Below are 115,343 nucleotides of genomic sequence, written 5' to 3'. Positions count from 1 at the left end.
TTCCGAATACGCTTCTAATTTTTCTAATGTAAAAATCGCCACAGTATTGAATTAACCTTCCCCATTTCAGCGTCCTTTGTAAATAATTAGAGTTACAATTTAAAAGCGGGACCCTTTCCTTTTGATTAATGAACAGCCTTATTTTTCATTAGCTTAACACTACCAAAAGCAATGACCAAAGCTATTAAAGATATAACAATTGGCGCAATTGAACTAGTATTTCCAAACATCACTTGCGATGGTAAAGCCGAAGCATCTACCCATTGGTTGCTGGGCGTATAAAACATTGTTAATAGCATCCCTGATAATACTTGCAATACTAAAAATGCTACCGCAAAAAGAAATGTAAATAATAGATATTTTTTCAAGTTGCCCCCTCCTTTCTTTATTAATACTACGGCTTGAGTTTAAATAAGTTTCACAAAATCCTATTACCGCCAAAGATAATTGAATAAGAAATTATTCTGTTCCGCATTTTTTCCTAGCTGCCTGTCTATAAAACATCATCCTTTTTTATGTTATAATTTACACATATTACATACTGAGGTGGTACTATGGACAACAACAAATTGATTTGTAAAGCTTGTGGTAATGATTCATTTTCTGAAGGTAAACTTGATGGCTATGCTGCTTTAAGACCAGTCGACAAATTTTTTTCTAGTGGTTCTGCACTTATTTTTACTCTGTGTCAAAAATGCGGCGAAGTAGCCTCAATTAAAGCTGAAAAACCCCATAAGTTCACTAGTTCCATATAGTTTTGTTCAGGGTCACTTGATAGTGACCCTTTCATGTGCTCCGCTTCATATACCATCGCGCGAAATAATCGTTAATGTAGAACTCTATGTTATTTCGGAATTAACAGCAGTGATTCTTACTTAAAACATGAACGCCTGCCTTCTGTAAGCATTTATGATTCCCCTCGAAAAAGTATTCCAAAGCAAATTGTAGTAAGATTTCTTCGCCTTATACTGTACTATCCTTCAAAAATGAAATAGCAAAGTCACGAAAACTGCTTACGACGAATGAACCTTTTCTCTTTTTATTCCATGCAATCCCTACGGTTTGAAAGCAATCAGGGTTTGAAATTTTTAATATCTTTACATTGTCCAAATACTGATCTAAAAATGAATATTTGAAAATAAAAGAGATGCCCTTTCCTTCGTTCACCAATTGTAAAATAATCGATAAATCCTCACCTTCAAAAGCAATATTTGGCGTAAATCCTGCTCTTTCAAATAATTGATTTTCAGTTGCACGGAAATTTTGCCTTGTTTCTGACAAAATAAACATTTCATCCTTTGTCTCTATTAATGAAACACATTCTTTAGCAGCTAACGGATGATTTCTAGGAACTACTAAAAAGACTTCTTCTGTAAATAACGGAACCCACTGTATTCTGTTATCTTTTATAGGATTGATGACAATCATTAAGTCAATTTCACCACAAATTAATTTTTGAAGTGCTAATTTATCTGGTAATAAATACTGTCGTATTTTAACATTCGGGCGCTTTTTATAAAAATCATAAAATAATTTTGGCAATAGTTTTGAATTCATTACATTAATCGCTACACTATCTTCTCTAATATTAGCCAGTTCTTGAATTTCCGTTTTCGCTTCTTGTATATCATTTAAAGCCTTTTCCGCCTTTTCATAAAATATTCGTCCATATTCATTCAAACGAATAGATTTCCCTTTTCGATCAAAAAGTGGTACTCCTATATCATCCTCTAAACGAGCTATCGTTTTACTTAATGAAGATTGTGAAACCTCTAATTCTAAAGCAGCTTGCGACATATGTTCCAAGCGCGCTACTACTATAAAATATTCTAATTGAGTTAATTGCATTATTACTCACCTTCTTATCCTTATTACTATAAAGGAATAAGCTCATTCATTCAAAAATATTGAATACACTTTTTATGGAAAGCTATACTACACATGTAAAGGACACTTACAAATATGGGGGAGGTAATAGTATGAATGGTAATGATTTTGAAGGTCGAGTTGTCTTAATTACTGGAGCAGCAACAGGTATTGGTCGTGCTACAGCACTAGCTTTTGCACGTCGTGGCGCGAAAGTTGCTATTGGTGATGTTGATGACCGTGCACTAGAAACTGTAGAACTAGTACAACAAGCAGGCGGAGAAGCAGTTTTCTTTAAAACGGATGTAACGAGCCCAGAGCAATTAAAATCACTTGTTGAAAAGACAGTAGAAAAATTTGGTGGATTACATCATGCATTCAACAATGCAGGTGTCTTAAATAACCCAACAAAATTCGTTGATATTGAAGTAGACACATTTGATAAAGTAATGGCAGTTGACGTTAAAGGTGTATTCTTTGCCGTGAAACATGAACTTGAATATATGATTGCCAATGGGGGTGGTACAATTGTAAACACAGCTTCAGTAGCTGGTATCATTGCCGATCCAAATATGGCACCATACGTAACAGCAAAACACGCAGTAACTGGTTTAACAAAAGCAGCTGCCATTGACCACGCTCAAGATGGAATCCGAGTTAACGCTGTGGCACCAGGTTTAACAGAAACGCCGATGACTCAAATGTGGAAAGATAATCCTGAAGTTTGGAGCGAAGTTGTATCTAACGTTCCGATGGGTAGAGCTGCAAAACCAGAAGAAATTGCTGAAGTAGTAGTATTCCTTTCTTCAGACGCTGCAAGCTTCTGTAACGGCTATGTTTACGCAGCTGATGGCGGACAAGTTGCTCACTAAAGCCAAATTTTCAATTTACATTCTAAAGTCGGAATATTTGAGATGAGGCTGGGAAATAACTAGTCAAAACCTAAAAAGCGTGAGAAATCAATTTTAGAAACGTTGATTTCTCGCGCTTTTCTGATGTGGAAATTTTTAATTTTTCCGTGAAAACATATTTATGTACCAGCCTCTAATTTATAAAATAGTTCGTATCAAGGTAAACGGATGTCAAAAACGCTAGTAATTTACAGACGTTGTTGAAAGCCTTACTATATTCCCCCACTTCATCAAGCATTAATGGTAATAGTCTTTTTTCTACTTCTTTCATTTGTAAATATTTTATTTCATCAAAATCATTCAGTAAATCTAATTTCCGTTTTATTATATATTTCTTTTACATTATAACTGTAACTTGTATTTCTCATAATTTCGTTCAAACTTGACCCGCTTTTTGTAATATAAGGAGCCAAAAATATTTTTAAAGACCAGGCTTGATATTATCGCTTAACCTTTAAACCTAGCAATTCAGCAAAGCCAATTGCTTGTTCAGTGGAAATTACACAGCCACTTAAATTTTTTATCGTTACATTTAATCGTTCAAATTTACACGTGCTAATATCCACATTATTTAGCGGCGTATCGCTAAAATCAACTTCATCAATATTACAATGTTCAAATTTCACTTTTTTAAATTGGCAGTCGTAAAAGCTGGTACTACGTAAAGATGACTGGTCGAAACAAATTTGTTTAAATCTTGCTAGGCCAAAGTTACATAAATTCATGATACACCCTTCAAAAGAAACGTTTCCTAAATGGGCCTCTGAAAAATCAACACCTAACAATTTGCAGTTTTTAAACGTAACTCGATGGATAATTCCTTCGTTAAATGTTGAGTTAGACAAGTCACAGTTTTCAAAGATTACATCCGTCATATCAATTTTATTGAAATTCGAGTGAATCAGAGATACTTTTTGAAACAGAACTTTAAATACAATTAAACGTTCAATACTATCATTCTCTCTACTTGTATTCGTAATCATTTGATGTGATAGATAAGGTTCTTCATCATAAAAAACGTCTTCGAAGGTTCCTTGAGGCAAATCATTTGGAATAAGCGGTCGTTCAATTTTAAATTTAGTCGTCATACTATTTGTCCTTTCTTACTTTTATTATGTTTCTTATTTTATCACCTCTCCAAGTCTTTACTATTGTATTAAATTATAAAGGAGTTTTGTTTCTTAACAAATAAGTTTTTCCCTGCTATGTATTTGAGTCAATACAAAATTACCACAACCAAAAGATTGTGGTAGAAAATTATATTCGTCTTCTTTATTTTTTATTACGTTTTTGGGAAGTGTTTACGTTTTGCTGTTTTTCATAATTTGCATTGTTCATTTGCTCTTTAGTTAGTTCATTTTCTTCACGCACATCTAAATCGTCAGGGCTTAAATCTGCTCCAAATTCTACTTGTTCTTCTTCACTTGTTTTGCGCTTTTTGTTTGTCAAAATTATCACCTCCGATATATAAATTATCCATCTTGTCGCGAATTATACTTGTGCGAATGAAAGCTAAATGTTACGCTATTTCTTCAGTAATAAGCAATTTTGGTATCATTTAGCAATGAAACATTGATAGTGCAGCTTAAATAAAAGGAGAAATACTTTATGGTTGAAAAATATGTGCATCACATTTGCATCCAAACGAATACATATGCAGAATCTTTAAATTTTTATACAGATGTAGTAGGTTTTGAACTAGTACAGGAGTCGCCGAATTTCCACAATAGACATTTTAATACATGGTTAAAGCTTGGAACCTTTTATATAGAACTTCAAACTGGGAAATTTGATGAAGAACTTGAAGCATGTAATTCAAATGCGCAAGGTATTGTACATTTTTGTTTATGGGTTGATAATCTTCTTCAAGAAGTAGAACGCTTAAAAGAAATGAACGTTCATTTTATTCGTAAAAATGGTGACATTATTTATAAAGTTGAAAATGGTCAGCTTTGTAAATTAAAAGCACCTGAAGGAACTATTATAGAAATTCGCGATAATAAAGGAATTTAACCTACCGCTTTACTTTTTTACGTTATTGCACGATAAAATATTTTCCACACACGTCCAGGACTCATTATATAAATGAGTCCTGGACTTTTATTTAAATGGTTAATTGTAGCTATCCTAAGTTTTTCACTGCTTATAATCCTCTTATTTTTTGTCCAAACTATAAACATAACTTCTTAAGTCCTCAAAATTACACAGGAATTTCTAAAAGTAGGGATTAAAAAATGAAAAAAAAAATTACGTTACTCGTCAGTTTAACTGCAGTACTAATGCTTTCAGGATGCTGGGATGTCTCTGAACCACAAAGAATGTACTATGTTGACGGTATTGGGGTCGATTTTAAAGATGGTCAATATGAAATATATATGCAAATCATCAATTTTGCTAATGTAGCTAAATCTGAAGCACCTAGTCCTCAAGGACCACAATCAGAGATTGGGTTCGCTAAAGGAAAAACAATGGAAGAAGCCTTTTTTAAATTATATCGCTCCATTGACCAAGAAATATTTTGGGGACATTTGACTTACCTTCTTTTCTCAGAAGATGCATTAAAAAGTGAGAAAGGCATTGCTATTATTGACAGTTTTTTACGTCATCGAGAAACAAGATATCAAATATTAACTTATATTACAAAAGAACCTATTAAAGATATTTTTTTAATCACACCGTTATTAAATAAATCACTAACAGCTTCAAAACTAAGCAACCCATTGCATACAAAAGAGATTGAAACATATGTAGAGCCCGTTGATTTACGAAACTTAGTCATCGCGTTAAATGAACCGAGTCATGAGGTGAATATACCAATTGTCTCAATTAGCAAAAATTGGGAGACTACCGAAAAACCAACTAAAGAAACTGAATTAACAGGTGTCGGAGTAATGTCAAAAGATGGATTTAAAGGCTATCTAGATAACGGGGATGCAAGAGGGATTCAATGGATGTTTCATAAAAAAACTCGTGGAGAAGTAACCTTTAAATTAGACAATAAAGAAAAAGAATACTTAACAGTCGATTTAGAAAAATTAAGTACAGATATAAAACCAATTGTAAAAAACAATGAAGTAACATTTGAAGTTGATATAAAATTTAATGCGATCATTAATGGTTTCAAAGGAAAAATAAACACCGACGAAATAAGAAAAGGTATAATTAAGGCTGTTAAAACAGATATTACAAAAACATATGAAGAGAGCTTAAACATAGATGTTGATGTTTACCGCTTATCCGAGCAGTTATACCGAAAAGACGTGAAAATGTGGAAAAAAATACACAAGGATGGCAAGATACCATTAACAAAAAATACAATAAGTAAATTAAATGTAACCGTAAATAAAGTGAATCCTGGACGAAAAAGTTTTGATGAAACAATAAAAGAATAGCTTTTTTAAACACAATTGTGTCAACTATCCAACGTTGTATTCAATTCAATGAAATAAATTCTCATTAGAACTTTGATTTATCGTACGTTGTGTTATAATGCTGTTGATGGCTAGGCCATTATTAGGGCAAGACCAATTCTGTGCTGTAGCGTTGTCATACGCTACAGCTTTTTGTGTTGTAAAGCAAATTAATTGACGAAAAAAAGTATGCATGCCTTAAATTATTATGCAGAATGCTGATGTGGAAGCACCATTGTTACAACACCTTAGTCTGACGACGATGAACCACTATCACTACAACTAGACGTATCATTAAAACTAGAAGCACTGTCAGAGCAATTGTGTGTATTTGAATTTTCTGCGGAGACAAATGTACTTGTTGAACTATAATCAACATGGGTACCCGAATGATTGGAATGACTTTTTGCTGATCGATCATAATTCGGCGATTCCTTTTTCAAGATGTTGATGACCACCCCTAAAATGATTAATCCCATCATTAGAATAAAAAATCCCATTCTTCTCTCCCCCTTTCTGAAATCAATCCAATTTTTCATCAGATGTGATGAAAAACCATTTTCAGCACACATAAAAAACATCGACTTCTTCTATGGGTTGCTTTCTTGAAGGCGAACATGATCATAATAAAGTTGTTTAATTTGAAGAATAACTTATTAATAATTGTACTCATCATTCAATAGTGTATTTAAAAATATCGATATGGTCGCCTTGTTCATATCTAAAACTGTTTCAATACGCTCCCAGCCTCTATTTTCATAATAAACTGCAGCATTTTCTGTTTTTAAAAACACTTTTGTATACCCTATTTTTTTCATATGTTCTAGCAAAGCTTTGATTAAATAAAAACCTATTTTTTGACTTCGATATGAAGGTTCAACAAATAAAGATGCTAACCAAGGTTTGAATCGAGGTCTTTCGTTCCAATCATTTTCAAATACAGATACTGTTCCTACACATTGACCATCTACCTTTGCTATAAAAGTAATTGGAAATTCATTTACATATGTTCTCTTGAAAAATTCGACAACTTCTACATATGTCTTTTTACTGCTAGTTGGTACAACAAATTCCTTGTAGACCATTTCAGCAACATCTTCTATATGCTGTGGCTTATTTACTAATAAATCAATTTCAATAAATCGGCTCCTCCCTTGTTTCTTAAAACTCGTTCTTTACAACATTGAACCCTAACATTTCAGCTTCTTGACGGTCAAAGCCCTCATCTAAATGCATACACCAAAATATTGGACGTAAATCAGGACGAACTAGCTCGCAAAGTTTTCGTAATGATAAGTGCACATTCCCTTCATAATCAGCTTTACAAGTATCGACGTAAACACAATCGTAAACCTTACTCGATTCATGTGGAGTTCGTAAAGATGCTTTTAGGCTATTTGTATCTCCCGTATAATAGATAAGTTTGTCATCTATACTTAATTCAATGGAATAAGAAGGGATCTCTTTCACATGACTAGATCTTTCGAATAGTACGTTACAAAAATTCAGTGAGTACTGTGTATCTGATTGAAATTTTTTTGTTAAACAATGAACTTCTGGGCTAATACCATTCATGGTCAACAATTCTTCAATTTTCACATCATGAACGGCATAAACAGAAACATTCGGTTTTGCCATTTCGCCATGGCAATAATAGCTATAAAATATAAAATCAGCAAGGCTTCCAACATGATCTGCATGTGTATGAGTGATCAATACATGAATGTGTTCAATACCTTCCAGTAAATTATTTTCCTTTATGCGGTGAAAAATATTGCTACCACAATCAATCAGCAACATCTGATTCCCCGCTTTATAATAAGCTGAATTATTACCTAATTTCGTATTAAACGCACTTCCAGAGCCGATAAATTTCAACATAATGTGAGCACCTCATCTCCATAAAATTAAAGCTAAATTTTAACCTCATGTAAGAAGTCCATACTTGAGGCTATACTGTAAAATTTAGATCAACAGAACTATAAATTACAAATAGTCCCTTTTCAAAATAGAAAAATTAATTAAATCTACATACTTTCCTTTTTCAAATTCATGCTCTCTTAATATACCTTCTTGATAAAAATTTAATTTTTCCAATAATTTAACGGATGATTTATTTTCAGGATCGACTTTTGCTTCTATTTTATTCATGTTCATCTTAGCAAAAGCAAAATGGATGATACTACTTAATGTCTCCTTCATTATGCCCTTTCCCCAGTAAGAAGGAATTAAATCATAACCAATCTCTATACGGTTATGAGCCTTTTCATAATTTAAAAAACCACATGTTCCGATTACTTTTTTAGTTGTAGGTTCTTCTATAAGCCATCGTAAACCACTCTGATCTTCGTAAATTTTTTCATACCAATTCATTTCATTTTTTGAGTCCTCCACTGAATTAAAAGGTTCCAATGGAATGTATTTCACAACATTTTCATCTGAATAAAGCTCCAAAAGATCAAAACAATCACTTTCCTGTGCCTTTCGTAATATAAAACGTTCTGTTGCTAATACGGGGAAATCCGTAAAGTTGAAATGTGCGTTCATAAGTATGCTCCTTTACGTCTAGTAAACTCCTATTTTATAGTACCATATTAAGCAATATAAGGTATTCATTGATATATTAGAGGACCTGCTCAATACGATTTTGAGTAAGGTCCTTCGTTACTAAAAAGTATAGATCATTATTTCACTACCTTAAATTTTGGGGCATGGTAGTTAGTTGAAAAAATTGTCAACTTATAGAACCTAGTTAATATATTATTTACCTTGCTCTCCTGTTATGTTCTTAAATGTTTCCAAAATTTTTTGACGCTCAGCTTCAAAGTCAATAGCTTGTCCTACTTCTTTCTCACTTTCTTTTTGATGACGTTGATGGAACCATTCAGGGACAATCTCTTTATATTTTTGATGAGTAGATCGATTAGTATGCTTTTGTCGTTGTTGTTTTTGAGCGACAAATTGCAGATTGTACGCTTCTACTTCCTCAATGGATGTCACCTTCTTATTACTCCAATCTTGAAGAATCTTTTCTACGTAATTCCAACGAAACACATTGTTTTCTACTGCTAACTTCATAGCATGTATAACAAGGTCTTCTGACAGATGATCAATCCAAAAATTGATTTTGTTAGTGACATGAGCGACAAGAGAACCAAAGCTATTTTGCTCATAAAACTGTAATGCCGTTTGTGTTTTTTGAAGGTTTTCACCTGTGGAATGACCCTTTCTATCATCATCATTATTTTTATTTAGTACATTATTATTGAATGATTTATTATTACTTAGTAGTGGCGGTTTTTCCGGTGACGGATTAACCGTTTTCGGCTTTTTACTATACGGTTCAGCTCTTGGTGTTTCGAACACGAACAGCTCCAATTTCCCGAATTTCCCGTGGTTTGTTCTGACCTGCATCTTATGAATATAGCCCGCTTTCGTTAACTCCTTTATAATGTTAGCCGTGGATTCACGACTGCATTTGCTCTTAGTAGCTAAATTAGAAATACTAAATGACCAATCATCTGGCAATGACAACATATAAGCAAGCAACCCCTTTGCTTTCCAGCTTAAACGAATGTCATTCAAAAATCCTTTGTCTAACACAACAAAATTCTCCTTTTTGTGAACCCTAAATATAGCCATGATACCCCTCCTTGTAAATTCTTTGGGATAAATAAAAAATGAGATTCCTCTCTCATTTATATACAGTTGTTTCACAAAATAAGGGACAAATATTTTCATTAAAATCACTTTAGAAAGCAAAAAAAATAGGACACGCTACAATGGCATGTCCTGTATCTTTACTTTTTTTATAGTCTGTAAACGTTTTATTTATATAATTCTTTATAGACGATTACTTTTAGTGCTAAAATTTCTTCGTCTGTTAATTTACCTTCCATCTCTTGAATGATCTGTTCTTTCGTCATTGAACCATTTTGTACTTTTGTTCTTATATTATTAAGCTCCGAAATGCCAACTTTTTGAATAATTACTTTTGTCGCCTCTTCTTTTGTTGTAAACGGTAACTTGCTACTATCAGCAGTTTTAGCCTCTTCCATAAAAGATTTTAATTGAGGGTCGCTTTCAATCGTATTTTTAATTTCATCCATTTGACCACTTTCCTCTAATTCTGAAGAAATTGTATCAGCGACTTTTTCGGATGCAAACTTCACACCATAATGATAAACCCCATAGCCAATAGCACCGAGGACAATGACAATAACCAGAAGGAATTTAATGAATCTCATATTCTCACGCTCCTTAATTCTACACTTTATCATACTATATAGTGTGGAAAGATGAGAAATGATATCCATTCGACCTTTTTAACAAACCTAAAAGGCTGCGCATGTTCAAATTCGAGATATCTACCTGTCGTTCAAGAGAAACAACAAACAAATAAAATCTCCCGGGTTCATTGTTATGACCGGGAGACTTTGATTTATTTAACATACTTCAAATACTTTTTCACAAAATTTACGATATAAACAACTTCTTCTTCTGAAATAGAAAATCGACTGCTCACTATTCGTAGCTTCGCTGGTGATTTTAATTGTTCAAGCACTTGATCAATCCTCATATATTTACATTTACGAGGATTGACACTATCTCGAATCTGCTTGTATCGAAGGTAGGCATAGCGAGCAAAAGCATTCACCATCTCTCGCTCCTGCTCATCTCGTAGTATTTTGTTCGCAACTTCATCGATCACTTCAGAATCAAAAATCCATTTACCATCTGTAATTTGCATAGTACCACCCCTTTCATTGCGTATAGTTGATGTCAAATATCGCTACACCTTAATAATCTGGCATTTGTTTCTTTTTATAGCTATTAGATGCATAAGAAAAAGCCACACCTAGTTAAATGTGACTCTTTTTGTATTTTGTTTAGTTGATGAACCCCCAGCATCACTCGCCGGCTTTTGTGCTTTATTTCCAGATTGGCCCCTTAAAACTTGAATTTTTCTATATTAAAAGATTATACATATATATTTTTATTAACTAAAATGGAAATATAATGATTCCATAAATAAAAAGGAGGCAACATATGAACAACCAAACCTACGTGGACTGGAGAAGGACATTATCTTAAACTGACGTGGTTAGCAAATAAAAATATTCACGATTACAGCAAAGTAACAAGTGTACATGGAGTTTGTTTTTATAATGGGCATGTTTTGTTAGTTCATGTAGACGGGCGAGGATTTAACTTTCTTGGCGGTCATATAGAAAATGGAGAGACACCAGAAGAAGCATTTCATAAAGAGGCATTTGAAGAAGGCTATGTAAAGGGTCCTATTATTGCATGTATCAACTTAGGAGTTGTTGGTTCATAAATTTTAACCATACCTTTTATTCGAATGGACTTAGTACCAGTAGGAATTGGATTTTGCGGAGTCATGCTATTAGGTATGGGCTTCACTAAATTGGTAGATGAAAAGAATAAAACAAAAGAACAGCTTATTGAGGAAAAGGATGAAAGAAATATTGAATTAAGTCAAAACGCCAAATCAAAAGCATTTGATTTGATGATTAATTTATTCGGTTTCAGTCTTCTAGCACTAGCGATGTTTGGTTATATGAACGAGATTTCTTTTTTCAGTCTTATAGCTCTTTATTTTACCTGCTATACTTATTACTTGTATCGCCTTAAAATTAATAAGGAAATCCTGTAGAAAAAAGTGATGAAAACACAATTTTTAAACATCATCTATAGACTTGATTTTTTAATCTAATTCAGAGGCATTTCACTATACAAACATAGCAACCAAATCATATTAATAGTAGTGTAAAGCTAACTTAGCTTTGCCCTCCTAGTTTGTGGTTTAGGGTCACTTTGGTTCGAGTGACCCTTTTTTACTTCTCTTTCATTGTTATTTTAATTCCCCTAATAATTTTTATTCTTATACTGATAAATATATAAGCATTTTCAAATTTAGTGAGAGTCATCACAGTTTATTATGATGAAATACCTTCGAAACAGCTTACCTTCAGTAATAATTTGGAAAACCCATTTTTGTTTTATTCGTATATTTATTAGTCCTAAAATAAGTGAGGTGCGAAAATGATTGCTGGATATATTATATGTATAGTTCTTGCTTTAATCTTTGTTTTCATGGGTTATCTTACCCATATAAAAAAGAAACTGTGGCTTATTGCGGGTTACCAAGAAGAAAGTTTTTTTGGGGATAAAGATAAACTAGCTAAGCTATTTGGGTTATTCTCATACATAGTAGGTATTGCTACTTTTCTTTTACCTTTTGGTTTAGATTTTTTTGGTATCATTAGCGGTATTATTTATGCCGTTTGTATATGTTTAGGCACAGTAGCAACTTTGATCCTGAAACAAATAATGAATAAACCACTCTAAAAAGAGTCTTTCTTAGGCTCTTTTTATGTTAACCTTAGAATATAGTTTATTAACATAAAAAGGAGTATATGAAATGTTTCGTAAATTACGCCTTTGTTCCCCCATTGTTACTGCTATTTTATTTGTCATCCTTGTATTTATGAATTATTTGGGCTATTGGACAGCAGATAGGTTCATTCAAATTCTATTTTTCTTTATTATGATAGTGTCCGTTTTCAACGCGGGTATTAGAACAGAAGCAATTTTAAAAAGCAGAGGTAAAATCGAATCCTCTAGATAGCGAAGAACTTTCTAGATTTTTTAAATATCCCCTTGAATTAGTCTACATTCAAGGGGATACTTTTTTGTGTACTGTAGCACAAATTTTTCCAACTTTTTGCTCGTCATTCCATCGCTTTTCTTTTATCTTGCCTAACGATGAAGAACATGTAAAAGCTGGATAATAAAATGATAATGACTATTACTGCCAAGAAATATGTATCTTTCATCTTAAACAAAAATAAATTCAATGAATTTAATAATCCAGCTAACATCAAGAATAACCAATAGTTATTTTTTCTTTTTGATTGATCCCCATTTCTAAGATAACTAGCAGAAAGCCAAATAAAAAAAGGTAAGTAACATACAATTGAAAAAGTTAGTATGGCCCATCCGATAAATGGCATAGTACATTCACCTCCGAAAATCTTCCTTATTATATACGGTTGAAATTTGTAATGGTTTCAATTTTATTATTCTATAAAAATGATTTTTTCTCAAAATGTCATAAGTAACGTGCTCTACTTTCTAAAAAACCTCAAAAAACCGAGAAACCTTTAACGTTGGTGTTCCTTTTTCTGGAGTAATTCCTCATAATAAATTTTCCTATTTTTAAAACGAAATTGAGTAAAATCTAGATGAATACCTCCCCTCCTTTCTACACATGAACATATTATAGATTGTAGAAGGGAGGGATATTTTATGGGATACTACCAAGGTGGAAATTATGGTAACTGTGGCTGTTACGGAGGATATGGCGGCGGTGGTTACGGCGGTTACGGCTGCGGTGGTGGCGGCGGTTACGGCGGCGGCTCAGCATTCGCCCTAATTGTTGTCCTCTTTATTCTTTTAATTATTGTCGGAGCAACATTCATGAGTTATTAATGAAGTCTTTTACTACTATTCAGATTTTTAATAATATAAGTTAATGCTAATTATCATTGTTACATTCAATCATTCCATACTCTCTATTGCTAAATAACATCAATAGTAATAGTAGGATAACTTACCAGCCTAACATACTACAGTTAAATCAAAAAGGTCACTTTTGTCCGAGTGACCTTTTATTATTGATTTCACCTTCATATACTTAAGGTACACAAAAATCTTAATCATTTATTTAAATAATAAAATAAAACCGCAACAATAATATTTGGTAAAGCAATGTATAAGGAATTTATCGTAATTTTATGCCGTTCGTCTCGATGTTCTGTAGTTTCGGTAGCAAAGTTTGCCCTCATTCGATCCCCACTTGCCATGGACCCTGAAAAAACCATTGAAATTACAATAAAAATACAGCCAACTGTTCCTGGGACTACATACATCTTTTCCATTCCCCACAAAATCTTCGATATGAAAACACTACAAAGTGATAAGAAAACACCAATTGATAAATATTTCACCCAATCCCCCCTACCTTTATTTTACGCATAGTTACCCTCTTTTGTTTCTCTATAAGGGAATTTTTTATTGAACTAGGATCTATGTATTATTCGAGAACATAAAGCGACTTGCAAATTTGGGTAGAGCCTGTAACTTCACTATAAATTGATAAATGAAAAACACTATACAATCATCATCGTCGATGAAAGTATAGCGTTTTCTAATTCAGTATATCGTTGTTATTTAACGAAAATTTCTTCAATTTGGTCAAGCATAATATCTGCTGCAAGGATGCCGCCAGCTGTGTTCCAAATTACATCATCAACTTTATGGACATTCCCTTTTTGTACTGCACTTAAGTTTTTCCAAAGTGGATCTTCTGTCCATTCTTTTTCAGTAGCTAATGCTGTATCATCACCTGTTGGCATGTAAGTAAAGTAGAAAAGTACATCTCCGTCCATTTTAGGAATTACTTCTTTTCCTACCTCAACAGCTAATTTTCCTAATTTTGCATTATCTTTAAATAGTTCCGCTTGCTCTGGTACACGTTTAAATCCTAATGAATCAAAAATAACGCCTGAGAATGAATCTGTATAGTAGATTCGAGATTTATCAGCCATAAAGCGTACGAATGACACCTCTTGATTCGTTTTATCGCCAAGCTTTTCTTTTACAGTTTGAACTTTATCATTATATTCTTTTAAAACTTCTTCGCCTTTAGCTTCTTGATTTACCGCTTTTGAATAAAGTTTAAAGTTGTCTTGCCAATCACCGCGTAATGTCTCTGCGAAGACTGTCGGAGCAATTTTGCTTAATTTTGCATAGTCTTTCTCTTGTCTTATTTTATTTCCAATGATTAAATCTGGTTTTAAAGAAGCAATTTTTTCAATATTAACTTCACTCTCAACCCCAACAACTTCTACACCTTCCAACTGATCCTTTAAATGGTCATACCAAGGATTACCTGAAAATGCTTGTACAGCCCCTACTGGTTTAACACCTAAAGCAAGAAGTGCTTCTGTCCCTTCGTTTGTTAAAACGACAACTCGTTTTGGTGTGTTTTTAATTTCAGTTGTCCCCATTGCATGTTCGACACTGTAAGCATTACTCTTAGTTGAACTTTCCTCTTTCGTGTTTTCCTTGTTATTGCCACATGCAGCTAAAACAAATACAGCGACAACAGCAAGTAAAACTAGTAGTTTTTGGAATGCTTTTTGCATCTTTTCTTCCCCCAATGTATATGATAGAATGTTTAAGCAGATTTAACGATAATGAGAATCAATTTCATCTACTCGAGAACGAAATTAATCATATTGTAAGAATCTATCATTGTCAATAATTTTTTTACTTATATGTAAGCACATACTATTGAAAGAAGAGTACAACTTTATATGATTTTAAAAGATAATTTTTCAAAAACAATTGCTTTAATTGTAGGAACACTTCTCCTACTCCTTTGTGTGGGGATAAGTATTGTATACGGCTATGCAAATACGTCCATTCAAACTACGATTGACTCTTTTACACAGTTTAATCATTCTAACGAGCATATTATTATACAAAATGTCCGTATTCCTAGGGCTCTAATCGCTGCTTGTGTGGGTGCTTCCTTAGCTATTACAGGCGTGCTCATGCAGACGTTAACGAAAAATCCTTTAGCATCACCAGGAATATTAGGAATTAATGCAGGAGCTGGCTTTGCGGTAGTTTTTGCTATGATTTTCTTCCATGTGTCAAGTTTACAAGCCTTTGCATGGATTGCATTTTTAGGCGCTGCAATAGCCGCTCTATCTGTTTATGCTATTAGCTCTGCTGGACGAGACGCGGTAACGCCAGTCAAAATAACGTTAGCAGGTGCCGCTATCAGTGCATTATTTGCTTCTTTTACGCAAGGATTACTTGCAACAAACGAAGCAGCACTCGAACAAGTATTGTTTTGGTTAGCTGGTTCCGTGCAAGGCAGAAAGCTTGAAATTCTTTTATCTGTATTACCTTATTTAGTAATTGGATGGATTGGTGCTCTATTAATCTCATCTAAAATGAATATACTTGCTCTTGGGGACGATGTAGCGAGAGGCCTTGGATTACCTTTAGGCTTAATGAAGTTAATGGTAGGTATAATTGTCATTTTATTAGCAGGTGGTTCAGTTGCGATAGCTGGTCCTATAGGGTTTGTCGGGATTGTAGTACCCCATTTTGCGCGGAAGTTTGTTGGCACAGATCATCGTTGGCTCATTCCAATGGCTGCACTATTAGGTGGTATTCTTTTACTAATAGCCGATGTGGGAGCCCGCTATATCATTATGCCTCAAGAAGTACCAGTAGGCGTAATGACAGCGATGATTGGTACCCCATTCTTTATTTTCCTTGCGCGAAAAGGTGGAAAAAAATAATGAAACAGTTAAAAACAGTACGTTTACTACAAAATAAAATCTCGTTTTTACTTGATGTTAAAGCTTCTAAAAAACTTACGTTTATTAGCATCATTACATTAGCCGTTTTTTTCTTTAGTGCCTCATTTGGTGATTCGTTTATAAATCCTTTTACGGTGATCCAAACTTTGTTCGGCAAAGGTTCTGAGTTCGATCAATTAATTATTGTTGATTTCAGAATGCCTAGAATTTTACTTGCTGCTTTTGCTGGAATGGCTTTAGCAGTGGCGGGCGCTATATTACAAGGAATTATTAAAAACCCACTAGCCTCCCCTGATATTATAGGAATTTCTGCAGGTGGCGGAGCGGTGGTCGTTGGTTTTTTAGCTATGTTTAGTGATTCCAATCATTCTTTAACAGTTAGTATTGAATGGTTACCCCTCGCAGGTTTTATCGGAGCAACCATTGTTGGACTTATTGTTTACGTATTTGCTTGGAAAGATGGTGTGACACCTACCCGTCTTGTGTTAATTGGTATCGGAGTCTCTGCATTTATGCAGGCCATTACGACGATGTTAATGATTATTGGTCCCATCTATCAAGCTAGTGAAGCCAATAAGTGGATTACAGGGAGCGTCAAAAGTGCTGATTGGAATCAAGTTCAAATTGTAGTTCCATTAATACTAGTCCTTCTACTTATCACATTTTTTATTACTAGACAGTTAAATGTCCAAGAATTGGGCGATGATACGGCTGCTAGTTTAGGACAGTCTGTACAAAAGGCACGACTCTTTCTAATAATTTTGAGCTCAAGTCTAGTCGCTAGTGCTATTGCGTTTGCAGGAGCGATAGGATTTGTCGGCTTAATGGCACCACATATTGCGAGACGCATTGTAGGGCCTTCATTCGGTGTATTAATTCCTACATCTGCTGCAATTGGCGCATTACTTGTAATGATTGCAGACATTATCGGACGAACAGCATTTAGTCCTTTAGAAGTACCAGCGGGTGTGTTTACGGCTGCTATTGGTGCTCCTTATTTCATTTATTTATTATTTAGAAACCCTAGAAAATAAAGGAGTCAAATTCATGACTACAACTTTAGAAACTAAATCACTTACATTAAATTATGGTGATTCCAATATCATTGAAAATCTGAATTTATCTATTCCAATGAATGAAATTACTGTGCTAATTGGCGCCAATGGTTGCGGAAAATCTACACTGTTACGCTCCATTGCTCGATTATTAAAGCCTAAAAATGGCTCTGTATTATTAGATGGTCAAGATATCTTTAAATTATCGACTAAACAAGTAGCTAAAAAACTTTCTATTCTTCCGCAATCACCAGTTGCACCAGAGGGATTAACAGTACTACAGCTTGTTAAGCAAGGTCGTTACCCACATCAAATCTGGCGCAAGCAATGGACAGAAAAAGATGAAGAAATAGTGTTAAACGCTCTAAAAGCAACAGGTGTAGATCATTTACAGGATAAACCGGTGGACGAGCTTTCAGGCGGTCAACGACAACGTGCTTGGATTGCCATGACACTTGCACAGGATACAGATATTATCCTCTTAGACGAACCAACTACTTACTTAGATTTAACACATCAAATAGAAATTTTAGATTTATTATTTGAATTAAATCAACAGCAAAAACGAACAATTATTATGGTTTTACACGATATTAACTTAGCATGTCGATATGCTGACCACATCATAACGGTTCGAGACCAAGGCGTATTCCAGCAAGGAAGACCTGAAGAAATCATGACGACGACGTTGGTAAAGCATGTTTTTGATCTAGATTGTCAAATGACGAATGATCCTATTTTTGGCACACCATTATGTATTCCTTTTGGTAAAGGGCGTAAAATCTCTTATTCATAAAAATGAGACATTCCTAGTGCTTCATTAACATTTAAAAACACGTAACCCCCTCATTAGTACAAGATACTAAGAGTTACGTGTTTTTTTATTCTATACATGAACGGCTAGTAGTGACGATTTATTTCTTCTCAATGAATAAGCCTATCCAAGTCAGGAAAAGGCATGAGGGCTTACTGAAAGCTTCGTAATTATTTATACATTCCCTAAATATTCCACAACTAGCTCTTCCTCCTTGATATCCTTATCCAACGAGACCTTATAGGCTTTACCATTTGGTTTTGAACTAACGATTTTATGAATTTCTTGATTGATAAAATGGACGGCTACTCCATCATCTGCGGCAATTCCAGCTGAGAGTTTACTCGCTTTCACCAAATTATGATAGGCTGGTCTTCGATTGATTTCTCCATCATAATGAGGGCAATTACTACCTGGAAGAAACCCTAAACATTCTATCGGCTCTAACTCTCCCCCGAATGAATCTGTTATTCCTTCCTCAAACCAACAAATTGACCCAGCACTAATGCCTGTTAATAGGATTCCCTCATGCCAAGCAGTTTTAAAAATGCTATCTAACGACCATTCCTTCCATAAAGCTAACAGGTTTTTAGTATTTCCTCCCCCGACATAAATGATATCCTTTTCCATAATAAAACTTTCTAAATCTCGCGTTGGTGGTGAAAAAAGGATAAGTGGGACGGTGTGCATTGTTGTGAATTAAAGAAAGAATAAAATCTTGCAATATAGTTTTCTGAGTCTCCACTTGCCGTTGGAACAAAGCAAATTTTAGGATTAACTTTGTTAGACTGCTGTAAAATATATGTATCTAATAAAGGATTATGAGGCTCCATAGAAAAGCCTCCTCCCCCTAATGCAATAATTTGTTTCATTTCTTCCCACTTCCGTTCCGTTTTAGTTTTTGAAAATACTGAACTTAATTATACAACGCCGCTTATTTTTATGCCGTTTTTTTACAACAAAATATTAATTGAGGTTAAAACTAATGCTTTAATTTTTGCATTTTTAGCTGTATACAAAATGTAAGCAAATAACGCTGCACATTCCAAACCATTATGTTATATTACCGGGAAGGAGTATGATTATTTTGATAATAAAGGTAGAGAAGAAGATTTTTTGAATCGCTTTATGTAATGTTCGAAAATATTTTTCCAACTACTATAGAAAAAATAAATTATTTCATCGAAAAGAATTTATAATTGAAAATTAAACAAAGGAGTATTTTTTATGGCCACTATAGAAGACTTCATGAATCTTGATATTAGAATTGGTACTGTGATCCAAGCTGAGGAACTTCCGAAAGCAAGGGTACCTGCCATTAAAATGAAAATTGATTTTGGGGAAGAAATCGGCATCAAGCAATCTTCTGCTCAAATTACTAAACACTATACACCTGAAGGAATTATTCATAAGCAAGTAGTAGCAATCGTTAATTTCCCTCCCCGTCGTGTAGCTGGCTTTAAATCAGAAGTTTTAGTGATTGGGGGCGTTCCGGTAGAAGGCGATGTGATTTTATTAACGCCTGAACAACCTGTACCAAACGGAACTAAAATTAGTTAAGTCGAGGATTTGGTGATAGTGGTATCCTATCAAAAATGCCTCATACAATTGCGACCTGAATCGGCTTTTTGCTAGACCGACACGATTTTGATAATGCCACAGGTAGTGCCGCACTTTGACTGAGTTCCTCTACTTCACCGGGTGTTTGGACACGTGCTGTAATAAGTTTAAAAAAAATCTAGTTTGCAGGCACAAAACTAACTTTAATTGCTTCTACATCATATAAATAGTAGTGTAAAGCTAATTTAGTCTTACACCTCCTGACTTGATACTAAGGGTCACTACTATTGTGGTGGTCCTTTTTTGTTTCATCCATTGCCATGTGTTACAATTTTTGTTACATAAAACTGTAAAAACAAATCCCCTAATTTGGGAGGAAATTAAAAAATGAAATTTTATATAGATTGGTGCTATATCGTTAAAATCTTCAAATAAAGAATAGAAAGGAGCGTGATACATGAAGAGAAAAAGGAGAGAACATTATGAAAAACAGACAAGCAACAACTAATGACTATGAAACTATTATAAATCTTTGGGATAGATCCGTCATCAATACCCATCATTTTTTAAGTGTCAAAGATAAGGAAGACATTAAAAAGGAAATCCCTATGTATTTCCCACATCTTGATGTAAGACTTTGGTTTGTAGAAAATAAATTGATAGGTTTTTCAGGTACCAATCATCAGCATTTAGAAATGCTATTTTTAGAACCTGCTGAAATTGGAAAAGGTTATGGAAAACAAATAATGCAACAACTTATTAGAGATTTTAATGTACGGTCTGTTGATGTTAATAAAGACAATGAAAACGCAAAGATGTTTTATTTGAAAAATGGTTTCACAATTGTCAGTGAAGATCCAACAGATAGTTCAGGTCGCCCTTATCCAATAGTACATTTAAGATTGAATTAGATACGAGAGGCCCCCTCTACTTTTATCAAATAAGTTAATTTGAAATTAGACTGCAATCAAGCTTAAGTTTGATTGCAGTCTTTTTTAATTGAAACCCTAACTGATCGTGGCCCCCTTTTTATACACAACTGATAATATCCAAATTAAATCATGTATTTTCAATAAAACATTCCAATAAAATGGTATATATACATAACACGAAAAGAGGAATGTGTATGAACACTAAAAAGAACTATAAATCCCTACTCATACTAATTGGTTGGTTAAACGCTTCGTTTGCACTTGTCTTTTTTCAATTGTTTTGTGGTATTATGGCCATTTGTATGGGCATTGTTTTAAGAAATGATTATCATGAGAAAAGACATGGGCTTATTTTAATCATTGTTGGAATTATTGCTGGGATTGCCGCGTGGATACTCAATTATTTATACTTGTAGTCTAGTTAAATTGCAAAACAAAAAAGCACTAACATGCAGTACGTCAGTGCCTTCAAAACAAAAATAGTACTTACTTCTTCACTTTTGAAAGTGTCATACCATCACCAATTGGAATAATAATCGACTCTAATTGAGGGTGGTTTGCTACTGCAATATTGAATTTCTTCATTAATTCCGTATAACGTTTTGGTTGGGCATTTGGGTCTGCCACACTCCCATTAGCAAGGACATTATCCGTAACGATAATCGCATCCGGTTTTGCTAACTTCACACAGTAATTTAAATAGTTTTCATAATTATCCTTATCAGCATCGATAAAGAAAAAATCGAATCGCTCATTGCCCTGCTCCAGCTTTTCGAGGCTTTGCAATGCAGGCCCCGTCATATAGGTCACTTGTTCAGCAAAACCTGCTTTCGATAAATTACTGTAAGCTAACTGCGCGTATTTTTCCTCTAATTCTAGCGAAGTTAATTTCCCATCACTTCCGAACCCTCTAGCTAGACAAATGCCACTATAACCCCCGAGAGCCCCTACTTCAAGAATGTTTTTAGCACCAATCATCGAAACAAGCATTGTTAAAAGTTTGCCAGAAGAAGCAGAGACAGAAATGGCGGGCATCCCGTTTTCTTGAATGGACGTAATAACCTCCTCTAAAATAGAGTCTTGCGTATGAAATACTGAATCAATGTAAGTATTAATTATTTTCATTTACGTTATTCCCCTCTTCATCATGGTTGATAGATTTTTCATCCTGTTGACCGTCAGGTATTTCCAGCGTTTCACTTTCATGTATTTCAAATAATTGACTGAATTCATTGATGACCATATCAATAGCTTTTAATTCCCCCACTAATATTGGCTGAATCGATTGAAACTCTGGTTGCTCTAATTGTTGCTTAATCGTTGCACGCTTTAAATTCATCACCTCTAAAAAAGCAATAGCTCTTCCACGACGGAAAGTTTTGGGGCCACGTTGATGAGAGCCATCTCTTCCTCTGTGACGTCCCCCACGATGATGTCCCTCTTCTCTAAACTCCTTCATTTTTTCACTTCTCATTTTCATCCTCCTCTCGTTGTATACATTTGTATACAATATCAATTTCATTTACAGTGTATACAAATGTATACAACTTGTCAATTAACCTTCTGTATTCATTTCCCGTTTCCTCATTTCATACTTTAACAACAGAAACATTATACGTTTAAGGCATTATGTAATATGTACTTCCCTCTGTTCTTCCATTAAACTGTAAATAATAGCCATCACCATAAAACGGTAATTATTAGTTGTGTGACTTCTAGGAGTTAAGGATTCATTGGTATTGAAGTAGAGAACTTCATGTTCAAAAGAAGGAGCGATATAATGAAAAGGCCATTTTTAAAAATTGGTCTATTACTTGTTTTTGGCGTAGTGTTTTTAACTGGGGTGCAATCATTTTTTAATCAACAGGAAATTAATTTGGCAAGTGAAAGGTGTCTAAAAGCAGGTGGAGAACCCATTGTAGAAAGAGATCTTCTTTCATTAAATTACACCTTTGCTTGCCACATCAAATAATTGATCTTATGAGTTCTTAAAGCGAATCGAACTTTTTTCTGGTCACCTTTCTATTATTAAAGGTGACCTTAATTCATAACTTGAAACCATAGAGATCATTAATTAGGTTTTCATTTCTAATTAACATAAAAATTTGATTTTTGATTTTTATACTTAAAACCAGAAAAATAGTGTTTTACTTATTTAGAGTTATGACCTCTTCTCTTCATTTATTTTTACCATTCATCTCATTAATTAGTTGAATAGCTTCATCGATATGAGACACATGCAAAATTTTTATGTTGATTTTTTGCTCCTCTTGAATTTGTGCTGCCTCTTCTGCATTTTTAGTGGGAATAATCATATAAGGTAAACCGTATTTTTCTGCGATTAGAATTTTTTCTTTTAGTACTCCTATCGGTAATACGTCACCGTTCGCGCTTAATGCGCCAGTCACTGCAATTGCTACGTTGTTTTGGAAATCGCCTCGCAAAATGAGTCCTGTTAGTGCTAGCCCCAAGCCAGCACTATTTCCACTAATATTATCCTGATTTAAAAAAACATTAATATGTTCATCTTCTTTACCTAGATAATGAATGACGTTTTCTTTCATTTGATCTACTTCATTTTTCTGAAGATGAAGCCACTTTAATATTTGCTGATTTTTGCTCTCGTATTTATCTAAATTCGTAATTTCAGCAACATCTAAAAAAGGAACTTGTTGTTTATTTAACAGATCTTCAACAGATTGAATACTCTCCATGTATTGAAAATCTACTCTATCTACCCCTATTAAATAGATTTCAGTATCCCTCGCATGAAATGGCTCTTTGTATATGTATGCAACATGCGAAGTTCCTTCATAAAATATAAGTGGGAATTCGAAACAAAACAGCAAGAACATCATGTAAATTGCAAGCGTGATTTTTCTTTTATATACTTTTTTTCTAAGTAATATGCGAACAATAAATAAGATGATAAAATTAATCAATAATATAGCAACAAAAGAAATTCCACCAATTACATCTTGAAAATACAATAATAAAAATACACCATAATAAAGGGGGATTAAAAAGATAGTCACGATATAAGGCAATCTTCTTTTTTGATTAGAAATATTCTTCACTCCTTATTGAGATACATTGCATTTCTTAGTGTAAACATTCCAGAAATATTCTAAAATTCCTTCTTAATCGATCATCTTATATTGCAATGTTCTCAGCACATCTCAAGTTCAATACCCAAAATATTACCTTAACAATAAAAAAGCGTTAATCCTACTTCGATTAACGCACTTCCACACCTATTAGCTTTTTTCAAACTCTTTTTATCATTAGTAAGCAATACCTACACGCGATTTCACATATTCTTTACTTTGAATTTGTTGATAGGCAAACTCTGCCGTATCTGCTACAGATATTTCTCCACCACCATCCGGTAAAAAATCCTGTTCAATACGATAGGTCCCTGCGTATTCACCGTCAGGTAAGTATGTAGGACAGACGATTGTCCAATCAGAGTCTGATTTCTTCAATAACTGATAGACTTTATGATGCTCTTCTGCCGCAAAGGTTGTTTTTCTTTTGGACTCACTCGATTGGTAACGTAATACATTTGGTGTCAGACGACTTTGTAGAATTCCCGCCGTTCCAATCGTTATAATTCTTTTTACATGCTGTTTTTCCATTGCTTCAAGAATTAGCGCCATACTTTTAGTTAATGTATTGGTGCCGTCCGTATTTAATGCACTGATCACAATATCAACATTCGCCATGACATATTCTATATCTTGTTTTGTTAATACATTTCCTTGTACTATCTGTAAATTTTCATCATTTAGGTTCAGCTTATTTGGGGTACGAACTAACGCTGTAACGCTATGTTCATCCCGTAAAGCTAGGGAAACAATGTGGCTACCAACGCGTCCAGTGGCGCCTAAAACTAAAATTCTCAAAATGATCACCTCTTATCTTGATTATAGCACACAAATTTTCTGTAACTTGATAGAGGACTTTCACCATTCTTACTTGTTGTTAATGCATCAATAAGTCTGACATTAACGATAAACAGCTCAAGATCATTTGTTTCCGCAATACTATTGACGATATTTTGGATTTCGCTTTCTGTGCTTTTTTCTAATTTATCTAAATTATGTAATGGTATAGTGATTACTTGATTGTTTGGTGATTCAATTAAGTAGCCGATCGTACTATCTGGATAATAGCCTGCTGCTCGTAACGCTACTATAATTTTTTTTGTAAAATTCGTATTTTGTAATTTTTCACCAATTTCTTCATTATAATTTATATCGGGATTTTTTTGAACGGGCCTTTCATTTGAAGGTTGATTATACTTAAACAAGGCAGCAGCTATTACGATCACGGAAAATAAAATAAAAAGGCTTTTAATGAACCCTCTCATATATTCTCTCCATTCCATCTTTTTAATAGAATACGCTTCTCTTTTTAAATCATGAATTGATCCCATTTTCCCGTAATGTACAGCAATGATCGAAATGATTTTTATAAATTTGCCAGGCTACCATTTAATTCACCTGGCAAATTTGTTGTAAAGGACATAAATCACCTAAAGATTTATTTATTAACGATAACTTTCACAACCGGTTCTAATTTTCCTACATATGCATCTCCAAGATAATCTACATCTATAACTATAACTTGTGGCACGAAACGTTGAATGCTTTCTAAAAGACGTGCAGTATTTCGTCTTTTGGCAAGCTGGAAGGGTGGAAGAGTGTCTAGACTAAAACCAAAATCTCTGTACAAAGGGCAAGAAATTACGAAAGTAGATAATATATACGCTACATTTTGTAATATTTCATCAACGCCGGAAGCATTAAAATCAAAATTGCTTTTGGCGGTTACTTGATGTGTCATCCTATCAACCTTTCTTCTACGATACATGGAAAGATGTTAGTAATCTTTCTGAATATGAGCTTTTCACCAAAAAAAGAGCACTTAGTTATTTATGCTAAATGCTCAAAAGTTATGAACGAGGTACACATTCGTTATTGTATGTAGACGATGCAATGTATCGCTAAACAATTGGACAGTGTCAGGTTCCATATTTGCGCTACTTTGATTGGGGTCTATATAAATATTGCGTAATAAATGACATATAACCAGCTTAAACAACCATGTACGATGGCCCAGATGATCGAATGATTGACACTCCAAGAAATAGTAATCGCCAATACCGAGCCAAAACTAATACCGCTCTTAATGACCGTTTTATTTCCCATTTTTCTCTCCTTCTTTACTTTTCTAACTTCGGAAGTATGCCTCCTCATTTTCATTCCTCCTCATCATTCCATTACTGTTTGAACGTTAAAATGATTTTACCGCTAATAAAAATCGCAATCTACACGCCACTCATTTAGCTCACGATTAAAAAAGAAATAGAAATTCCCATTATCGACGATATTAAAATACGCCTTCGCGTCTGAGGCAATTTGGAGTACAAACGGAAATTCCTCACCATAATCACGACCACTTTGGCAAAAAGCTGGATAGCCACCAATTTTATGGACGGCGTATATTTCTTCAACGATATCATCGAAGTACTCAACATCCTCCTCTTGCTCTAGCCTCAAAATTTCTTCCTCAACATCAGATGGAATCCCTCCCCCATCCCATGTCGGATAATCATTGTCAATCCATTTCGGAATAAGTGGGAAAGCTCGAATTCGGTCATGCTGCCAATTTTGCTGGACTAAATCTTCTAAAGAAGTATATGCTCTTATTTCAAAAAAACGGCTAAGATCATCGTCTATGAGGTGATCAAATATTTCTTCATTCATAAATAACGTTAGCAGCTCAATATGTTGAAGCGATGTGGGTACAAAAGGAAGCTCCTTTAAAAATAATGAAGCAAGGGGCTGAAACCCTTGTGGACACTCCTCTGTTGGTAAAGACCATCCTACGTAGCCTATCCAGCTTTCTAACAGGTCATATGTAGGTCTAATACCACCCGTTTCAAAGATCGTTGCTTGCCTTACTAATTGAGCCTTAATATCATCAACTTTCATCAGCTATCACCTTCACTGCGACAAAAACAATCGACGACATGGTCATTTACCATTCCTGTTGCCTGCATAAATGAATAGCAAATCGTACTACCAACAAATTTAAAACCGTCTTTTTTTAATTGCTTGCTCATACATTCACTAATTTCTGTTGTAGCAGGTACGTCTGCAATGGACGACCATTCATTGATGATCGGCTGATGGTCTACAAAGCCCCAAATATATTGAGAGAAAGATCCATACTGCTCCTGTATTTGTAGAAAGGCTTGAGCATTCGTTACAACACTAGCAATTTTAAGCTTATTTCGTACAATGCGAGAATCCTCTCTAAGCTCCTGTAGTTTGTCCTCCGTATAGAGAATGATTTTAGAAGCATCAAATTGGTCGAAAGCTGCCCGGTAGCCCTCTCTTTTTTGTAAAATCGTCCACCAGCTAAGACCAGCCTGTGCTCCTTCTAGACAGAGCATCTCAAATAAATGCTGATCATCATGGACAGGGATACCCCATTCTTTATCATGGTATTCAACATATAAAGGCTCATCTTGCTTGACCCATTCACATCTTTTCATTGATATATCCTCCATTTACTATGATTCATTTAATTCCTGTAATACAAAGCCAGCCTTTTTGCGTGTTTTCTCGTATAGTAACAGTTTGAAACCCAACACTTTCAAACAACTGCTTGATTTCAGACTTAGTTTTATAAGCTTTCATATGATAATTAATTTTATAGAGCTCCGAAATGATGATAAACTTACCATCGTCCTTCAATACCCTAAATACTTCCTTGACATCATTCGCTAAATTTGGCCAAAAATAATGCGTTTGGAACGCTGTAATCGTATCGAAAAACTTATCCTTGTGCGGAATGCTTGAAACACTTGCTTGCGTTACGATCACTTTTCCATTTGCCACGTCCATTTGATTGGTTTTTATAGAATCTTTAACCGCCTGCGCGGAAAAGTCTATACCATAGATTTTACCACTTGGATTCATTTTCGATAAGGATTGAAGCGTTTTTCCACCTCCACATCCAATATCTAACACAATATCACCATCATTTACAGCTTCCTGTTTCATGAGCCAAATATTCATACCGCTATGTGCCTTATTCATAATTCGCAACATCAATGAGCCTACGAATCCTCGCGGTTGTTTAGCTTGTTCGATTAATCGTTGTAAAAGTGTCATTTTAAAATTCCCCCTTGTCATTGTCGCTTTATAAGGCCATTTATGTTATTTGAAGTTGGCTCAATTTGATGACTTGCTACTGGCATTCTCGTTTGATCACTAAAGTAATCATGTTGAATATCAAGTATCATTAACGCTTGCTTCAAACTACTATCCTCCCGTTCTTTTCTTTCTTATCTCTTTACGTTCTGAAAAATAAAAAAGTTTCAAATTTTACCATTCACAAGGGAGGTTTATGTTCAAAAAAAATCACAAGTGCATTTAGGAAATAGCACTTGTGATTTTTGTCATCTATAAGTAGGATAAAATAATAGTAACAATCGTTTAAAAGGGTTATTTTTTCGTCAATTAATCTCAAAAATATATGGTATATGTCAAAAAGATAACTACTTATCCTACAATATTTTCTAATTTAAATATGTATTGTTGGCAATACTTCTTTCGCGCTCGTCCATTACTAGATGGATAATAAATGCAAGTTGTTGCTCGATTCGTAAATTGTTAAGATGCAGGATGTCCGCAATTGCTTTTTTTTGTTTCTCCTCTAATCCTGCCTTCTCAAGCATTAACATAATTTCTTCTTTTGTCAGCCCAAACATTCCTTTTTCACCTCTACTTCATCCAATTATTATTTTACAATCATTTTTCATATTACTAAAACAACGAACTAGTAAAGCATTCAATGAACTTTTTCCCTGATTATAAGGATAACATATACAAATTAAACAATCCAAAATCTACTTAAATCTACTAAAACTTTAACCTCTGTAGTTATTTAATAATAATTTTTAATACAATACCTAGATCGATACTTTTATTCATTAATTCTATTATAAAAATAACAAGTGCTTTTGTCGAATTTTAGATTTCGGCGCTACAGTGTAAAAATCATTATAAAGAAACCGTTTACATACAAATATCAATGGCTATGAACAATGAAGAAGTGTCTTTGTACGTATCCATCATATTTATTTACATGGTTATCATAGTACTTTTACCCCACAAAAAAAGTAATTTCAAAATAATTGAAACTACTTATCCTACTTTTTTAGTCGGTACCTATACTGTTTTATTAACATTATTCGTCGAGGCAATAATGTTAAGTTTTTGTAAATTTTCGACTTGTATTCGTAATCTTTCGTCCAGTATTTGCATGTCGGTTGCTTCTGCTTGATTTATTACATCTTGCTTTGTTTTAGTATTGGCTTGCAAATAAACTATTCTCGACGATGTATCACTCTTCCACAATGCCTTGTTCGTATACCCTTCGATAAATAATTGACTTTTCCCCTGTACAATAGAGGGAATTTTGACAGTAACTAGATCTGTGTACACCATCTCAAGTAAAGATTGATTGGACACCGCTAAAAATGGACGATCTGCTTCATCAATCGTACAATGCTTAAAACGGCCCATCGACTGATCAGACCAAATGATTGCATATGGACCTTCATAACAGTTTTTAAATTTACTATTTGCTATTTCAAAAATACCATCAATACAAGTAATCGCATTCGCACGAATATGTTCGAACGTACAATTATCAGTAAAGAGCCAAGCGTTATTAATATAAATTTGGTGACTTTCGAGCTCCCGGATTATGGTATTCTGGAGCGTAATCTTAGCATGATCATTGCCATAAATACCACCTGCCTGCCCAATTTGAATCATGCACTGATTGAGTATTAGCCCGCTGGCGTCAACAATCATTTGAAATTGCGGGTGTTCTTGGACATGACATTCTGTCATCGATACATCTGCTTCATTAACAACCGTTACTCCTGTCGCCTCTCCCTTTTCTATTCTACATGTACGAAACTCCACTTTACTGTTTTCAATTAACAACTGTGATTTCACATTCCGGTGAATCTTACAATCGTACACTATCGCCTTCGATTTCTCACCAAGAAAAAGGCCATTTCCAACTCCATCAGAAAAGATAGAATCCGTCACGAACAGCTCACTTTGATGTACAACTAAGTGCGTATCTTGGTGTTGCTTGATTTCACAGCCATCCATCGATAGCTTCGTGTTCTCGAAAACTTGAATCCCAATACTCTGCCCTTGGTGAATAAGTGTATTCATCATTGAAATTGAACTGGAGGCTGCAACAATTTGAGACTTTTGATGTCCATGAATTTCACAATCCACCATCTCCATTTTCACATTTCGTATTGCATAAATGCCATTCGCTTTCCCTTCCAACAGCATACAATTCGTCAAAGTGATTTCACTATTTTGAACCATAATTTGAGCTTTTTTATGATGCTGGATAGTTGTATCCACAAGAATACCACTCGAACCATTATCAATACGTAAGCCAACATGATTGATAGGACTCGCTAAAATATCAACATTTTTCATCATTAAACTTCCGAAGCTCACGGTTACTTGTGTTTGCACCATTTGCTGCTCAATAACACAGTTTTCTAGCTGTAAATCTCCCTTTACATAAATACCCTGTCCTTGCGTAAAACGCAAACTTCGCATATTCACAAGTGTTTGATAACGTATAAACACGCCACCTTTAATGGTCACATTTCCTACTCCATACAATGTAAGCCTTTGGGAAATTTCAAAGCTTTCTTCATAGATCCCTTCCCGGATTTCAATAAAATCTCCTGGCTTTGCCTCTTGAATCGCCTGCCCAATGCTTTGGTATTTGTACATAATACCTCTCTTTACAACAAGTGTCGCCATCTCCACACTCCTTATCGAAGCTTATTCATGAAAACATGAAATTAATTGTCGGTTTTATATTATTTATAGCCTCATTGAACTTCCTGTTATTCAATTTTTGGATAAATAATTTACAACCAGCTTTTGTTAGAGCGACAAAACTATTTTGATAAAGGTATTAACACTTTGATTTCAACCTTCTTTCAAAATAAAATAAAACCAGCAATCACACGATTTTCTCGTCGATTGCTGGTTTAACCGATTTACATAATTAAATTGCTACAAAACAACAATACATTTAATTACAATTTGAACTTCCTTACAAGGTCATTTAAATTCTCTGCCATACCCGCTAAATTGGCTGAACTATTTTTAATTTCGTCCATTGAGCTTGCTGCTTGTTCGATTGTTGATGAAGTTTCTTGGATGCCTGCAGCGGATTGTTCTGATACAGCGGCAATTTCGTCCACTGATTTATTAATTGTAACGGTATTTTGTACTACCTCTTCTAGCTTTGTCATCACGTCATCAATATTCGTTGACATGGCATAAACGGCCTCTGCAATCTGATTGAATGTTTCATTTGTAGATGCGATTTGAGCCGTACCTTTTTCAACCTCGTGATAGCCAGTTTCTAGCGAAGATGTCACCGTGTTAGAATCTTGTTGAATTTTTTGAACAATCCCCGTTATATCGTCCACGGAGACTGCTACTTGTTCGGCGAGTTTACGAACTTCGTCTGCAACGACCGCAAACCCTTTACCATGCTCACCTACGCGAGCCGCTTCGATTGCTGCATTAAGTGCTAGTAAATTCGTTTGTGCAGCAATATCCTGTATGACAGCTACGATTTTTGAAATTTCCTGCGTTTGTTTACTAAGTTCATCCACTTTATAAACAGAATCCTTCACAATATGATGAATGGAAGTCATTTGCGCAGTTGATGCGTCCATTAAACTTCGGCCCTCTTTCGTTAAAGCCATAACGTGTTGGGAATACTGCTGAACATCTGTACTACTATTGTTGACATCTGTCACCTTTAAGGTGAATTCTGTCATTGTTGTCGCTACATCTGATGCATTACTTGCCTGCACTTCTGTGCCACTTGCAATTTCAGTAACTGTATCGACAATTTGTTCCGTACCCGTTTTCACTTCTGCCGACGATTGCATAAGCTCTTCACTATGTGCAGCTACGTCATTAGATACTGTTTGAATTTGCTTTAATAAACGATTCAAAATATCGGACATCTTGTTAGTCGCTTCTGTAAGCTGTCCTATCTCATCTTTTGATTTCACAGCAAGTGCAGGTTCACTTAAGTCACCTTCAGTAATTCGTTGCATACGATTTGTCAAAGCGATGATTGGTCTTGAAATCAGTCGAGCACTTAACAATGCAATCATAATAGTAACGATCACAATGACAATTCCTATGACACTACCTGTCAGCTGCTTCGTCTCCCCTGCTTTAATAATATCTGCGCCTAAAGTATTAATCGATTGCTTACGATGCTCGGCTAATCTTTCATAGCCTTCACGTATTTCCGTCGCTTTTTCACTCATAGAAGCTAAATTTTTCGTTGCTAGTTCCTTCTGACCTCGATCATAAACATCAAATACCTCTTTTTCAACATAGCTATTCCATTCCTTCGCCATTTCCGCAATTTTGCCGAAATCTCCTGACTCTGTAATTTCTAAACGCTTTTGTTCGTTCTCAACAGCCTGCTTTACAGTATCTTCAAAAATCTTCTTATACTTTTCTTCGCCAGAAAGTACATACCCTCTAGCTGCAGCAATTCTTAGCGAAATCGTTTGAGCTTGCTCATAATCTGCAATTAGTATTTGCAAATCTTCATCAACGATTTGTTCCGTCGCGCTATTGCTTTGTTGTATTGCAAAGTTATTGTAAACAATGTATAAAATGACGATTGCTATAACAATGCTGAAAGAAAAAACGATTCTTTTACTAATAGACTTAAAATTCATTTCAAATTCTCCTTATTTTCCAATGAAAATATGTGCTTTATCATAATTTGAATACTATTAGTAATCTACCACTTTAAAGACGAAATTGGATGAATCAGGAATTTTTTATATATTAAATGAAATAACTAGTTAATTTTTATGTAATTTATAGCGGATTATAGAATCTAAAAATAAAGCATATGAACTACCAAGAAACTCCGAGTAGTACTTTTAACACACTCGAAAAGGAACAGCTTTATAAATCAAGCTGTTCCTTCTATTTAAAAACTAATCCCAATAGTTAAAAATAACATCCCCTATTGTTTTACTGTCAAAGTGTGAAATATAATTCCATTCCACCTCAGATAAACTGTGCAACTCCTTATCTTGCGTCACCATTGTGTTTAATGTATCAGCTATAAGGCATTTACGCATCGGAAAATATTTGTGTATGTGAGTTTTTGTTAAAAATTGAAAGCTTAGCTCTTCATCAAACTTAGCAAATGCAATATAAGGCATCAGCCTATGATGGAGAATTGTCAAACGCTCATCCTCCAGTTGAATCACCGCTTGCATGTAAACAAAATGAGGCTGATTGATAAAATGCAACGCTTTTGCTCGTTGTTCGCTTGTCACTAAATGATAAACCATCGACTGGAAAGTACGCATATCCTGTTCGATTAGATGGTCTGCATCAAAACCTGAAATCCCTTTCGTTAATCGCAACGAATCACCCCTTTATGAATGTGTATATATGACCTTCTAGTAAAGGTAGGTGGATTCCTTCTATAAGTATCTATTTTCTTGTTACTAAACAGAGCAGATCGAAAATACGTATCTTTTGTACAGCATTTTTTTCATCTTGTACCTTTATTTTAAAATGCTTCTAGCTAGTGATTTTTCGTTTTACTTCTTAAACCTCCATCACTTCCACCTATTAATGGTATTATAGCAATAAACTATTTTTAACCATAAATTGGACATTAGCTAAAAATGAGTACAACACTAACATTTAGGGAATCGTTGGTTAAAACTTATGCTATGTATATAAGTTGATCTTCGTTCAAAACTTGGAGATTAGCATTAGTGGAACGGAAATCAACCCTACATTAGGGTGATAGCCTACTAAATTTCCAATAAAAAAAAAACTTGAATCGAAATGATGGTTTGCCAAGTCTAACAGTCGGAAGGAGGCGATTTTCATTACTACAAAGCAACAATCATTAGTACAGTTAGCACAAAATGGAGATGAGCAAGCTTTCTATAAGCTTATTGAACAAGAGCAACATAAGCTATATCGAATGGCTTACGTTTATGTCCAAAATGAAAATGACGCCGTAGAAGTTTTTCAACAGACCATTATCCGTGCGTATGAGGGCCTACCTCAATTAAAGGATCCTCAATATTTTTCTACTTGGCTAACGCGCATTATTATTAATTGCTGTAAAACCTATCTTGCCAAGAATAACTCTGTACAGCTTGTCGAACCACATACATTAGAGGATCTCAATAGTACATCACCTACATATATCGAAGAAGAACTAGATTTATGGCATGCACTCTGCAAGCTAGAGGAAAAATATAAAACGGTTTTACTATTACGTTTTTATCAAGACTACTCGGTAAAGGATATTGCTGTGATTTTACAATGTCCTGAGGGCACAGTGAAAACTCATATTCGCCGAGGCTTACAAGCTTTACGACAACAATTAAAGGGGGCATATATAGATGAATGGGTTCAATCCGTTGAAAGGAGTTATTAATGCGATTCCAATCCCTGAAGGACGTTTAACAGAAGTGTTACGTATTGAAGGGATGTCAAAAATCTTTCAACAAAAGCATCATACGGTCAATGCATTGAAAAATATTCACTGTACGATTTATCAAGGTGAAATGGTGGCCATTATGGGGACAAGCGGTTCTGGTAAAAGTACACTACTAAATATGATTAGTGCCATCGATGAACCGACTGAAGGTGCGTTATTCTTATTTGGACAGGAAGCGCATGATATTTATAAAGAGCCAAAAGCATCGAAATTCCGTAAAGAGAATATTGGCTTTATCTTTCAATCATTCCATCTGTTGAAAGATTTATCAGTTGAAGATAATATTGCGCTCCCCCTTATCCTTAATGATGTGCCAAGTAAAGAGATTAAAGTACGTGTACAGCAAATGATGGAAAAGCTCAATATTGCTGCATGGGCGAAGCATCGACCTAATGAGCTTTCTGGTGGTCAAAAACAACGAGTAGCTATAGCACGCGCCATTATTGCAAACCCGCCAATTTTACTGGCCGATGAACCGACTGGTGCTTTAGATGTGAATACGACAGACGAAATTTTAGAGCTCCTAGTAAACTTGCAAAAAAATCTGGATCAAACCATTTTACTCGTGACACATGACCCTTATGTTGCTACTTATGCAAACCGTGTATTATTCTTCCATGATGGTGCCATTGTGGATTCCTATCAAAATAAGCAAACAGCAGAGGATTTAGATTGCATTTTATCAAAGTTCAAGCTGATTACTAGAGGTGATGTGTAATGTTTACGATGCGTACCATTGCTCTGAAGCTATTTCGTGCAGCGTGGACAAATGTATTAACGAGTATAAGTATTATTACCATTTCTATTTGCCTTGTCATGACAATGAGTGTTTACATATTGAATGCTAATAGTCAAATGAAGGAAGAAATACAAGCATTATATGGCGAAATGGATTTGCTGGTCGGTTATAATCCTGATCAACATAGGCTGTTAACATCACAGCAAATCAAAAATTTCGAATCAATGCCTGGAATCACAAAAGTTTCTAGTGTGTCATTAGCTCATACAAATGTTGAAAATGAAAAAAACACATCATTTTATACTGTTGGTGTTGAAAACGATGACTTAGTGAAAAGCCGCTATCATTTTAATGTTAATCTTGGTCCAGAAGATGTTGTCATCACTGAAAATATGGCCCGTCTCTTCCACAAGGATGTCGGAGATGCTTTAAACATTACGTTCAATAAAACAGTCGGAAACTCCGCTGAAGCAGAAACAGGCACCTTTACGATCCAAGAAATCCTTCCACCTCTAAAAGGCACAGATAGTCCTAATATTATCCTGATTCAAAATGATGTGTTGAAATCGTGGATGGATAATAGTGATGCACAAACTGCCGGTATGTTCGCCCTCATTAAAACGGAAAACGATCATATTGCAACTTCAGTTGGTGCGGATTTGAAACAGCTAGATGACACATTACGTGTCGATATCATGAGCGACTACGATGAAATTAAGAGAAATCTACAAGCATTAATAATTTTTATAATTGTATTGTCATTCTTTATCTTACTTATTTCTAGTGTCTTACTTCTATCAACGTTCCAGCTATTATTTTACAAAATTAAAGAACAGCTTATGGTATTACGTGCACTTGGCGCATCCACTAAGCAAGTTAGTCGCATAGTACAATTGCAATTATCTATCATCATTGGCTTTGGCGTATTGCTAGGGACTTTGGTCAGTTTATTAGTGATAAAAAGTTGGCTACCACAGCTAATTAGCTTGATGAAAATGCCAGATGCAAAAACTGACTTTCCAATGATCTTTGTTATCGTGATTGCTATTGCAAGTTTTTTATTGCTGCAACTAATCACACGATGGCAAGTTCATAAAAGCGCTAGTCTTTTACCTTTACAAATCGCCACAGAAAATGAAAATTTAAGTTTACGCTGGACAAAATGGAAAACGATTGTTGTGGGCATCGTTGCATTCATATCCCTATTCTTGTTTGTGAATGCTTATCAAGTCGGGAAAAGTACTGGCAAAGGGGCACTCATGATTTTAATCGGTACATTACTCGTCTGTGGGATTTTACTCTATATCATGCCGTATCTTTTTACAGTACTATTCAAAATTTCCTTGAAACCTATTCGTGCTGTACTTGGCAAAGAAGCATACTTAGCGTGTCAGCAGCTCATGCCACAGGTGCGAAAAAATATGCCTATTGTGCTTAGTATTGTTGGATTAATGGTCATTTTAATATTCGGTAGCTCTTTATTTAAAACGAATCAACAAAACTCATATAGATATATAAACTCTCAATATGAAACATCTATAAAAATTGATAATGAATTAGAAGATCCAACTATTACACCAGCTTTGATTAAAGAAATTGAGGCGTTGCCGAGCGTATCCTATGCCTATGAACGAAGTAACGCACCTTATATAATGCTTGAAGGTGACAATGGCTGGGAAGGTAGTAATTTCGAGGCCATTGATGTTGAAAAATACGTCCAATTAGAAAAGCTTGATGCTTTTAAAGGAGAGTTAAAAAATGGGGTGATCATTACAGAACGACTTGCCAAAAAACATCAATTAGCTGTTGGTGATTATATAATGGCAGGTACATATGATGAAACACTTCAGCAGGAAGTGCCAATTGGTGAATTAATGGTCGTTGATATAGCCCTTGACTCTTATAATAAATATATAGATTTGTTTGTCGATTGGTCCTCATTTATAGTATCAGATTCAACTATTATTACAGACATCATGGTGGAAGCAGATGATACAGAGCAGGCATTAGCAGACCTCGCTTTCTTACAGAAGCGTTGGCCAGCTTTAAAAATTAATGATAAAGAGACATTTATCGAGCAAAACGATGAAATGATCTTCCAGCGATGGAGCCTTTTTGTTGGCGTCTTCGTTATTTTGATTACCACTACTTGCCTTGGGGTATTGCAAACATTGCTTCACTCCATTTATTCAAAACGTGGCGATTATGCGATTCAACGACTAATTGGTCTTTCCCCTAGCGGATTAATCAAGTTGATTTTAACGCAAGTGATATCATTTGTGTTATACGGGCTAGTAGTTGGAACTATTCTTGGATTAGCGTTAACGAGAATGTTGAGCTTTATTGACGAAGGAGCTCCGACGTACTATGACTTTTTCACATTAAGTATGACGAGTATCGTCTTTTTAGCCGCGACACTCATTGTCTTTACACTGCAAGGATACTGGATTAGTCGGAAGAAATTGGCGAATGAAATGATTGATATTTGAATGATCCCCCCCTCTTTCATACCTCTATAGCTGTCTTAGAGGTATGATTTTTTTTCGGGGAATTTTTATACTTCAACTAACGAGCTAGGTAGATTTATTAAAAAAGATGTTCGCTTTCCGTGTTAAATTTTGTAAAATATATGTAGATCAATACTATAAACATTAACTAAGCAATATTAGGAGGAAACACCGTTGAATCAGGCTGTGGAAGCTTTTCTAAATAAGGTATGGCAGGAAATCACTACAATTTACGAAACAGAAAGCAAAAGAATCGATGAGTTTAAGGATCAAAGAGCGTTGCAAGTTGGCGTTCACGACTACCTCCGGGTGGCGTGGAGAAAAGGCAAGTTTACCTGGTCTAAAGGTCAAATTTATATCGATTTCTCCAAATTTTTATCCCGCTCGAATAAATTTAAAGCGGATACTTACATTTTGGAGTTGACCGATGAACTTCTAACTGAGGAGTTCTTCCCTCCCTTGTGCAAGTTAGTAGACGACTTGTTCCGCTCGGAGCAACTGGGATCCAATTTCTTTGATTACAAGTTTGAAGTTGTGTTTGAGTTTGAATGGGAGAATTCGAAATTAACGCTTAACAAACAGCTGTTGAATGAGGCCAAGTTGATTCAACTACAAAAGAGGCTGGATCATTTTATTCAAACAATGATTCTTTCTGATCTGCCCGTGATACCTGTAGAGATTGACATTTTCTTTTTCGCCAATCATTTGGTCAATCCTGATTTGATGAAACAGGAAGTAGAAATAATTGATCCGTTAATTCGTCGACTCTCCGACAAGTTAAATCATGAACAAAAGCTCAAAAATGAGTGGATCAGTCGGTATACTTATGCGTTAAAAAATTGGGCGTTGGATTACTTTTTACTGCAGCATTTTACCCGATCCGGTCATTATGGAATGATTTGGACTTTGAAAGAAGATCGTCCTTCCGTAGACATCAGTGAGATGAAGTTCTTTCTTTATGCAGCATTACAAATTGGCTTCACAGAGCCAGATATCCGGCAAAAATATATAGAACTGGCAGTCCAATTGGGCTCCAAGGAGGCTACTCATTATTTAGAAGAAGGCAGTGGAAATTTTGCTCGTACATATTACGGAGAGCTGATGGAAGGTAGAAACAACGATATTACACAAACGATCGAAATCCGAATTCTGTCCGAAGAAGAACTGGCATATAAAGAAGCGCTAGATTACATTATCGATCTTTTGATGCAAGGGTTTTCCAAAAGTTATCTGCTAAAACTGGAGAGTTGCCAAATGAACTTTCTTCCTATGACGGAATTGGCGAAGTCCGAGCTACATCAATTTTTTGCGAATGCACTTAGCTACCCTACTTTGTTTCCGAAGCTTGCACAATATGTGGAAACAGCTATGGAAGAGTTCGCATGGTATGGGGATGTGGAGCCAAGTGAGGAATCGGTCATGCCAGGCACTTATGCGGTATTGGGCCTAGGCTTGTACAGCGAAGCTTATTTTCCGTTGGTCTGTCGCTATATGGAAATGGTAGATACAGAGCATCAGTTAGCACATGATGGCTATGCAGAGGCGTTTATTGAGGCGCATGGCGTAAAAGCGGAGCATATGCCGGTAATTGTATCCATTTTGCTTGGAGGGATTGATGAAGGTACGCTAGTCAAAAATCTAACCATCGATAGTCTCGAGCTTTCCCAGGCACTATTCGAGGCGCTGAAAGGCAAAGAGATTTATGAATGCGAAATGGTATTATGCCGGATTTTCGGTAGCATAGAAAATCTTGTAGAAACAACCCAAAATACACAAACGCCATTAAAAGAAGGTTTGGAACAGCTGTTGGCACTTCAAATCGAAATGACCTGAGAGCTTCATTCTGTTTAAAAAGAGCGTGTTTTGATCAATTTTTTCAAAACACGCTCTTTATATTTGTTCTCATATCAAGTTAATCAAACTTTATTTAGGGCGATTTTTTATTTATCGCGCACTATTTTAGTTTTATCGCCCGATTTTCTTATTTTATCACCGAACTATTACAGTTTATCAGACACTTTTTCAAATTTATCGACATCTTACGCTCCTACAAACAACACAGCCTGTCCGATCGCAATAAATAAGGCTTCATGCTGTATAGGGCTGTTATCTTCAATTTGCAGCGTTATCTCAAAATGTGTCTCACAAAAAACTGCCTGCCAACGAGCAATCGGTTGATCGTCAAGAGAAAAAACTGACCAGTCCTCCATTTCCTTGTTCAGTTTTATTTGTTGGACGTCATCCGTGATGATTAAATCAGGAATCATAATTTGCCAGCCATCATAGGCAATCATATAGTCTTTGCCTGTAACGAAATCCTTCCCTCGAAAATGCACTCGCCCACGTCGCGACATCTTCTTACATGTAAAAAGAGCCTGACCAGCGACATCGCTCACATCAAAACGTACAAAATAACGATAGTCCATCGTGCGGTCAAACGCCTTTTTCAATCCGTTCGAATAAACACGTTGAACAGTAGACGATACTTCCCCCGCTTCATTAACGATTGCTACTAACTCTGTCGATTCAATTGCCGCTGGTTGTTTGTATGTATAAATCTTCAATATATTCGCTCCTTCATTACACTTGCTCCCTATAACCTAACATAAAATAAACGCCAAATACAAAGGTTGCATTTGGCGCTTGACTGTTTATTTAGTTTGCTTTGGTACTTCTACGGTAAATGGTTGGAACTTCACTTCTTTTGCAGATGGCTTTTTAAATGGGATTTTCGTTTCTACGCCGGCTAAATCAACATGTACACCGCCTCCACCTGAAGGAATCATTAAATATGGTGTAATCATTAATTTTTGAACATCGTCTGAAATCGGGTCAAAGGACTTGGTGCTGCTAAAGTTCCATACACCATTATCAAAATGACCTTCTCCTCCACCAGAATGCGATGTAATTTCTTTGCCATGTTCATCTGTAATACGGAACTCTATAAACGATGCACCTATATGTGGATTATCCTCTGTACCCTTTTCAGTTGCTTTATAATCAAGTGCTATACCTGATGGACTTAAGGAAATTTTGGACACATCTAGTTGAATGTCCCCTGCTTGTTGCTGATGATGAACGGGAACATTAATAATATCCGTAATCTTTTTAACAGGAACCGTAAACTCCCACTTTTCCCCTTCTTTCCCTTCTAACGATAGGCCCATTTCAAAGGAATCCGGCATGTCCTCCTTCACTTCTAATGTTGCGATGCCTGTACGAACCGTTGGACTTACAACTTTTTCACCATAGCCACCAGAACTTACTTTAGGGTTTTTACCATTAATAGTAAAGTTCGGTCCTGCCCCGAAGTACTCAGCACTCAATTCCTTTTCAGAATCAATTGTAAGTCCTACCGTAATATTTGACGCGTCATAAAGGACTTCATCAATTGTTACGGAAATACCGTTAATTGTTTGTTTTTCTCCAATAGTGCTTGATAACCCTTGTTCACTAGCTTGTTTTAACCCAAGGAAACCAGAGTTACTGAATACTGAACCGACGATTGGTAGCTGTGATAATGTACTTGCGAATGTTGGTGATACATAAGCGGCTGAACCTACCATAATACAAAATGCTGCTGCCGCACTTGCTACATATAATAACGGTTTACGTTTACTTTTTCTTTTCATTTGAATAGGGGCTTGACTCATATTTGTTTGCTCCTCTGCTTGTTGGATTCCTTTGCTAATTGCTGCTCGTACCTCATCTCTTGGGAATTCCGGAAGGGGTCCGTTTTCATTAAATAGCTTTTTCATTCAACGTTGCACTCCTTTCTAATTCACGCTTTAATTGTTTTTTTCCACGATGCAAATACGTTTTAATAGTGCTAACTGGCTTTTCCATTACTTCTGCTATCTCTTTAATCGGTAAATCGTGATAATAAAATAAAATGATGGCCATTTGCTGAGAATGACTCAATTGCTGTATGGATTCCGATAAATCGATTGGATTCGCCATAACATTTTCTTGCTCCTGTAAACGATTTAATAATTCACTTTCTTCATAGGGGATAATTTTATTCCCCTTTTTTAGTAACCTGTAGCACTCATGTATTAAAATTCGAAACAGCCATGTAGAAAAAAATTCTGGATGCTTTAGCTGATGAACGGTTAGAAAGGCTTTACACGCAGCTTCTTGAATCGCATCCAAAGCATCCTCTTTTTGGCCAACGTAAGAAAGCGCAGTATAAAATAATTTTTCTTCCTCTAGAATAAGTAGCTGCTGAAAAGCCTCCTTATTCCCTGCAATAGCCTGTTTGACGATTGATAAGTCATGTTCCACGCTGTTCCCTCCTTTCAATACTTAGAGTCAATAACTCTATGAAAAGGTTTCACTTTGATAAAATTCTTTTTAAAAATAAAATAAGTGACTCCGGGCGGGCACCGTCACTTCGGTTCTTCCATCGTGCATTTTATTCGTTCTATCCACGACTTTGGCTCTTCTAGCCACGCTTTCGTTCGCTCTATCCACGACTTCGTCTCTTCTATCCACGCTTTCGTTCGCTTTATCCACGACTTTGATCGTCTTTCTATCCGTCCCTATGTATCTACAAAAAAAATAGACTACTTCATATAAAGTAGCCTACTAAAATTTTCTTTATTTATCCAATTTAAATGTAATGTCGCCAACTCCGATTTCCGAATTGACCTCTATTCTTACATCTGCTTTATCATACGCTTCGTTTACATAAATCCCTTTGCCTTTGGAAATGAAACCTTCTATATTTGATGTACCGAGACCTTTTTCCGTCGTAAGCTTTACCCCAACTTTTGATGGTAATATGACAGTAGTGTCCCCAACACCTGTTTCAATATCCGCTTCGAAGCTTTTTTTCCAATCGCCTCCTAAATTTACATCGAGATCGCCAACGCCTGTTTCAATATTTAATTTTTCCAGATGCAACCCTTGTAAATCTAGCTCTGCATCTGATGCTCCTGTTTCGATTGAGAGATCCATAGGAATATCATCATTCAGTTCGATATCCCATATATTTTTTATTTTCCCTAAACGCACGTTAGTAGAACCTTTATGATCAATCGTTACTCTACCTGTCTGGCCGCGTAAATCATATTTTACTTTCGGTGCTAGTTTATCGATATTGTATTGAGCAGTACCTTCAACCCAATCGTTGGCACCCTTCTTAACTGTTATTTCTCCAATACCAAGTTGTAAATCAACATCTAACTTCTCCGCTTTATCCTTTTCCACTAAGATCGTTTCATCTTTGGTTTTGCCTGGTATGACTGAGTTACACCCCGATAACGCAATGAATGAAGCGCCTATAACCAAACCAAGTCCCATAAATTTTTTCAATGGTTTTTCCTCCTACTATATAATATTCCAATAAATTCATTATATAGGAACTGTCATATATAAAAACGACCCTCCGCTTTAAATTACTCTAAGACCTAAGACGTAGTGAGTATTTATATAATGGATATGTCACCTTTCAAAAAAAGTGAACTAGTATTTTGAATATGGATAGGTAAAAATTTGTGAAGCATTATAAAGAATATACGTATTTCCTTCATGATCCAATGCATGTATCACCGCTATTTCTGATTTAAGAGGGACTGATACTAATTGCGCATCATTCGAATCGACTGCCTTCTCAATTCGCTCATCTCCAGTATCTATTATTAATTTTTCAACGTTATGATTGTTAAGTAATGGAATAACAATTTGGTGAATGTCTTTTAAATAAACAGCATCATTCATTTTATTTTCTTCACTCACTAAGTAGAATTCTAATGCATAGCCTTTTCCATCATGCTTGAAAATGGAAATACATTGATAAGGCTCATTTGAAAAAAAGCCCATTCTATATTGACGAATCGTTATTATGTCATTTAATTTCATACTAGGATTAGGACCCCATTTTATAGTATTCTGAATGTCTGCTTCATTCTGTACGTAAACACGATAACCGATACGTTCAGACATATTCCCTAAAATAGCTATAATAATGATGATACATAGTAATACACGCCAAAACCAATTTTTCATGAAAGCAAATATGGCGAAAATAAATAAAAAGACAGCACTTACTAATCCTACTACCATCCATGGCCGTGCCAATGAGCTATAGTCTTTCACCCTTCCAGACTTTTCTGGATAAAGATTTGAATCTGTAAGCACCGTCGTCATTGGTTGGCTATCATGTTGGAAGAGTATCATCTTTAAGCCAATGAGCAAACAAGCTGTTACGACTACTGTTAGGATAATCGGGATGACTGGTGTTCGCTTCTTCGTTATTTGATTAATTTTTTGAAACGTTTTTACTTGGCTTTCGTCAGAGAATTTACCTTCCTTATACATTTTGTTCATGGCATTTCGAATCTGATCCATATTCGAATCCCTCCTCCAATAGCGTGAAGCCAACCATTTGACGCGCTCGTCTTAATCGTGTTTTCACCGTATTTACTGGCAGCTTTAGCAGATCTGCAACGTCCTTTAAGGAAAACTCTGCAAAGTGAAATAGAAGTAGTACATCTTTGTATTTCGTCGGAAGTTTTTCAATCGATGCTACTAGCAATGCATCCGTCTCTCCCATCAATACTTCCTCTTCAGGATTATCGGATAGGCTCTTTAATTTGCTCCAATAATCAATGACTTGTATTTTTTTATAGCGCCAGCTTGAAAGATAACTATGACACTTGTTAATGGCAATGCGATATAAGTAGGTTTTGACAGAAGCTTCTTCACGAAATTGTTCCATTTTTTCATAGTATTTAACAAATGTATCTTGTACTAAGTCCTCAGCGACTGTCCAATCTTGAACATATGTATAGCATACTCGCAGTAAATAATCTCCGTACATTGTCATAGCTCTTGATAAGTGAGCGTCCTTCTGTTCTTTTAACATGTTGCTCGCCCCCATAAAAGCATTTACAGTTAGACTGCTGAACAATAAAAAAGTTTCATGAAAAAATCAATTTCTTCATGAAACTAATAAGTTAAAGGATATCACTCTCCACTAAAGCCTTTAAGTTAGCAAGAGAATCCTTGTAACCGCTCATATTAAAAGTGACCGTGGTGCCATTTTGTTCTTCCTCTAATAAAATAGAGATCCGTGATTCTTCTATACCTAAGTAAAATGAAAATTCTCGATTCGGCGTTACCTGTTTGATCGTCAACACCATCGGTAATTTCTCTGCAAGCTGATTCTGTTCATTTGGCAGTAACGTGAAAACAATCTCTTCTCCAGCCTCTAATTTAGGGATTTCCCAAGTTGAATTTGGAGCATACCATTGCGACAATTGCGCCTCCTCTGTAACAGCCCGCCAAACTGTAGCAATACTTGCGTCAATCCAAATCGAACTTTTTTCATTATCCATCATTGCATTCCTCCGTTTGTTGAACTTATGCCTTTACCCTTCATTTTATCCTATTATTGGAATTAACAACATTTATAGCTTTAGCTCCTAAGAAATAAAAAAGTGTGTTTTGACAATTAATTACTCAAAACACACTTCTTAAAGATTTTTTTATGTTCTACGCATATACGCTTTCACTGTTAGTGGTGCAAAGATGGCGACAACCACAGCAGCTCCAATAAGTGAGGCCGATAAATCCCAACCTATTGTTCCTGAATTCGTCAGTTCTCTGACAGCCGTCACGAGATGCGAAATCGGATTAATTTTCACAAACCATTGTAGGAAATCTGGCAAAGTTTCTGCTGGAACAAAAGCGTTCGAAAGAAATGTTAGTGGAAACAATACAAGCATCGAAATTCCCTGTACACTTGAAGCTGTTCGAGCAATGACACCAAAGAAGGCAAAGATCCAGCTTATTGCCCAGGCACAGACAATGACTAAAAGCCCCGCAAGTACAACGTGTTCTAATCCACCTTCTGGTCGATATCCCATAATATATCCCATAGTAAAAGTAAGTACCGTTGCAATTGTATAACGAATGGTATCGGCCAATAAGGCTCCTGCCAATGGCGCAATGCGTGCGATCGGTAATGATTTAAATCGGTCGAACACTCCTTTATCCATATCTTCTCGTAATTGAACACCTGTAACGATTGAGGTAGTGATAACAGTCTGCACGAGAATTCCTGGAATAATGACTGGCAAATAGTTTTGTACATTCCCCGAAATGGCTCCCCCAAAAATGTAGGTGAACATCAGCGTGAAAATAATCGGCTGAAGCGTTACATCAAACAACTGCTCAGGCGTACGTCGAATTTTTAGGACACCTCGGTAGGCCATCGTGAGCGAATTTTTTATCGATTGGTTGATACTCGGCTTGCGTAACAATCCACGTCCAACTAGTGGTTTTATCGTATTACTTTTCATACTCTTTCCTCCTCTAGTTGGGGACCATTTTCATTCACATTGTTACCTGTGATTGTTAAAAATACTTCATCTAAGGTCGGTTTCTGTACACTGAACTCGTCCAGTTGAATTCCTTTTTGACGAAGGGCAATCAGTAAATCCGTAACTAGATCAACATCTGCCATTGGGGCAGTAATTTTCCCGATATCCTTGGAGATGGTTGTTTTGACTTGAAGAATGTGTTCTACTGTTTCACGAGCAGCCAACATTTCCTGTGTATTTTGAATGCTCAAATGTAAGGATGAAGTACCAACAGATGCTTTTAGCTCATCGACTGTCCCTTCCGCAACAACACGCCCATGATCTATAACCGCAAGCCGATCTGCCAGCTCATCTACCTCTTGCAAATACTGTGTCGTTAACAATACAGTTGACCCCGTATCTACTAAACGACGAATCGTATCCCACATTTGATTACGTGTACGTGGATCTAGCCCTGTCGTCGGCTCATCTAAGAAAATTAAGGGTGGCTGTGCGATCAGACTGGCTGCCAAATCCAGGCGACGACGCATTCCTCCAGAAAAATTTTTCAAAGGTCGTTTAGCTGCTTCTGATAATCCGAACTCTTCCAGTAATTCAGCTGCTTTATTTCGGGCCTCTGTACGTCCCAATCCTAGCAAACGAGAGAAAATAATTAAATTTTCCGTTGCACTAAGTGACTCGTCAACTGAAGCATACTGACCAGTGACGCCAATTAATTGACGTATAATATGTGGCTCTTTCGCTATGTCATAACCGAATATTTGTGCCGACCCAGCATCTGCTCCTAGAAGAGTCGCTAGCATCCTAATAGTCGTCGTTTTACCCGCTCCATTAGGACCAAGTACACCATAGATAGTGCCGGCACGGACGTTTAGATCGACACCATCAACAGCCCGATTTTCTCCAAAATGTTTGACTAGGCCACGTGCTTCAATAGCCCACTCATTATTTTCTAACGGGCTTTTCATTCTATTCACATTCCCCAATACTATTCCTCCCTCATTCATTACCATCAGTTTTATAGAAATTTGTCTATATACGGATAATACAACAAGTTTATGAACTGAATGTGAACCGAATAATCTACGTCACTCATTTAATTTGTTACAAGATTTCTGAACTAATCTTTGTAGTTTTAGTCGACCTATGTAAATTAACTGCACCTAGCGCTACAAAGGCTGCGACAATATCCAGGGACAATTGATAACTAGAGAAAAAAGTGACCATGAATCCAAATAATGTAGGAGCGATGACAATAAAAAATTGATTTAGCGTCAAAGCAGCACTTACAGTTAAACCCACATATTGTGGATTCGATTGCTCGGTCACACAGGCGATAAATAATGAATACCAGCCAAGTGCTATGAATCCTAAAATAAAACTAAATAATAGCATCAACAATTTCGCATGTATCATATACGGCAATATGACTGTAAGAATAACTGCACTAACCATTACTATCATTAAAAAATATTCCCGCTTCTGTGCAAAAAATTGATCACTAATCCAAGCAATAGCTATCCTGCCAATCATCCCACCGATTAATATAAGGCTTAAATATTGCCCCGCTTCCGTTAAGGAATAACCTCCCTCTTGATGTAAATAACTCATAAAATGGGCAACGAGGATCATTTGTAAAGTCATCATTACGATTCCTACAATATAGATTGGATATAAACCTTTATTATTTTTAATGGCCATGAGCTTCTCTTTAAAAGTGACAGACGTTGCAGCTACTGCTACACGTTCTTTAGGCTCCTGATAAATTAGTAAAAAGAGTAGTCCACCAGCAATTGCTACGAATCCTTGCACAAGATGAACCGATGACAGGCTATAATGATGGTACATATATGTGAGAATAACTGATGCTAGCGCTCCACCGATTGGAATGCCTGTTTGTCGGATGCCAATCGCCAGCCCGCGATGTTTGTCTGGAAACCATTTCACGATGGCCGTACTCCCCCCGGTTTGCGCACTGCCGTACCATACCCCTACGATTAATAATAAAAATAACAACACCACATAATTATTAACCAACATGAGTAGTAAAGCCGAGAGTCCTAATAATATCGAACCCCAAGCGATGATTTGTTTTTCCCCTTTTTTATCCATAAAATAGCCGAACAGAATCATCGAAAAGATTGGACCAATATTAACCGCAGAAACAATAAAACCTGTTTGTAGCGAGGATAAATTCCATTCAATTTGATAAAATGTGGCGATTGGCCCCATGCCGTACGTCACAAAAGTCGCCGCAGTTTGAGACAGCGTAGCTACTAATACGATAACCCATTTAAAATATGTATTCATAAAAATTCCTCCAATGCTTTTACAATGATTACATATTTGAGTTTACGCTTCCCCTATGAATGCGTAAAATGGAGGAAAGTGATAGTGGCTATCAAAAAATTTTATAGGTGTGTGACAAACAAATATGAACATAGAAGAAATAGCATTAAAAATCGAGATTTTGGAGAGGCAAAACCTTAGTAAATCTGCTGAAATAACGAATTATACGCAATCCGCCTTAACCTCTAAAGTGAAGAAAATGGAGATAGAAATTGGTCAGGAAGTGTTTAAGCGTACACCGCAAGGCTTGAAGATTACAAATGTAGGGACACAATATTTAAAATTTTTAAAGCTAATGACACAGGAGTACGATGAATTTTTACAAGAGATCGGTTCAGCACAAACAAATTCAAAAATTAACTTCGGCACTTCTCATACAACGATCAAAATTTATGGCGCTTCCATTATGAATGCCTTACAGATCAATAATATTCCGTTAGATGTCGATTTCACTGTGGAATCAAGCACTTCCTTAAATGAAAAAATACATAATGCTGAAGCGGATTGTGCACTGACGAGTAATCCTATTAAACACTACCCTGATTTAAATTATGACAGGATTGCCTCAGAAACATTCGAAGTCATTTCGAACAACTCACATATTATTAATTTTGAGGCAGATTCACTTCTTACATTACTTGTGTTGAGCAGAGGCTGTATGTATACTCGTGCAATGGTGGAATGGTTAAATAAAAATCAAGTACCATTTACAATGAAAGAAATAAAATCGGTAAGTAGTATCCTTGATTTCCTACAAATAGACAATACGATAGCTGTGCTAAATACGAAACTAATTGATCTTTATAACTACTCCAACATTCATTATTACGATTTGCCACAGTTAAACAAAATCATCGAAACTGTCTTTATTTACAAGAAGAACGAAAGTCAACAGTCTTCTATTTTTCAATTAAAACATGTTATTGAGTCCTTGTTGGAAGACCCTATCGAACGAAGCTAGTTCGATAGGGTCTAAAACAATTTATCGGAATAACTCTTAAATTTACATTTTATTTCAAAATACGAAAATCTTTTCTTTTTCAATTACAATAAGATGTTTTAAAATACTTTCATCCAATTTCAGCACCTCACCATTATTGACCCAATGGTTTTTGTTTTACTTTTTATTGAGTGTCTCTTCGTCACCTTTGTACGCCAAAATATCACCTGGCTGACAATCCAAAGTCTTACATATCGCTTCTAATGTTGAAAAAACGAACCGCTTTTGCTTTCCCATTTTTCAAAATAGAAGGATTCGCCATTGTAAATCCCCCTCTCCGAAAGCTCCGTTCCGCTCATTTTTCCCATATCATCCACCTTAGACCGTCAAATCATTTTCTGATTTTATATTAATCACTTCTTGTAGAAGCCGTTGGAGGATAGCAGCGAAAACGGCGATAATCAACGCAGCAAAAATGATGATGAGTCCCATTATTCCAATAGGAGGGTCAACTTTCTTTGCTATCAAATGGAAGATTGGCAAACCTAATACATATAAACTACTGATTATGATCGCACAACACTTTATGTTCTTTAACGCTTTTACAGATAATTCCGTGAACACTGTGCTCTCGTCAATGTACCGTAAAAGATTAAAAGCCTGATAGAGAGCAAAGTAAAAAGACACAGCCGATCCATACATCACGATGAAAATGAGATAATTCATCAGGGAAATACTTGGATACATTTTTGATGCGAAATTCGCTATATGGGGTACTAAAAATATACATAAAGCGAGTACTGCAATTCCAGCCAGAAAAATAATTACCTTTAAGAAAGTCGTTGAACCTCGTTTAACCTTCATATTATGCACCTCACTTATTTAATAACATTATAAATTTAACACATGATTTATCGTTTTGCGATAAATATGTATTGTTTTTGATTATATTATTATTGTTATTTAAATATCCTTTGTAATGTACGTGGACAAGAACTTTTAGACATTCTTGTTTTTGTCTAGACATTCCTGTCCAAAATTAAAGACAAGAATGTCTGGACTTTGTATAATAAAGGCAATAACTTCCATACTCTTATATTGGTTTAGAATCGATAAAAAAACTATTGATAACAACAAAATACATTTTAATCTCGCATCCGTCTCTAAACAATTCACAGTATTTGCAATTTTGTTAATAGAGCAAGAGGGTAAACTGAGTTTAGACGATTAAACGTATACTATAAATTATACAAATAGAACAAGGAGGGAAAGTATTGACTAAAAAGCAAAAAGTTATAATTGTTGGTGCAGGGATTGTTGGTGCATCTATTGCTTATAATCTATCAAAGAAAAATCAGGATGTCACTTTAGTTGAGAGCCATTCAAAAGCAGGATGTGGTGTAACATCAACTTCCTTTGCTTGGATTAATCCTTCAGGGCGTGTTCCAGATAACTTTCAACATTTGTATGACGGGTCATTAGCAGAATATCATGTATTAGAAAAAGAGATCCCAGAATTAAAGGTAGATTGGAACGGCTCCCTTTCATGGGGAATTCCTGTAAATATCCATAAATCTTATATAGAAAAAATAACTCGCCAGCAAGTATCGGACTTAGAACCTCATTTAAAAGAATATCCAAAGGAAGCTCTATATGCTTTTAAAGAAGGTGCAATAGACCCTAATATTCTAACGAATCTTTTAGTAATGAAAGCGCAAGAAAATGGGGTAAATATATTGTTCGACACAAAAGTAACACAAATTAAAAAGGAGGACGCTAAAGTTGTTGGCATACATACTTCAAAAGGGTTTATAGAATCAGATGTCATTGTATTGGCAACTGGTACAACTTTACCTGAGCTTTGTAAGCCTCTTAGTATTGATGTTCCTGTTGAAGCATCACCTTCTATTATTATTCGTATGAAATCTCCAAAAAAGCTTATTCACACATTAATTTCTAATTCAAGATTTGAGGCAAGACAATTATCTGATACTACTATAATTGCTGCTGAAGATTATTTGGATGACCATGGAGAAAATGGACCGGAAGAGGTTGGAAGAAGAGCTTTTGATATCCTTCGAAATGATTTAAAAAACGGAGAATATCTTGAGCTAGATAGTATTCAAGTAGGAGAGCGACCAATGCCTAAAGACGGCTACCCCATTGTTGGTTTTCATGATCAAATAAAAGGACTTTATTTAGCAGTTATGCATTCCGCAATCACGTTATCTCCTGTTATTAGTCGATTAGTTGCGAAGGAAATCGTAGATAATGTGCAGTTAGAAGAACTAGAAGGTTGTAGACTATCTCGATTTTACCCAGTAAATGAATAATGCTTTAATGTTTTTGTAAGGCTGGTTTGGTTTACTGTAAGTAACGTAGATAAGAGCATGTTTTGAAAAAAATGATCAAAACATGCTCTTTAGATTTGTTCTCAAATCAAGGTCAATATCATTGATCCTGAGCAAAAGTTGTCCAAAACTATTTGTCCTTTTACATGTATACAGATTCGAAAACAGCCTCAATAAAAGAAAAGCGAGCATTTCCTAATGGTTATGTTCGCTTTTTTATAGCCAAAAAATCTTAATCATTCTTAATTTTGTTGATAAGAATATGATTCAATAATAAAAAAGGTAAATGTCATTGCAGAATTTACTGCCAATCGAGCGTGGTGTTCATTAGGCTTATATTCTCTTGCGTGTGAATCACTTGCTTTGGTTCTGAGTTTCCCAATTCCTAAAACAATGCTATTTAACCCTTGGAGAATTTGTTTTAGGGAATCATTCAAACCTTCTTGTCCTGGATCAAAATTGTTTAATTTCTTAATTCGATTGTATAGAGCAGACATCTCTCCAGCATTCCTGCTCCGTTAGTTGAATGGCAACAATCTTTTCGAAAACAGCCTTTATAAAATACCCTTTTTTATTTATCACCTAACTTTTTCAAAATTATCGCCCACCGCTCAATAAAATCAAAGAATCAAGCGATTTATTTAGTCAAACAAAATTCGGTCCCTTCTTCGTTCGAGTTGAGTGTATAGTTGACTTGCAGAATTCTAGCGATGTCATCAATGATCTTCAAGCCAAGGCCTTCGCTTACACGGCTTTGGTCAAAGCCAGTGCCATTGTCTATCATGAAAACCTTTTGATCTTTAATGGTGATCTCGAGCTTTGTAGCTTTTGAATGTTTCAATGTGTTTTGGAACACATTATCAAACATTCGTTGAAGCCATAGTGCATTACTCGTCCATGTTACATGGCAATCCTCTAGATGATAGATTAATTCGATGTTTTGCATTCGATATAAATAGCTCCACTTTTTGATCATCGTTTCAAACAATAGCGTAAGTTGCACTTCTTCCTGAACGATATAAGAGTTCTCCATTGTATCTAGGGACTGCCAATTTAGTTCATTTGTTAAGCTAGCGATGTATTGAATTTGCTCATTCAAGGATTCTACTAATTTCGGTTGTTCCTTAAACGTATCTTCTAAATAAAATAATTGTAAACGGATCGCTGTTAACGGTGTATTTATGTCGTGTCTTAGCTTTTGTAATAGCTCTTTTTGCAGCTCCTGCTGTTGTTGAAGCTCTAATTCCCGGTAAGTAGTTCGCTCAATTAGTATGTTAACGGACTGAATTAGCTGTCCGATTTCATCCTCACTGCCAACAGCTAATGTACTCGGTGTTCTTTCATTGCTCGCTAAGTCACGAATCGTTTTGTTGAGCATATTAATTTTCGTTAGTAATGAATTGATTGATTTCGAAAATAAAAACGCTAGCAAACATAATGATAGAAAGAACACGATCAGCATCGTTGGATAGGCGAAAGATTCATGGAATGGAGTGCCTTTATTTCTAGTTTTAAAAACGAAGTCATATATAATAGACATCGACACACTAATCCCTAACAAGACAATTGGAACACTGATGATGGCGGTAAATAATAATAATCGATATTTTGTTTTTAATGTCATTTCTTTATGTAGGTATTTAAACGATACCCTTCTCCGTAAATATTTTGTAGGATGGTACCTGATGTATCATTCATTTTCGTTCTAATCTTTTTGATGTGGACATTGATAATATTTTGATTACGATCTTCAAGCGGCCATAAATAGTCAAAAAAATGATCCTTCGTTAACACCCTATCCTTGTTTTCATATAAATAAAAGAAGATTTTACGTTCGATCGCAGTCAATGCTACTTCATCATGTATATTATTTTTAAATAATTTACGATGCTCGCTATCAATCAATAGATGTTGGATCTGTGTAAATGTACCATACTGCTGCTCTAGCATTTTCTGCATTCTTAAAAGAAGCTCTCTCGGATCAAATGGTTTTGTCATATAATCTTCCCCAACGGTTAAGCCTTGCAGCTTGCTCTCCATATCATTGCGAGCAGATAAAAAAATAATGGGGATATTCAAGCCTAGGCTTTTAATGTTCTTTGTCAGCTGATAGCCATCTTCCCCTGGGAGCATAATGTCCATAATGACTAAATCGATTTGATGAATCATGGTCATCATTTCTCGACCATCTGTTTTCCATACAACGTCATAGCCTTCACGTTGTAGTATTTTTTGCATCAAATCGCCAATCATTTGGTCGTCTTCTACTATTAAAATCGTAAATCCTTTCATTCCCTCGACCTTTCTTTGTTGTCAACTTTAGTTTTCATAAAATCTATAGCAAGCTGATAAATCTCATCGGGTTTATATAAATAGATACTATGAGTGCCACTTAATACTTTCACATCCGCTATGTTGATTTGTTCAGCAAATTCCGCATATTTCTGGCTATGGTACTTCGTATATTGCGAACCTTTATTTTGTTCAGCAATCGCATCTATTAATAATATCGGTGTGTCTTTTGGTTTCGGAAGCTCTTCTGATCTTAAACTATTTTCGTACACTTGTAGTAACTCATTTTTCATATCATCATTAAAAGTATTTTTATTGGATAGTGCTTTATAAATTTCTTTTTCTTCCTTAGATAAAAACGATTGCTTCATTACTTCTGGATTATACACTTTCGAAGGTGTTAATCGATGTACGCCCAATTTCGTTAGCAAATTCATTCCTTTAACAGTCCAGTAGTCAACTGCCCCCATTTCGTGCTCCACATATTGACTAGGCAAACCAATATCAAGCGCAATGATTCCCTTTATTTCTTCAGGATATTTTTGTGCCCAATAAATAGCTTCAACCCCCGAAATAGAATGCGGTACTAATATATAAGGAGGCTTATTTCCACTTTTCAAGAGCGCTTCTCTCGTTTGCACTAAAATTGTATCAATATGTCGTTCATCATTCGAGACACCGCTATACCCATACCCCGCTCTTTCTATAACAGCGATTTTATGTTGATGCGAAAATTTACTGTACAGCCCTTTCATTTCATAAATGGGTGCCGCAACCCCTGAACCTGCCATGAAAACGTAAGTGTCTTGACCATCCCCCTCCGTATAAACATTGATTTTTTGATGATCAACCTCAATTAGTGTTCCTTTATTGCCTAGAAGTTTGGATTCTTTACTTAGCTGATAACGATGATAACTAAATATCCCCACTAGTCCAATAAGCATGACCGCTATAAAGTAGATAACTATTTTCTTTAAAAGTTTTTTCATAAAATGCTCCTTTCAGTTGATAATGAAAGGATAAACAATAAAAATAAATTTCTAATTAATTTTTCGGTGATAAGCTAAAAAAAGCTGTCTAAAAGTGTTTTACTCCACTTAGACAGCGCTTAATTATTGATCGGGATAGCTCTCTTGTAAAAAGGATACAGATCGTTGGATGAGCGACTTTAATATTTCCACATCAATATCCGCTAGTTTATTTATATAAACACAAGCTTTTCCTGTTGTATGTTTACCAAAAACCTTTAATAAATTGTCTCGCTCACTGTCACCTGGTGCAAAATATAAACTGATTTTAGCTTTTCGGGGAGAGAATCCAACTAAAGGTGCATCGCCTTCATGTCCAGATTTATATTTATAATGATATTTGCCAAATCCTATAATACTTGGCCCCCACATTTTCGCTTCATCCCCTGTGACTTCAGCAAATATATCCAATAGTCGATAAGCATCTTCACGCTTTTTTGGATGATCCACGTTTTCAATAAATTCAATAACACTATCATCCGTTTCTTTTGTTTTTAATTCGTACATTTTTAAGCCTCACCTTCTAAAGTTGAATTTTGATGCATCATAACATTTCCGGATTCTTTCCACAATAGTAAAAATAAAGCTGTCTCATAAGTTTTTTCATACTTACGAGACAGCCCTCTTACTCTTATTCCACTTGCTCCAGTAAAAGTTTTTGCTGGAGATTACTATAAATTCCTTGTTTTTGCATAAGCTGCTGGTGATTGCCCTGCTCCACAATTTCACCTTGTTGAATAACAAGGATTTGGTCGGCATTTTCGATTGTTTTTAAGCGGTGTGCAATAACAAAGCTTGTGCGCCCCTGCATTAAATGCTGGAGACCTTTTTGAATATCAACCTCTGTTTGCGTATCCACACTGGATGTAGCTTCATCCAAAATTAAAATATCTGAATTTTCTAGAATTTCCCGGGCAATAGCTAGTAATTGACGTTGACCTTGACTTAAGTTTGCCCCACCTGCCTGTACAGGTGTATCATATTGTGCTGGTAAATGTTTAATAAAATTATGGGCATTCGCGATTTTCGCCGCTTCTTCAACCTCTTCATCTGTAGCATCAAGTTTACCGAAACGAATATTTTCACGAATCGTTCCTGAGAATAAATACGTATCCTGTAAGACAACACCCACTCTTTGACGGATTGTTGCCATTTTATAATCCTCGATATTATGACCATCAATCAAAATTTCACCTGCATCCACATCATAAAAACGAGTTAATAAATTGATAATCGTTGTTTTCCCTGATCCCGTTGGACCAACAAGTGCAATCGTTTCACCTTTCTTCGCTTGGAAGCTTATATTTTTCAGTACCGGCTTCTCTGGCAAATAGCTGAAGGAAACATTGTGAAATGTCACATCTCCTTTTAGGCTTTGGCAATCAATAGCATGCTTTTTATCCGCTACTTCCGAAGGTTCATCTAAAATTTCGAAGACTCGTTCTGCCCCTGCAATCGCCGACTGGAAGGTGTTCAATAGATTAGATAACTGATTCAATGGACGGAAAAATTGACGTGTATACGTGACAAATGCGGCGATAACCCCAACTGAAACGATCCCTTTTAACGATAAAAATGCGCCTGTGCCAATAACAACAGCTAAGCCTAAGTTATTCATAAAATTATTAATGGGCCCTAGTAGTCCTGAAGTAATTTCTGCTTGCTGTGCCGAGTGACGAAGATTTTCATTTTGCTTATGGAACGTCTCAATTGTTTGCTGTTCTGTCCCAAAAAGCGTCACAACCTCTGCACCCGTAATCATTTCCTCAATATAACCGTTCAGCTTACCTAAATCACGCTGGCGGGCCGCATAGTTTTTACTACTACGTTTAACAATTTGCTTCGTTGTAAAAACAATTAAAGGAATAATAGTCAGCGTCACGATTGCTAGCTGCCAACTTAACGAGAACATAGCAATACTAACACCGATTACCGTTAAGACCGACGACACGATTTGTGTCACACTTTGTGCAAGTGCTGTATTTAAATTATCGATATCATTTGTCACACGGCTCATTAGATCACCAAGTGCTCGCTGATCGAAAAATCTAAGCGTTAATGTTTGTAGCTTTTTAAACAGTTCCAGACGTAATGTACGAATTGTTTTCATCGCCACATGGATCATGACATATGTTTGAAGCCACGTAAAAATTGATGCAGCTGTATAAATAACTGCTAGCACAATACCAAGACGAATCGTACCAGCAATATCTTTTTTCATAATATATTCATCGACGATATGCCCAATTAAGTACGGTCCTGCTAAACTTAAAAATGTAGAAGCTATTACAAAGAATATTGAGAAATAAAGCCCTATTTTTTGCTGCTTTACATAATGCCACACACGATTGATCGTAGCTTTTTGATTTTTAGCCTTTTCAGCTGGTCCAGCCATACGTGGTCCACGTCCAAAATTCATTTGCTTCGGTTGACTTTGACTCATTATTGTACACCAGCCTTTTGCTGTGAAGCGTAAATCGCTTGGTAGAATTTATTATTCTGTAATAATTGTTGGTGTGTGCCTTGACCAACAATTTCGCCGTCATCTATTACTAAAATTAGGTCTGACTGCTGAATAGAGGCTATTTTAGACGCCACGATAAACGTCGTTGTATCATTATATTGATTGCTAATAGCTTCCTGGACATGTTTTTCAGAGGCACTATCAAGAGCAGACGTTGTATCATCCAGCACTAAAATAGTAGGCTGTCTTACGAGTGCACGTGTTAACGCTAATCGCTGCTTTTGACCGCCAGAAAGATTGGTCGCCCCCTGTGAAAGTTCATGCTTTAAACCTTTATCCAGTCGACTCACAAATTCAGTAGCACATGCTGTATCTAGAGCTTGCTGTAATTCCACTGACGTTGCATCTTCTTTACCAAGACGGATATTATGGTCAATTGCACCTGAAAACAATAATGCTTTTTGAGAAGTAAAACCAATATGTTTGCGTAAAGTGGATAATGCATAATCCTTTAGAGGCTTTCCGTCCAAGAGGATTTCTCCACTCGTCGGATCAAATAAACGTGGTAATAGCTTCACTAGCGTTGATTTTCCACTACCTGTTTTTCCGATCAAACCTACCGTTTGCCCCGGCTTTACCGAAAATGTAATGTTTTTCAGGACATCCTCAGCCGATTCATAATAACGATAGCTTACATTTTGAAAGTCAATCGCACCTTGAATTGACGCTGTAATTGGATTTTCCGCTTCCTTAACCGCTACTTCTTTATTTAAGACATCCACGATTCGCTCTCCTGAAGGAATCGCACGTGCAATTTGCATCAATACCATACTAGAAGTCATCAATCCATTTAATATAATCGTTAAATAGTTAATAAAAGCTAGAATTACTCCAACCTTTAAAGCACCGGCTTCTACCTTAATGGCCCCAAGCCAAAGTGCTGCTACAATGCCTAGATTGACAACGAACATCGTAAACGGCACGAGCACCCCAACAATTTGCTCGGCTGTAATAAAGCGCTTCGTTAATGTATCATTTAGAGCGCCAAATTGGTCAATCTGTTGCGTTTCACGACGGAACGCCTTCACAACACGAATCCCCGCTAAGTTCTCCTGAAGCTTCGTATTAACATGATCAATTGCCTCCTGCACTCGACGGTACAGAACACCCGAATATTTGGTGAAAAAGTACATCGCAATAATTAATAGCGGCACGATAATAAGAAGTATCGAAAATAACTCACGTGCCGTCACGAAAACAATAATAACGGCTCCAATAAATAATAAAGGACCACGCACAAAAATACGCAACGTCATCATAAACGCGCGCTGAACACTTTCTACGTCACTCGTTAAAATCGTAATTAGCTTCCCTGTTGTAAAAGTGTCACGTTCCTTTGCCGAATACGTCATCATTTTTTCATAAAGTGACTGACGAACATCCGATGCAAAATGGATCGCTGCCTTCGAACTATAATAGGAACAGCCTATCCCACCAACAAGTCCGAATACCGCACTGATCAGCATCCAGACAAACATTTTCAGCACATATGGATTATCGCCATTCGCAATACCCGTATCAATCATATGTTGCATAATCGTCGGCTGAAGTAAATCCATCGTTACCTCTAGTACCATTAATAATGGTGCAATTAAGGTAAAAAATTTATAGGGCGCTAAAAACCCTCCTAACTGTTTTATTGCCTGCATTCCTTCGACTCCGTTCTTTAATTCACATTCATTATTAATTATAACTGAAAAACATTCTCAAGCGGCATTATTTTTTCGGGTCTCGTAATATTTTGGACACGATTGATTTTTTTGTAGGTTTTGGTAACTGTAGAAGATCCTTTCGAATAGCTTATAAGGAAACTCTGGGCTAATGTTCATTTACTGTTATTTCTATGTTAGAATGAAAACTAGCATGAGGTAAATATTACCGATAATGTAATAACTTCCTATATATATATATATATATATATATATATATATATATCCCCCTGCCCCCACTGTTTATTGTAGTCTGACCCATTCACCCTCAATAAAAATACACCGCAATGTTATTTCAACATTGCGGTGTATTTAGTATTACAAATCATCAAATCCGTTATCTTCTACATTGACTTTCACATATTGGCGAGAACGCTGCTCGAAGAAATCTGTTTTTCCTAAGTCAACATCCTCATACGCTTTTACCCACTTTAATGGATTTTTGCGGTAACCTTCAAATGGACGCTCTACCCCAAGCTGATTACAGCGTACGTTCGCATAGAAGTGGACATAATCATGTACATCTTCCACATCAAGGCCAGCAATTTTATCACCAATTACTTCATTGGCCCAATCGATTTCTAGCTGAACCGCTTCACGGAAGATCTCCTGTACGCGAGCTGCTCGTTCTGGTGTATCGTATTCAGGATATTCCTCTAGTAGCTCCTGATAAATTTTCACAAATAAATCGACATGAAGCTGCTCATCGCGATTAATATAGTTAATCATCGTTGACGAGGCTACCATTTTTTGATTGCGTGCTAAATGGTAGAAGAATGCGAAGCCAGAATAGAAGAATAAACCTTCTAAAATCACATCATAGACAATCGCTTCTAGCATATTTTCAACAGTTGGCTCCTCCGAAAATGCTTGGTAGCCCTTAATAACGAACTCATTACGTCGCTCTAACACTGGCTCTGTACGCCAAAAGTCAAACGTACGATCCTGCTCATCTTTGTTCACAATACTTGATAGCACGTAAGAATAAGAGTGATTATGGATAACCTCTTGTTGCGCTAAAATAATCATTAATGCATTTAAGCTTGAATCTGTTAAATAATCTGCTACTTTCCCTGCAAAATCAGTTTGCACACTGTCTAATAGCGCTAGTAAGCCAATGATTTTTAAAAAGGATTCCTGTTCATCTGCTGATAGCTGTGGAAACTGCTTAACATCATTGCTCATATTAATTTCAAACGGAGTCCAGAAGTTTCCTAGCATTTTTTTATACTTAGGATAAGCCCAGCTAAAACGCACATCGTCCCAGTTTAAAATGTTAGAAGAGCGTCCGTTCACAATACCTGTTGAACGGTTTGGTGCTTCTTTATCCATAATTTGTCGTTTTGTAATAGTTGTCATTGTTACTTCCTCCTAGCTCGCGCAAGACTCACATTCTAGCAATTCTACAGACGTTGAGCGAACATAATATGTCGTTTTCACACCGCTCGCCCAAGCGTTCATATGCAATGCTAGTAAATCTTTTGCCTTGATCGTATTTTGAACGTATAAATTAAGTGAAATGCCTTGGTCGATATGACGTGCTCGAGCAGCATTTTGCTTGATTGTCCAATTTTGATCGATGAAATAAGCAGATTTATAATACCAAGTTGTCACAGGTGATAGATCTGGTACTGTTACTGGAATTTTGTAATCCTTCTTCTCTTCTGAATAACTCTTTTGGAAAATAGGATCAATCGTAGCCGTACTACCCGCTAAAATGGATGTTGATGAGTTCGGTGCAACCGCCATAACATAGCCGTTACGCATTCCTTTTTCAGCAACCGCAGCGCGTAACTCATTCCATTTATGACTGTCGTAGCCACGTTTATCAAAATACGCACCAGTATGCCAATCCGAGCCTTCAAATAATGGGTAGGCTCCTTTTTCACATGCTAAATTGTTAGAAGCGCGAATCGTTAAATACGCAATTTCCTCATAAAGCTTGTCTGCAAATTCTACAGCTTCCTCAGACTCCCATTGAATTTCTTTCAAAGCTAATAAATGATGCCAGCCAAATGTTCCAAGTCCAATGCCACGGTAGCGTAAGTTCGTACGCTCTGCTTGTTTTACTGGAATTGTATTTAAGGCAATAACATTATCTAACATACGTACTTGAACCGGGATTAATCGTTCTAAAACACCAGCCGGTACAGCTCTACCTAGATTAATAGATGATAGGTTACATACAACGAAATCGCCAGGCTTGCGACGTGTTACGATGACATCATCTTCTAGAGTGATAGACTCGAATTCAGTTGCCGACATATTTTGGAAAATTTCCGTGCACAGGTTCGAGCTATAAATCATTCCCTCATGCTTATTCGGATTCATGCGATTTACTTCATCTCGATAGAACATAAACGGCACACCTGTTTCAAGCTGCGAGCGCATAATACGCTTCATAATATCAATCGCTGGCACGACTTCACGACTTAATAATGGATTCGCAATACATTCTGCATATTTAGCACGGAAAGTGCCATCACCCTTTTTCTCATCGTAGAAATCTTCTAGTGAAAAGCCCATAACTTCTCTTACTTCATGTGGGTCAAATAAATGCCATTCCCCGCGCTCTTCAACCGTTTCCATAAATATATCCGGTAAGCATAGCCCTGTGAAAATATCATGGGCACGCAGACGTTCATCCCCATTGTTTAAGCGTAAATCTAAAAACGTAAAGACGTCTTTGTGCCAAACATCTAAATAGACAGCAATAGCTCCTTGTCGCTGACCTAGCTGATCGACTGAAACCGCCGTATTGTTAAGCTGTTTAATCCATGGTAAAACACCACTAGATGCACCTTTAAAGCCTTTGATTGATGAGCCACGGCTACGAATTTTACCCATATAAACACCAATACCACCGCCGTACTTCGATAATGTAGCGACATCTGTATTCGTGTCATAAATACTTTGTAAACTATCATCTACTGTATCGATAAAGCAACTAGATAGCTGTCCATGTGTTTTACCTGCATTTGATAATGTAGGTGTTGCCACAGTCATATATAAATTACTCATTGCCCAGTAAGATTCACGTACTTTTTCTAAACGATTTTCAGTTTCATCTTGCATCAGGGTCATCGCAATGACCATCCATCGTTCCTGTGGTAGCTCCACTGGTGTTTTCGTGTAATCGCGAACAACATAGCGGTCCATTAATGTTTTTAAGCCAATATACGTAAACAATTCATCTCGACTTGATTCTAAATAGGAAGCGAGTTCTTGAAGATCCTGCTCACTATATTTTGTTGTTAAACATTCATGATACAAACCAGCTTCTGTATAGCGTGCTAATTGTTCCGGGAAACCTTTATAAACATCTTGCACTGAAACGCCACGGCGCATTGCAAATTGATCATACAATTTTTCTAAATAAATTTGAGCAGCGACAAATGTCCAGAATGGCTCCTCCTCATCAATTAGGCTAAGCGTTTGTAAAATCATCGCATCCGCCCATGCTTCAAATGTTGCATTGTCGTTTTTTCGTAGCCATCGATCCGATAATCTTACAAAACTTTCGAGTTCATCCTCCGTATAACTTTTCTTGAGCTTAGCAATTTGCTGTTCGATTTGAATTGTCATGTATACATTCTCTCCCTTTCTTTCTCCAGCAACACAAAAAGCGATCACGCAACATTTATCGGTTACGTAATCGCAGTAAAATCGGAAATGGAAATGAAGGACATGCACACTAAGAAGTGGACAAATCTCTCGCCTCCACTTCTCAATCCCCGAAGAATGTGTTGCTGTCTTGAACAAATCGGCAGGTCTCCTGGCTCATGCTTCCTCCAAATGATGGCCTTCCCGTTCTTTACAGTGGCCTATTCATCATTTGTCAGCACTTACAGTTGCGGGGACAGCTTCGGCCTAAGATGACTCTTTTCCGAATTCCCTTTTAAACCATATTTGGTACCGCTCGTCCAAAATACTATATATTGTGTTTTAACTCCTAAACAAATCTAACATATAGTGTTTATAGTTGCAATAGGCGTTTTGCCCCTTGAATTTTTCAAAGTGTTATTTTTTCTCGAAGCAAGCCCGATTACAATGCAGTTTTACGTAGTTTTTCAAAATTTCTAGGAAAATATTTTTGTACTTGCTGCTCTTTTTCTGGATCTATTCCTAGCAAAACTACTGCACATGGACCAGCCGTTTTCTCAACATCTAATGAACTTTTGACCTGTTGCTCACCAAAAAGTCGGTTAAACTCTGCTTGTAGACCTTTTGATCCTACTGGCCATACTTGCTGTACGATTCCCTCTTTCCACGCTTGAAAAATAGATTCAAGCTGTGCGACATCTTCAGGCTGTGCAAGGATTTCATTGCCTACAAGCGGCATGCCATATGTGTACCAACATAGCTGCTCATACTTATACTTAGTTGCTGTACGTTTCTGCTGCTCTCCAAGCATCGTTATTGACAAACCTGATTGTAAAGTTGGCATATTAGTCTCTGAACTACCGTCTATTTGCGGACAAAAAAGACCAGCCTCATCAAAAACCTGCTGAATGCCTACAACATAACGAGACCATGCAGCATCCCCTGAAAAATTGGCAAGTAAAATATGCCTTGGTAAAGCATTTGCAGCAAGTTGCTCTAAAAATGTAACACGTGCAGTAAAGTATGCCGTAAGCTGATCTGGAGCAGACACAACATCTTGTAGCTTTTCGCCAATTGCAGCGGCATTATCGGTTGTCGCAATGAGCTCACCTATTTTTATTGCATTTCTCAATGTACTCGACCTTCCTTACGCACAAACACCTTCGACAGAACTGGCATCGCCACCGCAACGATCACTAGATTAATGAGTGTTGCCACTGGAAGACTAGTCAATGACGTCCAGTAAAATGCCGGACTAATAATAAAGTAAAATGGTATAGGTGCCACGACACCATTTAAAATAAGTGCCACAGGCCATTTCCAGAAATGCATTTCTTTTTTATGCATAACCCCAAAGATCCATACAACGATAAACATTTCCACAGCAATAATTATATGTAGTGGTCCAAAAGGGAAGCCAGTAGTTAAGGCTGAAATAAAATGCCCAATGACTCCCGCAGTACCAGCTAATACTGGCGATAAAAATACAACGCTTAAAAATGCCGGTGCAGAGTCAAGCGCAGCAGTTGTAATAAATGTTGGAATTTTAATGACTGCACCTACTGCACAAATTGCAGCTACCATGGCAGTGAGCGTCAATTTCATCAATTTTTGTCGATCCATCCCATTTCCTCTTTCTTGGCTCGTCCTTATAACGTAGGTTGATTTCCGTTCCGGTTGGGCGCTTTGTTGTTGCTGTCGCACAGTTAAAATTGCCGCTGACGCTTCGCTTTCGCACAGAGCAAAGCTTTCTGGGGGCGTCCAGCCTTCACTTCAATAAACGTCATCCCTACCCTTTTTGAAGAGCCATATAAATTCTTCAAGACACTAAATCATTTAATTTGTTCCCCAATACCGTACCAAATGCGGACGACTTGTTCGGCTTCTGCAAATAAAGCTTGGTACAAACGCCCACATGTATCACGTAATAATCGTGCCTGTTTGTCCATCGGCACAACGCCACGCCCCATATCGGTCACTATTATATACAAGGCACAATTTTCTTCAAGGGTCTTTAGTCTCCTCAAAATAGTACTGACAAGAGGTTCATCCTCCTCAAGATCTTGTGTTACGAGCCATTTCTCTATATTTTTTATAACTAGTACATCACAAGTAGGAGAGCCATCTGGTAGCGTGCCATCCACTAGCTCAACGTTTTGACCTGCAAGTAATTTCATAACATAGTCGGTTTTTCCACTATAGGCTCCTCCGATAAAGACATGCATCTTGCTCCCTCCTCCCAAGCACTTCTTGTAAACGTTAAAGAAAACATTTTATCATGCGGTGTTTGATAGGACCAAAAAGATTGCTCAGTTGGAGCAAAGGCTACGAGTAGCGCTCGAATAACCCCGCCATGGACAACGAGATGATACACATCTTCCCCTTTTGGTAATGCAGCGAACCCTTCCAAAACACGTGCACAAAACATATCAAAGCCTTCTCCCCTTGGAGGTGGATACTGTACAGGATCATCTAACCATGCACAATAACGACGATCGGATTGTAAGTCTTCATATGTGAGCCCTTCAAATTCTCCGAAATTCGACTCTCGAAATCTTCGATCAGACACATAAGTTGCATTCGGAAAATAACGGGCAGCTGTTTCCCTACAGCGTAGTAAATCACTCCCATACACCTTCGTAGCCTCTTGATTTACAATAGAGAGTAAAGATGCATCAGCTAATGAAGAATCTGTCCAACCGATATAACGCTTCTCTAAATTTTCCTTTGTTGGTGCATGTCTCATTAAGCGCACAGTAACAACGTCACCCACAGTACAACCTCCATTCCTTCAATTGATGCACCGAGTAAATCCCCAGAAACACCGCCAAAGTTACGCACTGTAAATTGCCGAAAGATTAAAAAAGCAATCGCTAGTACTGCCATCAACACGAACGGAACAATTGTGAAGCCCGTTACAAACAACAAGCTACTGTATGCTACAACTAATGTTAAAAGCATAAAGCAGATTAGTAAACCCGGCTTAATATGTGTTTTAAAAAAGTAGGCAAGCCCCTTTTCCTTTGAGCAATTAAGCGACATAAAATAAAAGCTCATACCTACTCGTGTACATAACGGAATAAATAGAAGCATCCACAGTTCAAACTTTTGCTGTACGAATAATTCGTGAAGTATGACAAATTTACCAAGCACTAAAAATAGCACTGAAAGCACACCAAATGCACCAACACGTGGATCATCTAAAATTTCAAGCCGCTTCTCACGATCTCGATAGGAAAAATAAGCATCACCCATATCAATAAAACCGTCTAAATGTAGTCCACCAGTAAATATGGCAAATAATCCGATAATCACGAAGGCAAGTAAGACCTCGCTACTTGCCGTCCATTCCGTTAAACCATAAATCACCGCAGCCACTGCGGTACCCATGAGTGCCCCTATCCATGGCAAAAAGGCGAACATCCCTGTAATCGTTCCCTTCGTTAAAGGAATTTCTTTATGTACTGGCAAAACTGTAAAAAATTGAAACGCAAGTTGTATGCTATGCCAGATATTTTTCATCGTCTTGCCTACCTTCTTTTTAATTTCAAACCATCATTCATTATTTCCATTTCTTTACGACACCGTAATTGATTTCATACGCCTCATCTGCTTTAGACACGAACCATTGATGTAATTCCCCAAGCATTTGCCGGTATAACTCTACTTCCTCGTTCGTATATGGTGGCTCATCAAATAATTCGTTTGAGACAATAAAAAACGTCACCCTTTTCTCAAGTAACGTCTCTACCGCCTCTTTTAAAACCTCAAGTTTCTTTTCTAAACATCCAGGTTGTTCCACACAGGGAGTTCCCGTGTCAAACCCTTCGTAAAACGCATTTGTTAACCACGTCGTAACACAGTCCCATAACACGACATCTCCATCAGTCAGTTTATGCAAAGTATCTGCGATTTCATAAGGTGCTTCTATCGTCAGCCACTCGATATTTTGCGCTTGTCTGTCTGCCTGATGTCGAATGATCCGCTTCTCCATTTCACGATCCAACGCTACGCCGGAAGCAATATATATAAGCCGCTGTGCTTGCATAGACTCTGTTTGATAGTGAGTAACAGCCGCTTTTTCAGCAAAGTGGGATTTACCACTGCGTACTCCCCCAGTAATGAAAATCAGTGGCAATGGTTTCCCCTCCTATTGTAAATGTTGAATGTTACCGATCTCATGAACGAACCATTGTTGATCGACAAGTTCAATAATCGTTACACTTGTACCATTAATATATGGCTCTGTCCATAGCTGATCGACACTTCGGCCTAAAATAGCGTTAATGATACACTTAATGGTTACAGCGTGTGACACAATCAAAACAGTATTTTCGGGATATTTTTCTGCTATTTTCTTTAACGTAAATATTGCTCGTTCTGTTACCATACCAAAGCTTTCCGTATGGGTTGCAACGAATTGTCCAGGATAATCAGTATATAATTCATAATCCGGATGAGAAATCACGATGTCCTCGATTTTTTTTCCTTGCCAATCTCCTAAAAAAATCTCCCGTAAATTACCCTCATCATAGATTGGAAGCTGTCGATCAGCTAGAAGAATTTGCATCGTTTCCTTCGCACGACCACTTGAACTGCTATATGCCGCTGTAAAATTAGTATTTTTCAAATGATCACGAAGTTTTTCTGCATGTAAAATACCATTTTCAGATAACGGCGAATCTAACCATCCTTGTAGCCGTCGCTCTTTATTCCACATCGTTTCGCCATGTCTTACTAAATAAAAAGTCGTCAGTTTTCTCACTCCTTATTTGCAATCAATTATACCTCGGCATATTTGCGTCCCAAAATCGGCTTTGTGCTAGCACAAAGGATTCCTTTACGATTCTGTAACATCCGCCGGAGGCTTTGGGCCAACGTGATGTTGGTCACTCAGTCGTTACCACAGGACGTGGCGCTCTTAGACTGAGTTCCTCTATTTCAGCAAATGCTTTCTGTACCGAAAGCGAAGCGTCAGCTACAGATATCTTTTGTACCAGAAGCATTCATATCACCATCTATAGAGGTGGTAGCCTTCTGCTGAGTGAAGTTAAACCACGCCTGCAAACAATTCTGTAAATACGTCATAGCTACAATATCTTTAATCCCAATACGGAACCATTCGCCATTTAAGCCCATAAAGTTTTTTGTATGACGCAGTACGACACCCTTTGATAAACAATATGTAAAAAATGTATCTGCTTGCTGATTTTTCGGTAATGAAAAACATACATAATTCGTTACACTATTTGTCACCTGGCAACCATGTTCCTGTAAATAGCTCTGGAGCGACTGTCGTTGATCTTTAGCATAGGCAATGGCTTGCTCACAGTATGCGCGTTCATCTAAACAACCTGTCCCGATAACGAGGGCAAAGGCATTCAAGTTCCAATGCGGTAGAATATACTTTAGCTCCTTAACAACTACCGGGTTCGCCACTAAATAGCCTAGGCGTAATCCTGGAATCGCATACATTTTTGTCATCGAACGAACGACAATCAAATGAGGGTTTTCTGCCACATACTGGATTAATGAATAAGCTTCATCTACCCAGTCAATAAATGCCTCATCAATGACAAGCTCACAATTGACCTTTGCACCGTGAGAGATTAATTCAAGAAGCTTTTCTTTCTTTGGAAGCACCCCTGTTGGATTATTCGGTGTACAAATATATAAAGCATCCGCGTTCACCATTTCACGCTTCAGATGCTTCATTGGCAATGTATAGTGAACAATATCCTCCACAATAATTGGCACAATTTCAGCGCCTGCAGCTGTTAATGTTCGTTCATATTCTGAAAAAGTTGGATGTACGATAATAACACGCTTATTGGCATAGCGTCTAACTAAAACACTAAAAAGCTCAGATGCACCATTACCTAGTAATATAGAATCTTTTGGCACAGCATGAAAAGCTGCCACCTTTGATAAAAACGGCTCACCGTCCGGATCTGGATAACGTTGAATGAGCGGATAAAATGTCCGCCAACGTGCCTCGACAAACGGTGGTGGCCCTGCCGAATTCACATTTTCGCTAAAATCATACACCTCTTCAGGCATATTAAGTCCTAGCTGATGATAAACATTTTGCGGATTTGCTCCGTGATTAGGTAATTGCAAAAATTAACACCTCCACTGATAACATTACTAGCGTAAAGAGCAAGGTCGCGATGCGCATATGAATCACTGACGTTGCAATATGCTCTTTTGTTAAAGGGACTAATTTCTCTCCCATTATTGCTCGATAAGAAACGACACCCTTATATGTATTTTTTCCACCAAGCTGAACACCTAATTGAACAGCTGTAGCTGCTTCTAAATAACCACTGTTAGGACTTGGATGCTTTTTCGCATCTTGTGCCCACCGTTTTAAGCGCTTCCCGAGCGATACATTCGTTTCATTTTTCGTCCCTAGCACCATAAGTAAACCTGTTAATCGACTTGGAATAAAATTAAGTACATCGTCTAGCTTTGCTGCAAACATACCAAAATCTTTATATTGATCGTTTTTATAGCCAATCATAGAGTCTAACGTATTAACAGCTTTATAGCCCCATAACCCAATAGCACCAAATAAAAAGGCATAAAATAATGGAGCTGTTACGCCATCACTCGTATTTTCTGAGACTGTTTCCACAACACCACGAACAATTTCATCCTCGTCAAGTTTTTCTGTATCACGGCCAACTATCCAGGAAAGCTTCACTCGAGCTTCAGCAAAATCGCCTTTGACGAGCGGTTCATAGACAGCCATCGCCGCTTCCTTCAAGCTACGCTGTGCTAGTCCAATCCCAATAAGTAAGCCCTCAACCACTATGCCAAATAGCAGGCTAACCTTATAGCTTAGTAGCATAATAGCCGTCACAACAAACATCGTTGTACCAACTACAGCGAGCGCCATCACCATGCCACGGAGTTTTCTCATTCTTCCTTTATTCCATAACTCTGTTTGAGATTGAATGAGTTTTCCAATCCAGCGTACTGGATGAGGCATTTTAGGAGGATCACCCACTATTAAATCAAAAACAAGCCCAATGATACAGGCAATCACCAGTGCTATCATAACGGATTCTCCTCCTTATCTTTTTTATATTTTTGAATGGCCTCGCGCATCGTTTCATAAACACCGTGGCCAATGATTTTTCCAAGCATCGTAATCGGCCCAGCATATTGATGGTAGTCGCCTTCCTCAGTTGAAGCAATCAACAAGCTATCTGTTGAAGTACCTGTAGCTTGTGTACCCGTTGTTGGATCAGTGATGTCCTCATCAATAAGTGCCTTAACCTTTGCCTCTGTCGTAGAAATCATCGCTTGAAATAATGCTTCATCCGACAATCTCCCATTTATTAGTACCCACGTATTAATAGTCCCCGCATGATACTGCTCCTGACGATGAAATGCTCGCGTAATATCGACGGCATTGCCAAGACCAGCAGTAATCATGATGACAAGATGAATTCCTTCATATGTAAATTCACGGACTGTCGCATACCGAGCATAGACTGCCGTCATCATCGCCACCGTATTGTCAATAGGAAAGCCCTCAGACTGCAAAAAACGTTGCAATTCTAGCTGTGGTTTTCGCTCATCATACGTATAGGGCACTGAACGATTCATCAAATGAGTATAAAAACCAAAGCCCGGATTATGTACGGCTGAGGATACGACCTTCATCGGTGAATCTGTTTGGATGGCAACATAATGGTCAGAAATATGAATATCTCCCTTGCGAAGTACTGACATGATCTCGCCTCCTATTCAGAAAATAAAAAAACAAATTCTTACAAAGAAGAATTTGTACTGTTGATTCTTAAATTAATCATCTTTCCCCAATTTAAAACTTTTGAATTTTCGCACAGCATCGCAACTTCATAATACTCAAATTATTTATTTTTTTTGAAATTGTATCATAAATTCACAGGTTGCCACAATTCAATTTCGCGATATTTCGTTATTGTCTTTGTTTTAAAGTTTTAAAACGAATGACGGATCCCGCAATAATAAATACCCAACCAATACCTATATAAACAATTTTCATTGTTTTAGTCGAGGACGGTAAAATATCCATAATTGTTAAACAAACAAATAGTATGCCAATCATTGATAGAAGCATACCAATCGATAATTTTTTCAAAAGAAAAACCTCCAATCTGTGTACGCCCTCGATTTTACCGTATTCTCGTCAAAAAGAAAACACTAATCCGTTTTAAGGATTAGCGTTTATCTCCCGCATTAACAGGCAGTATTTTTTCTGTCCCAAAAGTGAAACGTTAGATACAAGACCTCCACCCATAAATTAAGCGAAGGTTAAATGCCCGTAAATGCCCGCTAGGTGAACACTAATTAATAAGTGGGGATGAAGAACTCCCCACTGTTAAAAGTTTCACTATATATCCTTACACTCTCACATGCGCAAAAAATTCCTCATAAAGCGCTTGTAAAATTTGGTTTTCAAACTCTTGTAGCACGCCGAATACTAGACTAACTTCAGATGAACCTTGATTAATCATCTCTATATTTGCACCTGTTTTAGAAATCGCAGTTGCAGCACGTGCCGCTAAACCTGTATTATTACGCATGCCTTCGCCTACGATTACAATCATCGAGAAACCATGACGCATTTGCACATCATCTGCATGTAACTCATTTTTAACACGAGAAAGAATTCGTTCTTCATTTTCTAGTGTAATTTGGTTTGAACGCATAATGACAGAAATATCGTCTAAACCAGACGGTGTATGTTCATAAGAAATATTTTCATCTTCCAAAATTTGAAGAAGCTTACGTCCAAAGCCTACTTCACGATTCATCAAATATTTTGACACATATAAAGTTGAAAAGCCACTGTCTGCCGAGATACCTGTAACTGGACGTCCTGTAACAGAGCGTCTTGGTACGATACGAGTACCTGGGGCTGATGGATTATTTGTATTTTTTATGTTAACGGGCACCCCAATCTTGTAGACAGGCATTAACGCTTCATCATGGAAAACTGAAAAGCCTGCATAGGATAATTCGCGCATTTCGCGATACGTAATTTCTTTAATTTCCACTGGATCATTCACAACTTTCGGATTCGCGGAGAACACACAGTCCACATCCGTAAAGTTTTCATAAAGCTCTGCTTCAACAGCAGCTGCTAAAATAGAGCCTGTAATATCCGAACCACCACGGTCAAATGTACGCAGTATGCCCGCTTTAGTGTAACCGAAGAAACCAGGGAATACAATAATTTCCTTGGTATTTTTTAGTGGTGCTAAATTGCCATAGGCCTCTGGTAATGCATACGTGCGTTCAGGTAAATCATTGACGACCAAACCTTCTTTTGGACTTACATAGCGTGCCGTCATACCGATGGAATTAAAATAAGCTGCGATTAGCTTCGCGTTATTGTCTTCCCCTGCCGCTTTGATGCTATCGATAAATAATTCCTCATTCGATTTATCACCCTGTACACGTTCACGTAAATCTTCAGCGATCACATCACAAATTGTATAACCTAACTCCAAACCATCCGCAATCGCCATAAAGCGATTTACAACGATTTGCAATTCTTTCTCAATATCTTCATTTTTTAATGCTGCCATTGCTAAGTTAATTAATAAATCAGTTACCTTTATATCGTCACCAGAACGCTTCCCTGGTGCAGAAACGGCTACGATTTTACGTGCCGGATTAGATTTTACAATGTTTGCTACTTTTTGAATTTGTTCTGCACTTGCTACAGATGTTCCACCAAATTTACATACGATCATAACCATCAAATCCTAACTTTTTAAATTAAATGTATTCCTCCAAAAAACAATTGATTGTACACAGTGTACAAATTATCATTCCCTACGTCAATACAATTTAAAAAATTCACGCAATTAATCGGCGGAAAATGGACAATTTTCACACTGTTTGATTTATTATACGGATTTCGTATGAAATAGTTAAGGTTTTTGCGAAATTTTTTCGTAAAATTCCAATATTCGTACAAATATTTGTCTGAACTAGCTGAATTCATCTAATTTATAGAATTTTCAATGGTGTATCTGACATGTCAAAACAAACCACGTCTTTACAAATTTATATGGATATCAAGATGGACGATTTTAATTGATAAAGTTGTATCACTTCAACAGCGGGATGTAGATTTATTACAACGACAGGTCGAAACACTTCGAATATGACTTCCCCATTTAGAGACATTTTTTTCACGTCGTAATAAAATCAAGTGACGAAATGTACCTCAATCAAGAACTTTTTTATACTTGCTCATATTTAACATTCGTAACAAAGTATTTTGCAGCAAACTTGATTGAATTGTAGTGACTTTCTTCTATATTAATTGAAGAAAACGCTTTCTCCATTATGATATGCTGAAAAAATTGTGATGTTTGTGCTATTTACGAATGATGTCAAGCTATTCTTTTATTGTTTTTTTATCTGTTTTAAACAGGGATTGCTTTGATTTGCGTAAGTTTGTGCTTTTATTCTGTGGAGGGCTGTATTCGTAGGAATAGGAGCAGTTCTTTAGGTAACCTGATTTTATAACGAAAAGGCCCTAACACAACGATATGCTAGGGCCTTCTGTATGTTAAATCACGCCAATTACATTTAAAAATACGATAATAATTGCAATCGGTGCTATATAGCGAAGTAAGAATAACCATAATACAAATAATTTATAGCCTTTATTTTTACTTACACACAGTTCACTCATTAATACATCTTTCTTCATTTTAAACGGCACGAAGATCGCAACTAATAATACACCGAGCGGCATAAGAATATTACTTACTGTATAGTCTGCTAAATCAAAGATGGTTTTTCCAAATAATGTAACATCACTTAATACGCCAAATGATAAAGCTGATGGAATCCCTACAACAAAGATTAGTAATCCTACAATCAATGCCATTTTTTCGCGTTTCCCTTTACCTTTTGTCGTTAAAGAGGCCACGCTAATTTCCAACATGGAAATGGCTGATGTAATCGTTGCAAAGAAAAATAGTAACAAGAAAATAATGAAGAACACTTTTCCAAATGCCATTTTACTGAAAATCGCTGGCAAGACAATAAATAATAGACCTGGTCCTTGAGACGGTTCCATTCCAAATGCGAATACTACCGGGAAAATCGCAAGCCCTGCAAGCAAAGTAATAACAAGCGTTAAACCGACAATAGAAAATGCGGAACGTGGTAAACTTTCTTCTTTCGGTAAATATGAGCTATATGTCACCATTACCCCTACGCCGACAGATAACGAGAAGAATGATTGCCCCATTGCATATAAAATAATTTCAGATGTAACATTCGAGAAATCAGGCTGTAAGAAGAAACGAACCCCTTCTCCTGCACCATCTAGTGTAAGAGCACGAATAATTAATACAAAGAATAAAACAAATAGTGCTGGCATGAAATACTTATTCACTTTTTCAACACCGTTTTGCACACCTTTACTTACGATAAAAATAGTCATAAGAATAAATAATAACTGTGATCCAACTGCTAAAAATGGATTAGCAATGATTTCAGTAAAAGTTGCTTCGTAAGAGCCATTGCCTTCCCACAGTCTACCTGTAATCGCATTCCATAAATATAATAAAATCCATCCTCCAACAACACTGTAAAATGAAAGCAATATGAAACAAGTGACAATCCCTAATTTACCTACCCACGGCCATTGCGTTTTTGGAGCAATAGTTCTATATGCTTCAACAGCCTCTTTTTGTGTACTTCTTCCAATAACAAATTCCGCCAATAATAACGGTAAACCAATTAATAAGGTAAAACCGATGAAAATAAGGAAGAACGCACCGCCACCTCCAATACCGGCCATATACGGGAATTTCCAAATCGCACCAAGACCTATCGCTGAGCCTGCTGCAGCTAAAATGAAACCTAATTTCGATGTCCATTGCTGTGAATTCATTTCTTTATCTCCTCTCTACTACTATTTCTTTGTTTATAACAATTCGGCCTTTATTCATATTGGTCTATCGTACTCCTTTCTTATACAACCACTGCTTTTCAAATAAAAATCGTCCCTACGAAAACGTAGGGACGATAAAAATATCGCGGTACCACCCTAGTTATGAAGATATAACAAGATGAAAACCTTAATAAAAAACGCCCCTACGCAATTACGTAGGGACGATGTAATATCGCGGTACCACCCTAGTTATGAAGTTACAACAAGAGTAAAACCTTAATCAATTATGCCTCGGCATAATTGCGTCCGGAATCGGCTTTGTGCCTAGGCCTGCACGATGCAGGTCAGTTAGCCATTATCGCATGGATGCAATGATTTTAGGCTAACATCCCCTAGAACTCCTCTCAGATTCCGCGACATCCGCCGGAGGCTTTAACTTCTTTTAGCGGGTGTTAGACACCCGGTAAAAGAAGTTAAAAAACGCCCCTACGCAATTACGTAGGGACGATATAATATCGCGGTACCACCCTAGTTATGAAAATACAACAAGAATAAGACCTAAATAAAAAACGTCCCTACGTAAGTACGTAGGGACGATATATATCGCGGTACCACCCTAGTTGTGAAAATTCTTCACCACTTTATTTGATAACGGTATTCACTACCGTCTTCCACTTCCTCACAACATGTGATTTATGAAAGATGCTCCAGGTCGAAATTCATGATCATCTATATACTGATTCGCACCAACCACCAGCTCTCTGAAATAGGGAGATTTTCACTACTTAATCCTATCATTGCCCAAATATTAATTTTCCGAATTGATACTATCATTTTTATCACACATTAAAAATAGAGTCAATTAATTTTTTGAATTTTTATGTATTATCCTCTTATTTTTTGCTATAAAAATTCAAAATATTACTTTTGAATGAATTTTATTTAAAGTTTTATATTTTTATAGTTAAACTATTTGATCATGAATCCTTTAAACGAACAAAGGTATTTTACTACCTTTATCGGGAAAATCGCTTGGAAATATAGAGCAATACGACCGCACTATATGTTTTTGAATCTAAAAAATACATTATTATTAAGCAAGTAATAGCGACTCGATTGTTGATTACTATTCAAGTAAATCCTTTGGTGCCATCCCACGACTATTTGTCTTATTGGAATCTGCCCCATTCTCTAATAGATACCTTATCGTTGATGTTTCATTACGATTTTCCATTACCGCTCTCCATAAGGGAGTATTACCTATGTAGTCAACTGCATCAATTTCCGCACCATGAGTTATAAGAACCTTAACAATACTAAATCTGTCATAAATAGCTGCAAAATGTAGCGCAGTTAAGCCAGCTTTATCTTTAGCATTCACATTGCATCCACTATTCACAAGATAATTTACAATATCCTCTTTACCTTCAACGATTGCGGACATCAAAAACGTACGTCCGTCTCTATCAACACTATCTAAGCCGTATGTTTGTAAAAACGCATTGATTTTCTCATAATTTGATTCATTTAATAACACATACAACTGTGTATCATCGAATTTATTCATTTTCTTCCCTCCATATGAAAAAACCCCATTTAATAACACAAGAAAAGAGTAGAAAAACTACCTATCAACAAGGATTCTACTACTCTTTTGATATGCTTATTGCACTAAAAGTCGGTATCGAATAATCCGATATAATGCAGACCGTTATAAAGCTTGTTAACATCAGTAATTTCAATTTCAGGATCGAAATAATAAAACATTGTGTTTACTTTGTCTAATTCTTTTCGAATACAGATCTTTTTTATTTCAACCATCGTCTCATCTTCTACTGATAGTTCCTCAATAAATTCATCCACGTCTGTTAATTTATCTTGCCAGTAGACACCAATCCAATCCTCGTCATACACTTTTTCATTAATATCCTGACAAAATTCACAAATCTTATAGTTTGGATCATCAATATCCATGTCTGGATCACTATAATCGATTTTGAAATACTCATTAAAGATATCGTTATCTACGTTGCTAATTCCTATCCAAACATGAACCCTACTCATTATTTCCATTATTATTTACACCTCAAGACATTTTTATATGAAAATATCTACTTGCTTTCTAAATTGTCCATAAAGACCAGTTAAATGTGATCCCGAGTGCACATTCCTTTTTCTCCCAATAACATCCAAAGCGATTATTTTATCCTTGCCCTACTTAAAAAACTAAAAACGCATCATTCTCAAAATAATAAATGAACGCCTGGAGTAACTGATCTAGTGTTGGATTCTCTAATTGATTATTTACATTATCAATTACATCCTCAATACTTGCTCCATCCAATATTTCTATCCAACCGTTGTTTTTCGCTTGTTTCGGTAAAAAGTCATCAGAATCAATTGGAAAATCAAAGCTATCTAGTGAAAATACTCCCTTTGTATGTAGATTCCATTCCGCTGAATTTGGAGGAAGATAAAACCAAGTATCTGGATTTTTCTCTGGATGTGATAAAACATTACTAATACTGATTAAACTCATTTTTTCTTCAGTCATAATTTCACACACTCTCTTAAGTTAGTTCATCTATTTTTCAAATAACACCTTAATCACTAAAAAGCCCGACTAAAGTTTGCTTACCTCTTAATACTCAACTTAATCTATCCAAATAATTTTTCTGCAAAATATGATAGTTCGTGAATTGCATCTTCAAACTTTTCTTCCTCTTCTGTAGAATACTTGCCATCATGAAAATAAAAGTATTTGCTGATATCTACAAAACATAAAGCAAGTTTCTTAGGAATTTCAGTTTTATCTGTGTACTCCGTAATTAGTACCTTCATTGCTTCAATTAATGAATGATAGTTTTTTTCATTTACTCCCAATCCCACTCTTATTGAATATAGAACAGAGTTATCACCAATCGTATATTCATAAACTATTTATAATGCCTCTTCTACTTTCATAAACCTCTCTCCAATCTTGGACATTTTCCATTGCCGAAGCAGGCTCATCATAATGAAAAATTGAAAATCAAGTTTTTTTCAATTGCATATACTGCACATTTTTAACATTTTCATAATCTATTCGCCCTAAACCACCTCTCATCCCTATAATAAAATCCCCTTTGTAGACGATTAGTGAGTTCGTTACAAATGCACTGAATGGGAAATTATTGAATATAATATTCTTTTTAAATGACCCCTTTTCAATAGATAAACTAAATAAATTTTCGCTAGATATTATATACAAGTGACTATTGAATATATAAAAAGCAATTGGACACTCTTTTAAATCAAGACACTCTCTAATAGAAAAGTTAGTACCATCGTAAATCAGCTGATATAAATAGCCTGTATTCAGATACAAATGCTCTAACCCTTCTAGAAAATATAGATCTCCTTCATATTCAAATATAGATTTAACATTACACTTTTTTAATACTATTTCTGTCGAGTCTGGACAAACGGCCTTTAACTCTCCTCCCCATTCTCCATAATCTGTGCCGACTATTTTTAAATCTAAATAGCCATATTGTATACAGTGTTTTTCACGATACCTAGAAATAACAAGTTCTTCGTTTTTTATTTCAACACAATACTGCTTTGAATTGTTTATGATTTGCAACCATTTACCGCTTCCTGCATTGGGAATTTCGGCATTTATAAAATCATTCCATAACGGCATAGAATTTTACACCTCCAATAATACACAGGCGCTGTGAGTTTGATTACCTATATACTTAGTATAGCCGCATCAGGCTCAAACCGCGTATACACTCTGGCATATGGCTTATAGTATTTAAAAAATTTTAATACAATCCTGGCATCGTTTTCTGCGAGTGTAAACAACGTGGGATTAAACCCCATTTCATTTTTATCCTACCATAAATATCAAGTTCCGGATTATACAATTAACAACAATTAGAAAAATAATATATAGTAATTTTATATTTTTTTTGTTATCTTTTTTAGGATAAACTTATTAAGGAATGGCCTATATGAAACTAATTAAACGATTTATTTTAAACCGTCCTGCAGAAAAGCGACTTGCATATTTTTATGGTATGGTTGCAACGGATGAACAAGTGTGGTTACTACGTGACGTAAATGGCGACATGTTATTATTCGAAGACGAAGACGGCTATCCATTTGTACTTCCTGTTTGGCCTACCCGAAGCTTTGCTGAAATGATGGCTGCTAATTTAGACGAGACCTTTGAAGCATTCAACATACCACTTTCGATTTTTCTAGACGATTTAATTGTTGATATTGAAAATGACAGTGGTGCCATATCGATTTTCCCAAACGAAAACGATACAATTATTCAAACTAGGGATGAAATAAAGGAAATGATTCGTATTTTATGACAAGCAGAATACTCCATGTTAAATGGAGAACTCTATCATAAGTAAGAAATAGAATTTTTATTGAACTAACTGAGCAGTTCTGTCCAATTATGAGTATGAACAATAAGGGGGAAACTAATATGACAAAGAAAAATAAGGCGTTGTCACTAGAACAACGTGAGGAACTACTCAGAACTTTGAAAGCACGTTTTGAGAAAAATATGGACCGCCATAAAGATCTTGAATGGACTGAAGTACAAGCTAAGCTCGAAGCTAATATCGAAAAACTGTGGTCGCTTAATGAAATGGAAGGAACTGGCGGTGAACCGGATGTTGTCGGCCATGATGAAAAGACAGGTGAATACATTTTTTATGATTGTTCAGTAGAAAGCCCTAAAGGTCGCAGAAGTGTTTGTTACGACCGTGAAGCACTGGTGTCAAGGAAAAAGCACAAACCAGAAAATACCGCTATTGATATGGCAACTGCCATGGGCATTGAACTTTTAACGGAAGAACAATACCGTGAGTTGCAGAAACTTGACAATTTCGATATGAAAACGTCGAGCTGGGTGCAAACACCTGCTAATATTAGAAAACTCGGCGGGGCCATCTTTTGTGATTATCGCTACGACACTGTTTTTGTGTACCACAATGGTGCAGATTCTTACTACGCAGCAAGGGGCTTCCGCGGCTCACTAAAGGTCTAAATTTTTGATCTCATACCCAGGTTAATATCATTTAATCAAACTTTACTATAAAGCTACATCCAACTCTACAGGATGTACCTCCATTATGGAGCAAGGAATAGCATTAGGACTAACCAAAACTGGTGAGTCCTAATTTTTCTCTGCTTGTTGGAGAAATAAAGGTCAAATTACGAAGTCAATTTTTTCTTCAAATCCTATTTAATCTGTACGTGATAAAGGAATGGTTTCTAGCACAATTATGCCCTCTTATAGCTAGTTATTAAAGTTAAAGCCTGTTGAAGCTGGCTCGGTTGTAACATCCGCTAAAGGCTTACTAAACACTCATTTGTAACGAATTTATTGTCTATTATTCTTAAATGTCTGTGTCACTTTTGTATTCTAAAATATCTCCAGGCTGACATTCTAAAGCCTTACAAATCGCCTCCAAAGTTGAGAATCGAATCGCTTTAGCCTTTCCATTCTTCAATATAGAAAGATTAGCCATTGTTATTCCAACTCTCTCCGAAAGTTCTGTCACACTCATTTTCCTTTTGGCCAACATCACATCAATATTGATTATTATTGACAAATTGAACACCTCAAATCATTAAATCATTTTCTAATTTTAGATCGATGGCTTCTTTTAAAAGCTTTTGAAGAACAGCCGAAAAGACTGCGATTATCATTGAAGCAAAGATAGGAATCATTCCGATAATTATAAGACCTGGAGCATCATCTGTCTCTGCTGCAAGATAAACAAATGGCATCATTACCACATACAAAGTACTAATTGTGATTGCACAGTATTTTATTTTCTTTAAAGCTCTTACAGAAATATTAGAGAACGCTTTGTTCTTATCAATGTAGCTTAGAAGTAAGAAAGCCTGATATAACGCAATAAAATATGGTATTACTGATACATACATAATAATTATACCAGGATATAGTATATACCAGTAATCTGGATTTGCTAGATTATTAGCTAACCAAAATAAGCCAAATATACAGAAAGCTAGAACGGGAGCTCCCATAAGAAAAACAGCTATTTTTAAAAAGAGTGTTGACCCTCGTTTCATAAAAAGCACCTCACTTATTTAATGTACGTTTGATTTTAAAACACAATTTATCGTTTTTCAATAAAAAAATATCTAAATTCATTATTTTTTTATTGAAAACCCATCATTTAATCCTCAACTCTGCTACCGTAAGTAATTAACTACAATAAAAAGAGATTAATCCATTTTGGATTAACCTCCTCAATCAATAAATATTGTCCATGATGTGTGATTGTTTAACATCAAATCACAGACATGGGCCTAGGTAGTTTGTTGGCTTTATCATCGTTGAACATCATCCTTATATTTTTACGATTGTTCTTTGAGCCTTTTTAATGATTTTCTCAGTCGCTTTAGTTGGTGATGCTTTTTGCCATTCATCACAAAGGTTTTTTACCCACTCTGGTTGAGTTTTACTAGCATCATTTAGCCAGTTACCGACAGAATCTTGAACATACTTTGACGGATCTGATTTTAGTAACTGTAGAATTGGAAGTGCGATTTGCGGTTCTTCTTTCAATCTTTCAATATGCTTTGTCCATACCCCACGTGGACGGATTGATTCTAAACTAAACCTACGAATGTTTTCATCCTCACTTTTCGCCCATTCCGTTAACAAATCGACACTACTCTCAATATTTGCTGAAAGGTTCTCCCTAATTGACATCCAAGCAATTTCTCGGACACCAAAATGATGATCTGCTGCAAAAGAACGGATATACAACAATTTTTCTTCTAAAGAATGAACGTTGTTTTTATTCATAAACGCTGCCCAACAACGGACGCTATCAGATACATGATTGGAGCATATTTTGATTAGCTCCTCTTTTTTTGCCTCACTTTCATCCATCATGACTGTATCTAATAAACTCCCTATTAAGCGTATAGCCTTCATTCCCGTTTCTACTTTTTGCTTCTCTATCTCCGTTAGTATAAAGTCTAACTTTTCTTCTAGCCCTATTGACGGTAGAACATTTTTTACTAATGTAATATGGTGAACAGCTTGCCATTCCGTTAAATTAACACTCTCTATTTTCCCTTGATTTAACAATATTAAAACTTCACTAGGAATATCGCTGGCCTTTCTAGCTCCCTTTCTATTCAAAACGTCCTCTTTTACAATCATTTAACACCCTCCAGTAGTTGTGATTATTAAATCCGACCTATTCAAAATAAATGTCTATTTTTATATTATTTTTTCTTACAAATAATTTCCACTATTCCCTCTAATTAATTTTACCTCGCCATAATTGTGAATCGATATTGATATGGAGTGGCTTGATAGAGACACCTATGATACGATTACCAAATAAACAATTTCATTTGTTTTTATGAACGTTAGTAATTTCAAGTGAACTACAATGTAAAAGGATGATAATCAATTGAGTAACGAACAAAATAACAGTAAATTTATATACACATATGTACATCATGTTGATGAATACGATCTGTGCAGAATGGAGATGCGTTCATTTTTTAATCTTGATTCCCAATCAAACTATATAATAAGCCCTATTAAAATTGATCCAAGCCGTAGCCCGTTTATGCAGGACAGACTGGAAGTGCTATTTGAAGATAACAGTATAGAAAACATCAAGACATTGATGAAGGATTTAAAAGTAAAGGAAGCAACTTATAAAGTAGTTTGTTTAAATAGTATGGATATAGGTGAAGAGAAGAAAATTCATCTGCCAGAGCGTCGAATGATAGAACGCGAGGTAGGTCTGTGCATCGATGGCGAACCAGAACTAAATGAGCCTGAAGTTGTATTTGGTCTTATTTTAATAGATGGAATATGGTATTTTGGAAAGCATATGAAGAGTGAATCCATTTGGCATAATCATTTACACAAGCCACACAGTTATTCAACGGCACTAAGTACTAGAGTAGCTCGTACTGTTGCAAATATCGCAGTTCCACAACCTCAAAATATTCGTGCGATTGATCCTTGTTGTGGTATAGGGACAGTAGTAATTGAAGCCCTTTCTATGGGAATTAATATTGAAGGGCGAGATATTAATTACAATGTTTGTCAAGGTTCCCGAAAAAACATCACTTATTTTGGGTTAACAGGCAACATTACATTAGGTCCAATCTCCGAAGTGAAGGAACATTATGATGTCGCGATCATTGATTTACCCTATAACTTATTTACGCATACATCAACCGAAGATCAATTTAATATTCTAAAACATGCTCGACGCATTGCCGATAAAGTAGTTGTCGTTACAATTGAAACAATCGATGACTTGATAGAAGATGCAGGTTTTGTTATATCTGATCGATGTGTTGCTAAAAAACAGTCATTTTTACGTCAAATTTTATTATGTAAATAAAAACCATTATATCAAAAAATATGCCCATTAGCTTCCGATCATCTTTAACAAAAACAGCTACATAAAACAGACAACTATTTAGTTCTCTGTTTTTCACCTGTCGAATTTTATATTCTTGTGAAGCTTATATAATTCTGTATTTATTTGTTCTAATTGAAAAAGGCGATTTGCAAAGTGATCAAGTAAACCAACTCACATGCTTGGAGGCAAGGGCGGTTTACTTTTTTTGTGTAAAAGTAAACGACAATGCAATTACTGAAACTATAAGCGATGAAAAACTTATAGCAAACACTTTATCAAAACTTTTTTTGTAAAACTAAATAAAATACTAAGGACTATAATGGTAATTAGAAACCTATAATTCGTTTTCGTCACACATTGGTGATACTGAATAATTTGAAACTGTAGCCTCATTCATTTTAATTACAGTATTTCATCGAATAACTAAAATATATTACTACCCCAAAAGTTATCCATATACTTTGTCAAAGCCAATTTTTAAATACAAATAGACCGAGCATAGAAGATGAATGCCCGGTCTGAATACATGCTTTAAATAAATGTTTGTAAGTAATACTATCACTACTTTTAATAAATTAACCATTTAGTGTATAAGAGAATTAATTAAATGAAACAGGTAATACATCCATACAACGTACAGTAGCCGTATTGCGTCGCTTAGGTTTCGATACCAGTTGTAAACGTCTAGGCGATTCGAGTAAACATACTATTAATTGTTTAATTGCTAGTTTACCAAACAAAGTCCCTACACAAGAATGCGGACCCCAACCAAAACCAAGATTTGGTTTTGCAGACCGATTTAGAATAATTCTATCTGGGTCGGGATATACTTCAGGATCTCTATTGGCAGCAGCAAGTAAAGTTAAAACAATTTCACCAGGCTTAATGATAGTATCCCCAATTTTAGTTTCCTTAACTGCAAAACGACTTGTTCCTGTTGCTGGTCCATCATATCTAATTAACTCATCAACTCCAGAGTCAAGTAACTCTTGATTTTTCAATTGATCAAGAATATCTGGGTGTTCTAACAGTGCAAGTATAGCATTACCAAAAGATGCATATAACGTTTCAAAGCTTGCAGTAAACATTGTGCCTGTAGTGTTACGCACATAATGTTCTGGTATATTAGCTTTCTGACTATTTTTTCTTATATAAGATAGAATTCCAGGCTGTTCTTCTGCTGCCAGCCATCCTTCAACAAGTTCGTTGAGTTTTTTTCTTGCTGAAATACCGAGTTTTGCATTCTCTGGTACTAATCCGGAATCCATCTGATAAGCAATAGCCTCAGATATTTCTACAATAGACTCTAAGTCTGGTTCTTCGATGCCTAGCAAAGTACACGTTAAACTTAATGAAAGTGGAGCTGAAACTTCTTTCATAAAATCAAATTCTTTATTAGAAGCTTGTTTTTTGTAAATGCCCTCAATTAAATCATGAACTCTTCGTCTAATACTTTCAATATCCTGAGAATTAAAAGCTTTAATCATTAGATTACGTAACGGCATATTATCAGGCGGATCTAAAGTTTGAAGGTTATTTTTTATATCTGGAATATCAACACCAATACGTCGCAAATCCCTAGCAAACAATTCGTGATTACGTAGAACTTCTCTACAATCTTCATATCTGGTTAGAACCCAAGATTTCATACCTTCATGCCAGAAAACGGGTGAATTTTCACGAAGTTGATGGTAAATCGGATATGGGTTTTTTAATGTTTCCGGATCCAAGGGATTATACTGTAATTCTGTTTTTGTCATAGCGACTCCTCCTACATCTTTTTATGGTAATATCAGTAATTTTTTTATAATGTAAGTGTAACTTATATATACAAAAAATGGAAGTATATTTTCTGAATTGCTGTTATTTTAAGAATCATTCGATATTATATCTAATATTTTGTAAAGATCATTTTCTTAATTATTTACTTCTTCAAATTGTTTTTTTAAAATCAAGCACATAGAGGAGTAACAGTTGAATCGTAATCTTTAAAGCTCTAAAAGCATTTATCATATTATTACCTGTTTTAACATTATAAAAAGACAGGGAATACGCCCTGTCTTTTTGTAATCATATTTGTTAGCATATACAACCGTAATAATTAATATGTTGAATTACAATTTCTTTACTAAGTATTAATAGACCCATTGCATATAAATTACCTCCTTTCAATGTATTTTTTATGCTACCGTTTGGTTTAATAAGTTAAATTACATTTTTCCTTACTAAATATTAATAATTCCATTGCATATAAATTACCTCCTTTCAGTGTATTTTTTATGCTACCTTTTGGTTTAATAAGTTAACTTACATTTTTCCTTACTAAATATTAATAATTCCATTGCATATAAATTACCTCCTTTTAATGTATTTTTTAGGAGTTTTGGTTTAATAAGTTAAATTACATTTTTCCTTACTAAATATTAATAAACCCATTGCATATAAATTACCTCCTTTCAGTGTATTTTTCAGGCCTTTTGGTTTAATAAGTTAACTTACATTTTTCCTTACTAAATATTAATAATTCCATTGCATATAAATCACCTCCTTTCAGTGTATTTTTTAGGCTGCCTTTTGGTTTGTCATTTAATAATCCTATATATTCAAGATGTGATTTATCAGCTGTTACTTCACCTTTGGCTAAAAACATCAAGTAAGAATATTTACACAAAAAACTATTTATAATATCGTTTGTTTAAAAGATTAGAAACTTAAATTTCGAAAAGTACAATTAAAAAGTTAAAAAGAAGATATTCACAATACAACATCCTATTAATTCTTTATTTTCTATAATATTACATATTACACATTCATTTTGAAATCCCTTCTATTTTCGGAAAAATTTTTATTTTTTTAATCTTTAATTAATATAGAGGTTTAAAGACAGATTAGATTGTAGTATTGAATAACAGGACTGAATAAATAAAAAACTTATTAATGGTTTGCGAATTTGAATTGATTTTATCTGATTTCATTATTAAATATTTCGAAAAATCACCAAATCTAATACTGACAGGATTTGAAAACAAACAATTTCAAAAGGAAAGATTAATTATTCGTAAAAGAGAAAAAAATTGCGGAATTAAAAGTATCAGGAGGATTGACTTATTACGAGCCACTCCCTCTAATCTGCAACATGAGAGGAAAAGTAAATGACAAGGTAAGTACTGAAACTATAAGTGTAGAGAAACTTATAGCAAACACTTTTTCAAGACATTTTCTATAAAACTATATATAAATAAACAACGAATTTATAAATACATGTATCTATAGATTCGTTGTTTATTTAAAATACTTTATGCGATACATCATCAAGCGGATATCAAATCGTGCTGAAATCAATAAAGAAATTCATCCACACCAACTTAGACACAGCTATGCAACTGTTGAACAATGGAGCTCCCTTAGAAATCATACAAAGTCTTATGGGGCACGAGAAAAACGAACCAATTAGGATCTACGCTCAATTAAGCGAGAGGCTAAGGAAAGAGTATTATCAGAAGTACTTTTAAATGTAAAAGGAGCAATGTCTAAAAAGACTTTGCTCCCACTTTACTATAGCACCACTTTACTTGAAAAAGAGTTATTAACACTAATATACCATTTGTATCTTGCATAATAGTCTCTGCATCTTTAAATCCAACTTTTCTGTATAGTTTTATAGCTCTTTGATTAAAAGTTGCCCCTGATTATGTGATTTTTTCAGGTTTAAATTCTGATTGAATAAAGTTAATACCTGCCCTTAAAAATTCTGTCCTATTGCCTTTTCCAGTTAAATCTGGTCTCATTCCTAATCCAATATCAAAAATTCTGTCAGTAACTTCACTAATACTCAGGAAAGCAACCAAACTTGAGTTCCCTCGTTCTTCTGGGTTTAAAAATTCCTCTAAATCTGCTTTATAAGCTTCCATATCAAAAAAAGATTACTCACCATCATAATGTCAATCAAATGCGATATTTTCAGCTTTTTCTTGTGTCAAAATACTAAATTTATAAGCCATTTAAATCCCCTTCTCACCTTTTGATTCAATCACCTAATTAACAATCCTGCCCCGTTAGCACTATAATGAAGATTGAATTCCTTATTTAATCACTACATCTATCTATAAGATCAATGTCCCATGCCCCCGTACGTTCTACCCTGGCTACTGATAGATTAAATCTAAATAAAAAAAGTTCAACCAGAAAGTTCTGGCTGAACTATATAATACGAAAGCACCCGATAGTTGAAGAACAAAAGTGATGCTTATTCAACAATCACGCTCGTTTGCAGATATATGAAAATTGATTACCCCTCAACAAGCCCATAATATTTATAAAGTTTACCTTCTGATTCGACGAGTAAAATTGGTCCTCCAATTTCTTCTTTTTCTTTAACCGAAAAGACTTTTGCACCAACAGGCAATTTGTTCGACATTTCGTCTTTAAAATTTGTATCTGTATCGTTTTTTGTTTTTATTTCTCCTACCTGCTCGCCTTTTGTTAAGGTTAGTTCCTCAACCCAATCAATTCCAGTCTGATAAATCACTCTATTGAACTGAAATATATCGGCTTCAGGGTCTAATTTTAAAAGCTCTTCTGCATTAGGATTTTCAGTTTCATGAACTTCTACTTTACCGTTATCCGATGTATTAGAACATCCGACAGCAGTTAATAAAACAAACATAACCAAACCCAAAAATAATCTTGACACTTTCATGTTATCCCTCCTCGGATTGTTAGACGGATAAAGGTTAATTAAGTTACCTAATTGTCCCATAAAGTGACCAGATTGTTTAACACAAGTTAATCAACTCTGTTCGACTAACCTCCCTCTATAAACATTGATGTATCAACGGTTTCTACCACTTCGTGATGAAGAAAAAATATTTTTTTACTTGATTTATAAACAGTATTTTTAATTTATAGTTATAATTTACAATATAGGTGTACGCTTCGCTAAAACTAATGGAAATCATTAGCTTTTTAATCCACTATGTGATGCACAATGGATCTCTGCGATACTTATGACGACGTACCCTCCCATGTCTCTTAGAATAGCACTAAGGATACAAACCATTTAATGAGAATGAGTTATTTTTTATTCAGCATTTATCACAAAACTTGTAAAAAACTTTTCATCAACAGTGACGGTCAACTTCCACAAACCTACTTTATCTAGAGAAATTTTTGCTCCACTTTTGTTGTTATCAATACCCCATTCATAAAGTTGTAAAGAATCTTTCATATCTTCGTGTATACCCATTATTTTAAATTTTTTCCCGTTAACTTCAATTGAATCGTCCAAAAAATAAATATCATAAAGCCTTCCCTGATTAACTGGAAATTCTGGTTCATCGACTTTTCCGTTAACTTTAATCATCCCAAATTTCCCTTTTGTACCATATAATTCAATATTATTGTCCTTTATAAATGTAGCAGATGATTTCCAATTTATTTTCTCATCTTTACTGCAACCAAATAATAAAGCTCCAAATATGCTAACTAGCATTAACAAAAAAATGTTTAAAGTGAGGTTACAACGCTTCATTAATTTCCTCCCAATTTACATATGTTAATATTTAACAATTCATTATACACTATGACTAATTTTAATTCTTATGCAGCTAAACTGTACCTTTAGTTGAATAATAAAAAAGTGCTGTCTGGAAAGCTCAACGAATTTGTACTAAATCAGCTAATGTAACACCTATTACCCCCAAGTAGTATTATAGCTTCGCTTGTTATACGAGATCTAAGTCCCAATCAGCTTAAAACATATTTTTACATGTAGGGGATGAATAGTTTAGTAGACGGGATCATTGTCCCACGCCCCGTAGTTCTACCTTGGCTACTTATAAATTAAATCTAAAAAAAAGTTCAACCAAAAGGTTCTGGCTGAACTATCAGTAGTTTCTTTTGATATAGAAGTATCGAGACTAAAGAAAAAGCGATTAGCATAACTAGAGAATCGCATTATTCACTTTTAGTAATCCCTATTTAAGGAAGAGTTACTGTAAAACTTTCAAATTCGAAATCAGTTCCTTCATAAGGTTTGTATTCTGTTTTTGTTTCATTGCCTTCAATATCAACTTCCACACTAGTTCTTCCATCTTGGAATTTAATATGCGGGATAACTGTCAATGTCTTTACATTATCTCTAGTTGGGGCAATTAGTCGAATACCAGTCAAATATTCCTTGCCATCGATTATTTTAATTTCACTACCACCTGAATGAGACATCAGTTCATTTCCTTTATCATCAACTACTTTATAATCTAAATATCCATTAGATAAGTAATTTATTTGATCTGATTTTGCACTAAAGGTAAATTTCAATCCAGCTGGACTTACTTTTAAATCAGAGACAGTAAGTTCTATACCTTTTACTTCTTGGGTATGATTAATGGCAATGGATTGGACCTTTGATTTCTTGCTTACGGGACGTTATTTTTCAATGTTTGGATTGAATTTAAAGCTTTATACGGGCTCTCCTGAAAAACCTCAAGCGCATCATTTTCATTTCGCATATACACATATGCCATTCGGTACATTTTTTCTTTTATTTTAATTACAGGTACCTTCAGGATTTGAACAAACTGATAATATTAATTGGTCAGAACGCCCTGCTATTGTTAAAGGTAAAGGAGATAAAATAATAAAGATATGCGCACCCATTGAAGTAATTCAAAGTTTAATGGAGCACGAAAATTACTCGGAAAGCTTAGGAAGGAATTTTATCAGAAGTACTTTTAGTTTATTTAATACAGATAAACACTCTAATAAAAGTTTCTCTGTTCGATTATTGTCCCCGTTTGTTCAAGATTTTTTTACAGAAGTTTTAAAATTTTTTTTGTAATCTCTTCATATGAAGAATTCTTTCCCCGTTGGTTATACCACTTTCGAATTATATCTACTAACCAAAACGGCACAGAATTTCCATCTATTAAATGATAGTATTGTTCATATCCTTTTTTTAAATGCTCCCATCGAAAATCATTACCTTGTAGTGTGTATTCAGAGACATCAATTATTTTTGCTCCTCCATTTTGTAGTAAAATATTTTTTAAATGGATATCACGGGGGTTAAGGCCCTTATTCCGAACATATTCTCTTGCATCCTCCACTTCATTTACAACCTGTTCCGGAATGTGAATACCTTGTAGAATGCAGTCAAAGAGAGTTTTTCCTTCTTCGTAACTTAAAACGAGGTATTCGTCGTATGAAGCAAAACAGGTTGAAAAGAAAGGTGAACCTTCTAATATTTTATAAACATTTGCTTCAACCTTTACTTTGTGTACTTTGTCCTTGGCAAATATTTTAAATGCATAAGCTGGGGTGGAAAGGGATTGAAACACAGCCGCATCTGTCCCGACACCTATACACTTCAAATCATTAACTTCACCACATATGGTAACTGGCTCGTTATTTGGATTTGAAAAAACTTTAATTTTAGAAAGAGAACCAAAAGCTTTGTCCCAGTCGTTTTTCATATAATCTCTCCCTTTTTGCATTGAAGAAAACTACACTATCCAATTACTTTAATAAGGATTCTATACCGCTCTTAACAAAATTTAAATTATTACAGTTCATTGATCTTTAACTAACACCCCCATAAAGGCTTAGGGGATACTATCTTCATCATTATTTTGAATACCACATCAACATATTCTTAGACTTTAATTAAATTACTGAACATCGAATTTTGATTACTCAACCAAACGAAATATATGTTCATTACTTAACTAAACTGCTCCGTTCAATAAGAAAAAAGCGCTGCCTATGCAACTCAATAATCTTTAAGTAAAGTGTCACTACCAATATACTACTATCTTCTTCAAGTATTCGGCCTCTTCAGCACAAAAAGTGATTGCGCAGCTATCATACCTGATGGGCTAATAGACCCAATAACTTCAACAAAAAAAGCGTCAATCCTTCTTGGATCAACGCCCCTATTTATTTTAATCCTCTTTTTCCTGATCAAACCACAGTAGCTCTTTATCATCAACGTCGCCATTATAATTGATTAGAATTTCATCTCCGGCTTTAATATCCGTATAAGCAAAGAAGTCAAACGTTTGGTTTTTAAAATTAATCTCATAAGTTGCATTAGGTTCATAAGAATGGTTAAACAACATTCCATAACCAAGAAGGATAGCAGATTGGCCGATCCCATACTCAAATGCGTAATCAGCGAGTAATGTTTGCTCAATGTATTCATGTTGTTCATTTGGGTAAGAAATGACAGGAGCTTCGTGTAAAAGCTGACCTTTTTTAATATCACACGTTGCAAATACCCCTCTATTGAATTCTCCATCACTTAATGGAGATGTTTTAATCTCTATCATGTTTGTTCTCCTACTCACTTTTAAAATATTCTTGCAGCTGTAAACATTAGCTAGTTCATTTAAACACTTCGTTTATTATTGATTAGCGTGATTCTTTTGGTGGTTGGCAAACGTCACATTTACGTTGATGTTTATTTTTAAACTTTGTAAATGTTTTTTCAAACTTACTACCACACGCACATTTTAATAATAACTTTTGGGAAAAACCGTGATATTCAGTCGTTAGCAACTTACTTTCAGAATTAGTCTCAACAAATTCTTTAATTTTATCAATCGTCCATTTTTTATTCAATCTTTTTACACCTCTATATTTTATCTCTATGCGGAGGCTTTCATGGCATCCGTTCAGTTATAAGGAACGTCTTAATTACCTTAAGTTACTCATTATAACACGAGCTGGTATATAATCAAAACAGATTGGAAAAATCATATTTGACTAATATCCGACTACAAACATTTATGTATTAAAGATCTACCACTTTCTTGTTTTATTTATGACGATACTTCGAATGTTACAAGCGTAATTTCCCGGAATTAGAAAAGACACTTCATACACGCTATTTGAATGCACATCCACTCCACCATTATTCATTTTTTTGCAATATTTGTTATTATATTAACAAAAAAAGGATTTATATTTTGATGAATTCCTTTAGCAAATTTATAACATATATAGCACCACTAATTTTGATTTACAAATTAATATATTACGGTATTCCTGATTATGTGAAGCCTATTTTTGTTTATGAATATATAATATTTTTCGGAGTAATTTTTTTATTTGCTATTCTTCAAGATTTTTTTAATCTAAGTGAAAAAACAAAAACAAATATATTACTACGGGTTGTTATGATCATTAGTTCTCTTATACTATTGATTACATCCATCTACTATACTGCCACGTTTTCGATTATACTTTCTACGATAATGTTCGTTGCAATTAGTTTCTCATTATATTTAGAAATCAAGTCAAACAAGCAAGAAGAGTAATCTTTTTCACTTGTCTGGCTTGATGATTATTATATTATTATCGTGAAACATTCACTTCACTAATTTTGTATACAGGCGGCTTTCTTTAAACAGAGCGACCGTTTTAGATGTTCATCCAAAATGGTTGTACAGCTGTTTAACGAATCATATTCCAATCATTTGCTTTAGTTCTTCAAACGGCACATATCCAATAATTGGTTCACGTAATTTATTATGAATAATCAAGCGAGAATGAGGAATTCCCATTACCTTATATTCTGCTGCAATATCTGGGCTTTTTTCAACATCCACCCTTATAATTTTCACCTTACCACTGAATTCTTCATTCAGTTCTTTAAGCACTCCTTTGAACATTTTACACGGGCCACACCATTCAGCCCAAAAATTTATTAACACGATCTTTTTAGTTTTTAAGTGTTCTCTTAATTCTTCCTTTGTTGTTGCTTGAACAATTGACATCGTTCTTTTCCCCCTTTGTGAAAATAAAAATCTTGAAGTTATAATATGCTTATTATTATGATTAGACCCTACTCTTTCCCTTTTAGCACACAATAAAGCCTTTTAATAGGATCAATGTCCACGCCCCCGTAAGTTCTACCCCAGCTACTGATAGATTAAATCCAATAAAAAAGTTCAACCAGAAAAATCTGACTGAACTATATAATACGAATGCCTCCGTAAATTGAATTAAATCTCAATTCACAGACTTTCATCCAGTTGTATACATCTAATACACAACAGTTATATCTGCATATTTCTCATCTCATAGATTTTTTGCAAAGTACTAAGGTGCATTGATTTATCTTCGGGAGACGTAGCGAATTTATACCACTCCACAAGCCTGTAACCGAACATAACAAGGATTAGTTCATAGATACAATGATCGGATACATTGGACATATCCTCATATTCCGAAAAACCTCTGTAATATGCTGGAATGCATTTTTGGTAATGTTCAATCTTATGACAGACGTCCGCTTCATCAGTTATTAAACTAGCGATATCCTCTCCCATGTACCCCCATCCGGCGGTATCCCAATCGATAAGTACGATTTTACTGTTCGAATAGAATATGTTTGCCACCCAAAAATCTCTGTGGCAAAGCACTATGGGTAGCTTTTCAATTCGACCGAATATTTCGTTCTCATTGTTATCTAAGTCTATGAGCATTTTACACAGGTGCTTCGGGATTTCGCAGTCATCAGAGCGTATATAATCGTACAAAACATTCCACGACCGATAATGCAGATAGTAGTTTTTCATAAACTCAACCTTGCTTAAATTGGGCAAATTCTGCAATACGTTTGGTCGTTCAGTATACAACCTGCCTTGAAATCGCCCCAATTCTTCGGCTATACTTTCATACATTTCCACGGTTAGATTTAAGCCTGACACACCATCAATATATTCCATCCACAGTTGAATCTCATCGCCATTTATTTCAGCGTGATAGCACTCCGGCCAACGGAACGAGTCGAAGAAAACCTTTTTGAAATCCGATGCATAGAGATCGTATTCCCTACGCCATGAATCCGGATCACCATAACGCTCAAATTTTTTCTGTGTTTTCCAAACCATCTTATACGGCAGATTTTCACCATCAGAAGTTTCAGCTATGCCTGTTACAAGCCAGACAATTCCTATTGTCCCTCCTTGCAACTCTTTAATTTGATAGTCTGCGCGGATTATCGTCTTGTCGAGCATTTTATTCAAAACAAGCGTCAGTATTTCGGGTTTTACAACCTTTTCATCATATTTGTTCATTTCTTGTATCCTCCCTTTTTACCCTTTTGTCGCATGACAATAGACTTTTGCCTCGCCCGTTTATCGATGAGATACCTCGATTTATCATCTACAAACCTGTTTTCCCGCATCTGTACAAGGTAACGCTCCCATTTCTCTGGTGCCAATGATCCATCGGCAAGGGCAGCAAGAACAGCGCAACCCGGCTCACTCTGATGGTGGCAGTCATTAAAACGACACTGTGTGAATAATTCCTCTACATCATTAAATCCCGCACTGATCCCGTCGTCCGCACCGAACAGCCCAAGTTCACGCATACCAGGCGTATCAATAACCATCGCACCGGACGGAAGCATAAAAAGCTGACGATGCGTTGTTGTGTGTCGGCCCCGACTGTCAGCCTCTCGGATCGCCTTGACAGTCATCACTTCCTGATTCATTAAGGCGTTTAGCAGCGAGGATTTTCCCACACCGGACATGCCGAGTAATACAACGGTTTTTCCTGGTTGCAAATATTCACTCAACTCGTCTAATCCACTCCCAGTGTGACTGGAAACTACGTGTACTGGGATATCAGGAGCGGCTTTTTGAACTTCAGCTAACGGTATGCTGAAATCTGGGGCCAAGTCAGCTTTAGTTAAGATAACCACTGGCTGGCTGTTGCTCTGTCTTGCCTGTGTCAGATAGCGCATGATGCGGCTGACATTGAAATCCCAGTTTAGGGACGACACGATAAATACGTAATCAAAATTCGTTGCTACGACTTGCTCCAGTATAGTTTTGACATACCCTGCTGCATGTCCCGAATAGTCAGCGCGGGAAAATTTCGAGCGGCGAGGCAGCAAATTGGCAATGCGGGAAGCACCATTTTCGTTGTATTGCAGAAATACAAAATCACCAACGCAAGGAAAATCCTCCCGAGATACGGAAGTATGGTAGAAAGTGCCCTTCAATACAGCGGTCACTTCTCCTTGTTCAGTGATGACGGTATATTGCTCTCGCTGTAGTTCCGTAACCCTTCCAGGTATTAAACCTATCGGCGGTGTTTCGACTGCGATATAGCCGTATTGTTTCAAATCAATCATTGAAAACCGACCCTCTCCAAAAAATTAATGTTGTATTTGGGCATAAAAATACCGCGAACAAGCAGCCTCCTAAGAAGCTGCTGTTTCGCGGAGAATAGCCAAAAGTCGACTATAATTAAAAAGGAATACGACTTTCATCGTATCCCGCTAACAGCAGTATTCACGAAAGGTTACTTTTAACGGCATAGCAAAAAAACACGGGTGATATTCCCGCTTGCTCTTATTCCAAGCTATAATAAAAGTTTGGAATTCACTATGCCTAATATTCGGTTAAGTTAAAACCACCAATATGATATAAGTTGTCATTAATAACATCCCCTTTCTCAGGAAAAACTTGGAATATATTTCACTTCTATAGTGTGCCATACCCCTTACTAAAATTCAACAGAAAATTTTGAATATATAAAATTTTATAGGTCAGCTACCTCTCCAACTCAATGCCACAACTACTGCATATAACATGAGAAAAGCCACCTTCGCTCTTATGAAGGTGGCCTCTTGTGTGCCGAAGTTACTCAGGAATCCAACTGCCATTAGTCAGCTTGTCCCTGTAGGGGTTGGAGTCTCAAGTTTGGATCTTTCTGTCCATACAGTACATTCTTTGGATTGATAATGATGAATAAAACCGCTACAACAAAATAAAAAATGGCGTTATACATGATTAAATCGAGTAAGTTTCCGTTTATTAGCCCTATTAAAAAATTAAATAATTGATGGATAATGATTGGGATGACTAGATTCTTATTTAAGTTATAAAATGCTGTCATGACGATTTTAATAGACATGATTGCTATCATAAAGAAAAGAATATATTTGATTAAATCAATGCCCACAAGCCCTGTGGTAAACCATATGGGCAGATGCCACATACCCCACCAAAATCCAATGATAATTGAAGCTTTTAATGGTGAATTCTTCTTTTGAAGCTCAAGTTGAGCGAAACCTCTCCACCCTAGTTCCTCTCCTAATGGTCCAGAAAGAAGGTTTTTAAAAAAGAAGTAACACATCATTCCCCATGAAGAAACAGTAAAAATAGAGTCTACTTCATTATTTTTCGATATGAGAAACAAAACCATCAAAAATATGAAGGTTTGAATCAAAATCGCATTAAGAATCACAGAAAATTTAAGTTTATAGTTGAATTTATCTTTTACAAATTGGATAAAACTTTGCCCTGGATAGATTTTTTTAAATAGAATTGCAAATGCAAAGGTTGAAGACCATGCTGATATGCAAAACATTACATCAATAACCCACGCAGGAAATCCTAACATGCTGATGACTCCTACAACACAAAAAAGTGGCAAAAAAATGATATTGGTTAGTAGAATAAAATTGGTTACTGGTTTTTTTAGTTTCTTTTCTTTACTCATGCATATTCCCCGCTTCAAACTAGTATTTCGTAAATATATTTAAGAATATCTTTAGCTTAAACCTAGGGGTTGCTCACAGGTCAATACTTTTACCACCAAATAATTCGACGAAAAAAATACCCTTCAAAAACAATGAAGGGTAAAAAATATATTCTTTCTATTCATCAAAATATGTAGTTGTTATATTTTTCTCGTCTAAAAACTTTTCAATTTTTAATTGTTGCCTTCCATTCGCTTTAGAAAAATGCTCTGAAGCAAATTCTGATATTTCTGTCAAACTACCACTTTCAACCGCATCAACAATTTCCTCGTCAAATTGTGTTAAAGTTTCCCTGATGGATGATACAAATTCGTAAATTGTCTTTGAAGGTTCTTTATAATCATCAGGAATAGTATTATTACTTAAAAAATCATTGAAATTCGCATCATTCTTTTTTCCTTCATCCATTAATTCTTTTAATTTTTCATGATTTGATTCAGTAGCATCCTCATATTTATAAACGATTGTTTGCATTTCTTTATCGATTACATAACTATAATCCATATACTTTTTTATACTTGCTTTCATTTCATCTTCACTAATAGTTTCATTCTTTTTATTAGAAACAAATAGATCGTCTGGAATTTTAACAGGTACATTGCTAGAAGAATTTTCCTTACTTTCTTTTTTGCTTTCTTCTTTAGGCATTGTATCATGTGAACAACCATAGATGACCACAATTGAGAATGCCATTAATAGATATAAAGTAAATCTTTTCATCTTAATCTCCTTTTCAATTCATTAAATATTTCTAGTATTGTAAAGCTATTATTGCTAGCCCCTTATTCGAACATCTCGAATCGTCTATAAATGAATTAATATAAAAAGGCTTTGCTTCGCTTTATAGTGTACTAGTTAAATAGTACACTATAACTGTTAAGTTTTCAAGTGTTAAATTCAAAAAAAAGGAAAAACCCCTATATAAATGGCTCTTCCTTCGTGAATTTAAGTTGAATAACGTACCTCTTTAGCTCTAAGGAGCGTGAAACAATAATGATCACTTGATAGGTGCATAAATTTCTAAAAATACCCGTTCCAGTCCATCTTCATAAGTGGTCAGTAATAGATTAATATAAACTTGCCCCAACAGTGTATATCTTTTTTCTTTTGCAAACTTTCTTAAATTCGCTTCCACGTGTTGATCAATATTGTTTCCACCAGTTGACCATCTTCCATCTTCAATAACTGTATAAATACATTTTGGATGAGATAGAATTTCACCCTCTATTTCTTCATCTAAGTCTTCTACTTTTCGTACAATTATAAACTTATCTTCTATAATACCTTCTTTGTTGAAATGGATGACTCTTCTTAAAGATGTAAGCGTAACTGCTTTTTTTAAGCTGTCTGCATTCTTTTTTAAAGTGTCATATTCTTCATACGCAGTAAAATGTTCAATCTCTCCCTTTATTGCTAAAGGTTTCATTTCCTGAACTATGTATTCTCCTAAAAATTGTTTGATTTTCTTACAATCTTCTTTTACTATTTGAATCTTTTTCAATAGCAGTTTTTTATATTCTATTTCCAGTAAAACCTCTTGTTCTTTTTCTTCTAGCAATGATTGAATTCCATCGATACTTTTACTCTTTCTTAATTCCTGGATTTTTTTAATTTCAATATCAATTTCTCGGTAAAAATTTACTGTTGTAATGTCATAAATATCAAATTGACTATATTTTCTATACCCATTCTCAATATTTTGCTTCGGCTTTACTAAATCCTTTTCCTCGTAAAATTTCAAGGTATCTCTTGATACACCTAAAAAATTAGCTACTTGCCCAATTGTGTACATTTTTCCACCCTTTAACAATACAATTTCTATAATCTATAAACCTATTTTTCCCACCAAAGGAAAAATAGGCAACTGTTATTCTCCAAAAGAAATTCCTATGAATTCTATCCTACCGAGACTTTCCGACAGTACACTCAGGAGAAATGACATCCCACTTTCCAAACAGCGTCAATCCTGCTGCTTTAGCTAGGAACATTGATGCCTCGTTATCGAACTGGCATCTGTACTGTGTTTCGTAACCTTGCTCAAAGGCGTACTTACTAATTGAACGCACTACTTTGCGAGCATGACCTTTTCCTCTAAAAGATGTCAAAGTCAGTACACCTAGGTCCGCAATTTGCGCATCATCTTTCCAAGGATACATGCTGGCAGCACAAACTAATCGGTTATGCTCAAAAGAACCGTACACCGCCCAATGATCCAACTCCACATAAGCATCATTCAAATCTTGTTCCGACGCGGAGGACTCGAACTCAGAGAAAACTGCATCATCTTGCTCTGTTAATTGGCGCAATGACCCTTCCGAACTTTCTTGCAGCAAAACGTTCTTTTCGACTTCTGAAAAATAAAAAACATAATCTGCACCATGTAGCATGACGCCCGCTTCTTTTAATTTTTGACGGAAGACACGATCAGTCAGTTCTCGTCCTTTGGAAAGGTTTAATTTATCGGCCATCTTAGGCGTCAAGGCTGCCCAAAACCGGCCGTCAGTCGTTTCCAGCACCATGAGTCTACTGTCTTCGCTTAGATCTGGATTGATAGTAATCGTAAATTTTTCATCGTTATAGATAATGTCTCCGTTTAAAAATAGCGACTTCCAATAGTCAGTTATCGTCGGTGAAAATAAAGGCATACTTATAACCCCCTACAATTTCTCAAGTCTTATCCTAAACCAATATCGGTATTGAGCCAGCACGATTTCGAAATTAGTTTAGGGTTTTAAATGAACTTCTGAAATCCACCATTCCCTCTTTTATGTGATTTAGCTTTGGTGCGGAGAAATAAATCCTTCGCGCCCGTACATTCAGGATATTTCATTTGCTATTTTTAGACTCTATACTAATACATTTCTTGCCGATTCGATAAAGGCCCTCATCGATGGTGAAATCCATTTTTCTTGATGCCACAGCATTTGAGTAGCGAATCGTATTTCCGATAAATCCCAAGGTAAAGCAATCAGTTCTCCCTGCTCCAACTCTCCCTTTATCGCCATTTCAGGTAGTAAGGCAATGCCGAGCCCAACCATCGTGCATTGTTTTATGGCTTCTACACTATTAAACTCCAGCTCGGTCAAGCTATCGGCACCCTTTCTCAGTAACGTTCGATAGAAGAAAGCCCGATAAGAGCAGCCTTTTTCACTTAATAAAATTTGCTCTCTATTAAAATCTTCTATGCCCAATGTAGAGCGTGTAGCTAATGGATGGTCGGGTGAAACTACCATAAGAAATGGTTCGTCCATTAAAGGCTCTGTATGAAGATCTGTAGATATGACAGGTTCATCCAGCATAAAGACCACATCAACATTTCCTTCTCTCAGACTCTGTTTCAAATTGTCACTAGACAAGGGCCTAAATAAAAGACGAACTTGCGGATATCGTTCACGAAAAAGCCGGAGCAAGGCGGGTAACCGATATGTACAGAGCACTTCGTCTGCACCGATTATCACCGTACCAGTTAATTCTCCGCTCTGACTTGAGATATACCGAGCCTCCTCAACATCATTTAAAATTTTGTTGGCATAGGGCAACAACTGGTGGCCTGCATCTGTTAATACAACACTCTTGCCCAAGCGATCCAATAGCTTAACGCCCAATTCTTCCTCTAAAGCCTTGATTTGCATGGTTACGGTAGACGGAACATAGTTCAATACTTCGGCAGTGCGGCTAAAACTGCATGTGGAAGCAAGCGTCCAAAATGTTTTAAGTTGGCGGATTTCCATTGACAACACCTCATAAGTTCAAAAAAATTGAATGTTATAATCAAAAACGTTTCGTTGATTTGATGGTAGCAGTGTCGTAGAGTAAAAATCAAGCTTCAACACCAAATATTGTATAACAAAGGAGATTCGAATCATGAAAGATTACGAAATTTATTCACTAGGAGATGTCATACTGCAATCGGGTGAAAAGCTACCTCAAGCCTTTCTTGCCTATAAAACGTATGGAACTTTAAATTCTGCAAAGTCCAATGTAATTGTCTATCCTACTTGGTTTGCTGGCCAACACACCGATAATGAGTGGCTTATTAGTCCCGGTAAAGCACTCGATCCTGACAAATATTTCATTATTGTGCCTAATATGTTTGGAAATGGGCTATCTTCCTCCCCAAGCAATACACCAGCCCCTTTTGACAGAGCGAATTTTCCACTCATAACGATTTATGACAATGTCCGACTACAACATCAGCTCGTAACCAAGAAATTTGGTATTACGAAAATTGCTCTAGTCGTTGGCTGGTCACTGGGGGCGCTGCAAACCTTTCAATGGGGAACTAGTTATCCTGAGATGGTCGAACGGATTGCACCATTTGGCGGAACTGCAAAAACCAGACCACATGCTCAAGTTGTTTTTGAGGGACTTATTGCAGCATTGCAAGCGGACTCCAATTGGAAGGAAGGCTTCTATGATAGTCAGCCTGTAGCAGGACTTGCCGCGATGGGTCGCGCCTATGCTCCTTGGGGGTTTTCTCAAGCTTATTATTTAGAGCAACTCTATCAGTCAGAGGGATATTCGACGTTAAAGGCATATCTGAAAGACTATTGGGATCAAGTATTTCTTTCTTTTGATGCCAACGATTTGATTGCTATGCTCCGTACAGGAATCGCCGGAGATATTAGCGCCAACATCGAAGACTACAGAAATTTTGAACAGGCATTAAACAAAATCACTGCTCATGCTCTTGTTATGTCAGGATCGACTGATCTGTTCTTCCCTCCTGAGGATAATGCATATGAAGTGAAACATATGCCTAATGCTATTTATCAGCTAATCGAATCCAAATGGGGACATTGCTTTGGAATCGGACAAAACGAACATGATTCCTTTGTGATAGACAACTATCTGAAACAATTTTTGCAGTTGCAATGAATAACTTTACGTATTCTAGTAACAGAGAAGTAGATAATGCCCTTCTCCATAATTTTTTCACTTACAATAATAAAGTGATACTTTAATCAGTGTGGGGTTTGCTTCTTCCCCCACTGATTATTAAGGTAAGAATCTGATACCTAACGCTTCGTTTACCGTACAAATAAATTACTGCCCTTTAATGTCAACATAGGCTATTCATCTAAAAAGATACACGATCAAACTTGCTAAAAGAACTCACTCTGTCTTACCATAGTTAAGCAATGATAAGAGAAAGTTCCATTACTCTTACACCTTCTTGAGTATACCTTATCTAAGGAGTGGTAAAATTGGCGCGTGTTTTTTTTATTAACGCTGGATCAGAAGGACATATCAATCCAACGATTGGCATTGTGCAGGAGCTCATTTCACGAGGAGAAGAGGTCGTGTTCTTTACAATATAAGCTTTTCGGGAGCGCACCGTATACTAAGTTAATAACCTTTCCCACAATCTACACAACGATTATCTGTATCATTCTCTCCATACATACGAAGTTCTTTTTCAACATTACATATCCTACATTTCTCAAATCGAATTTGCGGAAGCGTACCTGCTTCAGCTAATGGCACCCATTGCTCTTCATACAATTTTTTCGTCATTCCGTAGTCGATTAAAATAAGTTTTTCATCTTTGTCTAAACCGTAGTTACTAGAATCATTAAAGTCAAAACCATCTAGTTTTTTATCAATTACATTGAGTGCAGTTTTTAAATCTTCTGTCATTCTTGGATCCATTTCTAAATCGATATCATAAGAACAGTTATTGTTCAAAGGTAATTGCTCATAAAAAGGCTGAATTACATATTTTTTGCTTATATAAAGAATAGGTGCAATATGCTTCTCCAATCCTAACGCTTCCAATGATTTATACATATCATATTCGTTTTTACTTTGAGCATACCCGAGTGGATGCAAGAATGTTTTAATCACGAAACCCTCATAACGATAAACTTTTCTTGTTGAACCTATCCCAATCATTTCAGCATTATTAATTAGTTCGTCTACATTTTCTAATACTGTTGAAATATTCATACTCAATACCTCGTATCACTTGATATATTTTCAGATAATTTAATTATACAGAAAATCCCAACCGGTAGGTATGGTTAATTTCTAAATATCCCTAAATCGTCGGTTTGGAAACTTTTTGTTAAAGAATGATATTCAATAATATGGCCCGATTGTTGAACAAAGCTGAATACGATTATAAAACTAAAACTGCTCCGTTAACACTATAATGAAGATTGAGTTCCTTATTTAATCACTTTGCCTCATTTGCCATAAATCATAAATAAGTATCAAAGCACCAATTGAAAATAATATAATACTTAATGTATAAGGAACCCATCCAATTATTTCATTTAGAACTGTCGTAAGTTTACCAAGGGCACCCCAACCTGTTAAATTAGGAATGAATAAAGCAATCGCCAAGTGCATTAAACCAAATAAAAAAATACCTGAAATAAATAAAACATAACCAAATTTCTGTAAACTCTTGTTCATCTAATCCCCCCTTGATATTACTTATCTAAATAAGTTGTCAAGTTAATGAAAAAAATTCCTTCTTGTATTAACCCACTCCGTTAGTTTAAGTGAATTTACTCACAAATGTATGATATTATTCAGTTGAATAGACAGACAAATTAGAATTTGGAGGTTCAATATGAAAAGTAAAGATAAACAATATGCTTTAACTGTTATTACTAATATATTAAAAGTAATGCACAGTAAAGAATATGAAAACATTTTAAATTATGTAGATGAATCTGAAGTGGATGATATTGGTGAGTTATTCTATTATGTCCAAGAAACATTAAACTTAAATGGATTTGATACATTTGATGAATATGGAGCTCCATGTAATTTCCACCCAAAATACGAATATTCACAAATCAACTTCTATGAATTCAATGATAACAGTGGATTTGCTGTTGATTATGATTTAACTTCAAATTCTAAATTGGCAGATATGTGTTTGCAAATGGAGTTTTTATATACGGATGACGGATTAAAAAGTGTTTTTATCACAGTTGACCCACAGTAAAACAATAATTCGAAAGAATCGTCAGAAATGATGAATTCAAGGACTTATTGAAAAAATTAATGAGTTTTTAAAACTATTAGGGTATAAAAAGAAACATTGAACTTTAGATTTTATGAAAATGATGGATTATGCAGAATTATCAATATGAATCTATTTTAGAGAAGCCAGCAAAATCAACCAAGGTTATTAGTAGATATGGGATATTCAAATTCAGTGTATGAGCTTATCAAAGATTCAGAAGTTCGACTTTTGGTTGAATAAGCTAATAAAATCAAGAATTAATAACTTATAAATCTAACTATTAAAAGGAGAACATATGGAAATATACAATATTAATTTGAATATTCATTATTCTGCCCCACAAGAAGTTTGGGATGAGTTGGAGCGTTTATATAGAGAAATGCCTAACTGGAACAACTTTGTAAATAGCTGTCCACAGTGGTATGGTTCAGATGGTAAATTGATAGAAGTAAGTATTGAATCAAGTGGATTACAATTCTATGCTAAATTACCTTCAGAAGAATGGAATGAATGGATTACATTATTTAAGAATAGAGCTACAAAATTATTGGGATATGAAGTTGGCGAACCAGAAGACGGATTTGAATTTCACTATTACGATTAACCCTACAAATTTCAATACGTCCATAAATTTACTTTGAAAATACATAAGATACTTCGATGTCTTTTTTATATTATCGACAATTCTTCCAATCACACCCAATTGCTATTCAACTAACCTGGACCGTTAGTTTAAGAACCTCTTTTCTTCCCTAGAGTCTTTATTGTTGTTCCAATTAACATAAAAAAAGGCCCTATTATCGTGCCATAATGAAAGTTAGGATTAATTCCGAGGGATGCAAATACCCCTAACATAATCAATACGAATCCAAAACTAGAAGTTATCTCTCCCATTGCGCTTTTATTAAACTTCTCTATACCAATTAGATCACTGATAAAGATTAAAAATACTCCAAGCAAATAACATATCAAGAAAAATTTAAAGGAAAAATCCACAATAAAAATACTCAATAGAATTATGATTACGCCTAAAGAAACAAATTTAGTTCTTTTAGATAAACTATTTATAAATTTTCTTTCTTCTTTGAACAAATCCCCCCACCTCGCTAAATATTTTACCATAAAAACCCACATAAATTGTTAAACTATTTTGCAACATTAGTTCGATAAAAAAAGAGTTGCCTATGCAACTTAATTATCTTTAATTAACGCACTCGTTAGTTGAACAAGAAATGCTCCCCCAAACGAAGTTTTGTTACCAAACTTTGATTTGGGGACGTAATTCAGTTGTAGTAAGTATAGAAAATACAACATACTATTTCTTAAAAACATTATTATCTTTGCCACGAACCATCAAGTTGAATTATTTCTCCATCTTTTTTTACACGATAAGTAACTCCTCTATCTGGTGTAGACTTATTACTTACATCAAAATCCCCTAATTGAATGACATCGTCGTAGTTTCTTGATTCAATATAAAACTCTTCAGTTGGATATGTGTTCTGTAAATATTCCTCTAATTCATCATAAAGTTTTGCATGAATGTTTGAACGTATAGTAGGATAGATTGCGAAAAAAACTATATAACTACTGACAATTATACTAACGATAATTCGTGCAATCTTTTTTCTTTTTCGAAAAATTATAAATATGATAACAACAGCAATTGAAATAATCACTGAAATACCAATTAAAAAAATTAAATCCTCTGGTTTCAAAAAATCACCCCATTAAATTAAATGACACCAAAATTCTTCTCCAATTAAAAGCTCGGTGTTGAATATAATTTTATTTCTATATGTCCTATAAAAAAACCTTTCAAATTTTTACCGAAAAACGGAGCAAGTACTGTCCATCCTGCAACTGCTATATATATGGATGAACCCCAGTTATTTTCAAACTGCATCATTGACAATGCATTAGATTGTTTATAATCTGTAATAATGCATAAAATTTGTCAAGTAATACGAAAACAAAGACTGGGGTGTCCTGAATGAGAATTATAAAAGTTGTAGATTATAACCACAATTGGAGCAGCGGCTATCAGAAAGAGGAACGTTCTATTAGGACTATCCTTCAAAATGAATTGGTGAATAGTTTTCATATTGGAAGCACGTCCGTTCCAGGTCTAAAAGCAAAACCAATCATAGATATTTTACTAGTAGTCAATGATATTCATAAATTAGATTCATTTTCTAAGCAATTTCAAGAGATTGGATACGAAGTTAAGGGCGAATTCGGGATAACCGGAAGACGATATTTCTGTAAAGGTGGCGATTGTCGCACACACCAAATCCACGCTTTTCAATATAACAACTTAGAAGAAATAGAAAGACATATAGCATTTAGAGATTATCTTCGAGAGCATCCCGAAGTTTGCAGACAGTATGGAGAAATAAAAAGCCAACTTGCCAAGCAGTATCCAAATGATATTGATGCGTATTGTAATGGGAAAGACGATTTTGTCAAAAGTGTAGAAAAAGATGCTATTAAATGGCATTGGTCTGTCCGTTAATTTGAATCTTCATTTAGCGGCTGTCTTACACCATATATTATGGTTTTAGCGTTGACTGTTTCTATATAAATGCACCACGCTGTGTGTGATGGTTATCATGCAAGTTTATTCATGAATTACATTCAACATTTTGTTGGTTATTAGTTTGGATATTTAAAACCTGCTTCTTTTATAGAAAAGCGTTCCTACTTGTTAGAGGAACGCTTCTTTCTAATCTCCCTTTTAATCTACTTCTAATACTAATCTGTTATTTTTCTCATACCCCATTCAATCGGTCCTCTTTTATATTTTTTGCTCCATAAAACAGAAAAGTGAATACTCGCTACGAAAAAGAATATTGTAAATACTAAAGAAAATGCTAACGTTTGGTTTTCTAACCTATTGAAAAACGCCAATATACCGACACCGATAAACACATGACTTACATAATGCGTTAATGTTAATTGTCCTGTTTGAATAAGTGCTTTTATCACCCATTGTCCAGTAAACTTTTCTACGATATAAATAGCAGCAACGATGACAATAATCCCAGAAGCAAAGTTTGATAATATATATAAAATGTTTGGTGGAATTGGCCCTGTTTGAAACAAAAATTCTGCACTTTTTACATCTAACACCGATAGCAATAGTCGTATTAATATTTTTGAAAGTACCTCTATTGTTATTAGTAGAATTATAGAGATAAACAACAATTTGTTTCTTACTGCTTTCTTCGATAAATCAAGTCTGCCAATGATCATTCCAAGCAAAAAGAAACAGACCCAAGGGAATACTGGGTGATAGCCATTAAATAAAAGATTTCTTAGAAAACCTTCGAACGTCCAAAAATCTAGATATTCCATAAATGGTTGTTCAGGATGCCATCCTTTCAAATAATTCATTGTCACTTGTAACACTTGCGAGGTGATTAAAAAAAGACTAGATAGGATGATTAAGAGCTTCGACGAAGCTACGATAAGAAAGGACGCAATCAGCATATAAACACCATAATAGTGGAGAATATCTCCAGTCCAATCAGAAACATATAAAAGCAAACCTAGAATAAAGAGAAAAGCGGAACGTTTCCATAATTTCATCCTATTCTCTTTAATAGTAGAAAGCTCACCGCTAATTCTAGCTTTTCTTGTCATCAACGCAACTCCGATTCCAGCCAACGTAACAAAAGTGGCAGACGCTCTGCCTTCGAAAAGACCAGTAAACCATATAAGCCAATCTGGCCCTCTCCCTGCCGCTCCCATAATAATTTTAAAATTGACGATAAGCATCCCAAACATAGCCAAGGCTCGAGCGAAATCTAGCCCTTCAATCCGTTTAGATTGTAACGGTTCGGTCATAACTGTTCCTCCTTCTGTTAATACACCATCACTATAAACTATAGGGTTGACCTAATGTCAATCCAACTTTTATTTGTCCACCACTCAATTCATTTATCCCCAAAAATACGTTAGGTTTATCGCATGGAATTAATCTTTCTTTCCTTCTTATTGATACTGTATGAGGTTTTATCTTAGGTTTATTGGTTGACATTAGGCTAGCCCTAGAGTTTATATTTATCTAGAGAAGAGGGATATTATGGATGAAACAATTACAATAAATCAATTGGCTAAAATATTTGATATCAGTCATCATCAAATACGATATTACGAAGAAAAAGGGCTCTTATTCCCATCCTACACAGATCATAATAGATATCGAAAATATTCGCTGAAGGAAATTTATCAACTTGCTCAAATATTAATGTTGAGAAACTTAAATCTTTCAATCGCACAAATTAAAGAGGTTTTAACTTCGTATGAAAAAAATGATTATTTGAAGTTATTAAAAGAAAAATCAAAAGAAGTTTCCGATGAAATAAACAAACTACAAAAAATAAAAAAGGTAATTGATCACCATTATGTAAATATTACAAACCAAAAAGTAAATTCAACAAAATACTTACAAGAAAGTCATTTAGAAAAAATAATCACTTTAAAAACAAATGAAACTTTATCAGCCAAGGATATGTTTAAATTTCAATTATCAAAGCAATTTTTTTATAATGATATTATTTATGTTTTTGAAGAAGATGAATACCATATATGTACAGAAACAGAACGGAAAGCTGATTTCATCATGAATGAAGGTAAATATAGCTCTATATTTATTTTAGGTGAAACGGATGATGAAATTGAGAAACAAATAGCATCCATTATCGACAAAAATAGTACCCCTATCTACGTAATGGAGCTCTCAAGCGGCATTTTTACTAATAGTAATGTTCTTGAGTTAGAAGTTCTGATTCCCGAAAAAGATGATAACTACTTGGGTTAAATTTATTAGAATATTAACCTCATGATAGCGAATGTTAAATTACTGACATCATTTTAAACGGCTCACATATTGAACAAAATCGTTCAACATGTGAGCCGTTTTTATACTGTATTACACATTCATATCTGTAATAGCAGGAATATTTATCTCTTTCACACAGGAAACTGGCGATAAATTAATCACACATTGGACAATGGCTACAATATCTTGTACAGGAATACGTGTACCTTCATACAACATAATTGCTTTTTCAGCCCCTTCTTCAAAAGGTACTTCAGCAGCCAGCTCTCCTGGATTAATACACGTTACAGCGATCTTATCTTTTCTCACATGCTCGCGTAAAGCATTTGTAATGCCTCGTAAGCCAAATTTAGATGTCACAAACGAAACTTGCGCATTATTCGTATGATCTAAACCCGCTGTCGATCCTATTAAAATTATTTTTCCATTTTCGGCCTGTCTTAAATTAGGTAATAGCGCCTGAATATATGTAATCGTGGAAGTTAAATTAATATTTATTAAGTTTGCAATATCCCCAATTTCATCATTATCGAACGTATAGTCATCTTCAAAACCACGTTTTTCCCATACTCCAACATTATAAATACATACATCAATAGCAACGCCTTGCAAACTTTCTTTTAAAGCAGGAATATGTTGTTGACTAGATAAATCAATAGCAAGCCATTTACGATTTACGCCATCATTTATATCTAAACTACTTGGTCGTGTTCGAGAAACCACCCATACTGTATCCCCTTTTGTTGGTAACCCCTTTACAAATGCATCACCTAATCCTTGGCTTGCTCCAAATATAATAAAGTTCTTACTCATCCAATCACCCTTTCCATATGACTACAACATAAGTATAGTTAATACAAAAACTAGTAACAACTAATGTGATTTATGGAAATATTAAGGTGACGAAAAATCGTTTATTTTAACATACAAAAAAAGAATCCATTTTGACAATAATCAATCAAAATAGATTCCTCTCAATGGAATAAAAGAAACGATGAACATATCAATTTTTGTTATTCAAAATCTTTTACCCCTAGAGAACTTCTAGCAATAAATACAGATTTCACTAGGATTAATCATTTTTAGGAATGAACCAATAGTTATCTTGATTATTTTCATCCATGTATTTTTTAAACTCTGTAGAATTATAGGCGTCTTTTACAGCTTTTGCCCAATCAGTATCTTTATTTTTTTCATCTACTACTGCTACTAACTCGTAATTTTTCACAACATCTTCTTGCAATATGGCTTTTTTCGCATCAATTCCTGAAGAATACACGATACTTCCTGGGATTACACCATAGTCCAAGTCTTCTAATGTACGTGGGATTTGAGCCGATTCCATTTCTTTAATTTCTAACTCATATTTATTTTCAACGATATCCTCTGCTGTTGCTTGAATTGGATCTACACCGTCTTTAATTTTAATCCATCCTGCTTTTTGTAGTATTGCATATGCACGAGCTGCGTTTGATGGATCTTGAGGAATACCAATTACGTCGCCCTTTTTAACCTCATCTAATGATTTCTTTTTACCGGGGAATAAAGCAGCTGGAACTGTCGGTACAGCTGTTACAGCAATAAGAGTTGAGCCACTTTCCTTATTGAAATTGTCCATGTAAGCTGTATGTTGGTCCACGTTTAAATCAATACCACCATCTGCTAAAGCAACATCTGCTTGTCTTAAATCTGTAAATTCCGTGTCTTCCACTTTATATCCTTCATCTTCAAGAATCGGCTTAACGGCTTTTAAAAATAATTCACTATAAGGTCCTGGTGACGTACCGACTTTAATTGTTTTCTTGTTATCAGATGAGCTTGAATCAGCTTTTCCACAAGCTACTAATAAAATGGCAAGCGATAATAATAGAAATGCTGAAATATACTTTTTCATAAATAAAGCCCCTTTTTTATTGATGTCTAATTTTTTTCGCTAAATAACTGCCTAGCGTTTGGATAAGTTGCACAATAATAATTAAAATAACGACAGTTAAAATAATGACAAATGTATTAAAGCGTTGATAACCGTGTGATATGGCTAAATTCCCTATTCCACCGCCCCCAACTGTACCAGCCATCGCCGTTGCCCCAATCAATCCAATTGTTGCTGTTGTTAACGTTAATATAATAGAAGCAAGTGCCTCAGGAATTAAAAAATGTCGTACAATTTGTAAAGGCTTCGCGCCGAAAGATTTTGCTAATTCGATAATTCCAGGATTCACTTCTAATAGAGATGTTTCCACTAATCGTGCAATAAATGGGGCAATGTAAATAATAAGCGGAACGATCGCTGCCTCCGTACCATATGTTTTTCCAACAATTAAACGTGTGAACGGAACGATCGCTACGAGTAAAATAATAAACGGTAACGAACGAATAATATTAATGATTGAATTTAAAATGAAATAAGCAATTTTATTTTCTTTAATACCATTCGGCCTTGTGAGTACTAAAAATAGTGCAAGTGGTAGCCCTAATAACGTTCCAATGAATAGCGAAACAGAAACCATATAAACAGTTTCAGTCATAGCCTGCCAAATTATATCCGGGGAAATCCGATTCATATTTTCACATCCTCTACAATGACATTAAACTCTTTAATAAATGCTTTAATTTCTTGAATGATTGACTCATTTGCAGAAAATGCGATAGTAAAGATGCCTAAAGTAGTTCCCTCTAGTTCTGTAACACTGGCAAAGACAATATTGCTTTCTACATGATTGAAACGTTTATTTAGTTGATATAATAACGAGCTAGCCGTATTTTCTCCTAAAAACTTTAGCCGTAATAAAGTATACGACTGTTGATTTTTTTGATAAAAGTCCAATAAGTCTTTTGGAATGTTATTAGGAATAACCGTTTCTACAAAATCTTTAGTAGTTTGTTCTTTCGGTTGACCGAATACTTGAATAACATTTCCTGATTCGATTAATTGACCATTTTCCATCACAGCTACTTTATTACAAAGATCACGAATCACTTCCATCTCATGTGTAATTAATAAAATCGTTATATTAAACTGTTCATTGATTCGTTTTAACAATTTTAAAATTGATTTTGTCGTTTTAGGATCGAGTGCAGAGGTTGCCTCATCGCATAATAAAATTTCAGGATTTGTAACCAGTGCACGTGCTATCCCAACGCGTTGCTTCTGACCTCCAGAAAGTTGGTTCGGATAATTTTTATCTTTATCCTCTAATCCTACAAATGAAAGCATTTCTTTCACTTTTCTATCGATCGCTTCTTTACTTTCATTACGAAGTTTTAATGGTAAAGCGACATTGTCAAAAACATTTTTAGACTCAAGTAAATTAAAATGTTGAAAAATCATACTAATCTTTTTCTTATTTAGTATTTTCTCATTTGTACTTAATGTTTGAATATCCTTTCCGTCTACGATGATTTGTCCAGAAGTTGGATTTTCTAAGCCATTTACCATCCGAATTAATGTACTTTTACCCGCTCCACTATAGCCAATAATTCCATATATATCACCTTTCTGAACTTCTAGAGAAACATCATTTAAAGCGACTACTTTCTTTTTCTTTTGATAAAATTCTTTTACGATATGTTTAAAGACAATCACGGTATTCATTCCTCCAGATTAATTTGCCAACAAACAGAGAATACGGGCTCCATTCTATTGATTTTCATTTTTAATCGATCAAGAAATGATTAGCTATTTTCAAGAACATTTCTCCTGTATTGAGTAGTGCTCGTTCATCAAAATCAAATTTTGGATGATGGTGAGAATATTGTGTATTTGGATCATCATTATGAGCGCCTACATAAAAGAAATTACCGGGTTTTTCTTGTAAATAGTAAGCAAAGTCTTCCGCTCCTAACACCGGCGCTTTCTGGATAAAAGCACTATCTCCAAACTGTTCTTTAATGAATTGCTCCACAATTGTAGCCTCTTCCACCGGATTAACTAGTACTGGGTAACCATGTAAGTAATCTAATTCAAAATCTATATAATTAGTAATCTTTAACCCTTCTAGAATTGCCCGAATTTCCTTTTCTATCTGAGCACGAACATCTTTATTTAATGCACGAACGGTTCCTTCTAAAACAGCTGAATCTGCAATTACATTGAAGGCATTTCCAGCATGTATACTTCCTACTGTTACAACGGCAGCTTCTGTTGGGTTAATACGACGACTAACGATTTGTTGTAGGTGTTGAACTAGTTGTGTTGCCGCAATAATGGAGTCTTTCGTTTCATGAGGTCGAGCTCCATGCCCACCTTTACCGAAAATTTGAATCGTAAAAGCGTCAACTGAGGCCATTGCTGCACCTGAAGCGGTTGACAGCTTGCCAACTGGAAGGTCTGTCGCTAAATGTGCACCAAATACATAATCCACTCCATCTAAAACCCCTTCTTCAATCATAAACTTCGCCCCACCTGGTGGTTTTTCTTCTGCTGGTTGGAAAATAAATTTAGCTGTTCCATGAATACTGTCCCTATGTTTTTGAAGAACTTTTGCCACCGCAAGTAAAGCAGCCGTATGTCCATCGTGACCACAGGCATGCATAACGCCAGGCACTGTGGATTTATATGTAACTTCTTTTTGATCCTCGATTGGTAATGCATCAAAATCTGCGCGAAATGCGATCGTTTTTCCATGTTCACTTCCTTGAACAGTTCCAACTACACCTTTATCACCAACATTTTCTTGCACAGAAATTCCATAGCTTTTTAATGTATCAGCGATAAAGCGGGATGTTTTTTCTTCTTGAAAAGAAAGCTCTGGGTTTTGATGTAAATAACGACGATTTCCTACTATTTCTTCAAATAAGCGGTTCAACTCTTTTGTAAGTGTTTCAATAGTCAATTCTTAACCCTCCTTGTATTGATTAATCATTCGATATATTTGAACAATTAATACGATTTTAAACATATAAAACCAATAAGTCAACTATGTTTTATTTATTTGTAATCTATTCCAAAATAAAACAACCATCCACCTCGATTGAATCTCGAGACCAGATGGCTGCAAAAGTCTGTTTATTTAATAGGGATAAAATGATGATTAGTCTTCATTACTTGGGCTGTTACTGTAAAAAAGATTATAAAGTTATATAAAATGTTAATGATACTTATCTAATCGTTTTTTTCACTTTCCCGAAATATGAAAACACTGCTTATTATGCCAAGCACACCAAATAACAAAACCCATATATTCTTAAAAAGAAGTCCATAGATTATCATAACACTGCCAATACTTCCACTTGAAAAAGCACTGGAAACCATCGATTTTTTTGTTGGTTTATGGAATTGAATAGAGGTTCCTAAATTTTTATTCCCCCATTTGCAAGCCGCATCCATAATATTTTGTAGTTTATCTAGCATCTTTTTATCCTCCTATTTATCATTTATGGCTCGTGATAATTGCGTAACACCCGCTGAAAAGTGATTTAAACCCCATTCATCTCATCACCTTCAGAGAAGGGAGACTTCTGTACTTGTCACTATACTTTCGGTACAAAACACATTTATAGCGAGGCTTCGCTTTCGATACCAAAACAATTGCTGAAAGAAATCAAAATATGAAAAAAGAGAAAAATGCATTAGACATTGCACCTAAAAAAGCCAACATTGAAAATGATAAACATACCATTCCGGCAATCTTTTTTGCCTTCTGTTCTCTATTTTTTTTGGACATTAAAACTAACCCTAAGATTAGTAGGAAGCTTGCTAAAATGATATTCATCGCAATAAAGAAAGGTGCTGTTTCTTTTAGAAAGTCTATAATACTTCCAAATAAACTCATTGATATCTCCTCCTATTTTTTATATGCAAGACAGCCTCTACTCAAAGATACTTGTTACCAACTGCTTCGTCATAAATTGAAATGCAGCTAAATGATCACAGTTCTTTGATATTCCTTCTTTACTTGCAATACTTGAAAGAAGGACGGTGAAGGTAGAAAAGGCTAAATTTTCAGGAACCTTTAATTTAAGATTCGCTCGTTTGATTGCTGTACGAAAAAGTTCACTACTATCAAATATTAGTTTTTCTTTCATTTCCTCCGAAAGTTTACTATAAAACGATGTGAAATCAGTCGTTTTCACGTCATAAAGAAATGGCTTGCTTTCGTATTCAAAGTAAAGCTGGATTATGGCTGTTTCAAAGCCGGACTTTTCAGGGCATTGTTCAATTCGCTCAATGAAATTTTCATAAATAGTATCTTGAATGTCATACAGAACTTCAAAAAAAAGTTCTTCCTTACTGGAATATAAATTATAAAAAGTACCTGTTGATATTTGTGCTTTCTTACACAATGCGCCAATGCTTGTTTCTTTATAACCTAGAGAAATCCAAAATGCCATACACTCCTCTTTCAATTTACTTTTAATCAGACTTTTATCTTCTTCTGAAAAAACCTTTTTTCCTCTTGCCATAGATAATCCTCCTTTTTTCATGAATATACTTTACGAATATTCATAAAGTATATTCACATGATAGCATTTACACCAAATTTTAACAAGGTATTAAATAACAAATTATTTCAGACCGCGTCACCATTGCTTGTATTTTCAATAGATATAAAAAGCCAACGTTTTGATTAATGTACCTTCAAAACGTTGGC

Annotated in this window: 128 protein-coding genes, 3 pseudogenes, 1 riboswitch and 1 other annotated feature; of the genes and pseudogenes, 32 read left to right on the top strand and 99 right to left on the bottom strand. The window is 35.6% G+C overall.

Annotation, left to right across the window (positions count from 1 at the left end):
- Positions 1–125 precede the first annotated feature (125 nt).
- Positions 126–368 carry a hypothetical protein gene (locus tag AC3WSO_RS11230; protein ID WP_492530794.1) on the bottom strand — a complete coding sequence of 81 codons (243 nt, stop codon included), beginning with the start codon at positions 366–368 and terminating at the stop codon, positions 126–128.
- Between the two features lie 186 nt (positions 369–554).
- Here AC3WSO_RS11230 and AC3WSO_RS11225 point away from each other — a divergent pair, with 186 nt between their 5' ends.
- Positions 555–755, top strand: a complete 201-nt coding sequence (locus AC3WSO_RS11225) for a hypothetical protein (RefSeq protein WP_492530792.1) — start codon at positions 555–557, stop codon at positions 753–755.
- Between the two features lie 208 nt (positions 756–963).
- Here AC3WSO_RS11225 and AC3WSO_RS11220 read toward each other — a convergent pair whose 3' ends face one another.
- On the bottom strand, positions 964–1,848 hold the full coding sequence (locus tag AC3WSO_RS11220) for a LysR family transcriptional regulator (RefSeq protein WP_492530791.1): 885 nt from the start codon (positions 1,846–1,848) through the stop codon (positions 964–966).
- Positions 1,849–1,979: 131 nt separating this feature from the next.
- On the opposite strand from AC3WSO_RS11220, the gene AC3WSO_RS11215 reads away from it, so the two are divergent.
- A complete protein-coding gene (locus tag AC3WSO_RS11215) occupies positions 1,980–2,738 on the top strand; it encodes an SDR family NAD(P)-dependent oxidoreductase (RefSeq protein WP_492530789.1) in 759 nt (252 codons plus the stop codon).
- A 479-nt stretch (positions 2,739–3,217) separates the two neighbouring features.
- On the opposite strand, the gene AC3WSO_RS11210 is transcribed toward AC3WSO_RS11215, so the two are convergent.
- Positions 3,218–3,865: a pentapeptide repeat-containing protein gene (locus tag AC3WSO_RS11210; protein WP_492530787.1), complete on the bottom strand. Its 648-nt coding sequence runs from the start codon at positions 3,863–3,865 to the stop codon at positions 3,218–3,220.
- A gap of 184 nt (positions 3,866–4,049) precedes the next feature.
- The gene (locus tag AC3WSO_RS11205; RefSeq protein WP_492530785.1) at positions 4,050–4,235 is read right to left on the bottom strand and encodes a hypothetical protein; all 186 of its coding nucleotides are present in this window, start codon (positions 4,233–4,235) and stop codon (positions 4,050–4,052) included.
- Between the two features lie 150 nt (positions 4,236–4,385).
- Here AC3WSO_RS11205 and AC3WSO_RS11200 point away from each other — a divergent pair, with 150 nt between their 5' ends.
- Together AC3WSO_RS11200 and AC3WSO_RS11195 are read left to right on the top strand one after the other, a co-directional pair.
- A complete protein-coding gene (locus AC3WSO_RS11200; protein ID WP_492530783.1) occupies positions 4,386–4,790 on the top strand; it encodes a VOC family protein in 405 nt (134 codons plus the stop codon).
- Positions 4,791–5,011: 221 nt separating this feature from the next.
- Positions 5,012–6,169: a Ger(x)C family spore germination protein gene (locus AC3WSO_RS11195; RefSeq protein WP_492530781.1), complete on the top strand. Its 1,158-nt coding sequence runs from the start codon at positions 5,012–5,014 to the stop codon at positions 6,167–6,169.
- Between the two features lie 674 nt (positions 6,170–6,843).
- Here AC3WSO_RS11195 and AC3WSO_RS11190 read toward each other — a convergent pair.
- The 6 genes from AC3WSO_RS11190 to AC3WSO_RS11165 all read right to left on the bottom strand — a co-directional run bounded on the left by AC3WSO_RS11190 (position 6,844) and on the right by AC3WSO_RS11165 (position 10,973).
- On the bottom strand, positions 6,844–7,272 hold the full coding sequence (locus tag AC3WSO_RS11190; RefSeq protein ID WP_492530779.1) for a GNAT family N-acetyltransferase: 429 nt from the start codon (positions 7,270–7,272) through the stop codon (positions 6,844–6,846).
- 76 nt (positions 7,273–7,348) lie between these two features.
- Entirely contained in the window at positions 7,349–8,068 is a 720-nt protein-coding gene (locus AC3WSO_RS11185) for an MBL fold metallo-hydrolase (protein WP_492530777.1), read from the bottom strand.
- Positions 8,069–8,173: 105 nt separating this feature from the next.
- Positions 8,174–8,734 (bottom strand): GNAT family N-acetyltransferase, encoded by a 561-nt coding sequence (locus AC3WSO_RS11180; protein ID WP_492530776.1) that lies wholly within the window; start codon positions 8,732–8,734, stop codon positions 8,174–8,176.
- Positions 8,735–8,947: 213 nt separating this feature from the next.
- Entirely contained in the window at positions 8,948–9,829 is an 882-nt protein-coding gene (locus AC3WSO_RS11175; protein WP_492530774.1) for a DnaD domain protein, read from the bottom strand.
- A gap of 185 nt (positions 9,830–10,014) precedes the next feature.
- A complete protein-coding gene (locus AC3WSO_RS11170) occupies positions 10,015–10,434 on the bottom strand; it encodes a hypothetical protein (protein WP_492530772.1) in 420 nt (139 codons plus the stop codon).
- A 194-nt stretch (positions 10,435–10,628) separates the two neighbouring features.
- Positions 10,629–10,973 carry a hypothetical protein gene (locus AC3WSO_RS11165; RefSeq protein ID WP_492530770.1) on the bottom strand — a complete coding sequence of 115 codons (345 nt, stop codon included), beginning with the start codon at positions 10,971–10,973 and terminating at the stop codon, positions 10,629–10,631.
- A gap of 309 nt (positions 10,974–11,282) precedes the next feature.
- On the opposite strand from AC3WSO_RS11165, the gene AC3WSO_RS11160 reads away from it, so the two are divergent.
- The 5 genes from AC3WSO_RS11160 to yjcZ all read left to right on the top strand — a co-directional run bounded on the left by AC3WSO_RS11160 (position 11,283) and on the right by yjcZ (position 13,702).
- Positions 11,283–11,525: an NUDIX domain-containing protein gene (locus AC3WSO_RS11160; protein ID WP_492534326.1), complete on the top strand. Its 243-nt coding sequence runs from the start codon at positions 11,283–11,285 to the stop codon at positions 11,523–11,525.
- Between the two features lie 63 nt (positions 11,526–11,588).
- Positions 11,589–11,864: a hypothetical protein gene (locus tag AC3WSO_RS11155; RefSeq protein WP_492530769.1), complete on the top strand. Its 276-nt coding sequence runs from the start codon at positions 11,589–11,591 to the stop codon at positions 11,862–11,864.
- 389 nt (positions 11,865–12,253) lie between these two features.
- The gene (locus tag AC3WSO_RS11150; protein ID WP_492530767.1) at positions 12,254–12,559 is read left to right on the top strand and encodes a DUF3784 domain-containing protein; all 306 of its coding nucleotides are present in this window, start codon (positions 12,254–12,256) and stop codon (positions 12,557–12,559) included.
- Positions 12,560–12,632: 73 nt separating this feature from the next.
- The gene (locus AC3WSO_RS11145) at positions 12,633–12,839 is read left to right on the top strand and encodes a hypothetical protein (protein WP_492530765.1); all 207 of its coding nucleotides are present in this window, start codon (positions 12,633–12,635) and stop codon (positions 12,837–12,839) included.
- 680 nt (positions 12,840–13,519) lie between these two features.
- Positions 13,520–13,702: a sporulation protein YjcZ gene (yjcZ, locus tag AC3WSO_RS11140; protein ID WP_492530763.1), complete on the top strand. Its 183-nt coding sequence runs from the start codon at positions 13,520–13,522 to the stop codon at positions 13,700–13,702.
- Positions 13,703–13,929: 227 nt separating this feature from the next.
- Here yjcZ and AC3WSO_RS11135 read toward each other — a convergent pair whose 3' ends face one another.
- Together AC3WSO_RS11135 and AC3WSO_RS11130 are read right to left on the bottom strand one after the other, a co-directional pair.
- Positions 13,930–14,220: a DUF5316 domain-containing protein gene (locus AC3WSO_RS11135; RefSeq protein WP_492530761.1), complete on the bottom strand. Its 291-nt coding sequence runs from the start codon at positions 14,218–14,220 to the stop codon at positions 13,930–13,932.
- A 219-nt stretch (positions 14,221–14,439) separates the two neighbouring features.
- Complete coding sequence (locus tag AC3WSO_RS11130) at positions 14,440–15,420, bottom strand: ABC transporter substrate-binding protein (protein WP_492530759.1); 981 nt, start codon at positions 15,418–15,420, stop codon at positions 14,440–14,442.
- A gap of 171 nt (positions 15,421–15,591) precedes the next feature.
- Here AC3WSO_RS11130 and AC3WSO_RS11125 point away from each other — a divergent pair, with 171 nt between their 5' ends.
- The 3 genes from AC3WSO_RS11125 to AC3WSO_RS11115 are packed head-to-tail and all read left to right on the top strand — an operon-like array spanning position 15,592 to position 18,465.
- Positions 15,592–16,593, top strand: coding sequence for a FecCD family ABC transporter permease (locus AC3WSO_RS11125; protein WP_492530757.1), 1,002 nt, complete (start codon positions 15,592–15,594; stop codon positions 16,591–16,593).
- On the top strand, positions 16,593–17,648 hold the full coding sequence (locus tag AC3WSO_RS11120) for a FecCD family ABC transporter permease (RefSeq protein ID WP_492530756.1): 1,056 nt from the start codon (positions 16,593–16,595) through the stop codon (positions 17,646–17,648). Before AC3WSO_RS11125 ends, AC3WSO_RS11120 begins: the two co-directional genes overlap by 1 nt.
- 13 nt (positions 17,649–17,661) lie before the next feature.
- On the top strand, positions 17,662–18,465 hold the full coding sequence (locus tag AC3WSO_RS11115; protein ID WP_492530754.1) for an ABC transporter ATP-binding protein: 804 nt from the start codon (positions 17,662–17,664) through the stop codon (positions 18,463–18,465).
- A gap of 192 nt (positions 18,466–18,657) precedes the next feature.
- On the opposite strand, the pseudogene AC3WSO_RS11110 reads toward AC3WSO_RS11115, so the two are convergent.
- Positions 18,658–19,355 (bottom strand): annotated as a pseudogene (locus AC3WSO_RS11110) (Type 1 glutamine amidotransferase-like domain-containing protein).
- A 355-nt stretch (positions 19,356–19,710) separates the two neighbouring features.
- Here AC3WSO_RS11110 and csaA point away from each other — a divergent pair.
- The 3 genes from csaA (at position 19,711) to AC3WSO_RS11095 (ending at position 21,391) form a co-directional block, all read left to right on the top strand.
- The gene (csaA, locus tag AC3WSO_RS11105; protein WP_492530753.1) at positions 19,711–20,043 is read left to right on the top strand and encodes a chaperone CsaA; all 333 of its coding nucleotides are present in this window, start codon (positions 19,711–19,713) and stop codon (positions 20,041–20,043) included.
- 482 nt (positions 20,044–20,525) lie between these two features.
- Positions 20,526–20,954 (top strand): GNAT family N-acetyltransferase, encoded by a 429-nt coding sequence (locus AC3WSO_RS11100; RefSeq protein ID WP_492530751.1) that lies wholly within the window; start codon positions 20,526–20,528, stop codon positions 20,952–20,954.
- 215 nt (positions 20,955–21,169) lie between these two features.
- A complete protein-coding gene (locus AC3WSO_RS11095) occupies positions 21,170–21,391 on the top strand; it encodes a hypothetical protein (protein ID WP_492530749.1) in 222 nt (73 codons plus the stop codon).
- A 70-nt stretch (positions 21,392–21,461) separates the two neighbouring features.
- On the opposite strand, the gene AC3WSO_RS11090 is transcribed toward AC3WSO_RS11095, so the two are convergent.
- Positions 21,462–22,100: an O-methyltransferase gene (locus AC3WSO_RS11090; protein WP_492530747.1), complete on the bottom strand. Its 639-nt coding sequence runs from the start codon at positions 22,098–22,100 to the stop codon at positions 21,462–21,464.
- On the bottom strand, positions 22,087–22,449 hold the full coding sequence (locus tag AC3WSO_RS11085; protein ID WP_492530746.1) for a hypothetical protein: 363 nt from the start codon (positions 22,447–22,449) through the stop codon (positions 22,087–22,089). The genes AC3WSO_RS11090 and AC3WSO_RS11085 overlap by 14 nt, the downstream gene beginning before the upstream one ends.
- Positions 22,450–22,755: 306 nt before the next feature.
- On the opposite strand from AC3WSO_RS11085, the gene AC3WSO_RS11080 reads away from it, so the two are divergent.
- On the top strand, positions 22,756–22,947 hold the full coding sequence (locus AC3WSO_RS11080) for a hypothetical protein (RefSeq protein ID WP_349658344.1): 192 nt from the start codon (positions 22,756–22,758) through the stop codon (positions 22,945–22,947).
- Positions 22,948–23,152: 205 nt separating this feature from the next.
- Here AC3WSO_RS11080 and AC3WSO_RS11075 read toward each other — a convergent pair whose 3' ends face one another.
- The 13 genes from AC3WSO_RS11075 to AC3WSO_RS11015 all read right to left on the bottom strand — a co-directional run bounded on the left by AC3WSO_RS11075 (position 23,153) and on the right by AC3WSO_RS11015 (position 33,531).
- Entirely contained in the window at positions 23,153–24,010 is an 858-nt protein-coding gene (locus AC3WSO_RS11075) for a S16 family serine protease (RefSeq protein WP_492530744.1), read from the bottom strand.
- Between the two features lie 249 nt (positions 24,011–24,259).
- Positions 24,260–24,880: an NAD(P)-dependent oxidoreductase gene (locus AC3WSO_RS11070; protein ID WP_492530743.1), complete on the bottom strand. Its 621-nt coding sequence runs from the start codon at positions 24,878–24,880 to the stop codon at positions 24,260–24,262.
- A 5-nt stretch (positions 24,881–24,885) separates the two neighbouring features.
- The gene (locus tag AC3WSO_RS11065; RefSeq protein WP_492530741.1) at positions 24,886–25,347 is read right to left on the bottom strand and encodes a hypothetical protein; all 462 of its coding nucleotides are present in this window, start codon (positions 25,345–25,347) and stop codon (positions 24,886–24,888) included.
- Between the two features lie 173 nt (positions 25,348–25,520).
- Positions 25,521–25,823 (bottom strand): hypothetical protein, encoded by a 303-nt coding sequence (locus AC3WSO_RS11060; RefSeq protein ID WP_492530739.1) that lies wholly within the window; start codon positions 25,821–25,823, stop codon positions 25,521–25,523.
- A gap of 212 nt (positions 25,824–26,035) precedes the next feature.
- Positions 26,036–26,236, bottom strand: coding sequence for a hypothetical protein (locus AC3WSO_RS11055; protein ID WP_492530738.1), 201 nt, complete (start codon positions 26,234–26,236; stop codon positions 26,036–26,038).
- Positions 26,237–26,290: 54 nt separating this feature from the next.
- On the bottom strand, positions 26,291–26,974 hold the full coding sequence (locus AC3WSO_RS11050) for a DUF1963 domain-containing protein (protein WP_492530736.1): 684 nt from the start codon (positions 26,972–26,974) through the stop codon (positions 26,291–26,293).
- On the bottom strand, positions 26,974–27,540 hold the full coding sequence (locus tag AC3WSO_RS11045; RefSeq protein ID WP_492530734.1) for a DNA-3-methyladenine glycosylase I: 567 nt from the start codon (positions 27,538–27,540) through the stop codon (positions 26,974–26,976). Before AC3WSO_RS11045 ends, AC3WSO_RS11050 begins: the two co-directional genes overlap by 1 nt.
- Before the next feature lie 25 nt (positions 27,541–27,565).
- The gene (locus tag AC3WSO_RS11040) at positions 27,566–28,162 is read right to left on the bottom strand and encodes a class I SAM-dependent methyltransferase (protein WP_492530733.1); all 597 of its coding nucleotides are present in this window, start codon (positions 28,160–28,162) and stop codon (positions 27,566–27,568) included.
- 17 nt (positions 28,163–28,179) lie between these two features.
- Positions 28,180–28,308: a hypothetical protein gene (locus AC3WSO_RS11035; RefSeq protein ID WP_492530731.1), complete on the bottom strand. Its 129-nt coding sequence runs from the start codon at positions 28,306–28,308 to the stop codon at positions 28,180–28,182.
- A gap of 261 nt (positions 28,309–28,569) precedes the next feature.
- Positions 28,570–28,761 (bottom strand): hypothetical protein, encoded by a 192-nt coding sequence (locus tag AC3WSO_RS11030; RefSeq protein WP_492530730.1) that lies wholly within the window; start codon positions 28,759–28,761, stop codon positions 28,570–28,572.
- 460 nt (positions 28,762–29,221) lie between these two features.
- Complete coding sequence (locus tag AC3WSO_RS11025) at positions 29,222–30,862, bottom strand: right-handed parallel beta-helix repeat-containing protein (RefSeq protein ID WP_492530728.1); 1,641 nt, start codon at positions 30,860–30,862, stop codon at positions 29,222–29,224.
- A 281-nt stretch (positions 30,863–31,143) separates the two neighbouring features.
- Positions 31,144–32,826 (bottom strand): methyl-accepting chemotaxis protein, encoded by a 1,683-nt coding sequence (locus AC3WSO_RS11020; protein WP_492530727.1) that lies wholly within the window; start codon positions 32,824–32,826, stop codon positions 31,144–31,146.
- Positions 32,827–33,093: 267 nt separating this feature from the next.
- Complete coding sequence (locus tag AC3WSO_RS11015; protein ID WP_492530725.1) at positions 33,094–33,531, bottom strand: hypothetical protein; 438 nt, start codon at positions 33,529–33,531, stop codon at positions 33,094–33,096.
- A 575-nt stretch (positions 33,532–34,106) separates the two neighbouring features.
- Here AC3WSO_RS11015 and AC3WSO_RS11010 point away from each other — a divergent pair.
- From AC3WSO_RS11010 to AC3WSO_RS10995, 4 genes are all read left to right on the top strand, one after another.
- On the top strand, positions 34,107–34,568 hold the full coding sequence (locus AC3WSO_RS11010) for a sigma-70 family RNA polymerase sigma factor (RefSeq protein ID WP_492530724.1): 462 nt from the start codon (positions 34,107–34,109) through the stop codon (positions 34,566–34,568).
- Positions 34,569–34,620: 52 nt separating this feature from the next.
- Positions 34,621–35,349: an ABC transporter ATP-binding protein gene (locus tag AC3WSO_RS11005; protein ID WP_492534325.1), complete on the top strand. Its 729-nt coding sequence runs from the start codon at positions 34,621–34,623 to the stop codon at positions 35,347–35,349.
- The gene (locus tag AC3WSO_RS11000) at positions 35,349–37,859 is read left to right on the top strand and encodes an ABC transporter permease (RefSeq protein ID WP_492530722.1); all 2,511 of its coding nucleotides are present in this window, start codon (positions 35,349–35,351) and stop codon (positions 37,857–37,859) included. Before AC3WSO_RS11005 ends, AC3WSO_RS11000 begins: the two co-directional genes overlap by 1 nt.
- A gap of 192 nt (positions 37,860–38,051) precedes the next feature.
- A complete protein-coding gene (locus AC3WSO_RS10995; protein ID WP_492530720.1) occupies positions 38,052–39,710 on the top strand; it encodes a DUF6138 family protein in 1,659 nt (552 codons plus the stop codon).
- 206 nt (positions 39,711–39,916) lie between these two features.
- Here AC3WSO_RS10995 and AC3WSO_RS10990 read toward each other — a convergent pair whose 3' ends face one another.
- From AC3WSO_RS10990 to AC3WSO_RS10945, 10 genes are all read right to left on the bottom strand, one after another.
- A complete protein-coding gene (locus AC3WSO_RS10990; RefSeq protein WP_492530719.1) occupies positions 39,917–40,441 on the bottom strand; it encodes a tubby C-terminal domain-like protein in 525 nt (174 codons plus the stop codon).
- Positions 40,442–40,528: 87 nt separating this feature from the next.
- Entirely contained in the window at positions 40,529–41,635 is a 1,107-nt protein-coding gene (locus tag AC3WSO_RS10985) for a DUF4179 domain-containing protein (protein WP_492530718.1), read from the bottom strand.
- On the bottom strand, positions 41,619–42,161 hold the full coding sequence (locus tag AC3WSO_RS10980) for a sigma-70 family RNA polymerase sigma factor (protein ID WP_492530717.1): 543 nt from the start codon (positions 42,159–42,161) through the stop codon (positions 41,619–41,621). Before AC3WSO_RS10980 ends, AC3WSO_RS10985 begins: the two co-directional genes overlap by 17 nt.
- A 315-nt stretch (positions 42,162–42,476) precedes the next feature.
- On the bottom strand, positions 42,477–43,193 hold the full coding sequence (locus AC3WSO_RS10975) for a toast rack family protein (RefSeq protein WP_492530715.1): 717 nt from the start codon (positions 43,191–43,193) through the stop codon (positions 42,477–42,479).
- Between the two features lie 150 nt (positions 43,194–43,343).
- On the bottom strand, positions 43,344–44,228 hold the full coding sequence (locus tag AC3WSO_RS10970; RefSeq protein ID WP_492530713.1) for a hypothetical protein: 885 nt from the start codon (positions 44,226–44,228) through the stop codon (positions 43,344–43,346).
- On the bottom strand, positions 44,191–44,745 hold the full coding sequence (locus AC3WSO_RS10965; RefSeq protein ID WP_492530712.1) for a sigma-70 family RNA polymerase sigma factor: 555 nt from the start codon (positions 44,743–44,745) through the stop codon (positions 44,191–44,193). Before AC3WSO_RS10965 ends, AC3WSO_RS10970 begins: the two co-directional genes overlap by 38 nt.
- A 91-nt stretch (positions 44,746–44,836) precedes the next feature.
- The gene (locus AC3WSO_RS10960; RefSeq protein WP_492530711.1) at positions 44,837–45,220 is read right to left on the bottom strand and encodes an SRPBCC family protein; all 384 of its coding nucleotides are present in this window, start codon (positions 45,218–45,220) and stop codon (positions 44,837–44,839) included.
- Positions 45,221–45,367: 147 nt separating this feature from the next.
- The gene (locus AC3WSO_RS10955) at positions 45,368–46,183 is read right to left on the bottom strand and encodes an ABC transporter permease (RefSeq protein ID WP_492530709.1); all 816 of its coding nucleotides are present in this window, start codon (positions 46,181–46,183) and stop codon (positions 45,368–45,370) included.
- Positions 46,180–47,172, bottom strand: a complete 993-nt coding sequence (locus tag AC3WSO_RS10950) for an ATP-binding cassette domain-containing protein (protein ID WP_492534323.1) — start codon at positions 47,170–47,172, stop codon at positions 46,180–46,182. The genes AC3WSO_RS10955 and AC3WSO_RS10950 overlap by 4 nt, the downstream gene beginning before the upstream one ends.
- A gap of 136 nt (positions 47,173–47,308) precedes the next feature.
- Positions 47,309–48,529: an MFS transporter gene (locus tag AC3WSO_RS10945; RefSeq protein WP_492534321.1), complete on the bottom strand. Its 1,221-nt coding sequence runs from the start codon at positions 48,527–48,529 to the stop codon at positions 47,309–47,311.
- A gap of 109 nt (positions 48,530–48,638) precedes the next feature.
- On the opposite strand from AC3WSO_RS10945, the gene AC3WSO_RS10940 reads away from it, so the two are divergent.
- A complete protein-coding gene (locus AC3WSO_RS10940; protein WP_492530707.1) occupies positions 48,639–49,514 on the top strand; it encodes a LysR substrate-binding domain-containing protein in 876 nt (291 codons plus the stop codon).
- Positions 49,515–49,670: 156 nt separating this feature from the next.
- Here the strand turns inward: AC3WSO_RS10940 and AC3WSO_RS10935 are convergent.
- Positions 49,671–49,861 (bottom strand): annotated as a pseudogene (locus AC3WSO_RS10935) (helix-turn-helix domain-containing protein).
- Positions 49,862–49,871: 10 nt separating this feature from the next.
- Positions 49,872–50,357, bottom strand: coding sequence for a DUF2975 domain-containing protein (locus tag AC3WSO_RS10930; protein ID WP_492530706.1), 486 nt, complete (start codon positions 50,355–50,357; stop codon positions 49,872–49,874).
- Between the two features lie 410 nt (positions 50,358–50,767).
- Between AC3WSO_RS10930 and AC3WSO_RS10925 the strand changes: the two genes are divergently transcribed.
- Entirely contained in the window at positions 50,768–51,826 is a 1,059-nt protein-coding gene (locus tag AC3WSO_RS10925; protein WP_492530704.1) for an NAD(P)/FAD-dependent oxidoreductase, read from the top strand.
- Between the two features lie 260 nt (positions 51,827–52,086).
- Here the strand turns inward: AC3WSO_RS10925 and AC3WSO_RS10920 are convergent, their stop codons facing one another.
- The 27 genes from AC3WSO_RS10920 to AC3WSO_RS10790 all read right to left on the bottom strand — a co-directional run bounded on the left by AC3WSO_RS10920 (position 52,087) and on the right by AC3WSO_RS10790 (position 78,605).
- Positions 52,087–52,341: an abortive infection family protein gene (locus tag AC3WSO_RS10920; protein WP_492530702.1), complete on the bottom strand. Its 255-nt coding sequence runs from the start codon at positions 52,339–52,341 to the stop codon at positions 52,087–52,089.
- A gap of 140 nt (positions 52,342–52,481) precedes the next feature.
- Entirely contained in the window at positions 52,482–53,468 is a 987-nt protein-coding gene (locus tag AC3WSO_RS10915; protein WP_492530700.1) for a sensor histidine kinase, read from the bottom strand.
- Positions 53,465–54,136 (bottom strand): response regulator transcription factor, encoded by a 672-nt coding sequence (locus AC3WSO_RS10910; RefSeq protein WP_492530698.1) that lies wholly within the window; start codon positions 54,134–54,136, stop codon positions 53,465–53,467. The genes AC3WSO_RS10915 and AC3WSO_RS10910 overlap by 4 nt, the downstream gene beginning before the upstream one ends.
- The gene (locus AC3WSO_RS10905; protein WP_492530696.1) at positions 54,133–55,125 is read right to left on the bottom strand and encodes an alpha/beta hydrolase; all 993 of its coding nucleotides are present in this window, start codon (positions 55,123–55,125) and stop codon (positions 54,133–54,135) included. Before AC3WSO_RS10905 ends, AC3WSO_RS10910 begins: the two co-directional genes overlap by 4 nt.
- A 123-nt stretch (positions 55,126–55,248) precedes the next feature.
- Positions 55,249–55,671, bottom strand: coding sequence for a DUF1801 domain-containing protein (locus AC3WSO_RS10900; RefSeq protein WP_492530694.1), 423 nt, complete (start codon positions 55,669–55,671; stop codon positions 55,249–55,251).
- A 124-nt stretch (positions 55,672–55,795) separates the two neighbouring features.
- Complete coding sequence (locus tag AC3WSO_RS10895) at positions 55,796–57,607, bottom strand: ABC transporter ATP-binding protein (protein WP_492530692.1); 1,812 nt, start codon at positions 57,605–57,607, stop codon at positions 55,796–55,798.
- On the bottom strand, positions 57,607–59,337 hold the full coding sequence (locus AC3WSO_RS10890; protein WP_492530691.1) for an ABC transporter ATP-binding protein: 1,731 nt from the start codon (positions 59,335–59,337) through the stop codon (positions 57,607–57,609). The genes AC3WSO_RS10895 and AC3WSO_RS10890 overlap by 1 nt, the downstream gene beginning before the upstream one ends.
- A 378-nt stretch (positions 59,338–59,715) precedes the next feature.
- Positions 59,716–60,756, bottom strand: coding sequence for a ribonucleotide-diphosphate reductase subunit beta (locus AC3WSO_RS10885; protein WP_492530689.1), 1,041 nt, complete (start codon positions 60,754–60,756; stop codon positions 59,716–59,718).
- A 12-nt stretch (positions 60,757–60,768) separates the two neighbouring features.
- Entirely contained in the window at positions 60,769–62,982 is a 2,214-nt protein-coding gene (locus AC3WSO_RS10880; protein WP_492530687.1) for a ribonucleoside-diphosphate reductase subunit alpha, read from the bottom strand.
- 162 nt (positions 62,983–63,144) lie between these two features.
- Positions 63,145–63,332, bottom strand: a riboswitch (cobalamin riboswitch).
- Between the two features lie 110 nt (positions 63,333–63,442).
- Positions 63,443–64,132 (bottom strand): hypothetical protein, encoded by a 690-nt coding sequence (locus tag AC3WSO_RS10875; RefSeq protein ID WP_492530685.1) that lies wholly within the window; start codon positions 64,130–64,132, stop codon positions 63,443–63,445.
- Positions 64,129–64,623, bottom strand: coding sequence for an ECF transporter S component (locus AC3WSO_RS10870; RefSeq protein WP_492530683.1), 495 nt, complete (start codon positions 64,621–64,623; stop codon positions 64,129–64,131). Before AC3WSO_RS10870 ends, AC3WSO_RS10875 begins: the two co-directional genes overlap by 4 nt.
- A gap of 209 nt (positions 64,624–64,832) precedes the next feature.
- On the bottom strand, positions 64,833–65,225 hold the full coding sequence (locus AC3WSO_RS10865; RefSeq protein ID WP_492530682.1) for a bifunctional adenosylcobinamide kinase/adenosylcobinamide-phosphate guanylyltransferase: 393 nt from the start codon (positions 65,223–65,225) through the stop codon (positions 64,833–64,835).
- Entirely contained in the window at positions 65,174–65,773 is a 600-nt protein-coding gene (locus AC3WSO_RS10860; RefSeq protein WP_492530680.1) for a histidine phosphatase family protein, read from the bottom strand. Before AC3WSO_RS10860 ends, AC3WSO_RS10865 begins: the two co-directional genes overlap by 52 nt.
- Positions 65,746–66,522 (bottom strand): adenosylcobinamide-GDP ribazoletransferase, encoded by a 777-nt coding sequence (gene cobS / locus AC3WSO_RS10855; RefSeq protein ID WP_492530678.1) that lies wholly within the window; start codon positions 66,520–66,522, stop codon positions 65,746–65,748. The genes AC3WSO_RS10860 and cobS overlap by 28 nt, the downstream gene beginning before the upstream one ends.
- Before the next feature lie 40 nt (positions 66,523–66,562).
- On the bottom strand, positions 66,563–67,138 hold the full coding sequence (locus AC3WSO_RS10850; RefSeq protein ID WP_492530676.1) for a bifunctional adenosylcobinamide kinase/adenosylcobinamide-phosphate guanylyltransferase: 576 nt from the start codon (positions 67,136–67,138) through the stop codon (positions 66,563–66,565).
- A 12-nt stretch (positions 67,139–67,150) separates the two neighbouring features.
- Positions 67,151–67,765, bottom strand: a complete 615-nt coding sequence (locus tag AC3WSO_RS10845; RefSeq protein ID WP_492530674.1) for a histidine phosphatase family protein — start codon at positions 67,763–67,765, stop codon at positions 67,151–67,153.
- A gap of 209 nt (positions 67,766–67,974) precedes the next feature.
- On the bottom strand, positions 67,975–69,120 hold the full coding sequence (locus AC3WSO_RS10840) for a pyridoxal phosphate-dependent aminotransferase (RefSeq protein WP_492530672.1): 1,146 nt from the start codon (positions 69,118–69,120) through the stop codon (positions 67,975–67,977).
- A complete protein-coding gene (gene cbiB, locus AC3WSO_RS10835; protein WP_492530670.1) occupies positions 69,107–70,063 on the bottom strand; it encodes an adenosylcobinamide-phosphate synthase CbiB in 957 nt (318 codons plus the stop codon). Before cbiB ends, AC3WSO_RS10840 begins: the two co-directional genes overlap by 14 nt.
- Positions 70,060–70,743: an adenosylcobinamide amidohydrolase gene (locus AC3WSO_RS10830; RefSeq protein ID WP_492530668.1), complete on the bottom strand. Its 684-nt coding sequence runs from the start codon at positions 70,741–70,743 to the stop codon at positions 70,060–70,062. The genes cbiB and AC3WSO_RS10830 overlap by 4 nt, the downstream gene beginning before the upstream one ends.
- 208 nt (positions 70,744–70,951) lie before the next feature.
- Positions 70,952–71,134 (bottom strand): hypothetical protein, encoded by a 183-nt coding sequence (locus tag AC3WSO_RS10825; RefSeq protein WP_376074258.1) that lies wholly within the window; start codon positions 71,132–71,134, stop codon positions 70,952–70,954.
- Positions 71,135–71,396: 262 nt separating this feature from the next.
- On the bottom strand, positions 71,397–72,755 hold the full coding sequence (locus AC3WSO_RS10820) for an aspartate kinase (protein WP_492530665.1): 1,359 nt from the start codon (positions 72,753–72,755) through the stop codon (positions 71,397–71,399).
- An 827-nt stretch (positions 72,756–73,582) separates the two neighbouring features.
- Positions 73,583–74,920, bottom strand: coding sequence for a sodium-dependent transporter (locus tag AC3WSO_RS10815; protein ID WP_492530663.1), 1,338 nt, complete (start codon positions 74,918–74,920; stop codon positions 73,583–73,585).
- A gap of 586 nt (positions 74,921–75,506) precedes the next feature.
- Positions 75,507–75,727, bottom strand: a binding site (T-box leader).
- Between the two features lie 319 nt (positions 75,728–76,046).
- On the bottom strand, positions 76,047–76,487 hold the full coding sequence (locus tag AC3WSO_RS10810) for an ankyrin repeat domain-containing protein (RefSeq protein ID WP_492530662.1): 441 nt from the start codon (positions 76,485–76,487) through the stop codon (positions 76,047–76,049).
- A gap of 104 nt (positions 76,488–76,591) precedes the next feature.
- Positions 76,592–76,993, bottom strand: a complete 402-nt coding sequence (locus tag AC3WSO_RS10805) for an immunity 22 family protein (RefSeq protein WP_492530660.1) — start codon at positions 76,991–76,993, stop codon at positions 76,592–76,594.
- Between the two features lie 145 nt (positions 76,994–77,138).
- Positions 77,139–77,474, bottom strand: coding sequence for a DUF7716 domain-containing protein (locus AC3WSO_RS10800; protein ID WP_492530658.1), 336 nt, complete (start codon positions 77,472–77,474; stop codon positions 77,139–77,141).
- A 104-nt stretch (positions 77,475–77,578) separates the two neighbouring features.
- Positions 77,579–77,803, bottom strand: a complete 225-nt coding sequence (locus tag AC3WSO_RS10795) for a hypothetical protein (RefSeq protein WP_492530656.1) — start codon at positions 77,801–77,803, stop codon at positions 77,579–77,581.
- A gap of 148 nt (positions 77,804–77,951) precedes the next feature.
- On the bottom strand, positions 77,952–78,605 hold the full coding sequence (locus AC3WSO_RS10790; protein ID WP_492530655.1) for a hypothetical protein: 654 nt from the start codon (positions 78,603–78,605) through the stop codon (positions 77,952–77,954).
- A 313-nt stretch (positions 78,606–78,918) separates the two neighbouring features.
- Between AC3WSO_RS10790 and AC3WSO_RS10785 the strand changes: the two genes are divergently transcribed.
- Together AC3WSO_RS10785 and AC3WSO_RS10780 are read left to right on the top strand one after the other, a co-directional pair.
- A complete protein-coding gene (locus tag AC3WSO_RS10785; RefSeq protein WP_492530653.1) occupies positions 78,919–79,287 on the top strand; it encodes a DUF2750 domain-containing protein in 369 nt (122 codons plus the stop codon).
- Between the two features lie 119 nt (positions 79,288–79,406).
- The gene (locus AC3WSO_RS10780; protein WP_492530652.1) at positions 79,407–79,973 is read left to right on the top strand and encodes a DUF4256 domain-containing protein; all 567 of its coding nucleotides are present in this window, start codon (positions 79,407–79,409) and stop codon (positions 79,971–79,973) included.
- Between the two features lie 352 nt (positions 79,974–80,325).
- Here AC3WSO_RS10780 and AC3WSO_RS10775 read toward each other — a convergent pair whose 3' ends face one another.
- From AC3WSO_RS10775 to AC3WSO_RS10765, 3 genes are all read right to left on the bottom strand, one after another.
- Positions 80,326–80,541, bottom strand: a complete 216-nt coding sequence (locus AC3WSO_RS10775; RefSeq protein ID WP_492530651.1) for a helix-turn-helix domain-containing protein — start codon at positions 80,539–80,541, stop codon at positions 80,326–80,328.
- Between the two features lie 10 nt (positions 80,542–80,551).
- On the bottom strand, positions 80,552–81,028 hold the full coding sequence (locus AC3WSO_RS10770) for a DUF2975 domain-containing protein (protein WP_492530650.1): 477 nt from the start codon (positions 81,026–81,028) through the stop codon (positions 80,552–80,554).
- Between the two features lie 280 nt (positions 81,029–81,308).
- Positions 81,309–82,133: a DNA alkylation repair protein gene (locus tag AC3WSO_RS10765; RefSeq protein ID WP_492530648.1), complete on the bottom strand. Its 825-nt coding sequence runs from the start codon at positions 82,131–82,133 to the stop codon at positions 81,309–81,311.
- Between the two features lie 256 nt (positions 82,134–82,389).
- On the opposite strand from AC3WSO_RS10765, the gene AC3WSO_RS10760 reads away from it, so the two are divergent.
- Positions 82,390–83,343, top strand: a complete 954-nt coding sequence (locus AC3WSO_RS10760; RefSeq protein WP_492530646.1) for a TRM11 family SAM-dependent methyltransferase — start codon at positions 82,390–82,392, stop codon at positions 83,341–83,343.
- 620 nt (positions 83,344–83,963) lie between these two features.
- Here the strand turns inward: AC3WSO_RS10760 and AC3WSO_RS10755 are convergent.
- Positions 83,964–85,124, bottom strand: a complete 1,161-nt coding sequence (locus tag AC3WSO_RS10755) for a cytochrome P450 (protein WP_492530644.1) — start codon at positions 85,122–85,124, stop codon at positions 83,964–83,966.
- Between the two features lie 1,538 nt (positions 85,125–86,662).
- Here AC3WSO_RS10755 and AC3WSO_RS10750 point away from each other — a divergent pair.
- Positions 86,663–86,876: pseudogene (locus tag AC3WSO_RS10750) on the top strand (tyrosine-type recombinase/integrase); the annotation flags it as partial.
- 177 nt (positions 86,877–87,053) lie between these two features.
- On the opposite strand, the gene AC3WSO_RS10745 reads toward AC3WSO_RS10750, so the two are convergent.
- The 15 genes from AC3WSO_RS10745 to AC3WSO_RS10675 all read right to left on the bottom strand — a co-directional run bounded on the left by AC3WSO_RS10745 (position 87,054) and on the right by AC3WSO_RS10675 (position 100,653).
- On the bottom strand, positions 87,054–87,275 hold the full coding sequence (locus AC3WSO_RS10745) for a hypothetical protein (protein WP_492530642.1): 222 nt from the start codon (positions 87,273–87,275) through the stop codon (positions 87,054–87,056).
- Between the two features lie 377 nt (positions 87,276–87,652).
- Positions 87,653–88,063 (bottom strand): hypothetical protein, encoded by a 411-nt coding sequence (locus tag AC3WSO_RS10740; RefSeq protein ID WP_492530640.1) that lies wholly within the window; start codon positions 88,061–88,063, stop codon positions 87,653–87,655.
- 381 nt (positions 88,064–88,444) lie between these two features.
- Positions 88,445–88,894 carry a DUF4871 domain-containing protein gene (locus AC3WSO_RS10735; protein WP_492530639.1) on the bottom strand — a complete coding sequence of 150 codons (450 nt, stop codon included), beginning with the start codon at positions 88,892–88,894 and terminating at the stop codon, positions 88,445–88,447.
- 449 nt (positions 88,895–89,343) lie between these two features.
- Positions 89,344–89,751, bottom strand: coding sequence for a DUF5643 domain-containing protein (locus AC3WSO_RS10730; RefSeq protein WP_492534319.1), 408 nt, complete (start codon positions 89,749–89,751; stop codon positions 89,344–89,346).
- A 422-nt stretch (positions 89,752–90,173) separates the two neighbouring features.
- Positions 90,174–90,836 carry a serine/threonine protein kinase gene (locus tag AC3WSO_RS10725; RefSeq protein ID WP_492530638.1) on the bottom strand — a complete coding sequence of 221 codons (663 nt, stop codon included), beginning with the start codon at positions 90,834–90,836 and terminating at the stop codon, positions 90,174–90,176.
- Positions 90,837–91,304: 468 nt separating this feature from the next.
- Complete coding sequence (locus AC3WSO_RS10720) at positions 91,305–91,691, bottom strand: SET domain-containing protein (protein ID WP_492530637.1); 387 nt, start codon at positions 91,689–91,691, stop codon at positions 91,305–91,307.
- A gap of 82 nt (positions 91,692–91,773) precedes the next feature.
- A complete protein-coding gene (locus tag AC3WSO_RS10715) occupies positions 91,774–91,983 on the bottom strand; it encodes a hypothetical protein (protein ID WP_492530636.1) in 210 nt (69 codons plus the stop codon).
- 842 nt (positions 91,984–92,825) lie between these two features.
- A complete protein-coding gene (locus AC3WSO_RS10710) occupies positions 92,826–93,140 on the bottom strand; it encodes a thioredoxin family protein (RefSeq protein WP_492530634.1) in 315 nt (104 codons plus the stop codon).
- 282 nt (positions 93,141–93,422) lie between these two features.
- Positions 93,423–94,445 (bottom strand): aminoglycoside phosphotransferase family protein, encoded by a 1,023-nt coding sequence (locus AC3WSO_RS10705; protein WP_492530632.1) that lies wholly within the window; start codon positions 94,443–94,445, stop codon positions 93,423–93,425.
- A complete protein-coding gene (rsgA, locus tag AC3WSO_RS10700; RefSeq protein ID WP_492530630.1) occupies positions 94,442–95,509 on the bottom strand; it encodes a ribosome small subunit-dependent GTPase A in 1,068 nt (355 codons plus the stop codon). Before rsgA ends, AC3WSO_RS10705 begins: the two co-directional genes overlap by 4 nt.
- A 533-nt stretch (positions 95,510–96,042) precedes the next feature.
- Positions 96,043–96,882 (bottom strand): CPBP family intramembrane glutamic endopeptidase, encoded by an 840-nt coding sequence (locus AC3WSO_RS10695; RefSeq protein WP_492530629.1) that lies wholly within the window; start codon positions 96,880–96,882, stop codon positions 96,043–96,045.
- Positions 96,883–97,039: 157 nt separating this feature from the next.
- Positions 97,040–97,642: an NDxxF motif lipoprotein gene (locus tag AC3WSO_RS10690; protein ID WP_492530627.1), complete on the bottom strand. Its 603-nt coding sequence runs from the start codon at positions 97,640–97,642 to the stop codon at positions 97,040–97,042.
- 277 nt (positions 97,643–97,919) lie between these two features.
- The gene (locus AC3WSO_RS10685; protein WP_492530626.1) at positions 97,920–98,714 is read right to left on the bottom strand and encodes a MerR family transcriptional regulator; all 795 of its coding nucleotides are present in this window, start codon (positions 98,712–98,714) and stop codon (positions 97,920–97,922) included.
- A 109-nt stretch (positions 98,715–98,823) separates the two neighbouring features.
- Positions 98,824–99,567 (bottom strand): GNAT family N-acetyltransferase, encoded by a 744-nt coding sequence (locus AC3WSO_RS10680; RefSeq protein ID WP_492530624.1) that lies wholly within the window; start codon positions 99,565–99,567, stop codon positions 98,824–98,826.
- 201 nt (positions 99,568–99,768) lie between these two features.
- A complete protein-coding gene (locus AC3WSO_RS10675; protein ID WP_492530623.1) occupies positions 99,769–100,653 on the bottom strand; it encodes a LysR family transcriptional regulator in 885 nt (294 codons plus the stop codon).
- 133 nt (positions 100,654–100,786) lie between these two features.
- Here AC3WSO_RS10675 and AC3WSO_RS10670 point away from each other — a divergent pair, with 133 nt between their 5' ends.
- Positions 100,787–101,800: an alpha/beta fold hydrolase gene (locus tag AC3WSO_RS10670; RefSeq protein ID WP_492530622.1), complete on the top strand. Its 1,014-nt coding sequence runs from the start codon at positions 100,787–100,789 to the stop codon at positions 101,798–101,800.
- A gap of 471 nt (positions 101,801–102,271) precedes the next feature.
- Here AC3WSO_RS10670 and AC3WSO_RS10665 read toward each other — a convergent pair whose 3' ends face one another.
- A complete protein-coding gene (locus AC3WSO_RS10665; protein WP_492530620.1) occupies positions 102,272–102,871 on the bottom strand; it encodes a protein kinase in 600 nt (199 codons plus the stop codon).
- A 225-nt stretch (positions 102,872–103,096) separates the two neighbouring features.
- The gene (locus tag AC3WSO_RS10660; protein ID WP_492530619.1) at positions 103,097–103,342 is read right to left on the bottom strand and encodes a hypothetical protein; all 246 of its coding nucleotides are present in this window, start codon (positions 103,340–103,342) and stop codon (positions 103,097–103,099) included.
- 160 nt (positions 103,343–103,502) lie between these two features.
- Between AC3WSO_RS10660 and AC3WSO_RS10655 the strand changes: the two genes are divergently transcribed.
- Entirely contained in the window at positions 103,503–103,883 is a 381-nt protein-coding gene (locus AC3WSO_RS10655) for a DUF7668 domain-containing protein (protein WP_492530617.1), read from the top strand.
- A 316-nt stretch (positions 103,884–104,199) separates the two neighbouring features.
- Positions 104,200–104,508, top strand: coding sequence for a hypothetical protein (locus AC3WSO_RS10650; RefSeq protein ID WP_492530615.1), 309 nt, complete (start codon positions 104,200–104,202; stop codon positions 104,506–104,508).
- A 128-nt stretch (positions 104,509–104,636) separates the two neighbouring features.
- On the opposite strand, the gene AC3WSO_RS10645 is transcribed toward AC3WSO_RS10650, so the two are convergent.
- Positions 104,637–104,996 carry a hypothetical protein gene (locus tag AC3WSO_RS10645; protein WP_492530614.1) on the bottom strand — a complete coding sequence of 120 codons (360 nt, stop codon included), beginning with the start codon at positions 104,994–104,996 and terminating at the stop codon, positions 104,637–104,639.
- Positions 104,997–105,238: 242 nt separating this feature from the next.
- Entirely contained in the window at positions 105,239–105,622 is a 384-nt protein-coding gene (locus AC3WSO_RS10640; RefSeq protein ID WP_492530612.1) for a hypothetical protein, read from the bottom strand.
- Between the two features lie 275 nt (positions 105,623–105,897).
- On the opposite strand from AC3WSO_RS10640, the gene AC3WSO_RS10635 reads away from it, so the two are divergent.
- Together AC3WSO_RS10635 and AC3WSO_RS10630 are read left to right on the top strand one after the other, a co-directional pair.
- A complete protein-coding gene (locus tag AC3WSO_RS10635; RefSeq protein WP_492530611.1) occupies positions 105,898–106,419 on the top strand; it encodes a GrpB family protein in 522 nt (173 codons plus the stop codon).
- A gap of 69 nt (positions 106,420–106,488) precedes the next feature.
- Complete coding sequence (locus AC3WSO_RS10630) at positions 106,489–106,563, top strand: CatA-like O-acetyltransferase (protein WP_492534318.1); 75 nt, start codon at positions 106,489–106,491, stop codon at positions 106,561–106,563.
- Between the two features lie 95 nt (positions 106,564–106,658).
- Here the strand turns inward: AC3WSO_RS10630 and AC3WSO_RS10625 are convergent, their stop codons facing one another.
- Positions 106,659–107,753 (bottom strand): DUF418 domain-containing protein, encoded by a 1,095-nt coding sequence (locus AC3WSO_RS10625; RefSeq protein ID WP_492530609.1) that lies wholly within the window; start codon positions 107,751–107,753, stop codon positions 106,659–106,661.
- 238 nt (positions 107,754–107,991) lie between these two features.
- Here AC3WSO_RS10625 and AC3WSO_RS10620 point away from each other — a divergent pair, with 238 nt between their 5' ends.
- Positions 107,992–108,729: a helix-turn-helix domain-containing protein gene (locus AC3WSO_RS10620; RefSeq protein WP_492530607.1), complete on the top strand. Its 738-nt coding sequence runs from the start codon at positions 107,992–107,994 to the stop codon at positions 108,727–108,729.
- 111 nt (positions 108,730–108,840) lie between these two features.
- Here the strand turns inward: AC3WSO_RS10620 and AC3WSO_RS10615 are convergent, their stop codons facing one another.
- The 8 genes from AC3WSO_RS10615 to AC3WSO_RS10580 form a co-directional block, all read right to left on the bottom strand.
- Positions 108,841–109,563, bottom strand: a complete 723-nt coding sequence (locus AC3WSO_RS10615; RefSeq protein ID WP_492530605.1) for an SDR family NAD(P)-dependent oxidoreductase — start codon at positions 109,561–109,563, stop codon at positions 108,841–108,843.
- Between the two features lie 259 nt (positions 109,564–109,822).
- Positions 109,823–110,644, bottom strand: coding sequence for a MetQ/NlpA family ABC transporter substrate-binding protein (locus tag AC3WSO_RS10610; RefSeq protein WP_492530603.1), 822 nt, complete (start codon positions 110,642–110,644; stop codon positions 109,823–109,825).
- Between the two features lie 16 nt (positions 110,645–110,660).
- Entirely contained in the window at positions 110,661–111,314 is a 654-nt protein-coding gene (locus AC3WSO_RS10605) for a methionine ABC transporter permease (RefSeq protein ID WP_492530602.1), read from the bottom strand.
- The gene (locus tag AC3WSO_RS10600) at positions 111,311–112,345 is read right to left on the bottom strand and encodes a methionine ABC transporter ATP-binding protein (protein ID WP_492530600.1); all 1,035 of its coding nucleotides are present in this window, start codon (positions 112,343–112,345) and stop codon (positions 111,311–111,313) included. Before AC3WSO_RS10600 ends, AC3WSO_RS10605 begins: the two co-directional genes overlap by 4 nt.
- A 61-nt stretch (positions 112,346–112,406) precedes the next feature.
- The gene (locus tag AC3WSO_RS10595; RefSeq protein WP_492530598.1) at positions 112,407–113,585 is read right to left on the bottom strand and encodes a M20 metallopeptidase family protein; all 1,179 of its coding nucleotides are present in this window, start codon (positions 113,583–113,585) and stop codon (positions 112,407–112,409) included.
- 269 nt (positions 113,586–113,854) lie between these two features.
- Positions 113,855–114,103, bottom strand: coding sequence for a hypothetical protein (locus tag AC3WSO_RS10590; RefSeq protein ID WP_492530597.1), 249 nt, complete (start codon positions 114,101–114,103; stop codon positions 113,855–113,857).
- A gap of 190 nt (positions 114,104–114,293) precedes the next feature.
- Positions 114,294–114,524 (bottom strand): hypothetical protein, encoded by a 231-nt coding sequence (locus AC3WSO_RS10585; protein ID WP_492530596.1) that lies wholly within the window; start codon positions 114,522–114,524, stop codon positions 114,294–114,296.
- Between the two features lie 37 nt (positions 114,525–114,561).
- Positions 114,562–115,155 (bottom strand): TetR/AcrR family transcriptional regulator, encoded by a 594-nt coding sequence (locus AC3WSO_RS10580; protein ID WP_492530594.1) that lies wholly within the window; start codon positions 115,153–115,155, stop codon positions 114,562–114,564.
- Between the last annotated feature and the right edge of the window lie 188 nt (positions 115,156–115,343).

Source organism: Lysinibacillus sp. EB106-09-02-XG168 (assembly GCF_058791475.1).
The sequence above is the reverse complement of the archived record's forward strand: the minus strand, read 5'-3'. Positions and strand labels throughout refer to the sequence as shown.

Excerpts from the sequence above, each read along its gene's own strand:
- AC3WSO_RS11225 (WP_492530792.1), top strand. The coding sequence starts at position 555 with ATGGACAACAACAAATTGATTTGTAAAGCTTGTGGTAATGATTCATTT.
- AC3WSO_RS11220 (WP_492530791.1), bottom strand. The coding sequence starts at position 1,848 with ATGCAATTAACTCAATTAGAATATTTTATAGTAGTAGCGCGCTTGGAA.
- AC3WSO_RS11215 (WP_492530789.1), top strand. The coding sequence starts at position 1,980 with ATGAATGGTAATGATTTTGAAGGTCGAGTTGTCTTAATTACTGGAGCA.
- AC3WSO_RS11210 (WP_492530787.1), bottom strand. The coding sequence starts at position 3,865 with ATGACGACTAAATTTAAAATTGAACGACCGCTTATTCCAAATGATTTG.
- AC3WSO_RS11200 (WP_492530783.1), top strand. The coding sequence starts at position 4,386 with ATGGTTGAAAAATATGTGCATCACATTTGCATCCAAACGAATACATAT.
- AC3WSO_RS11195 (WP_492530781.1), top strand. The coding sequence starts at position 5,012 with ATGAAAAAAAAAATTACGTTACTCGTCAGTTTAACTGCAGTACTAATG.
- AC3WSO_RS11190 (WP_492530779.1), bottom strand. The coding sequence starts at position 7,272 with ATGGTCTACAAGGAATTTGTTGTACCAACTAGCAGTAAAAAGACATAT.
- AC3WSO_RS11185 (WP_492530777.1), bottom strand. The coding sequence starts at position 8,068 with ATGTTGAAATTTATCGGCTCTGGAAGTGCGTTTAATACGAAATTAGGT.
- AC3WSO_RS11180 (WP_492530776.1), bottom strand. The coding sequence starts at position 8,734 with ATGAACGCACATTTCAACTTTACGGATTTCCCCGTATTAGCAACAGAA.
- AC3WSO_RS11175 (WP_492530774.1), bottom strand. The coding sequence starts at position 9,829 with ATGGCTATATTTAGGGTTCACAAAAAGGAGAATTTTGTTGTGTTAGAC.
- AC3WSO_RS11170 (WP_492530772.1), bottom strand. The coding sequence starts at position 10,434 with ATGAGATTCATTAAATTCCTTCTGGTTATTGTCATTGTCCTCGGTGCT.
- AC3WSO_RS11155 (WP_492530769.1), top strand. The coding sequence starts at position 11,589 with ATGCTATTAGGTATGGGCTTCACTAAATTGGTAGATGAAAAGAATAAA.
- AC3WSO_RS11150 (WP_492530767.1), top strand. The coding sequence starts at position 12,254 with ATGATTGCTGGATATATTATATGTATAGTTCTTGCTTTAATCTTTGTT.
- AC3WSO_RS11145 (WP_492530765.1), top strand. The coding sequence starts at position 12,633 with ATGTTTCGTAAATTACGCCTTTGTTCCCCCATTGTTACTGCTATTTTA.
- yjcZ (WP_492530763.1), top strand. The coding sequence starts at position 13,520 with ATGGGATACTACCAAGGTGGAAATTATGGTAACTGTGGCTGTTACGGA.
- AC3WSO_RS11130 (WP_492530759.1), bottom strand. The coding sequence starts at position 15,420 with ATGCAAAAAGCATTCCAAAAACTACTAGTTTTACTTGCTGTTGTCGCT.
- AC3WSO_RS11125 (WP_492530757.1), top strand. The coding sequence starts at position 15,592 with ATGATTTTAAAAGATAATTTTTCAAAAACAATTGCTTTAATTGTAGGA.
- AC3WSO_RS11120 (WP_492530756.1), top strand. The coding sequence starts at position 16,593 with ATGAAACAGTTAAAAACAGTACGTTTACTACAAAATAAAATCTCGTTT.
- AC3WSO_RS11115 (WP_492530754.1), top strand. The coding sequence starts at position 17,662 with ATGACTACAACTTTAGAAACTAAATCACTTACATTAAATTATGGTGAT.
- csaA (WP_492530753.1), top strand. The coding sequence starts at position 19,711 with ATGGCCACTATAGAAGACTTCATGAATCTTGATATTAGAATTGGTACT.
- AC3WSO_RS11100 (WP_492530751.1), top strand. The coding sequence starts at position 20,526 with ATGAAAAACAGACAAGCAACAACTAATGACTATGAAACTATTATAAAT.
- AC3WSO_RS11095 (WP_492530749.1), top strand. The coding sequence starts at position 21,170 with ATGAACACTAAAAAGAACTATAAATCCCTACTCATACTAATTGGTTGG.
- AC3WSO_RS11090 (WP_492530747.1), bottom strand. The coding sequence starts at position 22,100 with ATGAAAATAATTAATACTTACATTGATTCAGTATTTCATACGCAAGAC.
- AC3WSO_RS11085 (WP_492530746.1), bottom strand. The coding sequence starts at position 22,449 with ATGAGAAGTGAAAAAATGAAGGAGTTTAGAGAAGAGGGACATCATCGT.
- AC3WSO_RS11080 (WP_349658344.1), top strand. The coding sequence starts at position 22,756 with ATGAAAAGGCCATTTTTAAAAATTGGTCTATTACTTGTTTTTGGCGTA.
- AC3WSO_RS11065 (WP_492530741.1), bottom strand. The coding sequence starts at position 25,347 with ATGAGAGGGTTCATTAAAAGCCTTTTTATTTTATTTTCCGTGATCGTA.
- AC3WSO_RS11060 (WP_492530739.1), bottom strand. The coding sequence starts at position 25,823 with ATGACACATCAAGTAACCGCCAAAAGCAATTTTGATTTTAATGCTTCC.
- AC3WSO_RS11055 (WP_492530738.1), bottom strand. The coding sequence starts at position 26,236 with ATGAGGAGGCATACTTCCGAAGTTAGAAAAGTAAAGAAGGAGAGAAAA.
- AC3WSO_RS11050 (WP_492530736.1), bottom strand. The coding sequence starts at position 26,974 with ATGAAAGTTGATGATATTAAGGCTCAATTAGTAAGGCAAGCAACGATC.
- AC3WSO_RS11045 (WP_492530734.1), bottom strand. The coding sequence starts at position 27,540 with ATGAAAAGATGTGAATGGGTCAAGCAAGATGAGCCTTTATATGTTGAA.
- AC3WSO_RS11040 (WP_492530733.1), bottom strand. The coding sequence starts at position 28,162 with ATGACACTTTTACAACGATTAATCGAACAAGCTAAACAACCGCGAGGA.
- AC3WSO_RS11030 (WP_492530730.1), bottom strand. The coding sequence starts at position 28,761 with ATGTTTGGGCTGACAAAAGAAGAAATTATGTTAATGCTTGAGAAGGCA.
- AC3WSO_RS11025 (WP_492530728.1), bottom strand. The coding sequence starts at position 30,862 with ATGGCGACACTTGTTGTAAAGAGAGGTATTATGTACAAATACCAAAGC.
- AC3WSO_RS11020 (WP_492530727.1), bottom strand. The coding sequence starts at position 32,826 with ATGAATTTTAAGTCTATTAGTAAAAGAATCGTTTTTTCTTTCAGCATT.
- AC3WSO_RS11010 (WP_492530724.1), top strand. The coding sequence starts at position 34,107 with ATGGCTTACGTTTATGTCCAAAATGAAAATGACGCCGTAGAAGTTTTT.
- AC3WSO_RS11005 (WP_492534325.1), top strand. The coding sequence starts at position 34,621 with ATGTCAAAAATCTTTCAACAAAAGCATCATACGGTCAATGCATTGAAA.
- AC3WSO_RS11000 (WP_492530722.1), top strand. The coding sequence starts at position 35,349 with ATGTTTACGATGCGTACCATTGCTCTGAAGCTATTTCGTGCAGCGTGG.
- AC3WSO_RS10985 (WP_492530718.1), bottom strand. The coding sequence starts at position 41,635 with ATGAAAAAGCTATTTAATGAAAACGGACCCCTTCCGGAATTCCCAAGA.
- AC3WSO_RS10970 (WP_492530713.1), bottom strand. The coding sequence starts at position 44,228 with ATGGATCAGATTCGAAATGCCATGAACAAAATGTATAAGGAAGGTAAA.
- AC3WSO_RS10965 (WP_492530712.1), bottom strand. The coding sequence starts at position 44,745 with ATGTTAAAAGAACAGAAGGACGCTCACTTATCAAGAGCTATGACAATG.
- AC3WSO_RS10960 (WP_492530711.1), bottom strand. The coding sequence starts at position 45,220 with ATGATGGATAATGAAAAAAGTTCGATTTGGATTGACGCAAGTATTGCT.
- AC3WSO_RS10955 (WP_492530709.1), bottom strand. The coding sequence starts at position 46,183 with ATGAAAAGTAATACGATAAAACCACTAGTTGGACGTGGATTGTTACGC.
- AC3WSO_RS10950 (WP_492534323.1), bottom strand. The coding sequence starts at position 47,172 with ATGAAAAGCCCGTTAGAAAATAATGAGTGGGCTATTGAAGCACGTGGC.
- AC3WSO_RS10940 (WP_492530707.1), top strand. The coding sequence starts at position 48,639 with ATGAACATAGAAGAAATAGCATTAAAAATCGAGATTTTGGAGAGGCAA.
- AC3WSO_RS10930 (WP_492530706.1), bottom strand. The coding sequence starts at position 50,357 with ATGAAGGTTAAACGAGGTTCAACGACTTTCTTAAAGGTAATTATTTTT.
- AC3WSO_RS10920 (WP_492530702.1), bottom strand. The coding sequence starts at position 52,341 with ATGTCTGCTCTATACAATCGAATTAAGAAATTAAACAATTTTGATCCA.
- AC3WSO_RS10915 (WP_492530700.1), bottom strand. The coding sequence starts at position 53,468 with ATGACATTAAAAACAAAATATCGATTATTATTATTTACCGCCATCATC.
- AC3WSO_RS10910 (WP_492530698.1), bottom strand. The coding sequence starts at position 54,136 with ATGAAAGGATTTACGATTTTAATAGTAGAAGACGACCAAATGATTGGC.
- AC3WSO_RS10905 (WP_492530696.1), bottom strand. The coding sequence starts at position 55,125 with ATGAAAAAACTTTTAAAGAAAATAGTTATCTACTTTATAGCGGTCATG.
- AC3WSO_RS10900 (WP_492530694.1), bottom strand. The coding sequence starts at position 55,671 with ATGTACGAATTAAAAACAAAAGAAACGGATGATAGTGTTATTGAATTT.
- AC3WSO_RS10895 (WP_492530692.1), bottom strand. The coding sequence starts at position 57,607 with ATGAGTCAAAGTCAACCGAAGCAAATGAATTTTGGACGTGGACCACGT.
- AC3WSO_RS10890 (WP_492530691.1), bottom strand. The coding sequence starts at position 59,337 with ATGCAGGCAATAAAACAGTTAGGAGGGTTTTTAGCGCCCTATAAATTT.
- AC3WSO_RS10885 (WP_492530689.1), bottom strand. The coding sequence starts at position 60,756 with ATGACAACTATTACAAAACGACAAATTATGGATAAAGAAGCACCAAAC.
- AC3WSO_RS10880 (WP_492530687.1), bottom strand. The coding sequence starts at position 62,982 with ATGACAATTCAAATCGAACAGCAAATTGCTAAGCTCAAGAAAAGTTAT.
- AC3WSO_RS10870 (WP_492530683.1), bottom strand. The coding sequence starts at position 64,623 with ATGGATCGACAAAAATTGATGAAATTGACGCTCACTGCCATGGTAGCT.
- AC3WSO_RS10865 (WP_492530682.1), bottom strand. The coding sequence starts at position 65,225 with ATGCATGTCTTTATCGGAGGAGCCTATAGTGGAAAAACCGACTATGTT.
- cobS (WP_492530678.1), bottom strand. The coding sequence starts at position 66,522 with ATGAAAAATATCTGGCATAGCATACAACTTGCGTTTCAATTTTTTACA.
- cbiB (WP_492530670.1), bottom strand. The coding sequence starts at position 70,063 with ATGATAGCACTGGTGATTGCCTGTATCATTGGGCTTGTTTTTGATTTA.
- AC3WSO_RS10830 (WP_492530668.1), bottom strand. The coding sequence starts at position 70,743 with ATGTCAGTACTTCGCAAGGGAGATATTCATATTTCTGACCATTATGTT.
- AC3WSO_RS10820 (WP_492530665.1), bottom strand. The coding sequence starts at position 72,755 with ATGATCGTATGTAAATTTGGTGGAACATCTGTAGCAAGTGCAGAACAA.
- AC3WSO_RS10815 (WP_492530663.1), bottom strand. The coding sequence starts at position 74,920 with ATGAATTCACAGCAATGGACATCGAAATTAGGTTTCATTTTAGCTGCA.
- AC3WSO_RS10810 (WP_492530662.1), bottom strand. The coding sequence starts at position 76,487 with ATGAATAAATTCGATGATACACAGTTGTATGTGTTATTAAATGAATCA.
- AC3WSO_RS10805 (WP_492530660.1), bottom strand. The coding sequence starts at position 76,993 with ATGGAAATAATGAGTAGGGTTCATGTTTGGATAGGAATTAGCAACGTA.
- AC3WSO_RS10800 (WP_492530658.1), bottom strand. The coding sequence starts at position 77,474 with ATGACTGAAGAAAAAATGAGTTTAATCAGTATTAGTAATGTTTTATCA.
- AC3WSO_RS10790 (WP_492530655.1), bottom strand. The coding sequence starts at position 78,605 with ATGCCGTTATGGAATGATTTTATAAATGCCGAAATTCCCAATGCAGGA.
- AC3WSO_RS10785 (WP_492530653.1), top strand. The coding sequence starts at position 78,919 with ATGAAACTAATTAAACGATTTATTTTAAACCGTCCTGCAGAAAAGCGA.
- AC3WSO_RS10780 (WP_492530652.1), top strand. The coding sequence starts at position 79,407 with ATGACAAAGAAAAATAAGGCGTTGTCACTAGAACAACGTGAGGAACTA.
- AC3WSO_RS10770 (WP_492530650.1), bottom strand. The coding sequence starts at position 81,028 with ATGAAACGAGGGTCAACACTCTTTTTAAAAATAGCTGTTTTTCTTATG.
- AC3WSO_RS10765 (WP_492530648.1), bottom strand. The coding sequence starts at position 82,133 with ATGATTGTAAAAGAGGACGTTTTGAATAGAAAGGGAGCTAGAAAGGCC.
- AC3WSO_RS10755 (WP_492530644.1), bottom strand. The coding sequence starts at position 85,124 with ATGACAAAAACAGAATTACAGTATAATCCCTTGGATCCGGAAACATTA.
- AC3WSO_RS10745 (WP_492530642.1), bottom strand. The coding sequence starts at position 87,275 with ATGGAAGCTTATAAAGCAGATTTAGAGGAATTTTTAAACCCAGAAGAA.
- AC3WSO_RS10740 (WP_492530640.1), bottom strand. The coding sequence starts at position 88,063 with ATGAAAGTGTCAAGATTATTTTTGGGTTTGGTTATGTTTGTTTTATTA.
- AC3WSO_RS10735 (WP_492530639.1), bottom strand. The coding sequence starts at position 88,894 with ATGAAGCGTTGTAACCTCACTTTAAACATTTTTTTGTTAATGCTAGTT.
- AC3WSO_RS10725 (WP_492530638.1), bottom strand. The coding sequence starts at position 90,836 with ATGAAAAACGACTGGGACAAAGCTTTTGGTTCTCTTTCTAAAATTAAA.
- AC3WSO_RS10720 (WP_492530637.1), bottom strand. The coding sequence starts at position 91,691 with ATGATAGAGATTAAAACATCTCCATTAAGTGATGGAGAATTCAATAGA.
- AC3WSO_RS10710 (WP_492530634.1), bottom strand. The coding sequence starts at position 93,140 with ATGTCAATTGTTCAAGCAACAACAAAGGAAGAATTAAGAGAACACTTA.
- AC3WSO_RS10705 (WP_492530632.1), bottom strand. The coding sequence starts at position 94,445 with ATGAACAAATATGATGAAAAGGTTGTAAAACCCGAAATACTGACGCTT.
- rsgA (WP_492530630.1), bottom strand. The coding sequence starts at position 95,509 with ATGATTGATTTGAAACAATACGGCTATATCGCAGTCGAAACACCGCCG.
- AC3WSO_RS10695 (WP_492530629.1), bottom strand. The coding sequence starts at position 96,882 with ATGAGTAAAGAAAAGAAACTAAAAAAACCAGTAACCAATTTTATTCTA.
- AC3WSO_RS10690 (WP_492530627.1), bottom strand. The coding sequence starts at position 97,642 with ATGAAAAGATTTACTTTATATCTATTAATGGCATTCTCAATTGTGGTC.
- AC3WSO_RS10685 (WP_492530626.1), bottom strand. The coding sequence starts at position 98,714 with ATGTACACAATTGGGCAAGTAGCTAATTTTTTAGGTGTATCAAGAGAT.
- AC3WSO_RS10680 (WP_492530624.1), bottom strand. The coding sequence starts at position 99,567 with ATGCCTTTATTTTCACCGACGATAACTGACTATTGGAAGTCGCTATTT.
- AC3WSO_RS10675 (WP_492530623.1), bottom strand. The coding sequence starts at position 100,653 with ATGGAAATCCGCCAACTTAAAACATTTTGGACGCTTGCTTCCACATGC.
- AC3WSO_RS10670 (WP_492530622.1), top strand. The coding sequence starts at position 100,787 with ATGAAAGATTACGAAATTTATTCACTAGGAGATGTCATACTGCAATCG.
- AC3WSO_RS10665 (WP_492530620.1), bottom strand. The coding sequence starts at position 102,871 with ATGAATATTTCAACAGTATTAGAAAATGTAGACGAACTAATTAATAAT.
- AC3WSO_RS10660 (WP_492530619.1), bottom strand. The coding sequence starts at position 103,342 with ATGAACAAGAGTTTACAGAAATTTGGTTATGTTTTATTTATTTCAGGT.
- AC3WSO_RS10655 (WP_492530617.1), top strand. The coding sequence starts at position 103,503 with ATGAAAAGTAAAGATAAACAATATGCTTTAACTGTTATTACTAATATA.
- AC3WSO_RS10650 (WP_492530615.1), top strand. The coding sequence starts at position 104,200 with ATGGAAATATACAATATTAATTTGAATATTCATTATTCTGCCCCACAA.
- AC3WSO_RS10635 (WP_492530611.1), top strand. The coding sequence starts at position 105,898 with ATGAGAATTATAAAAGTTGTAGATTATAACCACAATTGGAGCAGCGGC.
- AC3WSO_RS10625 (WP_492530609.1), bottom strand. The coding sequence starts at position 107,753 with ATGACCGAACCGTTACAATCTAAACGGATTGAAGGGCTAGATTTCGCT.
- AC3WSO_RS10620 (WP_492530607.1), top strand. The coding sequence starts at position 107,992 with ATGGATGAAACAATTACAATAAATCAATTGGCTAAAATATTTGATATC.
- AC3WSO_RS10615 (WP_492530605.1), bottom strand. The coding sequence starts at position 109,563 with ATGAGTAAGAACTTTATTATATTTGGAGCAAGCCAAGGATTAGGTGAT.
- AC3WSO_RS10610 (WP_492530603.1), bottom strand. The coding sequence starts at position 110,644 with ATGAAAAAGTATATTTCAGCATTTCTATTATTATCGCTTGCCATTTTA.
- AC3WSO_RS10605 (WP_492530602.1), bottom strand. The coding sequence starts at position 111,314 with ATGAATCGGATTTCCCCGGATATAATTTGGCAGGCTATGACTGAAACT.
- AC3WSO_RS10600 (WP_492530600.1), bottom strand. The coding sequence starts at position 112,345 with ATGAATACCGTGATTGTCTTTAAACATATCGTAAAAGAATTTTATCAA.
- AC3WSO_RS10590 (WP_492530597.1), bottom strand. The coding sequence starts at position 114,103 with ATGCTAGATAAACTACAAAATATTATGGATGCGGCTTGCAAATGGGGG.
- AC3WSO_RS10585 (WP_492530596.1), bottom strand. The coding sequence starts at position 114,524 with ATGAGTTTATTTGGAAGTATTATAGACTTTCTAAAAGAAACAGCACCT.
- AC3WSO_RS10580 (WP_492530594.1), bottom strand. The coding sequence starts at position 115,155 with ATGGCAAGAGGAAAAAAGGTTTTTTCAGAAGAAGATAAAAGTCTGATT.